This window comes from Cupriavidus sp. (genome assembly GCF_057315035.1).
On sequence record NZ_DBHKYV010000004.1, the window covers coordinates 177,490 to 292,832 of the forward strand.

The following is a 115,343-nucleotide window of genomic DNA, read 5'->3' on the forward strand; positions in this document are numbered from 1 at the left end:
GCGGGAGAGGGGAGCAAAAAACACAGCTAGTGATGCCCGCCCCCGCGCCCGGCCATAAATGCCGCGGCATCCGCAGCCGTCATGCCACGATCATCACGCGCATCAGGATCCGCACCATGCGCCTTGAGCAGATCCACGATCTCCGTGCGCTGGAACATTGCCGCGGTCATCAGTGCCGTACGGCCATCGGGCGATGCGCCTTCGACGTCGGCGCCGTGTGCGAGCAGTATCTCGATGATTTCCTTGTAGCCCTTGTAGGCGGCACCCGCGATAGGTGTCTGGCCCATGGCATTGCGAATGTCCGGTGAGGCGCCGGCATCGAGCAATGCGCGCAGCGCGTCGGCGTGGCCGTGATACGCGGCCAGCATGACCAGCGTGTCGCCTTTCTCATTGCGCAGGTTTGGCGGCATGCCGCGTGCCATCAGCGCAGCCAGCGCCGTGGTATCGCCCTGGCGTGCCAGATCGAACACCTGGCCCAGCGCAGCGACCATGCGGGCTTCCTCTTCGGCGGTCATGGTAGGGGCTTGAGGTTGGTCCATCGTTTTCTCGCTGGGTAGGGTTCTCCTCTCCCGCGGATGAGAGAGGAGAATGCCCCGGGTTACTTCGCTTCGATCTTCTCGATTGCCGCAGCCACACCGGCACCATAGGCGGGGTCAGCCGCCGTGCAATGCTTGATGTGGGTCTGCTGCACCGGCTTCGACACGCCCTTGATGGCACGCGCCGTATTGTCGAACAACACTTGCTGCTGCGCCGGCGACATCAGGCGAAACAGCGCGCCGACTTGCGAGAAGTAGTCATCGTCGACGCGATGATTCCATTGGTCGGCCGTGCCTTCGAGCGTCAGCGGCGGCTCGCGGAAGTCGGGTTGCTCGGCCCACTCGCCCCTGGTGTTCGGCTCGTAGGCAATGGTGCCGCCCTGGTTGTTGTCGATGCGCATGCGGCCGTCACGATGGTAGCTGTTGACGTACTTGGCTGCCTTTGGCGCGTTAACCGGAATCAGGTGGTGATTGACACCGAGGCGGTAACGTTCGGCATCGCCGTACGAGAACAGGCGGCCCTGCAGCATCTTGTCCGGCGAGAAGCCGATGCCTGGCACGATCGTGGACGGTGCGAACGCCGACTGCTCGACCTCGGCAAAATGGTTTTCGGGATTGCGGTTCAGCTCCAGCACGCCCACTTCGATCAGCGGATAGTCCTTCTTCGGCCAGACCTTGGTCAGGTCGAACGGGTTGTAACGGTATTTGCCGGCCTCGGCTTCGGGCATGATCTGCACGCAGAGCTTCCAGCGCGGGAACTCGCCACGTTCGATCGATTCGTACAGGTCGCGCTGGTGATACTCGCGATCCTGGCCAGTGACCTCTGCCGCTTCGGCATCGGTCAGGTTCTGGATGCCTTGCTGGGTAACAAAGTGGAACTTGACCCAGTAGCGCTCCATGTCCTTGTTGATGAAGCTGTAGGTATGGCTGCCGAAACCGTGCATATGGCGCCAGCTGCGCGGAATGCCGCGGTCGCTCATGACGATGGTGACTTGATGCAGCGCCTCGGGCAGGCCGGTCCAGAAGTCCCAGTTGTTTTCGGCGCTACGCATGCCGGTGCGCGGATCGCGCTTGACGGCGTGGTTCAGGTCGGGGAATTTCAGCGGATCGCGCAGGAAGAACACCGGCGTGTTATTGCCGACCATGTCCCAGTTGCCTTCCTCCGTATAGAACTTGATGGCGAAACCGCGAATGTCACGCTCGGCATCGGCAGCGCCACGCTCGCCGGCGACCGACGAGAAGCGCATGAAGAGTTCGGTTTTCTTGCCGATCTCCGAAAACAGGTTGGCACGCGTGTACCTGGTGATGTCATGGGTCACCGTGAACGTGCCATAGGCGCCCGAGCCTTTGGCATGCATGCGGCGTTCAGGAATGACTTCGCGGTCGAAATGGGCCAGCTTTTCCAGGAACCAGACATCCTGCAGAAGCGCGGGGCCACGCGGGCCGGCGGTCTGGATATTGTTGTTGTCGACGACGGGCGCGCCGAAAGCGGTCGTGAGCTTTTTCATGGAGATCCTTGATGGGGTGGCAGGCAGTTGCGAATCCGGCCTGTTCATGTTCAGGGCGTCGATGGCACTATCGCAGATGCAATACGACAAGTCATATCGTATTGATCAATCACCGCGATAGGCATCAGACTTTCTGGTTAGAGAATTAAATGTTTTAATAGTCTGGACATGCGATGGTTTCGGCCAGACGGGTTTTCCGGCAGCAACTGACCGGTGACTGACCGGTGACTGACCGGCGGGCTCAGTCGTCGGCCGTCGCGAACTGGAACTGACCCTTGCCCTGGGCCTTGGCCCGGTACAGGGCCCGGTCTGCCAGATGCAGGATATCGTCGGCAGTCAGGCCGTCGGGGCGGACATGCGCAATGCCGATACTGGCACCAAGCTGGGCGTGGTGGCCGGTGGACAGTACGAACGGCGTACTCATTTCGCGCAGTACGTCGTGGGCCAGGGCCTGTACGCTGTGTTCGCTTTCGTTGCGTAGCACAATCACGAACTCGTCACCGCCGATCCGATAGACGAGGCCGCGTCCCGGCACCGCGCCGCGCAGGCGCTCACCCACGCGTACCAGCAGTTCGTCGCCACTGCCATGGCCAAAAGAATCGTTGATGGGCTTGAATCCATCAAGGTCCAGATACAGCAGCGTGAGATAGCGACCGGCGGCCATGCGTTGCGCGCTCACCTCGCGGATTTCCGACAGCAGGCTCGAGCGGTTCAGCAGGCCGGTCAGCGAATCGTGGCGCGCCCGGTGCGCGTTCTCTCTTTCAGAACGCATGGTGGCGACCACCATCGCATTCATGCGGAACGACGCGCTGGTCATGCTGATGACATAGACCGGTAGCTGCAGCAGCGTCAGCAGGAAGACCGGCTCGTGCGCCAGTAGCGCGCCGACACAGATCGGACCCAGGCTCAGCAGGATCATCATGGCCGTCATACGCGGCGCGCCGTAATTGCGGAAACAGATGCCGCCACACATGGCCGCGGCGGACAGGCATGCCATTGCCGCGCATAGCCAATCGCCGCTGACCACGCTCAGGTATGCGCCAATTCCAACGCTGGCGGCCCACGCCAGCGTCAGCAACATGTGCCAGTCGGTGGGCGTCGGGCGCCCTGCGCGGGCAGCCCGGCGCGCGCGGAACAGCACGATCACGCGCGCCATGCAGATAAGCGCTTCGCATGCCAGCCAGGCCAGGAATTCAGGGCGCCACAGATGAATGGTGATGACCGTGGCCACCATCAGCGTATTGAGAATGCCGCCGAAGAAAATCGATAGCGTGCCGAACAGGCTGCCGACCAATGCTTCGCGAATCTCGGAGGGCACGTCGCGGCCAGGCTCCGCAAGCCAGCGCGTGAAGCGCCAGCGCGGCGCGCTGTAGGCCTGACCCGACAGGAACATGGGGGAGTAGCTTTGACTCATTGCGCAGACATTCTGCCAGAGCCACGCTACGCCGCGTGCACCGAAAAGGGGGGTATTGCCGTGGAGCGTCCACGACAGCTTGCATCAAGCGACCCGATTTTTACACTGCGCTATACATGCGGTCAGCGAAATTTCACACTCCGCGATTTGAATGAAACGACGCGATGATATAGAAATTAATAAACGCATTGGGGTGAATATGGATGATTATGTTCATCGTCAATGGCCATATTAAATAAAATCGCGATCTCATTATCTGAATGGCCAGATATGTGCGGGTTCGCGAACCAGGGAATTTTCGCATGACGCAGATACGCCGCTGCATCGGACCAGTCATGCGAATCAAGGCAAGACCGCGCCGCATTTACGCAACCGTGCTGGCGAGCCTTGCAACGTCCGCGCACTCGGTCACCATAGTCAGCCCGAGCACGACCGGCATCACGCTTTCCAGCGATACCGAATACCGGCTCGAAGCAGGCAGCACGGTAACCACTACGACTGGTGACGCGATTGCGGTGCAAGGCATTGCGCCGGCAACTTTCAGCAATGCGGGTTCGATCCTTGGCTCGACGGACAGCCGGGCGTCGGGCATCAGCTTCCATGTGCCCGGTTCATTCACCAATGAAGCTACCGGACTGGTTCATGGCATGACGTTCGGTGTACTGATGACGGGCGGTGGCAGCGGCAACAATGTGGTCAACCATGGCGACATCAGCGTGCAGGCCAGTCATGCAATTTATTACGATACCAATACCAGTGGGACAGTCGATAACTATGGCACGTTGAATAACGGTACCGCAGGATCGGTGCATTCCAGCGCCGATGGCGTATATGTGCATACCACCGGTAATGTCACGATCAATAATCATGGGGGCGCGGTAATCAAGACTGGCGTCAACGACACGAGCTACAGCTTCGGCGTCATCGTCGAACTTGGCAATGTTGTGATCAATAACGACGGGTTGATCGACGGCTTTGCCGGTGGCATCCGCAGCACGACCGGCAATCCGATCCAGATTGCCAACAGCGCAACCGGCACGATTCACGGCAACGCGGGACCCGGCGTACAGGTCGCGCACGACGGTGTCATTACCAACAACGGCGCGGTGGCCAGCGTGAAAAGTCCCGCCATCGTGCTTACCGGCGCAAACAACCGCGTGATACTGGGCACCGGGTCGCGGCTCGATGGCAGCAACAACGTAGCAATCTCCAGCCAGGGCACTGGCAACACCATCCTGCTGGAAGGCAGCGGCAATGAGGACGGCGATTTCATTGCCACGCAAGGCAATGGTTTCGCCACACTAACGGCGAATACGGGTAGCGACTGGACGCTGGCCGGCAATGCCAGCATGAGTGGAAGCGCCGCAGCGACGGTTTCGGTGGCAGGAAGCCTGACGCTGGGCGGCACCGTCGCCATCGACGGCGGTGGTGGTACCACGGTGGGCAGTGGCGGGCGGTTGACGTTGGGTACGGGTGGCGCCGGCGGAATGGTGACAGGCAATATCGCCAACGATGGCACCATCGTCGCGCGCCGCAGCGACAACTTCCAGATCGCGGGACTCCTGAGCGGTGCGGGGACGCTGGTCCAGTCAGGCAGCGGCATCACGGCCTTGACCGGGGCCGGATCGACCCAGGGCGCGGTCTCGGTGGAAGCCGGCGCGCTGCTGTTTGCGCAGAACGGCTCGTTTACGGCGACTGGTGACTACACCACGGCGGCGGGCGCGACGACGGCGATATCGGGCAAATCCACGCTGGTAGTCGGTAACCGGTTCACAACCAATGGGACCCTCGACGTCGCGGTGGGCAGCAACAAGCAGGACATTACGGCCAGCACGGCGACTATCGGGCCTGGGGCGGCATTCAACCTGATTGGCTACACCGCGGCGGCCACGGCCAGCGTTTCGGATCTGGCATCGAGCGCGTTCACGGTGATCCATACCACCACGGCCAATGGCTTGAGCGGGACGTTCCAGACGGTGCGGCTCGGTGGCACGGCAAGCACGGTCGACTACCTGACCCTGACGTCGACTTACACGCCGCAGAACTTTGTCGTGGGCCTTGGGCTTACCTGGTACGCGGCCCACAGTACGTCGCCGCAGACCGCGGCCGGCACATTCACGCTGGCGAATGCCGCCGACAGCTTCGAACTCGATGCCGTGCTGGTCGATCAGGCGCCCAACGACGTGACTGGCTGGGATGGCCGGACGCTGACCAAGGCGGGTCCGGGCACGCTGCAGTTGTCCAAGCCCAGCCGCTATACGGGCGCCACGCTGATCGAGGGCGGGACGTTGCTGGCCGGTGTGGACAACGCCGTTGCCATGAGCGAGCGGGTAACCGTCAATGCGGGCGCCACGCTTGATCTCAACGGCTTCGACCAGACCGTGAACAACCTGTCAGGCGCCGGCACTATCGCGCTCGGTAGTGCAACGCTAACCGTCAACCATGCGCTCGACGGTGTTTTCGATGGCGTAATTGGCGGGACCGGTGGTCTCGGCAAAACTGGCGCGGGCGCATTGACGCTGACGCGTGATCAGACCTATGGCGGCAATACCACGGTCAATGCCGGCGCGCTGATCCTGGACAATGGCGCGCGGCTGCTCAATACCGCGCAGGTGACAGTGGCACAAGGTGCAACGCTGGGTGGTTACGGTGGGGTCGGAGGCACGGTCATCAACCACGGGGTACTCGCGGTGGCCGATGCGGCCCCGGGGTTTTCGAGTCGTCCGGCCGGCGGGTTCGTGGTGGGCGGTTCGCTGGTGAACTACGGCGAAATTCGCATGGGCAGTCCGGTACCGTCGAGCAGCTTGACGGTCAATGGCAATTACACCGGCAACGATGGCCGCATGACGCTGTTCACGGCGTTGGGCGACGATGCCTCGGCAACCGACCGGCTGGTGGTGCATGGCAATACTGCCGGGCAGACATCGGTGAGCATCCGCAACGCCGGCGGCACGGGCGCGCAGACCATCCATGGCATCCGCATCGTACAGGTGGATGGGCAGTCCGATGGCCTGTTCATGCTCGACGGACGCGTGGTGGCGGGCGCGTATGAGTACAGCCTGTACAAGGGCGGAGTGAGTTCGCCCGATGATGGGGACTGGTATCTGCGTTCACTGTCGACCGAGCCGACACAGGTGCCACGCCCGGAAACCGGCGCGTACCTTGCCAATCAGCTCGTGGCGCAGGCGATGTTCGCGCACACCTATCACGATCGTGCCGGATGGCCGGACGCGCTTGGTGCAGATGGCGGGGTACGTGCCATACCGAACGGCTGGGCCCGCATAGCGGGCGGTCATGCCGATGGCAATGCGGCGGGCGGCGGCATCAGCGAGTCGGCCGACACCTTCGTGATGCAGGCGGGCATCGACCTGCTGCACCGCGTAACACTGTGGGGCCGGTGGCAGGCCGGCGTGATGGCTGGCTATGGCACGTCAACCACGCACGCCAGCGCGCGCGGCAATCCTGCCATTGCACGCGGCACCGTGAACGGCGTAGGCGCCGGAATCTACGGTACATGGCATGGCAATCCGGATCGGACCGATGGCCCATATGCCGATACGTGGGTGCAATACGGCAACTTCGACAACACGGTAAAGGGCAACGGGCTCGCCGGTGAGAACTATGCGAGCCAGGTCTGGTCAGGCTCGCTCGAAGCCGGCTGGGCGATTCCGGTTGGCCACACTGGTAGCGGCGTAGTGCAAGTCGAACCGCAGTTGCAACTGATCTACACGGACTATCGGTCGGGGCGCCATGCCGAAGCCAACGGTACGGTGGTCGAGGGCCGGGAAAGCGGCGGACTGGCAACGCGACTGGGGGCACGCCTGTTCCACGTACCGAATGCCGGCGCCGCGCCTGCTTGGTCGCCCTATGTGGAACTCAACTGGTGGCACAACAGCCGCGGCAACGTCATAGCCTTCGACAACGTCGCGGTAGCCCAGGATGGCCCTCGCAACCGCGTCGAGACAAAGGTCGGAGCCCAGGCACAGATCGGCCGGCACTGGCGCATGTGGGGCAACATTGCCTATCAGTACGGCAACGGTGGGTACGAAAGCATCACCGGACTGCTTGGCGTTCGGTACATGTGGTAACTGCCGCAGTGCAGCAGTCGGGCGAGTGACTTTGGCGGCCGCTGCATGCAGGTTTACCGTGCCTTTTCGGGCCGCGCTTATATCCTTACATGGAAAACAACCCGCAGGAGAGGACGATGCAAGCGAGGTTTGCGCGCGGCATTGCGCAGACGCCACTGACGGTGGCGGCCCGGGAATATCCGCTGGCGGAGGAGGCCGCCATGCCCGAGGTCGGCGACCTGGTGACGGTCTACAGTCAGGACCTGGAAACCGAATTCAGCATCCGCCTGAACGCCGTGGCGGGGCCCGATCTCTGGTACGGCGTGATCTATGCCATCAACCGCGGCGCGGAGATGCTGGTCGTAGCGGAAGGGCTCGAACTCGACGACGTGGTCAGCGTGCGACGACAGGAAATTGCGTCGGTCATCAAGGCAGACCATCACCATTGAATGTTTTAGTCGGCAGGCAGGGCGGACAGCGGACGTTGCCGCCCGGGCCCGGCTGAAGGTATGCTGCGTGCGCAGATTCGTGTCAACGCACGCCTTCCCGGCCGGTAGCCGTACTCATGTCCTCTTCCTTTACACCCTCCGCGACCACCCGCTCGTTTATCGCAGGCCCCGCGGGGCAGCTCGAAGTTCTTGTCGATACGCCCGCTGGCACGCCACTCGGCGTTGCCGTGGTTGCGCATCCGCACCCGAGCCAGGGTGGTACCGCCGAGCACAAGATTCCTCAATTTCTGGCGCGCGCATTGCAGGCGCATGGTTTCCTGACGCTGCGGCCGAACTACCGCGGCGTGGGGCAGAGCGAAGGGCAGTACGACGAAGGCAATGGCGAAACCGACGACGTGATGGCGGTGATCCGTCATGTTCAGGCCGAGCATCCCGCGCTGCCATTGGCGCTCGCCGGTTTCTCGTTCGGCGCGTTTGTCCAGACACGCGCTGCCGAACGCCTGGTCGCGGCCAACGAACCGATCGCCCACCTGATCCTGACCGGCATGCCGGCTGGAGCGTTGTCGGAAACGCTGTCCTATGACACGCCGGTGGTACCCGCCAATGCGCTGATCGTGCATGGCGAAAGCGACGAACGTGTGCCGCTGGCCAATGTCTTCAACTGGGCGCGGCCGCAGGAATTGCCCGTGGTGGTGTTGCCGGGCGCGGGCCATTTCTTCACCGGCAAGCTGCAGGGCCTGAAGCGGGTGGTAGAGGGCTACCTGAACCGTCCCGCTTCGTAGATGCTGGAAGTCAGAACTGGTAGTTGATCGAAATATCGCCGGTCAGGCTGGTCGAGTGCGACGTTACCGGGCTGCTACGCGCATCGCCCACCAGTGCCGATACGCCGATGTCGGCCGTGGTAAACCAGTTCTTGCCGAAGAACCACATCGCCGAGATCCCGCCGCCGTACGACTTGATGCCGGCGCTGGCGCGGTGCTGCGGTAACCCCGAGCGGGCCGACTGATCGGCCGACACGCCGTACCAGCGGCTCATGTAGGCGGAATCGGCAAAGGTCATGGTGGGGCCGGCGAACCAGAAGAACTTATCGTTGCTGCCCGGTAGTGGCATATAGGCGCCGATATCGCCGATGACGCCGTTGGCACCGCCGAACTGCCGCCGGATGTTGGCGCGGACCACCAGCGGGAATTCCTTGGAGACCACGTATTCGGCGAACAGCTTCGACTCCAGCGCCATGCCGATATTGCCGAGCCCGCCCAGGTGATCATGGTCGTGTTTCTCGCGGCGACCGAAGTCATAGGTCAGCGCAATACCGGCCCGCACGTGGTCGGAATGGATGATGTTCCAGCCCAGGCCCTCGCCGGTCGACAGGAAAGCCAGATCGCGATAGCGGACGTCGATGGTCGGGCCCGCCAATACAAAGTAGTTACTGGTGCCTTCGTAATACGGCCGGAGGCTGGCGGCCGCGCCAACGCGGACTTCCCATTTCTGCGGTTCGCCTTCGAACATCTTCTCCAGCGGCACACCCACCGAGTACTGCCATTCGGCCAGTGGCGCCGGGGTTTGCGCGTGGGCACGCTGGGAGCCCAGCATGGCCAAAGCCGCCAGCAGTACCGGCGCGAGCCAGCGGACTGCCTGTGCCAGTTGGGTGGATCTTGTGAACTGGCGCCACAGGCTCGGGCACTGCGGGGTGGTCGACAACACTTGGGCTCTCCGGTCTTCAGGTTGCCCCGGACGGGGCGGAATCGACAACTAACGGGGCAGCACGCCGTCTGGATGACGGCAACTTATCATTTCACCGAAGTCGCGGGCCCACAACTTCCATAAGTCCCACAACCGTGTAGGAAGGGCGCCGATTTCCACGTTCGTCAGCCGTCTGAATCCGCTTGCGCAGCCTCGACCGGTTCAATCGGAGCCCATACTTTCGTCGCTACGCCAGTCGCTCCGCATGATCAGGAACGTAAACGACGTGGACCAGCCAATCAGGATCAGGCCAACCAATGGTTGCACCGACGCCAGCAATCGTAGCGGCCCAAGCGGAAAGATATCGCCAATGCTTTGCGTGGTGAACGTTTCGAGCGAGAAATAGATGTAGGCAATCGCGCCATGCTCGCGCATGCCGCTGAGCCGGCCAATGCCGAGGATGTCGGCACCCAGCCAGTAGCCGGCGCTGAACACGATGGCTTCAACGCAGTGGGTGATGATGATCAGCACGATGACCGCGCCGATATTGAGCTTGCCGCTGAGCCGCTTCGGGTGAAACGCCGAGATCAGTCGCAGGGCTTCATAGTGGATGCCGACGCAGAGCACGGTCAGCGTGGCGGTGAGCCCGACGGAGATCAGGTAGTTGAGCGGGGTTTCAAACATTGTCCGGCGTCGTGGCGGGTTCGAACGATTCGAACGGTAGACGGCCAGACTATACGGCGGTTTGCCGTGTGTAAATCCATGTTCGGGCACAGGCGCGCGAACATGATGGCCCGCCAGGGACGACGAGCCCATATGCGCAATCGCCAGGAATGCCGGTCTGTCAGTGAGACCGGGCGCAGTCCTGGCGATTGGTGCGTGCCGGTATCAGACCGGCAATGCCGTGGCGACGAGTGCCGCCGCGGCGCCGCTGGCGGCACTGAGTGCCAGCCAGCCACCCAGAAGCAGGGCGCTGTTCTTGAAGCTCATGATGGACTCCGGTTCATGGTTACCGAAGCCCATCGGGCTCCGGTTACTGCTGGTTTGCCGCTTGCATCCGGCGGGCCTCAGGCCTTGGCGCCGTCGGTGTAGACGTCGGGGGTACGGGCGCCGTCGTAGTACGGGCTGCGCGGTTCGTTCACGCCACGGGCACCGTCGTAGTACGGGTCAACCTTGCGGGCCGGGCTGGCAGACACGCCCACGCGGTCCAGGCCGGCTACGATGCGTGCGCCATCGGTGTACGGATCAGCCTTGCCAACCTTGGCGCCGTCGGTGTACGGGTCAGCCTTGCCAACGCGTGCGCCTTCGGTGAACGGGTCGAACTTGCCGGCGCGTGCACCGTCGGTGAAGGCGCTGCGCTGGTCGTTCACGCGGTAGGTGTAGCCGTAGACTTCGCCGGCCTTCTGGACGGCGGGGGCGGCTTGGGCGGCACCGGCAACGAATGCGGCTGCGAGGGCGGCGGCGGTAACGAGGGTCTTGGCGTTCATGATGCTCTCCTTGCTAAGTGCCCGGGCGGTCTCGTCTGTTGGTTCGGATCGCGGGGGCAGTGTCTATTGCGTTTGCGGATCTTCTTTCTTGCTGCTATCTACTGGTAGGTAGGTGCTTGGGGCTAAAAAAAAAGACCGCTTCCGGTATTACTGATTGACTGCCTGGTGTTGCGTGGATCGGTGCCTGCTGCGTCCTGCTGTGTGCTGCGTGCGTCGTCCATGGCTCGAATAGTATCTACTACTAGATAGACAAGCAAGGGGAATTTGCAGTGCACAATCATAAGAACGCCAAATCGATGCGGTATCGGTTTGCTCAAGCCGTGAAAGTTTGAGCTTTGGCAGCGATAACCCGTTGATTTATAAAAATAAATAAATCAAGGCTATCGCTGCTCGGCAGCAATTAGAGTAAATACTCTATTTTTTAGTGTCGCGCTGATTGCGTTGGGCAACCAGCCCCAGCAGCAGGATCCGCGTATGTTCCTGTAGTACATCCTGCACCCGCTGGGTCTCGGCTTCACCGTAACCCTCCCACTCCAGCGCGCGCAGCACGTGTCGGCGCATCACCTTGAAGGCCGCGATCTGGCTATCGATGGCGATAGTGCGGATGCGGGTGTTCTCGTCGGTAGCGGGCTGGCCCAGCAAGCGGCCAATCAACGCGGACGTCAGCGCAAACAGGCGCCGGTTGATGCCGGCATCGATGCGCTCGAATGCCGTGGGCGGCCCCAGGCCCGCGCGCTCGCGCGCCATGAATTGGCGCCAGTGGTCAGTCTCGGGACATTCGTACAGGAACATCGCAAAGCGCGCCTGCAGTGCCAGATAGGTGTCGATCAGTTCGGTATCGGTCGCGTCCGGCCGGGCCAGCACCGCCTCTGCCTCGACCACCACATCCTGCACCATGGCAAATGCACGCTCGACGAAGTAGTCGATGCACGCCAGGTACACGCCTTCCTTGTTGTCGAAGTAGTACTGCAGCGCTGGCGCGTTGACGCTGGCCTCGCGTGCGATATCGCGCGTCGATGCGCCATCGAAGCCATGCACTGCAAACAGACGCATTGCCGCTTCAATGATGCGCGCCCGGGTTTCTTCCCCACGCTGGTAGCCGCCCTCTGCCGCAGGCCTGTGTCGAGCCATCTTGCCGTTTCTCCGTACCTGAACAGGGTGAAATATATCAGTTGACAGATTTCTTCCAAGTGGAATAATTGCGCAGCCTTCCCGACTCTCAGGTCTGCGTCTCATGTCCGCCCCCACTACTGCCGCACCCGCTACACCCGCAGGTGTGGCCCCTTCGTCTCATCCCTCCACCCGCGCCGCGCGCCGCCGGTCAATCCTGATCGGCATAGGCCTGTTGCTGCTGGCTGCCGCGCTCGCGGTCGGCGCACGCTGGTGGTTCCATGGCCGCTTTATTGAAAGCACCGATGACGCCTATATCCAGGCTGACAGCGTGACGGTTGCCCCGAAAGTCAGCGGCTATGTGGCCGAGGTCTACGTGCGGGACAACCAGCAGGTCAGCGCGGGCCAGGAACTGGTGCGGCTCGATAACCGGCAATACCAGGCGGCCTTTGACGAAGCCCAGGCTAACGTAGCATCGCGGCAGGCCGATGTGGCGCGCGCCGATGCCGATCTGCAACAGCAGAAGGCCAGGATCGCCCAGGCAGCAGCAGAAGTGGACGGCGCCCGCGCCAATGCGCGCTATGCCGCTTCGCAGGTGGAACGTTACGCGCCGCTCGTGAAATCGGGTGCCGAAACCGAGGAACGTACCGCCGAACTGCGCAATGCGCAGACGCGCGCCTCCACCACGCTGGCTGCCAATGAAGCCGCGCTGCGCGTGGAGCAAAGCCAGACCGTGACACTGCAGACCCGTCTGCAACAGGCCGGCGCCCAGCTGGAAGTTGCACAAGCCAGCGCGCGCAAGGCGAAGCTCGATCTGGAAGACACCATCGTGCGCGCCACCACGGCAGGGCGCGTGGCTGACAAGGGCGTACGCGTGGGCCAGTTCGCCCAGCCCGGTACGCGACTGCTGACCGTGGTGCCAGTGCAGGACCTGTACCTGACGGCCAATTTCAAGGAAACCCAGGTGGGCCGCATGCGCCCCGGACAAACCGTAACGCTGCACGTTGACGCGCTGTCCGGTGAACCGCTGCATGGCGTGGTCGACAGCCTGTCACCGGGTACCGGCTCGCAGTTCGCGCTGCTGCCTGCGCAGAACGCCACGGGCAATTTCACGAAGATCGTCCAGCGGGTGCCGGTGCGCATCCATGTGGATGTTCCTGGCGATGCGCGTCCGGTACTGGTGCCTGGCCTGTCGGTGGTGGTCGATGTGGATACCCGCGACCTGCAGCCGGCCAAGGCCCAGGCACCGAAGCTGGCAACCGGGGCCAGCCATGGCTGATGCCGGTGTTGCCGGTCATCATCAGGCAGAGCCGTTGGCACAGCAGCCAAACGCGTCCGCGGCCGACTGGATTGCAGTTGCCGCGGGCTCGCTGGGCGCCTTGCTGGCCACGCTCGACATCTCGATCACCAACTCGGCGTTGCCGCAGATCCAGGGGCAGATTGGCGCCGCGGGCACCGAGGGCACATGGGTCTCCACCGGCTACCTGATGGCGGAGATCGTGATCATTCCGCTGACCGCGTGGCTGACGCGCGTGTTCGGGCTGCGCCGTTTCCTGATGTGGAACGCGCTGCTGTTCACCGCTTTCTCAATGATGTGCGGCCTGTCGCATAGCCTGCCAGAAATGGTGATTGGCCGGATTGGGCAGGGGTTTGCCGGCGGGGCCATGATTCCGACCGCGCAAACCATCGTGCGAACCCGGCTGCCGCGTCACCAGATGCCAATCGGCATGTCGATGTTCGGCCTGATCGTGCTGCTGGGGCCATTGCTCGGTCCAGTGGTTGGTGGCTGGCTGGCGGAGAACATCAACTGGCGCTGGTGCTTCTTTCTCAATCTGCCGATCACGGCCGTACTGGTGCCGCTGCTGTACTTCGGGCTACGTGCTGAGCGGGCCAACTTCGAGGCGTTCTTCAAGGCTGACTGGCTTGGCATCGTCGGTCTCGCCATCGGGCTCAGCTCGTTGACCGTGGTGCTCGAGGAAGGGCAGCGCGAGCAGTGGTTCGAGTCGCAAACCATCGTCTACCTGTCCGTGCTGACGGCGATTGGGCTATCGATGATGCTGGTCAGCCAGTTCACGGCCCGTCAGCCCATCGTGCGGCTCAGGTTGCTGCTGAACAAGAACTACGCCAGCGTGATCCTGATCGTGTCGGTAGTTGGCGCGGGCCTGTATGGCGTGTCGTACCTGCTGCCACAGTTCCTGGCCACCATTGCCGGCTATAACGCCGAGCAGGCCGGCGGGATCATGTTGATATCGGGCCTGCCCGCCTTCCTGCTGATGCCGGTGTTGCCGCGCATCCTTGGCAAGTTCGACAGCCGCTGGCTGGTGATCACCGGGCTGGTCTGCTTCTTCGGCAGTTGCATGCTCGATATCGGCCTGACCGCCGACAGCGTTGGCCATGATTTCACGGTGTCGCAGGTGCTGCGCGGCTTTGGCCAGATCCTGGCCATGATGCCGCTGAACCAGGCCTCGATGGCTGCGGTGGCCACGCATGAGGCTGGCGATGCCGCCGGCCTCTACAACATGGCACGCAACCTCGGCGGTTCGATCGGCCTGGCTTTGCTCGGCACGTTGATCGATCGCCGCAATGCGTACCACGATGCGGTGATTCGTGAGTCGGTCACGGCCAACAGCTCGATCGGGCAGGACCACATGACGTCGAGCATCGCCGGCTTCGTGGCGCAAGGTGGTGATTTTGCCCACGCGCAACTGCAGGCCGTTGCACAGCTGAGTGGCCAGATTGCGCGACAGGCCGCCGTGATGACCTTCTCCGAAACCTTCTTTGCCCTCGGTATCGCCTTGCTGTGCTGCGTGCCGTTGGCCCTGCTACTCAAGCAGCCCCGCCCGGGCGCGCCCGTATCCACCGGTCATTGATCATGGTTGCTCTCAAACACGCCAGGCTGCCGAGCCTGGTTGCGCTGGCCGCAGCGCTGCTTGCCGCCGGCTGTACCGTCGGCCCCGACTATCGCAATGCGCCCCAGGTGGCCGCCAATGCCATCGACGCGGGCAAGTTTCCGCATGCCCCGACAGTGGCTGACAGTACCGTGCCGGGCGTGGCGGACTGGTGGCACGCCATGGGCGATGCGCAGCTCGATGGGCTGATCGAAACGGCACTCAAGGACAGCCCCGATATCGATGCCGCGCGTGCCCGCGTGCGGCAGGCGCGTGCGGGACTGGACAGCAACAAGGCCAACCTGCTGCCCAAGGTGGGCTTCGACGCCGCCATGCTGCGCACGCGTTCGCCCGATCTGTCCGCGTTGTCGGGCGGATCTTCCGGCGGCGGTCGCGGACCGTTGTCGCTCTACATTGCCAGCTTCGATGCAAGCTGGGAAATCGACCTGTTCGGCGGCACACGCCGCTCGATCGAGGCGGCGTCCGCCGAGGCCGACGCTGCGTCAGCGCAGCTGGCCGATGCCCATGTGCAACTGGCGGCCGAGGTAGCCCAGGCGTATGTGTCGCTGCGTGAGCAGCAGGCCAGCCTGGCGCACCTGCAGGACTCGGAGAAACTCGAAGCCGACATGCTCGACCTCACGCAGCAACGTCGCGCACGCGGCGTGGCTTCGCAACTGGAAGTGGAGCGGCTGCTTACGCAGCTGGACAACACACGTGCGCAGATGTCGCCCGTGCAGGCCAGCATTGCCGAATCGTTCGACCAGCTTGCGCTGCTGACCGGCCGCGCACCAGGCGAGCTCGATGCCGAGTTGGCCGCGCCCAAGCCGCTGCCTGCCGTGCCGGAAACGGTGGCAGTCGGCGATCCGGCCGCGTTGCTGAAAGCACGCCCCGATATTCGCGCGGCCGAGCGTCGGCTGGCATCGAGCACGGCACAGATCGGTGTACGCAAGGCCGACTGGTTCCCCAAGCTGTCGCTGCTTGGCTCGCTTGGTTTCAGCGCCATGGACCCCGGCCATCTGGTGCGCAAGGACAACGGCACATGGCTGACCTTGCCGCGCCTGCAATGGAATATCCTCGACTTCGGCCGTGTGGCCGCAGGCGTGGACAGTGCCGAAGGCGGCCGCGACGAGGCATTTGCAAACTACCGGGGCACGGTACTGAAGGCACTGCGCGATGCCGACGTGGCGCTGTCGCGCTACGGTCACCAGCGCGAACACGTGGTGGTACTGCGCCGCGTCGAGGCTTCCGCCGAACGCGCCTCAACGCTGCAGCAGCAGCGTTACCGTGCCGGCACGGCCAGCATGCTCGAATGGCTCGACGTCGAACGCACACGCGTAGTGGCCCAGCAGGACCGCATCTCGGGCGACGCAAACCTGCTCAAGGACTATGTGTCGCTGCAAAAGGCGCTTGGACTGGGATGGCAGACGGCAGCACCGGCTTCCTGACGTAATTCCCCGGTGTTCTCCCCTCTCCCGCAGTGCGGGAGAGCGGAGCAAGACACCCACCCCTTGCCGGATAAAACCCGACACGCAAACCAGACGGAAACGGCTGTTCCATTGCGCGGTCACCACTGCAGACTGCCAAGTGGATAGAATCGCCGTGGACCGTCACGTCTGCGGCGCTGCAACTTGTTAACAGCGGCGGGAGGTGTGGCATGGAAAAGGGGAGACCGGGCACCCATGCACTTCAATGCCAACGACAGCATCCTGCTCAACATCCTGGCGAGCGTGATAGTCGTGCTGGCCGGCACGTTGCTGGTCAAGCTGATCAACCGATTCTTCACGGCGCGGCTGCAGGCGGACAATCGCGGCAGCTATCGCGCCTGGACCGTGGCATCGCGCAACCTCGTGGCGGCGGTGGTCTTCCTGCTGCTGCTGGGCATCTGGGTTTCCGAGCTCAAAAGCGTGGCGATCTCGCTGGCGGCGTTCGCGGCGGCGCTGCTGCTGGTCGGCAAGGAACTGGTGATGTGTTTCCTGGGTGCGTTCATGCGCATGATCACGCGCCCGTTCCAGCTTGGCGATCTGGTCGAGATCGGTCCGTTTGGCGGCGAGGTCATCGACATGGATGTGATGTCGACCACGCTGGTGGAGGTTGCTGCGGCGCGTCAATACACGGGTTTCACGGTGCAGGTACCCAACAGCATGCTGCTGACCACCGCGGTCCGCAATCACTCGCAAGCGGGTGCCTATACGCTGGACATGGTGCGGATTCCACTCGAAGTGGGCGAGGACCCCGATGCGGTCGAGGCACTGCTGGTACAGGTTGCGCGCCGGGCGTGCGAAGGCTTCATGGAGGAAGCCGGACGCACGCTGCGGCGTTACGGCGACATGCGGTTCGTCGACCTGTCGCAGTTCGAGCCACGCGTGATGTTCGAACCGTTCGATGTGAACCGCTACGACGCCATCGTGCGGTTTCCGGTCCCGGTCAGCTCCCGCCTGTCGGTGGCGCAGCAGATTGTGCGTGGCTACTATCGGGAGCGGGCAGCGCACAAGCTGGCGGTCGCAGGCCATCGGGGAGATGAACATGGCGCAGGCGCTGAGCGAATGGGCGAGCAATAACGGAGCGCCGCCGGCCTTCCGCTGGCGATATGGCGGCCGTTCCCTGGTGCTGCTGATTGCGTGCATGGCATGGCTTGGCCTGCTGACCGGATGTGCCAGCCTGCCGGCCAATGCCGGGCGAACACCAAGCTACGCCGTCGCCGCAAACAGCGACACCACGCTGGCACGAGCCTTGGCGCCACGCCTGGCGCAGAATCCCGGGCAATCGATTTTCTATCCGCTGGGCTCCGGTCCCGATGCGCTGACCGCGCGCATGGCGCTAGCACGCGCCGCCCAGAAGACGCTGGACATGCAGTACTACATCTACGACGTCGATACCACGGGCAGTGCGCTGCTTGCCGAAGTCATCGACGCCGCGGATCGTGGCGTGCGCGTGCGCATCCTGATGGACGACATCCATACCGGCAAGCAGGACAAGACCTGGGCCGCGCTCGACTCGCATCCCAATATCGAGGTTCGCATTTTCAATCCGTTTGCCAATCGCGGCGCACGTTGGGCCGAGATGCTGTACGACTTTGGTCGCGTGAACCGCCGCATGCACAACAAGCAGATGACCATCGACAATCTGGTGACGGTGGTCGGTGGCCGCAATATCGGCGATGCCTATTTCTCGGCCAAGCCCGACATGAGCTTCAGCGATCTCGATGTCCTGGTGGCCGGTCCCGTAGTGCCGGCTGCAAGCAAGGTGTTCGACGCGTACTGGAACAGCGAGAACGCGTATCCGATCGCCACGCTCGCCAAGGAAAGCAAGGAGGCACCGGCCGAGCTGGTCCGGTTCCGCAAGCAGCTCGAGGCCAAGGGTGACATGGCCAAGGCCAGTCCGCTGGTGCAGGAACTGCTTGATGCGGGCCTGGCGCGCGGTATCGAGATGGGGCACCTGCCCGGTTTCATGGGCGGCGCGCGCGTGATTGCCGACAAGCCGGACAAGATCGAGGATGATCCCGACGATCCGTCCACGCATGCAATTCCGCAACTGCGTGCGCTGCTGGAAAAGGCTGAGCGTGAACTGGTATTGGTGTCGCCGTACTTCGTACCCGACGACGAGAACGAGAAATGGCTGGCTGACATCGTCAAGCGCGGCGTGGTGGTGAAGGTGCTGACCAATTCATTCAGCGCCACAGACGTGGCTGCCGTCCATGCCGGCTATGCACCCCGCCGCAAGGCACTGCTGCGTGCGGGTGTGGAACTCTATGAACTGAAACCCACTGCCAATGCCGAGCTGGCGCGTAGCCGCGCGCCCAAGAGCCGCATGTTCGCCTCAAGTCGCGCCAGCCTGCACGCCAAGGCCTATGTGGTGGATCGGCACCTGCTCTTCATCGGCTCCCTGAACCTGGACCCGCGCTCGATCAAGCTCAACACCGAAATGGGCGTGGTGCTGGATAGCCCCGCACTTGCTACGCAACTGGTGCAGGACATGGACAAAAACCTGATGGAGATCGCCTGGCGCGTGCAACTGAAGAAAGACCAGAACGGCGGCGAATCCCTGACCTGGACCACCATCGAGAAAGGCAAGGAAATTACCTACGACAAGGAGCCGGGGATGAGCGTGTGGCAACACATGGGCATTGGCATCCTGCGGGTCCTGCCAGTGGAAGATCAGCTGTAGCAAAGAGCATCATGCGATTGCAATGAATCCGGAACAGGGGTTGTGATTCACAGTGAAATGTGAGCATTATTAAATAATCTCTCCGAAAAAAAATACCTGTCCCCGAAATGAGATCGACCTGTAATTGACGGAAAAGCAACGTCAATTAACTTATCTTCGATGTCTGTGGCTGTTTCGTCAGATTAATGTTTGATGTCTTCTGAACATTAAAACTCCGACGCGAGGTCCAGGCATGAAAAGGTATCTGTATTCCCCATGGGCGATTGCCATGCTGGCGGGTGTGGCATTTCAGGTTCAGGCCAGGGTGGTCTCGCTGACGCCCAATGCAATTGGCGGAGGCGTCTTGCCCGATGGTCATGCGCATATCAGTTTCACAATGGCCAACGGCAACTGGACACCGCTGTTGTATTTGCCTGTCAAGCCGGCTGCCAATGCACGTGTGGACATCCGGACCTCGGCGCAATATGGCACCAGGCTGGATGCCTCGCGCACGGATCTTGGGGTCGCGTCGCTGGCGCTCGCGCGCAATGTCACTTATTCCCTCGAGTACCGATCAGGCAAATGGACTTTCGTCGGTCCTGCCGCGGCAAGGATGAATCCAAGGTCGTCGGGGGCGACCATACCGGACAATCCGGCGCTGATCACCTACTACGACGTTTGGGACGGCAACTGGGAAGGCAACATCGGGCTGCCGCAAGTGGCCGCCGATGGCAGCATCGTAGTCGTTCGATCGCGCGCGACGTGGGGCGCCAGCGTATCGCCGCAAGGGCGGCTTCATGCCAGTTCCGCTCGCCTTCGACACGGGGACGCCTATACGTTTTCATACCGCAATGCCATGGGTGGATGGGTGCTCGAGAACGCGCCGGTGCGGCGACTGCGGGCGCGTGAAATTGTGAACGGCATACCGAGTACCGGTTCCTCCAGCACGCTGGTGGAAATGTGGGACGGTAACTTTACAAGGTCCATTCGCTTGCCTGCGTCGGCTGGAGACCGGGACCGCATCACGATTCGTTCGCGCGCGACATGGCATGGCAGGATCGACAATGCAAACGTCGACTTCCCTGGAACCATGACAGTGCGGCGGGGCGACGAGTACCAGTTCATGTATGTTGCCGAGCGAGGCACCTGGGCGCTGATTGCCAGTCCGCAGACCTTCTTCCAGGCAATGAACGTGGCAGGCGGCTTCCTTCCGGCAACCCGACACCCGCGCATGGTCGTCAACGTTGCCGACGCAAACTGGGTGCCGGTGCTGACATTGCCGCAACAGCGCCGCGAGGGCGATCGCGTGATTGTAAAGACCGCGGCAATGTATCCGGTCACGGTGCGCAGCGAGCAGGGTGGCTTTCCGCGGCTGACATCGGGAGAAACTGCCGCTTTTGTGGCCGACGTCAATGGGACGTGGCAGCAGGAGACGCGGACCATTGACCTGCTGCTGCTTTACAGCGACAAGGCCGCGACGCTGCGCGGTGAAGGTGCCATGCGCACACGCTTGACGGAGTCATTGGGCATGACCAATGACGCGCTGGAGAATTCCCGTGCGAACTTCCGTTTCCGCGCAGTGGCAAACCGGAAGCTTGCGTCTCCTGACTCATGGATGACGCTGAACCACGCACTGGGCGGGCTGCGCAGCCACGCCGAGGCACAGCGGTGGCGCAATGAGTTGAAGGCCGACGGCATCTACTATGACGGGCATGAAAGTGGCTGCGGTCTTGCGTTTGTCCGTGGCAGCGCGACGACGATGGTGGCTAGTGGTTCCATCCATTGCGGCACGACGGTCATGCGTCACGAGTTGGGGCACAACATGGGTCTGCCGCATTCGGCGCGAGTTACACACCCCGGCACCATCATGAATGGCAATTCGAAGTCCTACTTCGCCGCGCCACATCTGTATTCCTCGCTTGGTCTGTCATTGACACCGGCAGGCGGCCGAAACGAGGTAGCGCAGATGAACGCTTACTCCGCCACTGTTGCCCGCTTCCGTTGACGGGAACGCGTGGTGAAACGCTTCAAGTTGCGGGCGGCCGTGCTGGTCTTCGCGGGCCTGGCTGCGTTGACGGTCGAATGGATTCGATCGGGGGGAATGGGACGCTCGGAAAGCGTTCCGGTAGAGGATGCGATGCCGCAGCCCGACGAGCTCGTCATGGCCCCGGTTGCGGCAACGCCCCTGGCCGAAGCTGAGACTCCATCTGCGGAGACCGAGGCTGACGTTCCCGACGCACCGGATGCCCCGGATTTGCCACGCCTGTTCCGGCTGACACGCGAAGCGCAGCGCCGCGACGGATCCTTTGCGGTGCAATGGGACCATGCACGTGTACAGGCACTTCGCCCGGGAGATGTCTTCGCGATCGATATGCCAGGTGGCGATGAACCGCACACCGCCCAGGTTGCTGGTGAGGAAAGCTTCGACGGTGGCCGCCGCCTGTCTGGAAGGATGCACGACGGCGGCATCGGGTCATGGCCATTCAGCCTGACGTTGTCGAGTGACGGCTATACGGTGGTTGGCAACCTGACGACAGCAATAGGGCATTTTTCTGTCGATGCCGACGCGAATGGCGGTCGACTGCGCAGTGCCGCGGAGGAAGAGTGGCAGAACGAGGAAAGCGAGGGAAGCGGGCATCCAGAGTAGTAGCGTGGATGTTTGGACACCCTGTACAACCTGCGCTCAGGTGGCAGGCGGAACATCAGAGCCGCTCGGGTGCAGCAACTGCAGCAGATACTCCTGCAGGCGCGACAGTTCCAGCGCCACGCCGCCGGGAAAGCCCTGCCGTCCGCCACGCTTGTCGATCAGCAGTTCACCGACAAAGCTCGATACCGCCGCGGCGTTGCCGAGCGCCGCCAACTGGTTTGCGATGCGTGGATAGGCGTGAAACAGCTCCAGCGGCCGGACTTCGCGCGGCAGGTAAGCCAGCCATTTGAGCGTTGCCGGCGTCAGGGACAGGGACAGCGGCCCCTCTGGCTGGCGTAGCTCGCTCCAGTCGACCAGGGTGGCGGCGGGCAGGTCGCCGTCCAGGGCCTTCTTGGCCTCTTCGACGGACACGAATTCGAACGACAAGGGATCCATGGCAGCGGGTTTCAGTAATGGCGCGCCGGTTCGATGGCACCCGTTCGGGTGAGATTCCGCGCCGTCACGCATCTTATCGGATCGGGTGCGGCAATTCTTGAGGGTTAAGACTACAGCGTTCCAAACGCACCACAGTCCTGTTTCTCATGTCAGGGCAAGCCATTGCTCATGGCAGGCGGGGCGGCGGGCGACCACACTGCAGGTATCAATCAAGGCCTGAACCGGAGCCCTGCCATGACCTGGAACCTGATGATCGATGCCGACTGTGTTCCCGTTACGCTGCGTGCCGGCGCCAGGGTGGCGTGCCGCACCGGGCGGCTATGGATCACGGTCGAGCATCGTCGCGCCGTGCCGTCGGAAGATATCGTCCTGCTGGCCGGACAGAGCCTTCAGGTGGACGAAGATGCCACGTACTTCCTTACATCCATGCGTGGCAGCGGTAGCGACGGGGTCGCGCTCTGCCATATCACGCCGGCACGCGACGAGCGGCTGGCGCTGCGCCTGGCGTAACGCGCGCCGCCTCCTCGCGGATCCACGCGGCCACATGTGCCACCTGTTCACGCGGTTGCTCCGTGGCATGGATCAGCCAGTATGCATTGGGGCTTGGCATGGCAGCGCCGGCAGTGGTCACAACGTTCAACTGGCCGCCTTCAATCAATGACTGAATCAGTTCCAGCCGCCCCAGCGCCACGCCTTGGCCAGCCAGCGCGGCGTGAATCATCTGGTCGTACTGGTTGAAGCGCAGGATGCCACGCCGGTTGGCCTGGCGGTATCCGTGCGCACTGAGCCAGTTGCGCCAGTGCAACCATGGCCGCGGATCATCGAATTCCAGCAGCGGCAGCTCGGCCAGTGCCTCGGCTGACGTTACCCGCGTGGCACCCAGCACGGGGTTTGCCACTGGCGCGATGGTTTCGTCGAACAGGTGTATGGCCTGCGGTGGCGCGGCGGACGCCGGGCAATAGCGAATGGCCAGGTCGATGCCATCCGCGCGCAGATCGCTGATCTGATTGCTGGCGGACAACCGTACGTCGAGATGTGGGTACCGGCGTTGCAGGCTACCCAGGCGCGGCAACAACCACAGGCCGGCAACACCGATGCTGGCCGTTACGGTGACCGGCTGCCGAGCGTCGCGCTTGCGGACTTCGGCGGCCACATCCTGTAGTTGCTGCACCGCGCCATCGGCGCTGCGAAACAGTCGCTCGCCTTCAGGCGTAAACGCAACGCCACGATGCTGGCGAACAAACAGGCTTACCTGCAGATGGTCTTCCAGTGCGCGGATCTGGCGGCTGACGGCCGATTGCGTCAGGCACAGGTCGTCGGCCGCCTGCGTAATGCTCATGCGCCGGCCTACGGCCACGAAGCCCTTGAGCAGATCGAGCGGGAACAGGCGGACGAGTGGGACTGACATGACAAGCCTCTCGGGCACTTGCAGGGACAGTCATTACAGCATGAATGCCGGCACGGTGCCATTCCCTGTAAGCATGGCAAAGCGCCTGAAATCTCGTTTGTGCTGGTGCCGGCAATCGCATGAAATAAGGGCACTTTCAATCTTGATGTCGAGGTGATGCCATGACGGAACGCGCATCGTCACATGAAGGAAGCGCATTGCATGCGACACCTTCCGCGCCCTGGTGGCGTGACACATTCTTCCTGTTGCTCGCGGCCGGGCTCGTGATGGGCATGGCGCTCGGGGTTCGGCATGTGCAAGGCCTGTTCATGCTGCCGATCGTTGCGGAACGCGGCTGGACACGCGAGGCATACGGCTTGGCGATGGCCGTGCAAAACCTGGTGTGGGGTATCGCCCAGCCGTTCACGGGCATGGTGGCCGACCGCTTCGGCTCGTGGAAGGTGATGCTTGGTGGACTGGTACTGTATGCGGCGGGCTTGTGTGGCATGGCCATGGCGCCGTCGTCGGCAACGTTCGTGCTCACGGCTGGAATCTGTATTGGCATCGCCCAGTCGGGTACCACGTTTGGCGTGGTGTATGGCGCATTGAGTCGCATGGTTCCGGCCGAACAGCGCAGCCGCACGCTGGGCATTGCCGGTGCGCTAGGTGGTATCGGGCAGTTCCTGATGGTGCCTTCCGCGCAGGCATTGCTGTCGCAGGTGGGTTGGCAGCCTGCGCTCATGGTGTTCGCCCTGCTGATGGTCCTACTGCTGCCGATGGCGTTGCCGTTCCAGGATCAAACGCCGGCAACCGAGGTGGCGGGCAGTCATCCAGCAACGCATCCACCAATGCTGGCCTCGATCCGCGAAGCATTCAGCCATTCCGGCTTCTGGCTGCTCAATCTCGGCTTTCTTGCCTGCGGGTTCCAGTTGGCCTTTATCGCCAACCACCTGCCGGCCTACCTGCGCGACAAGGGCATGCAGCCGCGTAGCGCGATGATTGCGCTGGCCCTGATCGCGCTGGCCAATATTGCCGGCACCTATGTATTTGGCTGGCTTGGCGGGCGCCATACCCGGAAGTACCTGCTGGCCGGTATCTATCTGGCGCGCACCTCGGCAATGGCGCTGTTCGTGCTGTTGCCGCTAAGTCCCGTAAGCCTGTACGGGTTTGCGGTGGTCATGGGATTCCTGTGGCTGGGCACCGTGCCGCTGACCAGCGGCATAGTTTCGCAGGTGTTTGGTGTGCGCTATATCACCACGCTGTTCGGTTTTGTCTTCTTCGGCCACCAACTGGGCTCGTTCCTCGGGGTGTGGTTGGGCGGGGTGGTATTCGAACTCACCCATTCCTATGATCTGGTGTGGATGGGTGCGATGGCGCTTGGCGTCATTGCGGCTGCGTTGCACTGGCCAATCGATGACCGCGAGATCGTGCGCGTGCCTTGGCAGGGCGTACGGACCTGAGGGAATAAAACGTCGGCCTGAAGTGTTTACGTGGCAGGCGGACCGCATGCCGGGCGCGGGGAGGTGGAGTATGCTTGGCATGTGGTTCCGCTGCGTCGTGTTACCGCGCGCCATTGCACGTTAAGGAGGCCGCCATGCCATTTCGATTTCGCGCCTGGATGGGCATTGCTGCCCTGGTGCTCGCAGGATGTTCCTCGTTGCAGCCCGTGGAAACCGGGCAAAAACTGATCGGCAGTCCGCAGGCTTCGGTCCGCGAAACGTTTGGTGCGCCAACCGATACGTTCCAGATGCCGAACGGCGCGCAGCGCTGGATCTATTCGAAGCAGCCCTACGGCTATGACATCTATGCGGCCGACTTCGACGCAGGCGGCAAGCTGACCAGCTTCCGCCAGATGCTGACCGAAAACGAGATCTACACCGCGCGCCCGGGTACCTGGACCAAGCAGGATGTACTCGAGCGCTGGGGCAAGCCCAAGGAGCCGATCCAGTACTACGCCTTGATGAAGCGTGAGGCATGGTCGTACCGGATGTACCTGCCCGGTTACTTGCCGGCTCATTTCAGTGCCTATTTTGATGAGAACGGCGTGCTCGATCGCACGATGATCATCCAGGACTCTCGCGGCGGGGAGCGCAGCCGCAAATAAGCCGGCACGCCAAACTATCGATGATTGAACAATAAAGGGGCTCTTGAGCCCCTTTATTGTTGGACGACTGCAACAATCCCGGCATCAGTCAAGAGACTCATTACAGACCCGTAATGTTGGTGGTATAAATGCGAACCATTCGTATTACTACTACTGTTTTCAAGTTTGGTCCCATGTAGTGCGGCCGGCACCGGCTCTGGAACCACGCATCAAGACCCACCAACAACAACACTCCCGGGATTCCCAATGTCTTTGCACCGTTCGTCCGACGGGCGCGCTAGCTTGTCCGCGCGCGTATCACGCCGTTCGCCGTATCACTTGCCGGTTCTGTCGCCTGTCGCGATTGCGGTGATGGGTCTGGCCCTGTCGTTGTCAGCACAAGCCCAGTCGCAGGCCAATGCCGACGCTACGGCCACGCTGCCCACGGCCACCGTGGTGGCCGACCGTTCCGGCGAAGCCGTCAAGGTCGAACGTGTCAGCAACGGTGCACTGGGGGACCGCAAGGCCGTCGATACGCCGTTCTCGGTCAACGCGGTATCGAGCGACGAGATCCAGCAGCGCATGGCGCAGACCGCCAACGACGTCTTCAAATACGATCCGGCGGTGCAGGTGCTGGGCGATAACGCTCGCACGGAAAACTCGTACTTCGCCGTGCGCGGGATGCGCGTGGACATGCTCAACGGCACCAAGATCGACGGCCAGAACTTCGTATCGTGGGATGCCGACATTCCGCTTGAACCGTTCGAGCAGGTGGAATTGCTCAAGGGACTGTCGGGCTTCATGTATGGCTTCGGCTCGCCGGGCGGCATCATCAACTACGTGACCAAGCGTCCCACCGACAAGCCGCTGCGCGAAGTGACGATCGGCTACCAGGCCAACAATGTGTGGAGCGAGAAGCTCGACGTGGGTGGGCGCTTTGGCATGGACGACCGCTTTGGCTATCGCATCAACGCGGTCAACGAAGAGGGCAACACCAATGAGCCGGGCGTGCATGTCCGCCGCCAGACGTTTTCGCTGGCCACCGACTTCCGCATCACACCGGACCTGACGTGGAATGCCGACGTCATGTACTGGAAGCGCAAGTCGCAGGGCACCATCTTCGGCCTGTCGTTCGGCACGGACACCATTCCGGCCGCCAGCAGCGTTTCGCGCAGCCTGGCGCAGCCGTGGTCGTCGCACGAAACCGATACGCTGACCGTGGGCACGGGCCTCGACTACCGCATCAACTCCGACTGGAAGACCAGCTTCAAGTACCGTTTCGCGCGCCAGAACCGGCTGAACGCGGACAGCTTCCTCTACGTCTTCGACAACAACGGCGACTTCTCGGATACCAACTACCGCTGGAAGACCGCCTACTACTACCAGGCGTATGACGCCATGGTGCAAGGCAAGTTCGATACCGGCGGCATCAAGCACGAGATCGTTGCCGGGTTGGGCTACCAGTCGCAGGTACGCGAACTCGACAACGGCCTTGGTGGCAACGGCATTGCCATGGGCGTCAACAATCTCTACAGCCCGGTGTCGCTGCCCGAGCAGGCGAGTGTGGGCAAGGACTACATTCCCTACCGTGACTACCGGATCCAGCAGAAGTCGATCTACCTGAGCGACACGATCCAGTTCACGCCGCGCTTCTCGGTGCTGGCCGGCGTGCGCTACAACAACTTCACGCAGGACAACTACGGTCCCGACGCGGTGCGCACGTCGCACTACAGCGCGAACCCGCTTACGCCGACCGTGGCGCTGATGTACAAGACCGACAATTTCTCGACGGCCTATGTCAGCTATGTGGAATCGCTGGAGCCAGGTGGCTCGGCAGGCGTGACCAATGTGAACTTCGGCGAAACTTTCGGCCCGCTCAAGAGCCGTCAGTATGAGGTGGGCTTCAAGACCGACCGCGAGAAGTGGGGCGCCAATGTGGCCCTGTTCCGCGTGGACAAGGGCTACGAATACACCAACACGTCGAATGTCTTCGTGCAGGACGGCAAGCAGCAGTTCACGGGTCTTGACACCAGCGGCTGGTGGCGTGTGGCGCGCGATGTGCGCCTGATGGGCGGCGTGCTCTGGCTGCACACCAAGACCAAGGATGTGGACGACCAGCTCGTCAACGGCAACCGGGTATTTGCCACGCCGAACTACATCGTCACAGGCCGCGTCGAATATGACACGCCGTTCCTCCCCGGCCTGACACTGTGGACCGGCGCCAAGGTCACGGGCTCGATGTACGTGAACTCGGCCAATACGCAGCAGATTCCGTCGTACACCACGGCCGACGTGGGCGCACGCTATACGACGCGCGTGCAAGGCAAGACGCTGACCGTGCGCGCTGCGCTGAACAACATGTTCGGCCGCCGCTACTGGACCACTACGTACGATGGCTTCGTACTGCCGGCGGCCACCCGCACGTTCCTGATGAACGCCTCGCTACAGTTCTGACGCGGCGGTGTTGTTTGCTCCCCTCTCCCGCAGCGCGGGAGAGGGGTTGGGGGAGAGGGCAATGCGGTTCAAATCGGCGACTTGTCTCAGCTTGCACCGCCAGCCTTCTTTCCCGTCCCTCGCCCTCTTCCCGCATCGCTGTGTTGCCGGCTGGGCAACGATAGTCCACGCAAGTTGCTCTTGCTCTGTTCCTGCATCTGACCGACGATTGCACCAAGGCATGGTTGCCGGTATCTGACCGTTGACGATCGGAACATGGAGGGAGCATTGGCGAAACGAATCCTGATTGCGGGCTTCCAGCACGAGACCAACACGTTTGCGCCGTCCAAGGCCACCTATGCCAGCTTCGAACGTGGTGAGGGGTTTCCGGCGCTGGCGCGTGGTGATGAAGTGCTGGCGTTGCGCGATGTGAACATTCCGGCCGGCGGTTTTATCCAGGCCGCGCAGCGCAACGGCTGGACGCTGTTGCCGGTGATCTGGGCGGGGGCGAGTCCGTCCGCGCATGTGACCGAGGATGCGTTCGAGCGCATTGCGGGCGAGATTGTCGATGCAGCGCGCGCAGGCGGTTTCGACGCGATCTATCTCGACCTGCACGGTGCGATGGTGGCCGAGCATGCCGACGATGGAGAGGGCACGTTGCTGGCCCGCCTGCGCGATGTCATCGGCCCCGACATACCGCTGGTGGCTTCGCTCGACCTGCACGCCAATGTCACGCAGGCCATGCTCGACGCAGCCGATGCACTGGTGGCCTATCGCACCTATCCACACATTGACATGGCCGAAACCGGCGTGCGTGCCGCCGAGCTGTTGCAGCATCTGCTCGACAGAAAGCCGCGCTGGCACTGTGTCGCACGTCGCCTGCCGTTCCTGATTCCGATCAACGGCATGTGCACGATGCTGGAGCCAGCGCAAGGTATGTACGCAAAGCTTGCTGAGCTGGAGTCCGACGGTCTGGTGTCGTTGTCGTTCGCGCCAGGGTTTCCGGCAGCCGATTTTCCGGAATGTGGTCCGGTTATCTGGGGCTACGGTGAGGATGCCGATGCGGTGCAAGCCGCGGTGCAGTTGCTGCATGACCGCATGCTGGCCGAGGAAGCGGCATGGGAAGTTCCGTTCCTGTCACCGGATGATGCAGTGCGCGAGGCCATGCGGCTGGCCGAGGGCGCCACGCGGCCGGTAGTGATCGCCGATACCCAGGACAACCCGGGTGCTGGCGGTGATTCGAACACCATGGGCATGTTGCGTGCGCTACTGCGCAACGGTGCGCAAGGCGCGGCAATCGGCCTGATCTGGGATCCGGCCGTGGCTGCCGCGGCCCATCGCGCAGGTGCGGGCGCGACGCTGGAGGTCGCGCTGGGGGGCGTTTCAGGTGTGCCGGGAGACGAGCCGCTGCAGGGGCGCTTTCAAGTGTTGCAGGTGTCTGATGGCGTATGCCGCTTTGGTGGCCCGATGATGCATGGCATGCAGGCCGATGTCGGCCCCGTGGCCCTGCTGGCGATCGATGGTGTCCGGGTGGTGGTCAGTGCCGGCAAGGCGCAGATGCTGGATCGCAACCTGTACCGTGTTGGCGGCGTCGAGCCCGAGGCCATGAAGATCCTCGTGAACAAGAGTTCGGTGCACTTCCGGGCCGACTTCCAGGGTATTGCTCATGCGGTGCTCGTGGCCAAGGCACCCGGTCCAATGACCGCCGATCCGGCGGACCTGCCATGGACCCGGCTCGCACCGGGCATTCGTCTCAAACCAATGGGCGAGCCGTTCTGCGGCTAGCAAGCCGCCACCACCACCACAAGCAGGCACTACCGTCGCTCACAGCTTCTGTGCCGCCGCCAGTCGGAAGATCTTTTCCCAGCGGCTGGCCGCGTCCCGGTCAGGCATCGGAATGATCCATTCCGCCTGTTTGTGGTGATGCAGGGTCAGCAGCAGATACCAGCGACCCTGACGTGCTTCGGGGCGGGCCGCGGCGATGTCGGCGAAGATCAGCACCTCGCGCTGGCCGTCCATTTCCAGTACCCCGTTCTTGCGCTCGGCATCGATCTTCAGGCTGCCCCAGTCACCGCTCAGCGTCAGTACGCGTTCGCCCTTGATACGCCGGCCATGGAGGGCCCGGTAGCGTCGTAGCCAGGCCAGGAACAGCGCGGTCAGCGCCGCCAGGATTGCCAGCACGGCGGCGGCTCCTGCCAGCGCGCCAAAGGCGGCTCCCACCTTCTGGTAGAGCCTTACCAGCCCGTAGATAAAGGCCGCGATTACGGCCAGGCCGAGGATAATTAAGGGCACGTCAGGTTTCCGGATTGTTGGTCGAGCGCGGCAACAGTGGTGGCCGCGCGCCAGGGTCGGACCGCCGAGGCCTATAATGGTTCGCCCCGCACTGCCGGACGGGGTCGACATCCGGTACGGCCAATCTTCATGCCATCGTATCCTCTCGTCCTTTGCCTGACCATTGCCGTGGTGTGCAGTGCGGGCATGGCCGTCGCCGCCTGGCCGCGGCGCGATGATCCAACCGTCCGCGCGTTCCTGGTCCTGGCGGCTGGCGTAACCATCTGGAGCGGTGGCCGCCTGCTGGAAATCAGCGAGACCGAGTTGGCAGGCCGGATTTTCTGGGCCAAGTTCCAGTACCTCGGGATCGTCGCGGTACCGATCGGGTGGCTGGTGGCCATGGTGCATGTCAGTCGGCCGCGCTTTGTCGTGCCATGGTCGCTGTTATGGGTGCCGGTACTGGTCGCGGTATTGACCGTGGCGCTGGTATTCACAAACGAGCGCCATCGCCTGATCTGGACCTCGATCGACCTGATGCCACCCGGCGTGGCGCCAGGCGCGGTTTTCCATCACGGCATCGGCTATACGGCCGCAGCGGCGTGGACCTACGCACTGCTCGGCCTCAGCATGTATTTCCTGGCCACGGCCAAGGTTCCCAATGCGGCGTTGTCGGTTCGGGGACGCAATGTGCTGATGGCTGGCCTGCTGCTGCCGCTGGTCACGCATGTCGCCTACCTGTACCGCTGGACCGGACCACTCGGTGGCGATCTGACGCCGGCCACGTTTTCACTGATGACCGTGCTGGTCTGGATCTGCGCGTTGCGCACGCATCTGGAGGACACCGGCCACTATGCGCGGCTACGCGTATTCGACACGATTCGCGAAGGCTGCGTGATCCTGGGCGCCGACGGACGCATTGTCGAATTCAATCCGGCGGCGATTGCGCTGATGACTGAGCTACGTCATGGCCAGCTTCCGCCGCCGGGATGGCACGATGCGCTGAATGGGCCCGGCGATGCGCTGCCATATATTCCTGAAGGCGCGGCCTATGAACTGACCGTCGAGCCGGTGCGCCGCATGGACGGTAAGCAGATCGGCCTGCTCGTGTTCATGCGCGATATCAGCCGCTACCAGTCGCGTGAACTGGCGTTGGCCACCCAGCTTGGCGAAACTGCCGAGCAACTCTCGCGCGTACAGGCGGACCTCGATATCGACGCGCTGACCGGCATCCCGAACCGCCGCTACTTCCAGCGCGAGTCACTAGTCGCCGTGGCGCGTGCCTGCGAGCGCGGCAAGGAGATCGGCCTGCTGATCCTCGACGTCGATCTGTTCAAGCAGTACAACGACCTCTATGGGCATCCGGCCGGTGACGAATGCCTGCGGCAAGTGGCACTGGCGCTGACGCGCGCGCTGCGTGGCGCGCAGTTCTGCGCAAGGCTAGGCGGCGAGGAGTTTGCCGTGGTGCTGCCGGATTCCAGCATCGAGGAAACGCGCAATATCGCGCGTGCCATGGTGGCAGCGGTACGGGAGCTTGGCATTTCCCACCATGGCACGCCGGTGCAGCCCTTCGTCACGATCAGCGTGGGCGCGGTATGCGCGGTGCCGGAAGCGCCGCGCCTTGAGCCATTGCTGCACCGCGCGGACAGTGCGATGTACCGTGCCAAACGTGCCGGCCGCAACCGCTACGTGCTCGACGGCAGCGTGTATCTTGGGGTTTGAATAGCTGATCCGCAGTTGCTGCAAGAAAGGGCTTGCAAATTCCCAAAGCTTCTGTAGAATTCGCGGCTCGCGTCGCAGCAGTAATGCAGCGAAACGAAGCCCAGATGGCGGAATTGGTAGACGCACTAGGTTCAGGTCCTAGCGGTGGCAACACTGTGGAGGTTCGAGTCCTCTTCTGGGCACCAATTCGAAAGCCCCGCTCAACGAGCGGGGCTTTTTCATTTATAAGGCCCAGAAAGGGCAGTTCAGCGCGGTCGGTTATTGATGCGCTGGCCCTCTCCCGCGAGCGGGAGAGGGGCGGGGGAGAGGGCAGGGCGCGTCAAGCTGCCCCAGCCCTCACTCCTTGCGCACCACCACCAACCACCACGCGCCCATCCTCCTGCGCCGCCGACTGCCGCACGACATCCCCGACCATCTCCGCCGTAACGGCCGACAGCGTCCAGCCCAGATGCCCATGCCCGGTGTTGTAGAACACGTTTGCCGCATGGCCACGTCCTACGCGCGGCATCATGTTTGGCATCATGGGACGCAGCCCTGCCCAGGGCACTACGTTGCGCGTGCTCACGCCGGGGAAGCATGCGTGCACCCAGTCGATCAGCGGACGAATCCGGTCCGCGCGAATATCGCGATTGATGCCGTTGAATTCGGCCGTGCCGGCCACGCGGAAGCGGTCCACACCCAGGCGGCTGGTCACGAGCTTGGTTTCATCGTCGAGCAGGCTCACCACGGGCGCGCTGGCCTGGCTTTCGGCGTCGTTCAGGTTCACGGTGATCGAGTAGCCCTTGACGGGATAGATGTTCACGCGATCGCCCAGTTGCTGTGCGAAGGTGCGACTGGCCACGCCCGCACAGACCACCACGCCATCGAACTCGTGTGAGGCGGGCAGGCCGTCTTCCGCGGACACGACCGTGGCGCGGCGGCCCGTCGTCGATACCGAGCGCACATCCTGGTTGTAAAGCGTCTGCACTTCCAGGCGACGGATCGCAACTGCCAGGCCGTTGGTGAATTTGTGGATGTCGCCCGTCGAGTCGCTCTCGGTGAAGTAGCCACCGTAGTACTGCCCGGCCAGCGTCGGCTCGATCGCACGCATCTCGTCGGGCGTGACCGCGCGGCGTTCCAGGCCGCCCTCGGCCAGCAGTTTCGACACGCTACCCGCATGATCGAAGCCGGCCTTGTTGCGATAGATATGCAGGATGCCGCGCCGCTTCAGATCGAAGTCGATGCCTTCGGCATCGGCCCACGCGAACAGGTGCTGCCGCGCGGCAATGGCCAGCCGTGCGGTTTCGACCGTGTTGGCGCGATAGTGCGGCATCGACGCGATGAACTCGGCAAACCAGCTCAGCTTGTGCCAGCTCGGACGCGGGTTGACCAGCAGCGGCGCATCGTTGCGCAGCATCCACTTGATGCCCTTGGCCAGCGTGGACCAGTGCGTCCAGACTTCGGCATTCGATGCCGACAATTGCCCGCCGTTGGCAAACGACGTTTCCATCGCCGCATAGCGATGGCGTTCGAACAGCGTGACGGAGAACCCGCGCTTGGCGAGAGCGTAAGCGGTCGTGACGCCGGTAATCCCGCCGCCAATCACTGCAATGGATTTCATGAGAAGGTCTTCCAGGACGTCATGGGATGGCAGTCCACGGCGCACCATGCGCTTCGCGGACGCCCCCTCTGTCCTTGACCTGAGAGATTCGCGCGCAGCGCGCAAGACCTGGCTTGCGCGTGCATCGCTTGCTCCTTCGGTACCGCCGGCTGACGTACAAGCCGGGGTTCTTCAGAGTGCACTGGCGATACCGGTCCTTTTGCCTGAGAGTTTCCGGGGCGGTTGCTCCTTCGGCGCCGCGCCTGCCGGGTGACAGACACGGGCTCTCCCGATATCGCGGGACACAACGGTGACAACTATGCCACAGATCTTCAGGCTGCGGCTACCAGGAATCGTTGCGCCAGCCGCACCCATGCCGCGGCACCCAGTGGCAGCACCTGGTCGTTGAAGTCATAGCCGGGGTTGTGCACCATGCACCCGCCGAACTCGCCCTCGCCATTGCCCAGGATCAGGTAGCAGCCGGGCACCGCATTGAGCATCCACGCAAAATCCTCGCTGCCGTTCAGGCCCTTCGGTGCCTGGGTCACGACCTGGTCGTCGCCAACCAGTTCCTTGCAGACGTCCGCGGCCAGCGCAGTCGGGACTTCGGCATTGACCATCGGCGGCGTCAGTTGCCGATAGTCGATCTGCGCGGTCACGCCATGGGCTTGTGCCGTCAGGCTCACGATATCGAAAATGCGTGCCTCCACCAGCGCGCGTGTTTCAGGCCGCGCGGCGCGGATATTGAGGCCGAGCTTCACTTCCTCGGGAATCACGTTGTGCGTGGCACCGGCATGGATAAAGCCGACCGAGACCACGGCCGTATCGTCGGGCGCCACATTACGCGCCACCACGGTCTGCAAGGCCGTGATGATGGCGGCAGACGCGGCAATCGGGTCCTTCGAGCGATGCGGCATCGCGCCGTGCCCGCCTACACCCCGGATGGTGATGTCGGCCACATCGGACGACAGGCTTACCGGACCCGTCAGCACGCGGAACGAACCGGCCGGCACACCGGGCATGTTGTGCAGCGCGTAGATGGCATCGCATGGAAAGCGCTCGAACAGGCCGTCCTCGATCATTGCGCGCGCACCGCACAGGTTCTCTTCGTCGGGCTGGAAAATTACGTTCAGCGTGCCGTCGAAGCTGCGCGAATCGGCAAGAGCCTTGGCCGCCGCCAGCAGGATTGCGGTATGGCCATCATGGCCGCACGCATGCATGCGGCCGTGCGTCTTGCTGGCATAGGGCAGGCCCGTGGCCTCGACGATTGGCAGCGCGTCCATGTCGGCGCGGATTCCGAGCCGGCGCGTGCCGTTGCCGACCTTGAGTTGCCCCACCACACCGCTCTTGCCGATACCGGTATGCACTTCGTAGCCCCAGCTTTCCAGCAAGGTGGCCACGAGCTTGCTGGTGGCACCAACTTCAAAGCCAAGCTCGGGCTGCGCATGGATCTGGCGGCGGATATTGACGAAGGTTTCGGTGTCGATGGCCGGCAGCAGGTGCGGCAGCAACTGGAACGGGGTAAGCGTGGATTCGCGGGTCATGTGGGTTTCCTTGGAGGATCTTGGGAATCAGTGTTCGCGTTTCTCGGCAATGCGCAGCACGGCGACCAGCGCCAGCAGCCCGCACGCCATCATGTAGAAGGCAGGGGACATCGGGTTGCCGGTCTTGGCCAGCAGCCATGTGACGATGAACTGCGAGGAGCCGCCGAATACGGTCACCCCCACGCTGTAGATCACGGCCAGCCCCGTGGCACGCACGCCAGCCGGCAGCATTTCGAGCAGCATCAGGAACATCGGCGTGGTGCCCAGGTTGATGCTGGCAGTCAGCAGTGCGGACAGGCCCAGCACCAGCGGTACGCTCGGATAGGTGTTCATGAGCCAGAACGCGGGATAGACGGCGACCAGGCTGAACAGCAGCGAGCCGGCCACCAGCGGCTTGCGGTAGGTAAGCCGGTCTGCCAGCTTGCCGGCGATCAGCGAGACCACCAGCAGCGTGACACCGGTGACGCACCCCGACAGGTACGACAGCGAGGTCGGCATATGGAGCACGCGAATCATGTATGTGGGCATGAAGAACACCACGAGGTACATCGTTGCGGTACCCGCGGTGGTGGACAGGATGCCCAGCGCCACCTTGCCTGCATGGCGGCGGAACAGTTCGCCGACCGGGCTCGGTGCATGGGCATCGGCCTCGTGCGTTTCATCGAGCTTGGCGCGGATATAGAGTCCCACCGGTGCAATCAGCAAGCCCAGCAGGAACGGCACGCGCCAGCCCCAGCTTTCGAGTGCCTCGGTGGACAACACGGCGTAGAGCGTGGCACCGGTGGCCGCGCCGGCCAGCGCGGAAATACCCTGGCTGCCAATCTGCCAGCTGACGCGCCAGCCGCGGCCCTTCACATCGCCACCCTCCATCAGCATGGCAGTGGAGGCACCGATTTCGCCACCAAGCGAGAAGCCCTGCAACAGGCGGCCTGCCAGGATCGTGAGGGAGCCATACACACCGGCCACGGCATACGTCGGCGCCAACGCAATGCACAGCGTGCCGATTACCATCAGCCCAATGGTCAGCGACATGGCTGCCTTGCGACCGCGACGGTCTGCGTAGTTGCCGATCACCACGCCACCAAGTGGGCGCATGATGAAGCCGATGCCGAACGTGGCCACGGCCAGCAACAGCGAACCGTACGGGCTATCGGATGGAAAGAACAGCTTGCCGATCAGCAGCGAGAAGAAGCTGTACACCGTGAAATCGAACATCTCCAGCGCATTGCCGATCGAGCAGGCGGCAATCAGGCGGAACTGGCTCTGCCGTGCCGCGGGCCGCGCTGGCGTGGCGGATCCTGTGGCTGGTGCGGTGGATGATGCGGATGTTGCGAGCGGCGCGCCGGCGGGCAGGGTTGCGTCGTTCATGCGGGTACTCCACGAACTGGTTTTGGGGGAATCGTGGAGACCGTATGTGCTGGCATCCATCGCGCAAAGGGCAGGGCATGTCCTTGGCGATGCAGTATTCAGGCAAACACGCCGGCCTGAAAATCATATATTTTCATGGTGATAACGTTATGGCATCACCGTCATCATCATTGTCGGCGCACCATCGGGACTAGTACCTAGGCGGCGCATTTTCCGATGGCGTGCACGACATTCGCGCATGCGCGCACCACGGCAAGGCATCGATCAAACTGATCATAAGAAAAGGCTCACGAGCCAGGAGGAACCCGAATGAAGCTGCAACAACTGCGTGTGCTGATGGCCGTAGCCCAGCACGGCAGCATGCATGAGGCCGCACGCAGCCTGCATACCTCGCAACCGGCACTATCGAAAGCGATTGCCGAACTGGAACGGGAACTGGGCGTGACGTTGATGACGCGCTCGGTACGCGGCGTCAGCCTGACTGCATACGGTGTGGCGCTGGTGCGGCGCGCAACCGTGGTGGAACAGGAACTGCGCCATGCGCTGGAAGATATCGAATCGATTCGCGGGCATGCCGAGGCACAACTGCACATTGGCTTTACCGCCGTGGCATCGAGCGCGGCCTTGCCTGATGCAATGGCGGTGTATCGGCAGCAATATCCGAATGTGACGCTGCGTGCGATGGAGTTGCGGCCGCAGCAGATCCTGGAAGGCTTGCGCGAAGGTCGGCTCGACCTCGGGCTGATCTCGACCAACAGCGGTCCCGGTGGCGGCGGCATGGAGTGGGAGCCGCTGTTCTCGGTGGGCATGGGTCTGGCCGTGCGGCCCGGGCATCCGTTGCGGCGCGCGCGGCGATTGCGTGCGCTGCTCGACGCGGACTGGCTCACACTCGATCCGCTCGACGATCCGGGCAGCCCACTGGCCAGCCTGATGCGCCTGCACAAGCTCGACATGCCCAAGCGTATCGTGCAGAGCGCATCGAACTTGTTGGGTTTGCAACTGGCGACCAAGACGGACCTGATCAGCGTGTGGTCGAACTACGTGTTCGATGGCACCGGCCCGCTCAAGCTCGATCCGCAAGCGCTGGTGCGCTTGCCGATTCTCGACGAGATGCCCGATTTCCAGGTCTTCCTGGTCTATCGCTCGGAAGACCTGATGACACACGCCTGCGCGCAATTCACGCGCGAAGTACGGCACTGCGCCAAGCCACGCCGCACGCGCTAGGCGTTAGCGATACCGCCAATGCGTATGTGCACGCGGTACGGCGCGGCCGCTGCGCCTACTTGAGCAGCTTCAGCAGTTCATGCGCGGCGGCATCCGACGATGCCGGGTTCTGCCCCGTGACCAGCCGCCCGTCGACCACCGCGTAGCTGCCCCAGTCGTCGGTACGTGAGAACTGTCCGCCGTTCTGCTTCAGCACGTCTTCCACGAGGTACGGCACCACGCTGGTCAGTTGCACGGCGTCTTCTTCGGAATTGGTGAAGCCGGTGACCTTGCGACCCTTGACCAGCGGCTGGCCGTCGGCGCCCTTTACATGGCGCAGCACGCCCGGTGCATGGCACACCGCCGCGACCGGTTTGCCGGCGCGATCGAAGGCCTCGATCAGCGCGATGGAGCGTTTGTCTTCCGTGAGGTCCCATAACGGACCATGCCCGCCGGGATAGAAGACCGCGTCGAAGTCGTCGGCCTTCACCTGGTCTAGCGTCAAGGTGGTGGCCAGATGCTGTTTTGCCGCCGCATCGGACTGGAACCGGCGCGTCGCGTCGGTCTGCGCACCGGGGTCGTCGCTCTTGGGGTCGATCGGTGGCTGGCCACCCTTGGGCGAGGCCAGCGTGAGATCGACGCCGGCATCCTTGAACACGTAGTAGGGAGATGCGAATTCCTCAAGCCAGAAGCCGGTTTTCTTGCCGGTATTGCCAAGCTGGTCGTGCGAGGTAAGCACCATCAGGATCTTCATTGCGTTCTCCGGTTGCGGATGGGATGCGGCCGACACCCGCATGGGCATCGGCGTTGCCCTATCGTAGGTATCCGCCGGGGATTCGGCAATGAACGTGCCGCCGCGATTTGGAACGACTACGGAAGCCTGCCGCGCCGCTTCCTGCCCGTGAGCATCGCCACGATCAGGTTCTCCCGGCCCTTGATGCTCATCGCCAGCGCTGCAATCACATGCACGATGATCAGGCCCAGCAGCGTGTTGGATAGCCAGCGATGAATGTCGATAGGCCAGTCCTCGCCCCAGAACGGATCCAGACGCGATATCCAGCCCGTGACGGCCAGGGCCAGGATCAACGCCCACATCGCCAGCATCATCACGGCCCCTAGTGGCGTGTGGCTGACGAAGCGCGGCGCGCGGCCCTTCAGCAAGGCCCTGCCGTAGGCCAGCACGCCGGCGGGACGCGGCAGCCATGCGCTGAAGCGTGCATGTTCGCTGCCGACAAAGCCCCACAAGATGCGGAACAGTACGAGCCCGGCAGCAACATAGCCCAGTACGCGGTGTACCTGGTCGCCGGAATCGTCGACCAGGTCATAGAAGACGATGGCCGCCACGCTCCAGTGCGTGAAGCGTACGGCCAGGTCCCAGACGCGAATCGTGTCGGGGGCGCTTACCCGATCCGCCGGGGTTGCCACAGCTTACTTCCCGATTTCCGATTTGACGATGTTCAGCGTCTTGGTGTCGAAGTAGATTTCGGCCTTCTTGCCATCCTTGGTGGTGCCGTAGATCTCATAGCAATTGCCATCGACCTTGAACTTCTTGATGTTGTAGCCCTGTTCCGCGATCTTGGCCTTGGCATCGGCCTCCGGCATCCATTCGGACTTGGGGTGCTTTTCGCAATTGGCGCCAGCAAAAGCGGCAGTGGAGAGGGCTCCGGCAACAACGAAAGCAGCAACTTTGAACATGACGACTCCTCGGTCGAAAGCCCGCCAGGGCGAAGATGAATTCGAATCCTAGAGTGTAATGAGAGCGATTCCCAATACTGGCTTTCCCCGAGCAATCCAAGGTGAGAAAGAGTCATTGCGCGGCAAATGCCATCTGGAACTGGATGTCAGCGGTGTGTAATAACCATGACGTGTACGTGGACTCCATCATTGTTCGCGATGTGGGACAATCGCGGCGCATCGGATAAGGGTTTTCCCGATGTATGCTACGAAAAGGCTCGCATGAAATCGATTGACTGGAAGGACTGGGAAATTTTCTGCCGTGTGGTGGAAGGTGGCGGCTTCACACAGGGGGCCGAGTTGGCCGAAGTCCCGAAGTCATCGGCAAGTGCCGCCGTGGCACGGCTGGAAGGCCAGCTAGGCGTGCGCCTGTTCGAGCGCACCACACGCCGCGTGCGCGTGACCCAGCGTGGCCAGCAGCTTTACGATCGGGTGTCGCCATTGTTCGGCGCGCTGCGCGAAATCAGCGCCGAGGCCGCCTCGGTCAGCGAGGAAGTGGGTGGAACCATCCGCATTGCCACGCCGTATGAAGTGGGCTCGCAGCATCTGTCGCCCACACTGAACCGTCTGCTCAAGCTGCATCCGGCGCTGCGCGTGCAACTCGATGTCAGTTGGGACCAGCCCGATCTGGTTCGCCATGGCTATGACCTGGCGTTCGTGATGACCGATACCAACCTGAGTGACAGCTCGTTTGCCAGCAAGCGCGTGGTGCTGATCGAGCGCGCCTTCTATGCGGCGCCGTCCCTGATCCGCGAGCGTGGCCTGCCGCGCACGCCGCAAGACCTGCAAGGCTGGCCAACCGTCGGCAACCAGGACGACACCCACTGGGAATTCCTGCGCGATCGCGTGGAAACCTACTCGATGGATGTAGAGCCGCGCCTCTGCACGCACAACGCGGAAGTTCGCATCAAGGCGGCAGTCGATGGCCTGGGCGTCACGCGCTTGTCGCCTCGCTTCGTGCACGAACAACTGGTGCAGGGACAATTGGTGCGCGTGTTGCCAGGCTATACCTCTTCGCCACTGAAGGTCTATGTGCTGATGCCCGCGCGCAAGCTGATGCCGGCCAGCGTCCGCGCGTTCCTGGACGCACTGGAAGAAACGCTGGGCGTGCCCGACACCGCGCGCCGGCCGGTACCCCGTTCCATCAACACGACCGACGCCCCGACCGACGCCGCCGCGCCGGCCGGTGACGACGACAACGCGCCGACGATCCTGACGATCGAGTAACGGGTCGATCAGTATGGCTGGTCGCCGCTGCGCAGGTCGAATGCGAGCGTCTCGGCGATTTCGAGCATCTCGTCATCGTCTTCGCTGCGCGTGATCCAGCCCGCGTAGGCATCGCCACCGGTATCCCAGTTCCAGAGCGTGTAGCCTGCCACGCGCAACTGGTCGGTGGCCAGTTCCATCAACTCCGGCACGCTGGTGCCTTCAAGGAAATCCTCGTCCTCGGGATCTTCGGTGCCCCAGTCGATTTCCAGGTCGAAGCGCTCGCACAGCTGGTTCAGGCAGCCGATAAACGATTCCGCATCCTTCCAGTCGACGTAGAAACCCGCCTCCCAGTCGATGATCTCCTTGATCTGGAAAAGCAGCGCATCGGCATCAGCCTCGTCTTCCTCGGCGTCTTCCAGTGCCTCTTCGAACAGCGCCACATGCCGCGTGGTCTGTTGCGTGTCCCCGAGATTGATCAGCGCAAACAGCCGGCTTACGGCGTCCTGCGCGTCGTCTTCCAGTTCTATTGTCATCCGTTACTCCTTGGTGGCTTTGTAGCAAGGTTCATGCTGCCACTTTCCCGATCTCTCGATGCCCGCGCTGCGTCACGCGCAACGCGCGCGACGTGACCGTGGGTTCTATCCAGCCCCGCTCCAGCAAGGTTGCCAGCAATGCCGCCCCCAACGCGCCGCCCAGATGGGGTTTGCGTTCGCTCCAGTCGGGGCAGGTGCAGGCAAACTGGCGCCGCTTGCGCCGCGCCGCGTCCAGGTCGATCCCGAGCCGGGCCATGGCCTGCACGCCATCGCCAGTCAGGTCGACCCGCGTACCGTCCACGGCCAGCCAGCCCGCCTGCGACATTCGTTCGAAAAGACCCACCGCAAGTTCCCCGGCCAGATGGTCATAGCAGGTGCGCGCCAGCCGCAGCGCCGCCGGCGCGCTGCGCGAAACCGGCACGGCGCGCAGCCGCGGCGGCTGGCTGGCCAGCGAAGCCGTGGCCAGCGCCTCGATGGCAACCCCGATTTCCGGCGCGGCCAGCCGATAGTAACGGTTCCGCCCACGCGTTTCGACCGCCAGCAGGCCCCCTTCGGATAGCCGCGCCAGATGACCACTGGTGGACGATGCCGACAGCCCGGCAATCAGCGCAAGCTCACCGGCCGGCCTGGCACTGCCATCCATCAGCGCCCAAAGCATGGCCGCGCGGCCCGGATCGGCCAGCAGGCCAGCCAGCTGGCTGATGCCCGGAGCGTATTCCATAGTTCATGCGTTGGTGAAGGACGGATGGAGTATAGGCGATGGTGATGCTGATAATGTCGAGACTTCAGTCGAAGCAACTCGCCAGAACGACTGGGGTACACGCGCAAGCCGCGTGTCGGATGCCGCGCGACCCTTATATGCAACCGAAGAGAATCCGGCCGCATTGTTCAACGGAGGTTGTGGGACTATTCCCCCGATTGCGCCGAGCCGATCCCTGCCATATGTTGCACGACTTCCGAGAGATAGTCGTCTGCCATATTTCGCTCGCATAGGGCGGCGTACAGGTTTTCGATGTACTCGGCATTGCTCCCGAACACGCCGGAAGCGGCTGCCGCGAATCGGGCTACCGTCGCAACGGACGTGTCAGCCTCATACAGAGGCTGATCGGGATTTGCAACGAAGGCGATAGCGACGACGGTCTTGCCGTTTGCCAGTTCGAGAGTCTCCCAGGTCGGCAGATAGACGCCACTGCCCATTTCCCTGGCCCAAAGCAGGCGCAATTCACTCAACGCAATCGTGTCAGGCAAGCGATATGCCACGCCGTGTGTCTGCTCGCCACGCTCCAGGCCGAGTACCCGGCCCGGTTTGTCTGGTGTGCCGCGGGCCGATATGGTTCGGATGCAAAACGTACGTCGCCACCCGCGCAGGCAGGCATCCTGTTGTTCTTCAAACGAGATCAGCGGATTCCAGATGAGCGAGCCGTAGGCGAAGATCCACAGTCCCTCAGGCGGCCTTGATTCCAGGAGTTGCTGTAGCGATGTCTCAAGCTCTGCATCGGTCCAGGACAGATGCGCTGGCATGGCCAGTCGATCGCGCAGGCTGCCGTCAGCCAGGATGGATCGCGTGAGGTTTGTCATTCCGAGCTTGCTCCGGGTTACCGTTTGATTGAATTCTTGTTGGATCGAGAGCGTGCACGCTCAGTGTTACTCCGACATCCCTGCCTCGGCCGGTGCCGCGGACGACTGATCCGCTAACCCAGCCTCGAGGTCCACGCCTGCCATGCCTGCGTTGATCTGGTTAAGAAAATGGACCAGTGACACCTTGTCATCGAATCGGAAGTTCATGAGCGCTTGGCGGTAGAACTCATAGATCTTGGGTTGAAGGCTTGCCCAGTAGGCTCGTCCCTGCGGCCTCAGCACCACCTTCTTCGCGCGCCGATCGACCGTGTCCGCGACACGCGCAACGTGATCCTCTCGTTCCAGGCGCTTGAGCACGCCGTCAAGGCTTTGCCGGCTGACCACAAGGTATTCGGCCAGATCTGAAAACGACATGCCATCGGCCACCTGCGGCCGAGACAGCGCGCCAAGTACCGACCACTGCACCGTAGTGATGCCCAAATGCTTGATGGTTTGCCGATCGAGCGTGTTTCCCGCCTGGAAGAGCCTGAAAAACAGGCGGTTATGCACGGACGAGACGGATTCGTCGTAGGAGGGATCGAATTTGGTCATTTGGCTCTATCAGCTCTGTAGGCGGGCGGCGCAATGCGTGGACGACATTCTAAGGCGTGATCGATCCGACCAACTCGACTGGTGGGTGATGAACACTGCGCATGTCCCTATCTATGACATGTAGATTGCATGATAGACCATTTGTTTCGGGGTTTTTACGTAAAAGTATGTCATGTACTTGACGTAGTTGTGGGCCGTGCCTATATTCACGCCATACACATCAGAAAACACCGAGGACCCCATGGAGACGCTCGACAAGATCCTGACGCCGCTCACAATCGGCCGTCATGTCATTCCTAACCGGATGGTGATGGGCGCGATGCATACGCGCCTTGAGACCCTGGATCGCCCGCATGAGCGGCTCGCCGCCTTCTACGCGGCGCGTGCCCAGGGAGAGATCGGGCTGATCCTCAGCGGAGGCTTTTCGCCGAATCCGGAAGGCGTGATGGAGGAAGGTGGCCCACTTCTTAACAGCGTCGACCAGCTCGACGAGCATCGAGCGGTGACGTCGGCGGTTCATCAGGCCGGCGGAAAGATCGTGCTGCAGATCCTTCACGCCGGGCGCTACGCCAAAGTGCCGGAATGCGTCGCCCCCTCGCCGGGCAAGGCTCGCATCAATACCTTCTCGCCGACCGAATTGACCACCGGGGATGTGTACCGGACGATCGATGACTTCGCGCATACCGCGGCGCTTGCCATCGAGGCGGGCTATGACGGCGTGGAGATCATGGGTTCCGAGGGCTACCTGATCAACGAATTCACTGCTGCGCCGACGAATCGCCGTACGGACGAGTTCGGAGGCAGCTTCGATGGCCGCATTCGCTTTCCACTTGAGGTGGTACGTGTAGTCCGCGAGCGCATCGGCGCGGACCCGATGCTGATCTACCGTATCTCGTCTATCGATCTGGTCGAGGGCGGAATGACCGGTGAGGAGGTCGCCGAGTTTGCGCGGCAGGTCGAAGCCGTCGGTGCGGATCTGATCAACACGGGCGTCGGCTGGCACGAGTCCGCTGTGCCGACCATTGCGGCGACAGTGCCGCGCGCCGCCTGGAGCGATGCGGTGCGTAACGTGAAGCAGGCGGTCCGCATCCCGGTGATGGCGTCCAACCGCATCAATGCGCCGGACGTTGCGGAGCAGGTGATTGGCTCGGGCATTGCCGATCTGGTTTCCATGGCGCGCCCGCTGCTTGCCGATCCCGACTTTGCCAAGAAGACGCGACTCGGGCTGACCGATGAAATCAACACCTGTATCGCCTGCAATCAGGCATGCCTGGACCGGATCTTTACCGAGCGCACGGCTACTTGCCTCGTAAATCCGCGCGCCGGCCGCGAGATCGAGTTTCCGATTGGCGTTGTTGCAGCGCCGAAGCGCATTGCGGTTGTCGGAGGCGGACCGGCAGGGATGGCATTCGCGATCAATGCCGCCGAACGTGGACACGATGTCACGCTCTTCGAAGTTGACTCCGAACTTGGTGGTCAACTGAACCTTGCCAAGCAGGTGCCGGGCAAGGCCGAGTTTCACGAGATGCTGCGCTACTTCCGCGTGCGCCTGCAAAAGCTGAACGTGACCCTCAGGCTCGGCGAAGCGGCGACGCCCCGTTCATTGGGATTCGGCAACTTCAATGAAATCGTCCTGGCTACGGGCGTATCCCCGCGGATTCCGGATTTCCCGGGTGTTGACCATCCCAAGGCGGTGTCCTACATCGACGTGCTGAGGGGCAAGGTTGTTCCGGGGCAACGTGTTGCAATTATTGGCGCTGGCGGCATCGGGTTTGACGTGGCCGAATTCCTGCTCGGCGATGCGGAAGAGTCGCTGGATCCGCAAGCGTTCTTCCGCGCATGGGGCGTTGCACCAACCAGCCCGACACCCGGCGGTCTGGCCGACGCCGCCGAAGCGCCGACACCGCGGCGCGCAGTATTCATGTTCCAGCGTAAGGATGAATCCCTGGGCAAGCGTCTCGGGAAATCCACTGGTTGGATCCTGAAGGCGAAGTTGCGTCGCGCCAATGTCGCCATGACCGCTGGTGCCACCTACGACGCCATCACCGATGAAGGTCTGCACTACACGGTTCAAGGAAAGGCACACGTGCTGCCAGTCGACCACGTCGTACTTTGCGCGGGTCAGAACTCCAACCGCACGCTGTTCGATGCGCTCGTGGCGCGCGGCTTGAAGCCCCGCCTGATCGGCGGCGCCGATGTGGCCAGCGAACTCGATGCCTTGCGCGCGATCGACCAGGCTACCCGACTTGCTGTTTCCATCTGAACCGCCTGTATTCCCGGAGGAGACATCCGTGCGGACAAAATATGACCTGGGCCTCGAACGGTGTGAGGCAAACTTCCAGCCGCTGACGCCATTGAGTTTCCTGAGGCGGGCTGCGGATGTATTTCCGAATCGCCCGGCGGTCGTCTATCAGGATCGTTGCTATACGTGGCAGCAGTACGCCGAGCGCTGCCATGCGCTGGCGCGAGCAGTAATCGCGGCGGGCATTCAGCGGGGCGATACAGTCTCGATCATCGCGCCCAATATCCCTGAAATGCTCGAAGCGCATTTCGGCGTACCGATGTCTGGCGCGGTGCTGAACTGCATCAATATCCGACTCGACGCTGCGGCGGTTGCGTTCATCCTTCAGCATTCCGAGACGCGCCTGCTGCTGGTCGACAGTCAGTTTGCGGCGGTAACACGCGAAGCGATCCGGCTGGCGGATCTCGACATACCAGTAATAGACATCCTGGATCCAGCATCCGGCTTTGAAGAGCGGGTTGGGTCCATGGATTACGAGGCCTTCGTAGCTGCGGCGCCCCAGGATCTTGAGTTGCGCTTTCCGGCCGATGAGTGGGATGCCATTGCGTTGAACTACACCTCGGGGACCACCGGTAACCCGAAAGGCGTGGTCTACCACCATCGCGGCGCCTATCTGAACGCGCTTGGCCAGTCCATCAATGCGGAGATGCCCGGAACCAATCCGGTGTACCTGTGGACTCTGCCGCTATTCCATTGCAATGGCTGGTGTTTCGCCTGGGCGTTGGCTGCCATGGGCGGCACCAGCATCTGCCTGCGTAAGGTCGTGGCGGACGATATCTATCAGGCCATCGGCACCTATGGCGTGACGCATCTTTGTTGCGCACCGACTGTGCTGGATTTCCTGGTTGATGGGAAGCCGCATGACTGGAACAAGCCGCCGCGCCCGATTCGCATCATGTGCGCCGGGGCGTCTCCGCCGAGCGCCGTGCTGCGCAGGATCTCGGCGCTCGGCTTCTCGCTATTGCACGTTTATGGCATGACCGAGATGCACGGTGTCAACACCCTTTGCCAACTGCAGCCCGAATGGGAGTCTGAAGGTGAGGACGGCTACTTCTCGCATCTCTCGCGGCAAGGTGTACGCAGCGCCGTGATGGAGGACATGGCCGTAGTCAACGCGGCATTCACACCGGTTCCACGTGACGGCTTGACGATGGGCGAAGTCATGTTTCGTGGAAATCTCGCCATGAAGGGCTACCTCAAGAACCCCGATGCGACTGCCGAAGCGTTCTCCGGTGGCTGGTACCACACCGGTGACCTGGCGGTTGTGCATCCCGATGGTTATATCGAAGTCAAGGATCGGGCCAAGGACATCATCATCTCCGGAGGCGAGAACATTTCCTCCCTCGAGGTCGAGGAAGTTCTTTACACCCATCCGGCAGTGCAGAGCGTTGCGGTGGTCGCCGTGCCCGACGCCATGTGGGGCGAGGTTCCCTGCGCGTTGGTCGTGGGGTAGCCTGAGTTCGTGGGCACGCTGAGCGCGGAGGAGGTCGGGCGTTTCTGCCGTGGGCGGTTACCGGGATTCAAGACGCCCCGCCATATCGTGTTCGAGACATTGCCCCGCACGGCAACCGGAAAACTTCAGAAATTCGTTCTGCGCAAGCTTGCGGCCGACGCCGTCTCGCGCATGACCCAATAAAGATCTACCCAGGAGGAAGCAGTATGCGTGGTCTGAAAGACAAAGTCGTCGTTATCACCGGCGCCGCTGGCGGCATTGGCAAGGCACTGTGCCAGCGCTTTTGCGAAGAAGGTGCTCGCGTCGTGGCAGTGGACGTCAACGCCGATGCACTCGAGCAACTCGGTGCGTCGCTCAAGGACAGCGGCTCGCGTGTGACCGCAGTGAAGCTCGATATCACCGACCACGGTGCCGTCAAACAAGCCATCGACACGATCGCCGAAGAGCTCGGCGGGATCGACGCGCTGGTCAACAACGCCGGCTGGGACGTGGCTGCACAGTTCATGGAGACGACACCCGAATTCTGGAACAAGGTGATTGCCATCAACCTGATTGGCCCGCTCAATCTCCATCACGCGGTGCTGCCGTGGATGGTCAAGGCCAAGCAGGGCAAGATTATCAACATCTCCTCCGATGCCGGCCGGGTTGGGTCGTCGGGTGAGTCGGTCTATTCCGCATGCAAAGGCGGCGTTATCGCCTTCAGCAAGACCATTGCTCGCGAATGCGCCCGCAACAATATCAATGTCAACGTCGTCTGCCCCGGCCCCACCGATACGGCGCTGCTGCAGTCGTTCCTCGGGGAGGGTGAGTTTGGCCAGAAGATCTACGAAGGCCTCAAGCGCGCCATTCCGCTGAAGCGACTTGGCCAGCCCGCGGATATCCCGGGCATGGTCGGCTTCCTCGCAAGCGACGACGCCAACTTCATCACCGGACAGGTTATCAGCGTGTCCGGCGGTCTCACCATGCACGGCTAAGACAGGTACTTACCATGAGCGAATATACCGACATTCTGTATGAAGTACGCGAAGGCGTGGCCCGCATCACCATCAATCGGCCGCAGAAATACAACGCCTTCCGTGGCAAGACTTGCGACGAGCTGATTGACGCGCTCAATGCCGCGTCGTGGGACAAATCGGTCGGCGTAGTGGTCCTCACCGGCGCAGGCGACAAGGCATTCTGCACCGGGGGCGACCAATCGGCGCATGACGGTGGCTACGACGGCCGTGGCGTGATTGGTCTGCCAGTTGAAGAACTGCAAGGCATGATCCGCGAGTGCCCGAAGCCGGTCATCGCCCGGGTCAATGGCTTCGCCATTGGTGGCGGCAATGTGCTGGTCACGTGTTGCGACCTGGCCATTGCTTCGGAGTCCGCCCAACTGGGCCAGGTTGGCCCGAAGGTCGGCTCGGTTGATCCCGGCTTCGGAACGGCGCTGCTGGCACGGGTGGTGGGCGAGAAGCGAGCTCGCGAGATCTGGTTCCTTTGCCGCCGATACACGGCATCCGAAGCCCTCGCCATGGGGTTGGTCAATGCCGTCGTACCGCACGACCAACTCGACGCCGAAGTGGACAAATGGTGCCAGGAGATCCTGGCCATGAGCCCCACCGCACTGGCAATTGCCAAACGTTCCTTCAATGCCGATACCGATTCCATTCGGGGCATTGGCGGGCTGGGCATGCAGGCGCTTGCACTCTACTACCAATCGGCAGAGTCGCAGGAAGGTGTGCATGCCTTCCTGGAGAAGCGAAAGCCTCGATTCCGTGATGTCTACGCAGGCAAGCGCGCCGAACCCGGCGGAGAGCAGGCATGACGATCAGCCTCCGTTTCGATGGCGAAGTTGCCGTGCTGACGATCGATCGGCCGGCGGCGCTCAATGCGCTGAACTTCGACATGCTCAAGGCGCTGACGCGCCACGTCGACGATATCGAGCAGTATCACGCTCGCGGCGTGGTGGTGGTCGGTGCCGGTGAGCGGGCGTTCTGCGCGGGGGCTGACATCAGCGAACTGCAAGACCGTTCCCCGCGTGAGCATTTTGACAGTGCGGTGTTTGGGCAGGTGGCGTTCTCGAAGCTGGCGGCGTTGAGCATGCCAAGTGTTGCGGTGATTCGCGGTGCGGCACTTGGAGGGGGGCTGGAGCTGGCAATGTCCTGTACTTACCGTATTGCGTTGGCCGGCGCCAAGCTTGGTCTACCCGAAATCAAGCTTGGATTGATTCCCGGGTATGGCGGCACGCAACGGCTGCCCCGCTTGATCGGCACTGAACGCGCGCTCGAAATGATCACCAGCGGGCGTACGCTGGGTGCCTACGATGCGTTGCAGGCCGGACTGGTGGACCGGCTCGTCGAGGAAGGAGATCCGGTCTCGATCGGCAAGGCATTCCTGGCTGAGCGTGCCGAGGGGCGACCTTCCGCGGTACACCTTGCCAGAGAGGCGGTTCTGGCGGCATCAAGGATGGATCTGGACGCCGGATTGCGTGCCGAGGCCGAACTGTTCTCGCGGGCCGTGCGCACTGCCGATGCACGCGAAGGCATCCAGGCATTCCTGGCAAAGCGCGCGCCAGAGTTCACCGGCAAGTAAAGCAGGCTGGGAGAAGGAGCTTCTCTCCGACATCACGACGGAGTGGGCTCCTTCTCGTCTCTTTGCTGTTACGCCTTCCGTGCCGCCGTCCGCTGCACGCATTCTCGTTCTACTTCCCGAAAACCAGAAACATATCCCGACCGTCAATAAATGGTGGCGGGGCAGGAGACCATTCATGTCGGCTTCGGACCAGTACCGCGCCAAACTACGTTCCCCGCACGAGGCGATCGATCTCGTGCGGAACGGCGATGTCATCGTCGTGTCGACAGGCGCCGCAGAGCCGCCTGCTTTGCTGGGGGCTCTGTCCGATCGACGGCGAGAGCTCCATGGCGTTACCGTGGCTCAAATGCTGCCGATGCGAAAGTATGGCTACTTCGATCCGCAGACCTCGGCACATGTGCGGCATGTCGGGCCGTTCCTGGGGGCGGCATCGCGACAGGGCGCCCAGCAGGGGTGGATTGATACGTTGGCCTGTAACTTCTCGGAACTACCCAGGTATTTCCGGGACGGACTGACGCCGGTCGAAGTCGTGTTCTGCCTGGCCTCCCCCATGGACGAGCATGGATACTTCTCGCTCGGCCTGGGTGCGGACTATACGATGGCCGCCATCGAAAAGGCGCGAGCGGTTGTGCTTGAAGTCAACCCGAACGTTCCGTACTCGTATGGCCAATGCCAGATCCACGTGTCGAAGGTCGCTGCCCTGGTGGAGAGCGAGACGCCGATCATCGAGGCGGCCATGCCAGCAATCGGCCCCGTCCAGGAAGCGATTGGTCGTCATGTCGCCAGTTTGATCGAGGATGGTTCGACGCTGCAGATCGGCTATGGGGGGATTCCCGATGCGGTGGCGCTACAACTGCGCGACAAGCGTGATCTCGGCATTCACACTGAATTGATGGGTGATGCGCTGCTTTCGTTGGTCGAGTGTGGCGCAGTGACGAATGCCAGAAAGAACTTCCTGGCTGGAAAATCCATCGCGACGATCGCGGTAGGCTCGGCGCGCCTATACCGCTTCATGGATCGAAATCCCGCGTTCGAAATGCATCCCTCGGACTTTACCAATGACCCGTGGTTGGCCGGGCAGAATGATAACTTCGTGGCGGTCAATGCGACGTTGCAGATTGACCTGTCAGGGCAGTGCGGTTCCGAGTCGCTTGGCGTGGTTCCCTACTCGGGCAGTGGTGGGCAGGCAGATTTTGTGCGCGCAGCAAACCGTTCGAAGGGTGGCAAGTCCATCATCGTGTTGCCTTCGACGGCGAAGAATGACACGGTATCCCGAATCGCGCCGGTTCTTGATCCTGGTGCCCTGGTGACAACCAGCAAGAACGATGTGAATTACGTGGTGACGGAGTACGGCATCGCTCAATTGCGTGGAAAATCCATGAGGGAGCGTGCGCGGGAGTTGATCGCTGTTGCACACCCGGCGTTCCGTGAGGAACTGGAAGCGCATGTTGGACGGCTGTTGCGTTAGGAAGATACTCGCCTGACAAACTCTAAGCACTGTGGGCCGCAGTCGTGCACCACAGTGCTTTTTTTCTTCTACGCCCGTCGGACTGTCAGGCAGACACCGGCTGCGGTCAGTGCCATGCCAATGACCGTAGGCATCGAGATGGGTTCGGAGAACATGACCCAGGCGAGAATGGCGGTGGTTGGCGGGACGAGATAGAAGAGACTGCTCACTGAGGTCGCCGCCCCACGCTGGATAAGCACATAGAGCAGGGAACTGCCGCCAATGGTCAGGCCCAATACCGACCAGCCCATTGCGCCAATCAACTCGATATTGAGCTCCCCGCCTTGAGAGGTCCAGTGGAATGACCCGGGCTCCAGAAGCGCGAAGGGCAGTGTGACCGTGAACGCGGCGATCAGTTGCAGCAGGTTCGCGGTACGCACATCGCAGGCCTCGACGAATCTTTTCTGATAGAGCGTGCCGCTGGTGATGGCGAATAGCGAAATGACCGTGCAAGTCAGCGTGAATGCGCTGACTTCGCCCACGTGCAGTTTCTGCCATACCACGAGTAGCAGCCCTGCGAGCCCCATTGCCAGTCCGAGCCATTGGGCGCCACGGAGCCGGGCTCCACGAGTCGACACCCACAATGCGGTCAGAACCGGTTGAAGCCCCACGATCAGCGCGGTGAGGCCGGCACCCATGCCAGCCTTGACTGCAGACCACACGCCAGCAAGATAGATGCCATTGATAAGCGTGCCGACTACAAACAGGTGAAGCCATTGACGGCGCGTTTTCGGCCACGGGGCTCGCGATACAGTCGCCCATAACAGGAAGCAACCAACGGATAACGCGTAGCGCAGCGCAAGAAACTTCATGGGCGGCGCATGGGGCATGCCATATCTGGCGACGATGAAGCCGGTACTCCAGATAAACACGAAGGCGGCGGGAGCAAGCGCAAGGGAGAGAGACGGAGCTTGCAGGGATCGGCTCTTGGGACTTGTCATGGCGCGATTTGCTGAAGGTGGGGAGTGAGCCGGCCGCAGGGCGGCCGGCCCGCCGTTTTAGAGCCCGAGCCCGCGGCCGATCACTTCCTTCATGATTTCGGTCGTGCCACCATAAATGCGGCTGATGCGGGCATCCGCCCACGCGCGCGAGATCGGTTGCTCGGTCAGGTAGCCCCAGCCGCCGTGGAATTGCAGGCACGCATCCAGGGCGCGGCCCTGCAGTTCGGTGCACCACCATTTGGCCTTTGCTGCGTCCGCGGCATCGAGTTCGCCGGTATTGAAGGCAACAACGCAAGCATCGACGAATGCCTGCGCGACGTCAACTTCGGTCGCAATCTCGGCAAGGCGGAACTTGGTATTCTGAAAATCTCCGATCGGTTTGCCAAACGCCTGGCGTTGCTTCACCCACGACAAGGTCCATTCCAGCGCGGCACGCGCGGCAGCGACCCCATAGGAAGCCATCGAGAGCCGTTCGGCAGGGAGGTTCTGCATCAGGTGTACGAAGCCCTTGCCTTCCTCACCAAGCAGGTTGGCTACGGGAACGCGTACGTCCTTGAAGTGCCACTCAGCGGTATCCTGGGCGTTCAGGCCGATCTTCTTGAGATTGCGCCCGTACTCGAGACCTTCCATGCCTCGCTCAAGCACCAGCAGGCTGATGCCCTTGTGGCGCTCTGACGGATCGGTCTTGGCCGCGACGATCAGCAGGTCGCCGTTGATGCCGTTGCTGATCAGGGTTTTCGTGCCATTGACCACGTAATAGTCGCCATCGCGAATCGCCGTGGTTGTCATCGAAGCCAGATCGGAGCCTAGTGCCGGTTCGGTCATGCCGATGGCAGTAATCACCTCACCGCTGGCTACGCCGGGAAGCCAGCGGGATTTCTGCTCGTCCGTTGCAAGATTGAGCAGGTACGGTGTGCAGATGTCGGTGTGAAGCGTCAGACCAAGTCCAACCGCCGCGAAGCCTGCCGTGGCAAGCTCCTCGCCCAGTACGAGGTTGTATCGGAAGTCGCGTGTTCCGCGTCCGCCGTACTGCTTCGGAATACTGGTATCGAACAGGCCAGCCGCGCCGGCGCGTGCGAAGAGCTCGCGCGGCACAATGCCGGCTGCCGTCCATTCGTCGTTGTGCGGCGCCACATGCTCGGCAATAAAGGTACGAACGGTCTGACGGAATGCTTCGTGTTCTGCGTTGTAAACGGTGCGTTTCATGTCTCTCTCGGTGATCGGTTCAGTTTTCAGTTGCCGGTGAAGTTCGGCTGACGTTTTTCGGTAAAGGCGTTGACACCTTCCTGGTAGTCCTGACTCCAGCCAAGTTCGCGGATTGAGGTGGCTTCCATCGATAGCTGTTGCTCGAGGGTGTGCACGGCTGCAGCGAGCATCAGTTGGCGGGTGCGGACCATTGCCTTGGTCGGCATCTGCGCAATTCGCTGAACGAGCGCGTCAATGCGAACGCCGAACTCCGTGTCGTCGATCACATCCCAGATCAGTCCCCATTCCGCCGCCTTCTCGGCGGGCAGCTTGTCTGCGAAGAGCGCCAGCCCCATCGCGCGGGCAATGCCGACACGATGCGTCAGGAACCACGTGCTCCCGGTGTCCGGGGACAAACCAATTCTGGAGAACGCCTGCAGGAAGTACGCGGACCGCGCTGCCACGACGACATCGCATGCCAGCGCCAGCGATGCCCCACCACCGGCAGCCAGACCGTTCACAGCGGCAACTGTCGGGATGGGCAGGTTCTGTAGCTTCATTACCAGTGGCTTGAAATGGCGCTCCACGAGATTGCCGATATCGGGCAGCTTCCCGTCAACAATCTGCATGGCCGGATCAGCCAGATCCTGGCCTGCGCAGAACGCGCGTCCCTCGCCAGTCAGCACCAGCACGCGAATCGTCGGATCGTTGGCGATCTGATCGACGGCGCTGTGGAGCTCGATCATCGTGGCTTCGTCGAGGCTGTTCAGCTTGTCCGGCCGGGCCAGCGCGATGCGCGCCTGGGCGCCATCCGTCGTGACCTTGATGTTTTCAAACTTCATGGGTTGTCCCTCACGCATGGATTGGTGCGACGAGTAGTGCGGCGCCTGATCCGCTCTGGCGGACACGCCTGCCATCGATTCCCTCCCGTCTTGCCCGGACTATATGAGTCGCTCTTGAAAACGTCAAGAACATGACATAAAGTCGCTGTGCGATCAGGGTTTACGGCCTTAAATAAGCCGTATTCAAGATGAATAATGACATCATCTAGTCATAAATTCACAAATTTGGCCGCGGCATCCGCAGCGTGCCGAACCACACGGAGGAGACTCACAATGAGGCGTGTCGATGTACATGAGGTGGCGGATAACGCGACCTTCAACCCGTTCCATGCCAAGGTTCTCGCATGGTGTCTATTGGTCATCATCATTGACGGCTACGATATCGCGGTAGCCGGCGCAGCGCTGCCGTCGATCATGAAAGACATGGGCGTGACGCCAACGACGGCTGGCTTCATGGCGAGTTCAGCGCTTTTCGGGATGATGTTTGGGGCGATCTTTCTCGGCGCCCTGTCCGATCGAATCGGACGCAAGGCCACGATCTCGCTGTGCGTCTTCCTGTTCAGCGTGTTCACCGCAGCGGCTGGCCTGACCAGTGATCCCGTGACCTTCAGCGTGACGCGCTTCGTCGCTGGCCTCGGGATTGGCGGTGTCATGCCGAACATCGTTGCGCAAATGACCGAGTATTCGCCACGGCGGATCCGTAGTTTCATGACGACCGTGATGTTCTCTGGCTATGCGATCGGGGGCATCCTGGCGGCGGTCATCGGCAAGCAGTTCATTGCGGAGTTTGGCTGGCAGATCGTATTCTTCGCCGCCGGCGTGCCAGTGCTGCTGATTCCGTTCATCCTGAAGTCGATGCCGGAGTCCCTGTCCTTTCTGGCAGCTCAGGCTGATCAGGCGAAGTTGCGTCAGGTTGTCACCCGGCTTGACCCGTCGGCCGCGTATTCAGCGAACGATACCTTCGCCACGGCGCATCAGGCGACAGGTACCAGCGTTCCGGTTGCGAAACTGTTCCAGGATGGCCGAGGCTTTAGCACCGTGATGTTCTGGATCGCCTTCTTTACCGGGCTGTTCATGATCTATGCCCTCAGCACGTGGCTGACGAAACTGATGGCGATGTCCGGATATAGCCTCGGATCGGCGCTCAGCTTCGTGATTGCCCTGAACCTGGGCGCGGTGGTCGGCGCGATTGGCGGTGGCTGGCTGGCGGACCGTTTCCATATCAAGTGGGTATTGGTCCTGATGTACGGCTTGGGGGCGGTCTTTCTTTACCTCATGACGTTCAAGACCTCCACTGAAGTGCTGTACCTGATCATCGGCGCGGTCGGGGCTTGCACAACAGGGGCGCAGATCGTGGCCTACGCGTACAGCGGACAGTTCTATCCGGGCCCAGTGCGATCCACGGGCGTGGGGATGGCTTCGGGAATTGGCAGGCTTGGCGCAATCGCGGCGCCGATGCTGATCGGCCTGATTGTCTCGCTCAAGCTGCCGCTGCAGCAGAATTTCCTGGTGATTGGTGCGGCAGGACTGGTTGGCGCGCTGGCGCTGGCCTGTATCAACCACAGTCGCTCCGCATCGAACAGCACACAAGCAACCGGGCAGGCTTCAGCGGCGCCTTCCGCTCAGGCAAACACTTGATACGGTGATATCAGGGGCGCTCACCTCCAACGCGGAGGAGGCGCTCCATTCGACCTTGGCTTTCGCAGGGAATGACAACGTCGCGGAAGCCGCGAAACATGGATGCCGATGAGTTCCGAGGGTGCCTCGAGTTCGGGAGAGCTTGCGAAGTTTCGAAATTGCAAGGAACGCCGGAAAGTTGGCGTTGGGGAAATGCTGCAGCACATACGTGCGGCATCTCGCATGGTTCGACAACAGGCAAGGGAGGGGGCGGCCGATCCGCGCGTCACCGAGATGCTGCACTTCAGTCGCCTGCTATCGATGGCAATCCGGCAGGCATCGGCCTTCGACATCGCCGTAGTGCTTGGTAGCGCGGCCGAACTGCAATGGTATCCAGATGACCGTGCGCTCGATCTATGCACGAAAGCTGTCGAGGGCGCTGGAAATGCCGCGTTCCGCGCAGTGGTCTGGACGGTACGGCATCGGCGGGAACAAGGCACGCCGCATGCCAGGCGCTTTGTTGTACCAGACGTAAGGTAGGTTCAATACTGGCGCGGCACGGTTCGCGCGCAGCCGCGCCTCGTACGTGGGAAGTCACAGCATTGGCGACGTGCGGATCAGCACCGTCTTCAGCGCGAAACTCGAGCGAATGTGTTCGACGCCTGGAATGCGCGTAAGCGTACGGGTCAGGAAGTGCTGGTACGAACCCATGTCTGGCACGACCACGCGCAGGATGAAGTCCGCATCACCGGTCATGGTGAAGCAACTCATGACCTCGGGTGCCACGACGATCTCCTTCTCGAAGCGGTTGATGACGGCTTCGGACTGGTTCACCAGCGTGACGGACACGAAGACGTTCAGGTCCCCCATCAACTTGCTTTCGTTGAGCTGTGCCGTATAGCCGCGAATGTAGCCCTCCTTCTCAAGCTTCTGTACGCGGCGCAAGGTCGGCGTGAGCGAAAGATCAATCCGTTCCGAGAGTTCTCTCCAGCTAAGACGGCCGTCGACCGAAAGTTCGCGAAGGATCCGGAGGTCCGTTTTGTCGAGATCGTGCGTGTAGGTCATACATGCTAGTCGTGTTGATTTCGATAGTAGGAATGCGCCAAAAAATGAACATTCCGTAATTCACTTTGGCGCGAAACCTTGATGTGAGAAATCTAAACTTTCTAGTCATAAATGACAACGTCCTGGAGTCCCCGTGAGCCCCACTTCCGCTACCTCAACTTCGCATTCGGGTACCTTCGAGCGAAGAACGTACTTGACCGGCATCCAGGCGCTGGTACGTCTGCCGATGATCCAGCGCGAACTCGACCGGGCTCAGGGTCTCAACACAGCGGGTCTGATTTCGGGCTACCGCGGTTCACCGTTGGGGGTCTACGACCAGCAACTGTGGCGTGCATCGAAGGACCTGGCTGCGCACGACATCGTGTTTCAGCCGGGCCTGAATGAGGACCTCGCGGCCACCGCACTTTGGGGTACGCAAGTACAACGCGCATTTGGCGAAACCCGAGTCGATGGTGTGTTTGGCATCTGGTATGGCAAGGGGCCCGGCGTGGACCGTACCGGTGATGCGTTCCGGAGCGCCAACATGTTCGGTACATCGGCGCTTGGTGGCGTGCTTGCCGTTTCCGGGGATGACCACGCGGCACAATCATCGCCGTTTCCTCATCAGACGGATGGCATCTTTCACTCTGCATCGATCCCGGTCCTGCAGCCATCCAGCGTGCGGGAAGTGATCGAACTTGGCGTGGCCGGCTTTGCGATGTCGCGCTTCTCCGGTTTGTGGGTTTCGCTCAAGACCATTGCGGAAGTGGTCGAGACCGCCGCGACTATTGAGCTTGGCAATTGGCCAGCCTTTCGGAATCCGAAGGGGTTTATCGTCCCGGCGCATGGACTCAATTGGGACGCGTCGATCAAGTGGCCTGCACAGCGTGGAGAACTGGAGCGTCGCCTGATTGAAGAGCGTCTACCGGCCGCCCGTGCATGGGCGCGTGAGAACGGCATTGACAAGGTCATTGTGGAAGCCCGCTCGCGCAAGCTGGGGATCGTGACGGTGGGCAAGGCGCACCAGGACGTCATGCAGGCGTTGCGCGATCTCGGTTTGCAAGAGGATGATCTCCGGGCGTTGGGCATCTCCATCTACAAGGTGGCAATGAGCTGGCCGCTGGAAACGGAAGGTGCATGCGCCTTCGCCGCAGACCACCGGGAAATCCTTGTGGTCGAGGAAAAGCGCAGCAACGTAGAGGCTCAGTTGAAGGAGGCGCTCTTCCACCAACCTGCTGAGCGACGGCCGGTGGTGACGGGAAAGACCGACAACTCCGGATCGGCGTTACTGCCGGAAGTCTCCGAGTTCGGCGCCCGGCTTGTAGCCGGCGTGATCGTGCGCAGGTTCCGGGCGAACGACATCGACGCGCCTTGGCTCGATGACCGACTCAAGGCGCTTGAATCCGCCGCGAAGAAGCCCAGCGCGGCAGTCATCCCGATTCGGGGCCCGTACTTCTGCTCCGGATGCCCGCACAATACATCGACCCGCACGCCTGATGGCTCGATCAGTGGTGGCGGTATCGGTTGCCATGTCATGGCGCTCTCGCAGCCAGAACTGAAGACCAGCGTCATGAGCCATATGGGCGGCGAGGGTGCGCAGTGGGTGGGTGCGGCACCCTTCTCAAAGCGTGCTCACATCTTCCAGAACCTTGGCGATGGCACGTATCAGCACTCGGGTCTTCTGGCAATCCGGGCCGCAGTGGCCGCCAAGACCAACATCACCTACAAGATCCTGTACAACGACGCCGTCGCCATGACTGGAGGCCAACCGGCCGAAGGTGTCAACGACCCAGCGCGCATCACCCGCCAACTTCATGCCGAAGGCGTGGGGCGCATCGCCATCGTCTCGGACAATCCCGAGCGTTGGCGGAATGACAAGGCGCTTGCGCCAGCGGTTGAGGTGCATCACCGCGACGCACTGGATGAGGTTCAGCGTACCTTCCGCGAAGTTCAGGGCGTGACGGCCATCGTGTACGAGCAGACCTGCGCCGCGGAGAAGCGACGCCGCAGGAAGCGTAAGGAGATCGTGGATCCGGATCGCCGGATGTTCATCAACCAGGACGTCTGTGAAGGCTGTGGAGATTGCTCCATCCAGTCGAACTGCATCTCCATCGAGCCGGTAGATACGCCGCTGGGCCGCAAGCGAACGATTAACCAGAGTGCATGCAACAAGGACCTGTCCTGCGTGAAGGGGTTCTGCCCGAGCTTTGTCGAAGTGGAAGGTGTCAAGTTGCGCAAGCCGGACGCCAAGCGTCTGGCGACCATCGAGAAAGCGAAGGTTGCCGGGCTGCAATCCCCTGCACAGCGTTCACTCGACGAGCCGTTCAATATCTACATCACCGGTATCGGAGGCTCCGGCGTTCTGACGATGGGAGCACTGCTCGGTGTCGCGGCGAGTGCTGACGATCTGGCAGCGACTGTGCTCGACTTCACGGGTATGGCACAGAAGAATGGCGCCGTGGTCAGCCAGGTGAGGATTGCATTGGCAGAATCCGAGATTCCCGCGTCCAGAATCGGAGAAGGCAAGGCCGATCTGTTGCTGGGTGCGGATCTGGTCGTCTCGGCTGCAGCGGATTCCGTCAGTCGCCTGGCTTCCGATCGGACTGCTGCGGTATTGAACCTGGCCGAAACACCGACCCCGGAAGTGATCAGGAACCGCGATGCGGTGCTGCCGACCCAGTTGATGCACGACCGGATCCGGAGCCGCTGCAACCCGGTGGCCTTCCATGCAATGGACGTCGGTGCACTGGCCATGCGTATCTTCGGAGATACGCTGCCGACGCATACCGTGATGCTTGGCTATGTCTGGCAACAAGGGCTGGTGCCGCTTAGCCATGCCGCGATCATGCACGCGATTGAGCGCAACGGTGCGGCGGTGGAGATGAACAAGTCCGCCTTCAACTGGGGGCGAATCATTGCTGATGATCCCAACGCGCTGTCTGCGATTGCCGATTCGCCACTGGAGCCACAGGCTGCACCGACGACACTGGATGCGGCCATGGCGCTCCATCAACGCAAGCTTGTCGAGTACCAGGGTGACGCCTACGCAAAACAGTACCTTGATCTGGTCAATCTCGCTCGACGTTCCGAGAAGGCGGCAAGGCCGAACAGCGAAGCATTTGCACAGGCGGTGGCAAACGGCGCGTTCAAGCTGATGGCGTACAAGGACGAGTATGAAGTCGCACGCCTGTATTCCTCACAGTCGTTCCGCGATGCGCTCGCACGGCAGTTCTCAAGCGCCGAAAAAGTTTCCCTCTGGCTTGCACCGCCGCTGCTGTCGAAAGTAGACGCTCGCACGGGTCGACCGGCCAAACGGAAATTCGGACCGTGGGTGTTTCCGGTTCTCAAGGTGATCGCGCGCATGCGCGGGCTACGGGGTACGGCGTTCGACCCATTTGGATACACCGCGGAGCGCAAATCCGAACGCCGCCTGCGTGATGAGTACTTCGACGATGTTCGCAAACTCTGCTCCGGTTTGGCTCGGAGTAACTTCGACCAAGTGGTAGCCATCGCATCACTGCCATCCGATATCCGCGGCTTCGGCCCGGTAAAGGAGCAAGCCATGGTTCGCCACGCAAAACGGCGTAGTGAAGCACTTGAAACGTTGAATTCGGGCGCGGACATCCGAGTCGATGCCGCCTGATCAATCTAGGAACCTGGAAAGCATAGCCATGACAATCGAAACTGCAACGGGTCTGCACAGTGCCTATCGACTCTCGCTGCGTGCGCAACGCATGACGAGCTCGGTGATTCGAGAAATCCTGAAACTGACGGAGAAGCCCGAGGTCATTTCCTTTGCCGGCGGCCTGCCGGCGGCGCAGACTTTTCCCGTGGAGGCAATGCGCCAGGCCTGCGAGCGAGTGTTCGCCACATTGCCGGAGAGCGCGTTGCAATACGGCCCGACGGAAGGCTTTCAGCCGCTACGCCAGTGGATCGCTGACAAGCATGGTGTCGACCCGGCGACAGTGCTGATTACAACGGGATCACAGCAGGCGCTGGATCTGATTGGGAAGGTCTTGATTGACCCGGCTAGCAAGGTCCTGGTGGAAGCGCCGACATATCTCGGGGCGCTCCAGGCCTTCTCGATGTTCGAGCCGAACTATCTCGAGTTACCGATGGATGAGGATGGTCTGGACGTGGAGCAGCTTTCCACGACCCTGGCCGAGGATGCGCGCTTCCTGTACCTGATTCCAAATTTCCAGAATCCCACGGGCAGGCAATTGTCTTTCGAGCGACGGGAAGCTCTGGTGGCGCGTGCCAGACGTTTGGGTCTGCTGATCGTCGAAGACAACCCTTACGGGGAACTGCGCTATTCCGGGCAGGCCATTCCGACGCTCCACTCTATGAATGCCGACGGCGTTGTCTATCTGGGCTCCTTTTCCAAGATCCTTGCGCCGGGTCTCAGGCTCGGATATGTGCTGGCACCCCCGGCTATCCATGCCAAGCTGGTTCAGGCGAAGCAGGCGTCGGACCTGCATACGCCAACGTTCACGCAACGGCTTGCATGGGAAGTGCTTAGCACCGGCATGCTGGACGCGCATGTCGGGGCGGTGTGCGACCGCTACGGCATGCACTGTGCCGCGATGCTCGATTCGCTGGCTCGTCATATGCCGGATGGGGTGCGCTGGAGTCGTCCCGAAGGCGGCATGTTCATCTGGGTCGAGATGCCGCAAGGCATCGATGCGATGGAACTGCTGCAGGAGGCCGTGGCCAGGGACGTGGCATTTGTCCCGGGATCACCTTTCTACGCCAGATCCCCGAAGGCAAACACACTGAGACTAGCTTTTGTCACCGTGCCACCCGAACAGATCGAGGTTGGCATAGCCCGGCTCGGTCAAATCATCACAAGCCGCCTGAACTCGTAATTGACGAACGGAACCACGCGAGTGGCGTCATTCTCCATCCTGGGCATGGCTGCATGCTCGGGATGGTTTTTTTTTGCGGGGTGACGCCTCGCATGGAGACGGGATGGAGATAGGGGGATGGAAGTAGCGATGGAAATCGAGGGAGGCCTTACCTCCCTCGATTCGGTTTTGACTGGCCAATGCAGGTTGTGCCGACGCTAGCCATTTTCCTGATGGCACTCCCCGGGTCGGATCGTGCCGAGTATGAACTGCAGCAACTGCCGCAACTGCTGCATGAGTTCATGAGAACAGTTTACCTAACGATCCCCGGGTAGTTGCGCTATAGCTGCGACTGGATGCGAGACGTCAAGGTCGAAATGCGCTACGCATTGGCTCAACGATGGTGCAATCGACTACCGCGAGGTGTCGTTTGGCGTTTAGCATTGACGGAACGGTCGCGCTTAATTTCCCAAGTAGTAGCCCAATTCACTGAGGAGCGTCGAAAACATGGAACACGTCAACCACGAAGGCAATCTGGAATCCATCGCAACCAGTTTTCGCAGCCAGCCCGCCATGGGGCTGATCCGTGCGACGATGCCTGTCATCGAGATCGGCCGCACGGAGATCCATGTGCCGCACTGGGATGGTGTCGAGCAGCAGCATGGGTTCGTTCATGGCGGTGTGGTCGGAATGATCGCCGACGCGGCTGCGGGTTATGCCGCGATGACCATGGTCTCAACCGAGGCATCGGTGCTGACTGCGGAATACAAGATCAACTTCATGGCCCCTGCCCGTGGGGAGAAAATCATTGCCAGGGGCAAAGTGGTGAAGGCGGGCAAAACGTTGATTGTGACTTCGGCGGAGGTCTTCGCGGTGCGTGAAGGTGGGGAGTCGCTTTGCGCGGTGATGCAGCAGACGATGATGGTCGTTTACGGCGCGACGTGCCGCTAGGCCTCTTCCGTGAGGTGCCAACGGCATCGACTCAACGACTGCAAACGATCAAAGCGATTTGGGGGAATACAGCGCGCTTTGGAATTCGGGCACGTACTCGTACTTGAGCATCTTGCCAAGCTTCAGGGACTTGATGAACGTCGATAGACCTCCGTCAGTCAGGCCGAGGTTCACCGTGTCTGCACTTGTGCTGGAGGCATGACTGAGCTGGCGGGAAGTTGCAATGCACGTGGTCAACTTCCCCCGCTGATCTACGTTGGTAAAGCTATTGGTCACCCATGTTGATGGTTGTACTTTCGGCTTGCTGGATACCTGATGTCCCATCGGCCCAAACAGGAATCAAATGGGTGCCCAGAAGCGCTGCTCCGATTGCGGCCGCTAGTTTGCTGATTTTCATGTTGATGAACTTGAGTACTTGAGCTTGCGTTCATGGATGCGGGAAGTACGGTGTGTCGACGTCGGCTTGCGCCAGATGTCTGGTCAGCCTGTCAGTCGTACCCGCGCTGGGCCATCCAGCGCCGATACTGGCGGACGCGGCGTGCGTCGGATACCTGCTGCAGGATCAGCGCGCGCAGCGCTGACACCTTCGGATTGGTTGCCTTGCCGCAACTGAGCTTGCGTAGTTGAAACTTGACTGCCGCCATGTTGGCCAGCGAGGCCAGCGGCTTGTTCTTCCAGTTGATCGGCAGTAGCGCGGGAGCGCTGTCTTTACCGGCGCGCCAATCGCGTGGCAGATTGGGATCGATCGCCAGGGCGGTGCCGATGCCAACCATGTCCACGCCGCTCTTGACCACGTCCTCGGCCACTGGCCACCGGCGGATGCCGCCCGTGACCATCACTGGCATCTTCGCCACCACGCGGATGTGGCGGGCGAACTCGATAAAGTAGGCCTCTCGGGCGAGCGTGCTGCCGTCGCGTGCGTCGCCCTGCATGGCCGGGGCTTCATAGCTACCTCCTGACAGCTCTACCAGATCAACTGCCAACTCGTTGAGCAGCGTCACAACCCTGTGAGCGTCGTCCGCGCTGAATCCGCCCCGCTGGAAGTCCGCCGAGTTCAGCTTGACGGCAACCGCGAATCCAGGCGAAACCACAGCGCGTACGGCCTTGACGATCTCAATGAGCAGGCGAGCGCGGTTCTCCAGCGAGCCACCCCACTCATCCGTCCTCTGGTTGCTCAACGGCGAGAGGAATTGGCTCAGCAGATAGCCGTGTGCCGCGTGAATTTCGACGCCAGTGAAGCCGGCCTGTTCGCCCAGTTGAGCTGTGCGGGAAAAGCGACGGATCACGTCCTCGATGACTTCGTGCGTCATCGCCTTTGGCGCATTGAAGTGCCTGGACATGTTGCCCAGGTTCAATGGCACCGCAGATGGAGCCCAAGTGGGCTGCCCCAGGTTGGCGGGCATCTGGCGGCCGGGATGGTTGATCTGCAGCCATAGCTGCGCCCTGTTGGCCCGACCGGCCTGCGCCCAGCGCTTGAACCGGTCCAGATGCGCGGCGTCTTCCAGTACAACGCCGCCGGGCCCTGTCATGGCGCGGCTGTCCACCATCACGTTGCCAGTGATCAGAAGACCGGCGCCCCCCTCTGCCCAGGCCCTGTACAGGCGTATCAGTTCCTCGGAGGGCGCGTGGTCCTTGTCTGCCATGTTCTCTTCCATGGCGGCTTTGGCGATGCGGTTCGGAATCGTCGAACCATTGGGGAGTGCGAGCTTGTCGAACACGTTCATGGGGTCACCTCATTGATCGTGTTTCGACTCTAAGATTAAAGTCAGCTTGAATGTCAACACCATTTTTGGGCCGACAACGGTCTACTGACAATGGCTGCCACATGAGCGGCGGCAGAGACGCCAGAGGCGCATGAGCCGCCAGGAACGGCGCTAAAACGCAACTATCCGGATCGGCTTGACCTTGAAGTTGACTTTAACCTTAGAGTACTGACCTGAAGGCACTTCGGGTGCATCAATTATCGAGGGAGGTCAGCGATGAACATGAGGATCGGGGAACTGGCGGAGCGTACTGGCCTTGCTCCTTCGAGAATCCGCTTCTACGAGGACATCGGCCTGTTGAAAGTCGAGCGTAAAGCGAACGGCTATCGAACCTATCCACCGCAAGCGGTGCTGGTCCTGGACCTGATCGCGACCGCGCAGCACGCAGGCTTTACTCTCGACGAGATTCGCGCGGTGCTTCCCCCCGACTTGGCGATGTGGAAGCCTGACTCGTTGCTCGAAACGCTCCGCAACAAGGTACGGGACATTGAAGCGCTGGAGATGCGGCTTGCGCAGAGCAAGTCGCACATCAATGCACTCTTGGCCGAAATCGAGGCGAAGCCAGAGGAGATTGACTGCGCCACCAATGCGGAGCGGGTACTGTCGCGGATCCGTTCAGGGGAAATGGAAGGCCCAGCCCTGGCAGCCGGTGATGTCACCGCGCTTCGCAAGGCACGGCGACGCAGGTCGCCCGGGTCGGAGGAATAGACAGTCAAATGGCCGTGTCGTGGCTGCGGCTGCCTTGAACCGTACCGGAGGCGGCGTCAATGGTCAGACTTGCTCCATGGAAGCACCGTTGGCAACGGCCCCGCTACAGGTCGCAACCTTCTGCTCAAACGACGCCGAGCGCCGGTGATCAATCAGCAGCACTGCAACCATCCCGATAACTGCGGGAATCGCTATGGCAACGAAGTTCTGCTGAAGGGGCAGGTTCATGCCGACCAGCATTCCAATCACGATTGGCGCCAGGATCGCGCCGCTGCGTCCGATGCCCAATGCCCAGCCAAGACCGGTAGCGCGAATAGGGGTCGGGTAGAACTGTCCTGTATAGGCGTTGGCGACGATCTGGGTGCCGATTGTCGAAGCACCGGCGAGAGCCACGACAATAAACAGCAGTTCAGTGGGCATCTTGAAGCCAAGAAGGGTGATGGACACGGCTGCCAGCGCGTACATCGAAGCCAGCACATACTTGATATGAAACCTGTCGGCCAGCCATCCTCCACCCACTGCGCCGATCATTGCACCGACATTTAGAACCAGCACAAAGGTCAACGCAGAACCGAGGCTGTAGCCGGCACTGGCCATCAGTTTTGCCAGCCATGAACTGAGCGCATACACCATGAAAAGGCACATAAAGAAGGCGACCCAGAACATCAGCGTGCTGAAGCCACGACCGCCGTGGAACAGGTGCCGGATCGGTGTGTTCTCCGTACGGTCTTGAGGCGCCACTACGAAGTTGTCACTCGACGCGGGCACATAGTTGGGGGCCAGCCTGGATGCGATTGACTTCAACTCTTCGTCCCTGCCTTTGGCCAGGAGAAACGGCATCGACTCGGGTAGGGATTTGAAGATAATCGGAATGAGCAGTACTGGCAGGCCGGCAGCAAAGAACACTGATTGCCAGCCGTATGCCTCGATCATGCCTCTACCCAACAATGCGGCCACGATACCGCCAACCGCGTAGCCGCTGAACATCAAGGTGACGAGCGTAGCGCGCATCTTCTTCGGCGCGTACTCGGTCATCTGTGCGACTACGTTGGGCATGACACCGCCAATGCCGAGCCCGGCGAAAAACCGTGTGATGCTGAACGTTACCGGATCCTTGCACAGGCCGGCCGCTGCAGTGAAAACACTGAACAAGGCAATGCAGAGCGCAATGGTCCAGCGACGGCCAATCCGGTCGGCGACTGTGCCGAGGAAGATGGCGCCAAACACCATGCCAAACAGCGCGGAGCTGACCATGAAGCCAGCGTTGGCCGGCGTAACGGCAAACTCTTTCATGATGGACGGCAGCGCGATTCCGACCACGGCCAGATCATAGCCATCAAAGATGATGATCAGCGCGCACCAGCATAGAACCAGTGCGTGAAACGGGTTAAAGCGGGCCTCGTCGGCCAGCTTGTGGATGTCAATCTTGCGCATGGGTGTTGTCTCCGAAATTATATTTGTATGTTCACGCTAGATCTTTGACATAGGTGTATTGATGTCTGCGAGAAGGGCGGAATCGACGGGTCTCTTCTGCTCGATGAGCCGTCGCGCGAAGCGCAAGTCCTTGGCGGAATTCGGGCCGAGCGCGGCCTGGATGACATCTCCATCCAGATAGAACAGGACGAAGCTCCCGTTCTCCGGAGCACCACGCAAGACCGCGCGGTGAGATGGCGCGGGGACGCCGTAGATCTGCAGGTTCATGTCGTACTGATCCGACCAGAACCAGGGCAACGGCTGATAGTCCACGGCTAGCCCGAGTGCCGCACGGCCTGCCGCAATGCCTTGCTCCTGGGCGTTCTGCCAGGATTCAAGACGTATGCGACGGCCAGCCCATGGATTGGGCGTCACAGTGACGTCGCCTGCGGCGAAGATATGGGGATCGGATGTCTGGCAGCGCGGATCGACGATAATGCCGCCGTCGCATTCCAGGCCAGCCGCCCTGGCGAGTTCGTCGTTCGGGACGAGGCCAATGCCAGCGACGATCACGTCGCTGTCGATTATTTGACCGTCGGCGAGCGAGATGCGGGAACGATCATCACCCTGTCGAGCGATATGTGCGACTTGAGCGCCAAGCATGATGTTGGCGCCGTGCTCCTGATGCAGTGACAGCAAGTATTCCGAGATCTCCTTGGGTACCGTGCGCTCGCAGAGGCGTGACTGTGACTCCAGCACGGTGACGTTAGCCCCCTTCTTGCGCGCGGTGGCGGCTACTTCAAGGCCGATCCATCCGCCCCCGATCACAGTCACACTGCGACCAGGGGTAAGCATTGGTGCGAGCGTTTGGGCATCGCTAATTGTCCGCAATGCATGGATGGAAGCGCCATCGGCGCCGGCAACCGAAAGCGTGCGGGCGCGGCCACCGGTGCATAGGATCAGCTTGTCGTACGCGAGCGTTTCGCCGCTATCGAGTGCCAGGCGCTTCGGCTCGCGCTCAATACTTTCTACCCGTGTGTCGGGCCACCACTCCAGGTCCAGAGCCTGCAATGCGTCGAGGCTAGTCAGCCATGTGCTGTCGGCGGCGGCGTCGCCCGCCAAGACGGCTTTCGACAATGGTGGGCGTTCGTGAGGAGGATGAAGTTCCTCGCCAATCAACACCAGTCGGCCGGTAAATCCTTCCTTGCGCAACGTCTGTGCTGCCCAGAAACCCGCTTGGCCGGCGCCCACGATTGCGATGGTTCCAGCCTGCTCGGCGTTCATTGCGGCAGTGGTTTGTTCCGTATTCATGGTCGTCTCAGCCTTTTATTCGAGGACGAGCCAGACCCGGTCGCCTTCGATCTTGACCGGATACGACTTGAGCGGCTCGGTCAGCGGTGCACACAATGCGGATCCATTGCGAACGTCGAATCGACCCTGGTGCAGGGGGCACTCGATCTCGTGGCCCTCAAGAAAGCCGTCGCACAGGCGTGCGTGGCCGTGGGTGCAGATGTTGTCGGTCGCGAATACCTCGCCATCGACCCCGTACAGCGCAATCTCCCTGCCGTCGACCTGCACGGCCGTCACGTCGTCCTGGGGCACGCTGGAAAATGCGGCTGCATCGATCCAGTTCTGAGTCATGATTGGTTCCTTCCAGGCTGCAGGTCAGATCGGGTAGATCAGCGAGTTCGGGATCATCTCGCTGTCGAACACGCAGAGGCGTTGGCTAAAGCGCAGACCATCGGGGGTCTGCACGATGACGTCGTGCGACCGACCAGCATTGAAGATCTCGCTCATCTGATCTGGCTTGGTGCGGATCACGACGTAGTTCGTCTCAACCACAAGCCGGTCTGGTGCGGATTCGCGCACCAGCGGGACACTGAAGATATGGCGCTGGTAGTACGGGTCATGGAACAGTGTTTCGCGGATGCCGAAAACCCGGTCCTTCAGCATGCCCTTGCTTTCGAATGACAGGGTGGCAAGCGGCAAGCCGCGATCGAAGTTCTCGCGTGGCTGCACGCGATAGATGCAGTCCTCGGTAAAGAATTCGGGCCAGCGATCCCACTCGCCATTGTCGACAACGGCAGCGTAGTCGGCGTACAGCGCAAGCAGCGCGGAGTAAGTAGTGAAGTCCATGGCCTCAAACCTCCATGACCTTGCGCCAGTAGGCGTACATGCCACGGATGAGTGTCTCCGTGACCATGTGGTCTGTGTTCTCGGCGGTGCGTCCGCCGAGTTCGGCAAGCACACGATGCCAAGGCTTCTGTTCAAAGCCTTCTTGCGAACACTCGATTACCTCACCATCGTCTGCGGAAACGAAGCCGGCGGGGCCAAACAGATTTGCCTGACGCAGGCGGCGCCGCGTCATTTCCTCGGTGTCGTCCTCGAAGCCGAAGTGAGTCCAGACGAAGTCAAATGAGTCTGTGCCGTTGGGCTGGATATGGCGGGTCGAGACAGAATTGACCTGCTGCTGGAAGATGACACTCGGAAACACGGTCATCATGACGGCCGTTGGATCGCCCCACCACGGCTCGTGAACGATGTCGAGAATGCGGTCATCATGTAGCGTCATCTGGTCCTTGAAGCTGGCGACGCCCGACGTCACATCCCCCTTGCCGCCTTGTCCGCGGGTGGAAACCATCGCGGCGTGCCGGAACTGCTCATCCATCACGAGCCTGGCCTTGTTATCTGCGCGCCAAAGTCCGAAAGTAACGAACCACGTATGCAGTAGACCCGGGTGATAAGGGTCCTTGATGTTCTCCTGCATCAGCTTCCAGTTGCCGGGAATGCGCTGCTTGTTGTAGCCCAGGACCTTGAGTTTGCGACCGTTGAAAAGGCGGTCGAAGTAGCCGAGGATTTCCGGGCCGAGATATTCCTCAAGCGGAACGACGTCATGGTCGAACGAAGCGAATACGACGCCGCCGCGCGTGGCGACCTTCAGGCGTGTCAGTCCGTGGTCTTGTGGTTTGAAATCAGCCGGCATACCGCCGTTGACCTTCCCGTCCTGCTTCACGCCGCGCCGGAACGGCACGCCCTGAAGATTTCCCTTCAAGTCGTAGTTCCACTGGTGATAGGGGCAATGAAAATCCTTTCGGTTACCGCTACGCTCGCGGCAGAACTTCATGCCGCGGTGCGCGCAAACATTCTCGACGACGTTGATCTCACCGTCCTGGTCGCGCACAAGGATTACCGAACGTTCGCCAAGCGTGGTGCGTTTGAAGTCGCCTGGATTCGGGACTTCTGCCTCCAGACCTACGTAGTTCCAGTGACCGTTATAGAAGCAACGCTCAAGTTCACGTTGATAGAGCTGCTGATCCGTATAGACGCGAAAAGGAATGCGGCTGATACCTTCGTCGGTCCAGGTGGGAAGGGGGCTCGGGTGGCAAGGGGCCGAGAGGGGCATGCTGTCTCCGTGGGTGTTCTTGTGTGGAGGCAATACTCGTCCATTGCCGTACATTAGCCAATAGAATCTCGGCTATATGTGATATTCACGGAATCAATAAGGACGCTGAGATGGAACTCAAGGACGTCGATCTGAACTTGCTGGTGGTGTTTGAGTTGCTGCTTCGCGAGCGAACAGTTTCCGGGACTGCGAAGGCCTTGAACCTCACGCAACCCGCTGTAAGCAACGCCTTGGCACGGCTGCGCAAGGTATTCGATGACGAGTTGTTTGTGCGAAGCAGCAAGGGGATGCTGCCCACGACGCTTGCACAGGAGTTGGCTGAGCCCGTTTCATTTGCCCTGGAGTCGCTGCAAGCTGCAATCAGTCATCGGGTTGAGTTCGACCCGCTGCGTAGCCATCGGTCCTTCCGGCTAGCCATGACCGACATCGGCGAAGTGCACTTCATTCCAAGACTGATGGGCGCGCTCTCCGAGCGTGCGCCCACCGTGACGGTTGCCACCATTCGAAATACGGCGGTCGATCTTCCCGCCGAAATGAGCCAGGGCCATGTGGATTTGGCCGTGGGATATTTGCCCGAACTCGGCCCGGAGTTTTTCCAGCGACGTCTGTTCAGTCAGCGCTATGTGTGCATGTTCCGGCCCGGACACGCGATGGATAAGCGTACCGTCCGTATGCGTGACTTCGAGCGTGCTGATCACGTCGTTGTCACGGCGGCAGGCACCGGGCATGCGCGCGTCGACGAAATCCTGGCAAAGCAGGGGGTAGAACGAAACGTTCGCCTACGCGTGCCCCATTTTGCTGCGCTTGCGGACATAGTCGCGAGCACGGATGTCGTGGCGACAGTCACGGAGACCTATGCACGGCGCAGCGCAACGTACTTTGGACTGAAGTACATCAAGCATCCCGTTGACCTGCCGGAGATCCAGATCAACCTGTTCTGGCATGCGCGGTACCATCGAGACCCGGCCAACCAATGGCTGCGGAATCAGTTCGTGGAGCTGTTCTCGGATTGATGGAGGGGCGGGGGCTCGCTACGGACAAACAATCGAAACTCGCCCATCTGGAATCCCGTTTGCGAACCAGACCGGATCTGCAAGCAACTTGCGCGGATATACACTCGCCGGGCAACGCGACGGCTGCCTAAGATGGCGTCATAGAGCCGCCTGAACTCGTAATTGACGATCGGAACCGCGCAAGTGGCGTCATTCTCCATTCCGGGCATTGCAGCATGAGGAGCGTCGCAAACATGGAACACATCAACCACGAAGGCAATCTGGAATCCATCGCAACCAGTTTTCGAGGACAGCCCGCCACGGGGCTGAGCATGGGTTCGTTCATGGCGGTGTGGTCGGAATGATCACCGACGCGGCTGCGGGTTATGCAGCGATGACCATGGTACCAACCGAGGCATCGGTGCTGACTGCGGAATACAAGATCAACTTCATGGCCCCTGCCCGTGGCGAGGGCGTGGACCTGGAAATCGCCGACCAGCTTATGGGCCAATATTCAACAGGCACGACCAGGGACATTTCGTTGTCGATGCTGTCCGTAAGCAGGCAACCTTGCAAATGAGCGGCCGCGAGCGCTGCGAAAGAGTCGACGCATCGCAGCACTGCCACTATCATTGGCCTCGGTCTGGCAATGTAGCCAGAGGTCTTGAGAGATTACGGCGTGTATTTCGACGGCAGCCGCCAAGCAAACGAGCTGACGTTCAACGTCATCATGGAGTATGGCATCCCGCAGCAAAGCAACTGCCTGGTCCCGGTCTCGGTGACTAATCAACGGCTCTCGAGGCGCGGCTTCAAGAATCGCCTCACGAATTCTTGCCATCAAGTTTCCAGCCATAGATTTCCCAATCGAGCTTCCGCTTGCGTAGCGGCGAGGCTGCAGTTTGTCTCGATCCAGCTCATCAAGCAATTGCATAATCATCAAGTATTGATGCACTCCGATCACGCATAAGGTGGATGGCGATGAAGCGTAAGATACCCAGTACGATCGCGTTGGCGGTCTTCGAAGCCGCGGCTCGGCAAGGAAGCTTTGCCAGGGCCGCCAACGAAGTCTGCCTTACAGAAAGTGCAGTCAGCCGGCAGATCGCCTCACTGGAGACGTACTTGGGGGTCAAGCTGTTCACGCGCGTGCGCAAACAGGTCATCCTCAACGATGCTGGGCGCATGTATCTCAAGAACATCGCAGGCAGTCTGGCCGACATCGAGGCTCATACCGCAGCCTTGATGGCCCATAAGGGAGTTGGCGGTGTGCTTGAATTGGCGGTCATCCCCACGTTTGCCAACCGCTGGTTGCTGCCACGCTTACGCGACTTTCGCGAGCGGCATCCCGACATCATCCTCAATCTGTCAGAGCGCCCGCTGCCCTTTAGCTTTGAGGACACGAACTTTGACGCGGCACTGAATTTCGACCATCCGTCCTGGACCAATGTGGTGAAGGTTGATCTTTTCGATGAAGAATTGGTGCCAATCGTAAGTCCTCGGTATTTCGACACCCAGCTCTTGGCTTCGCCCTCCGATTTGACTGAGCTCCCACTCCTGCACAAGTCCACTCGACCGGAGGCTTGGCGTCATTGGTTCGAACTGAGCGGCGTCGCAGATTTCACGCCCGTTCCCGGGATGCATTTTGAGCTCTACGGTATGGTCATCGAAGCCGCTCGCGCAGGTCTGGGTGCTGGTTTGGTGCCGCGCATGTATGTGCTCGACGAAATTGAGCGCAACGATCTCGTGGTCCCGTTTGATTTGTCCCTAAAGCACGAGAAACGGTACTGTTTGGTGTTCCCCGAGCGAAAGAAAGACTCCGAACTCGTCCAGCTCTTCCGGGATTGGGTGGTTGGCATCGAGACTGAATACCGGTCTAGGTGGAAGTAATATAAAAGTATATAGATAGGCACTTTATTCGCGAGATGCTTGCTCTGGACGCATCAGTTCTGGAGAAAAACTCGTTTTACGGTGCGGGGCGGTGACGGGGAAAATTGGCTCGTTCCAATATGTAGATCGAGTTCCCCGTATGTTCCTGACCACCCTTCCAATGGCGCCCAAGGACCCCATCCTTGGGATAAATGAGGTCTTTGTCCAAGACCAGCGTCGCGAAAAAGTAAACCTTGCGGTAGGTGTCTACTACGACGATAGCGGCAGGATTCCCTTGCTTGAGTCCGTCGCCGTGGCGGAAGCCTCATTGGTTGCGGAACGTCTGCCGCGCGGTTACCAACCGATTGACGGCACATCAAATTTTCAACGCGCGGTACTGCCGGTCGTGTTTGGCGTAGAAAGTGATGACCCGCTGGCGAGTCGGATAGCAACCGTACAAGCGGTAGGGGGCACGGGCGCACTCCGCGTCGCTGCAGATTTCGCCAAACAATGGGGTGCAGCGGAGCATGCGCTTGTCAGCGACCCCACTTGGGAAAACCACCGCGGAGTGTTGGCAAGGGCCGGATTCCAGGTTGAGACCTATCGGTATTTGCAGCGGAATGCTCAACAACCGAATGTCGAGGCGATGCTGGAGGATCTATCCCACGCGGATGCAGGCACTCTGGTGGTGTTGCACGGATGCTGTCACAACCCGACTGGCTACGATTTGCCGCGCGAGTCGTGGCCAGCCATCATTGAGATTATCGGGCGGCGGGGGCTAGTGCCTCTGATTGATCTTGCCTACCAAGGCTTTGGCGACGGTTTGGAAGCTGATGCCAGTGTTGTCCGTGAATTTGTCAAAGCAGGGCAGCCTTTCCTGGTAGCTACTTCATTCTCTAAGAACTTCTCATTGTACGGAGAGCGTGTCGGTGCGCTGTCTGTTGTTTGCCCATCGTCGGAAGTGGCAACGAAGGTTCGCTCGCAACTGAAAGCGATCATCCGCGTCAACTACTCGAACCCGCCTTCTCACGGCGGCCGCCTCGTTTCCGAGATTCTTACGAGAGCACCATTGCGGGAACTTTGGCAGGCCGAGTTGGACGGGATGCGATTGCGAATTGCGCGCGTACGCAGGGAACTCGGCGAGGCCCTTACGGCGCAGAAGCTAGGGAAGGATTTTTCCTTTTTCACTCGCCAGAAAGGTATGTTCAGCTATACGGGTCTTAACCGCGTGCAGATGGAATACCTACGGGACGAGTGGGCTATCTACGGTGTCGAGACTGGTCGTATCTGCCTTGCGGCCCTCAACAGCGCCAATCTGGCGCGCGTGGCTGACGCAATGACTGCCGCATTCCGCGTGGCCGAAGCCGGCGTGGAATCATGAAAAAACCTCATCATCTCTGAATTTCTTCTCGTTTGCGGCACGTGAGAGCTTTTACGAAAATGAATTCAAGAGAGCAGCCATTGAGTTGCCTCGCTACCTAATCATGGGGACGTCATTCATGCAAACGCAATACCAACTCTTCATCAACAACGAATGGGTCGATCCGACTGGAGGCCAATGGTTTGATTCGCTTGACCCGTTTTCTGGTGAGCCGTGGGCCCAGATTCCGCGCGGAACAGGCGAAGATGTCGATAAGGCTGCCCAGGCGGCTGCCGCTGCAATGAAAGGCCCTTGGTCGAAGCTGTCGCCTACCAACCGAGGGATGCTGCTCTACAAACTGGCCGGTCTGATTGAGGAAAATATCGACCTGCTGACGGAAGTAGAGGCCCGCGACAACGGAAAACTCCGCAGCGAAGTGCGTGGGCAGGTCGGCTATGTTGCCAAGTACTTCTACTACTACGCTGGTATGGCCGACAAGATCCAAGGCGCGGTAGTGCCGATGGATAAGCCTAAGGTTTTCAACTATACCCGTCTTGAACCGGTGGGCGTAATCGGCACGATCACGCCGTGGAACTCCTCGCTGCTTTTGACCGCTTGGAAAGTCGCTCCAGCACTCTGCGCAGGTAACACTATTATTGCCAAGCCGTCGGAGCATACGTCGGTTTCGCTGCTTGAACTGGCCAAGCTGTTTGTCAAGGCGGGTTTCCCGCCGGGCGTCTTCAACGTGATTACAGGTTTTGGCCAGGATGTTGGTGAGCCGCTGGTCGAACATCCTCTGGTACCTATGATCGCCTTCACCGGGGGCGATGAAGGTGGACGGCGCGTCAACCTCGCGGCCGCCGCTCATTTCAAGAAGGTCACGCTGGAGCTGGGCGGAAAGTCGCCGAATATCGTGTTCGATGACGCCGATTTGACCAACGCCGCGAACGGTGTCATTACCGGAATTTTCTCGGCCGGCGGCCAGACCTGCATGGCAGGCTCCCGTCTGCTGCTTCAAGAGAGCATCCACGATGAGTTCGTTGACCGACTCATCGCGATCACCAGCAAGGCAAAGCTTGGAGATCCCGCACGTTCGGATGTCCAGATGGGACCTGTTGCTACGCGTCCTCAGTTCGAAAAGGTCGTCGACTACGTGCGTATTGCGAAGGAAGGCGGCGCGACGTGTGCCTTCGGCGGCAACACGCGAAGCGGTGAAGGCTATGGCGCTGGTCAGTTTGTTGAGCCAACGATCTTCACGAATGTCACAAATGACATGCGAATCGCGCAGGAAGAGGTTTTCGGGCCGGTGCTCTCGGTGCTGAAGTTCAAAGACGAAGACGACGCGCTGCGTATCGCCAACGATATCCGCTTTGGCCTGGCTGCCGGCGTTTGGACGCAAAGCCTGCATCGTTCCATGTACATGTCGGAGCGGCTTCAGGCGGGAACCGTGTGGATCAACAACTACCGTTCGACAAGCTTCACGACTCCGTTTGGAGGCTACAAGGATAGTGGGCTGGGACGAGAGGGTGGCACCGAGGCTGTGAAGGAGTTCATGGAGACCAAGAGTGTGTGGGTCTCGACTGACCTGGAAATGCCGGATCCCTTCGTCCGCAAGTACTAAGCAGAATATTCGGAGACATAACATGAGCGCTGCTTACGGTGCTGACAAATTCGATGTGGTAGTTATCGGTTGTGGCATAGCTGGCTTGTCAGCGGCCGTAGCGGCCGCGGTAAAGGGTGCCCGCGTGGCTGTTCTCGAGCGTGCAACCCGAGAGGAGTTCGGCGGCAATACGCGCTGGACAGAAGCGTATTTCCGGATGAAGAGCGAGACGGAAGTCAGCGATGACTTCGACGAGCTTCTTGCCGCCAACGCGGGGGACAATCTCGACCCCAATGTTGTTCGCAGCATGGGGGACGCCTATGAGAATTGGCCGCCATATGTGAAGGCTCACGGCATGCCTGACCCGGAACTGTTGTCGACGCTCTCAAATGAGGCAGGTCCCACGGTGCAGTGGCTGCAGTCTTTCGGTATCCGCTTCGCGGCGCTCCCCACCTATTTCGTGACTGCCGCAGCCCCACGGATCATGCCCGTGGGAGGCGGCCTGGCCATGATCGAAGCCTTGCATGCACAGGCTTCGGAGTTGGGCGTCCAGTTCTATTACGAAACCACGGCTACCTCGCTGTCGCGCCGAGATTCGGAAGGCGTGCTGCGACTGAACCTGGTGGATGCAGATGGCAACGCCTTTGAGCTACGCGCCCGCTCAGTGGTTATCGCGTCCGGCGGTTTCCAAGGAAACCCGGAAATGCTGACGCAGTACATGGGAGGCGCAGCTCGTTATGTGCGACCTGTTGCGCGCGGCGGCTATTACAACAAGGGCGAAGGAATCCGCATGGCCCTCCACGTAGGGGCTGCTCCTGCAGGCGATTTCAGTTCATTCCATGCCGAACCTCTGGATCCGAGGTCGGCTCAGGTCGAAGCCTTGGTCATGAACTTTCCCTACGGCATCCTGGTGAATAGGCTTGGACAGCGATTTACTGACGAAGCGCCAGGTCCGGTGGACGTTCACTACGACCACATCTCCCGAGCAATCAAGGACCAGCCAGACGGGATTTCCTATGTGATCTTCGATGAGAGGATCAACGACGTCCCCAACTGGAAGAAAGGGATTCGCACCGACCAGCCGCCGCTTCAGGCGGATTCCTTGGAGGCACTGGCGCAGCAATGTGGGATCTCGGTAGAAGGCCTGCATCGGACGGTGTCGGAGTTTAACGCTGCGTGTCAGGACGGAGAATTCATTCCTCTGGAGGAGGACCATCTGAGCACGGTGGGGATCACTCCAAAGAAGTCGAACTGGGCAAGACCGATTGATAGCGCACCGTATTTTGCCTATCCAATTATGCCGGGCATCTGCTTCACATACGGCGGAATCAAAATTAACCGGCACTCGCAAGTCGTCGACACTGACGGCAAGGCGATTCCAGGCTTGTATGCGGCCGGTGAGGCTGCCGGACTCTACTACCAGGTCTATACAGGCGCCACCTCCGTCATGCGCGGCGCGGTGTTCGGCAAGCTTGCCGGCGAGCACGCAGCACAGATCTCGAAACAGAAATAAGCCTTGAAAAAGGGCGGAAAGACTAGAAGAACGCAGGAGACAACCATGAACTTTGTTGCACAAGCACGGCGCTGGGTAACCAGCGTCGGGGGGAGCGCTCGCTTCGCGGGTAGCGTTATCGCCATGAGTGTCACGGTATTGGCAACGGCGCCGGCAATTGCTGCGCAGCCTGGATGGACGCCGTCGAAACCCATTCGTCTGGTTGTGCCATATGCGCCGGGCGGCGGCACTGACGTGCTTGCGCGCCTTGTCGTTGCAGGCATCGGAAGCGATCTGGGACAGCCGATTGTCGTAGAAAACAGGCCCGGAGCAAATGGAGTAATCGGCGCCAATGTCGTCTATGCCGCCCCTGCTGATGGCTACACGCTGCTCTTCGCGGCTGCCGACTTCATCTCGGTCGCTCCGCATATCCACAAGAAAGTCGTACAGTTTCAGCCGAACGGCTTCCGGCCCGTGGCCCCTGTCGCGAAGATGGGCTTCGTCCTGGCTAGCCGCGCGGATGCGGACACCAAGACAGTTCAGGACATCGTGAACAAGGCAAAGAGCAGCTCGCTTTCCTATGGCCATTGGGGTCCTGGCAGCATGGCGCAGATGGGCATGGAGCTTCTCAAGACGAAGGCGCACATCGACAACCTTCTCGAAGTGCCATTCGGTGGAGCATCGCCTGTCATGACTGCAGTCATGGGCGGCCAGGTCGACTATGCCTTCATCCCAACACCTCTGGCAGTTGCAAACCGGACAAAACTGCGGCTTTATGCACTCGCCTCCCCCGAGCGATTCCCCTCTATCAAAGACATCCCGACGCTCACGGAGGTTGGTTACCCTGTAGACGCCGACACCTGGTTCGGTGTCCTCGCACCGCCTAACACGCCGCAAGCAGTCGTGGATGCCATCCAGGCGCAGGTGGTGCGGGCGACTTCGAAGCCTGAGTTCCGCGCGAGACTGGCGGACATGGGTTACACGCCGATTACTGTGGATCCCAAGCGTTTTGGTGAGTTCGTTCAAAGCGAAAACCAACGCTGGGGAGCGGCTGTAAAGACTGCGAGAATCAAGATCGAGGATTAAGCGGCGTTTGTTGACGTTGGTGAATGGCTCGCTGGACGAGCGGTGGAAGACCGCTTGTCCAGTTTCCAACGCAACACCACTATCAACGAAATGATTTCCGACCTAACTTACGCATACAGAAAATGCCCGCTTCGACGAATGGTCCTTCGACCCCCATGCCATTTACCGCCTCGCATGGCGATACATGTTTCGAAAAGATTTACCACCAGAACAGGGGAAACCTGGGACCTAACACTGGTCGCACGCCTACCGAAGCTCTGCAAGATTCCGCTGAACGGCCTGATGTGGCTTCCATAGCGATACTGGGATACAACTAGGGCGACAAGGCTGCACTAGCACATGGAGTGCACTAGCGATTCTGGGCGGTGTCGCCTGTCAAAGACAAGCCCTGACATCAGACCACCCAAGCACCTCGTCCAGCGTAGTGCGCAGGCGCTCGAACATCTGGGCGAAGTCGTCTTCCGTGTAGCACAGTGCAGGGGCGAAGCCGAGAATGTTGTCGCCGAAGGCGCGGAAGATGAGTTTGTTGCGATAGGCGGCCGCGAACACGCGATCGGGCAGGCCGAGTGCCGCGTCGAAGCCACGCTTGGTGGCTTTGTCACTGACCAGTTCCAGGGCGCCGAGCAGGCCAAGGTAACGCGCGTCGCCCACCAGGGGATGTTCGCGCATCGATTCCAGTCCCTGTGCAAATGCCTGAGCGACGCGTTGTCCGTTGGCCAGCAAGCCGCCTTGCTCGTAGAGGCGCAAGACTTCCAGGGCTACTGCGGCGCTGACAGGGTGGGCGGAGTAGGTCATGCCGTGTCCCACTGGAACACCCGGTGGCATGCCGTCGGCAATGCCCGCGTAGACTTCGTCTGACATGAGGACGGCACCCATTGGCGCGTACCCGGCGGTGAGTCCCTTGGCTACGGTCATCAGGTCTGGCTCGACCGATTCATGCTCGCACGCGAACATCGGGCCGGTGCGCCCAAATCCGGTGATCACCTCGTCAGCGACGAACAGAATGTCCAGTTCGCGGCAGGCGTCGCGCATGGCCTTGAGCCAGCCCTTTGGCGGTACGATGATGCCGCCGGAGCCCTGCACAGGTTCGCAGAAGAATGCCGCGACGTTATCCGCGCCGAGTGCTTCCACCTTCGCGCGCAAGGCAGCCACGGAAGTCGCGATCAGCGCCGCGGCGTCGTTGCCTTGCGGATGGCGGTACGGATAGGGCGACGGGATGTAGTGCTGATTGGCGTGCGGCAGGTCGAAGCCGCGATGAAAGGCAGGCAGCGCGGTGAGCCCTGCGCCGAACGATGACGAGCCGTGATAGCCGCGTTCAAGCGAGATGAACTGCTTTTTGCTGGGGCGGCCGGTGGCGTTGTAGTAGGCGGTGATAAAGCGTACGGCGGAATCCACTGCGTCCGATCCGCCCAGCGTGAAATAGACGTGCTGCAACGACGCGGGTGTCAACTCCACGAGCTTGGCTGCGAGTTCGATGGCCGGCTCGCTGCTGAAATGGAAGTAGCCGGTGGCATAGGGCAACTGGCGCATCTGGCGCGCGGCGGCCTCCACGATGCTCTCCTGTCCGTATCCGACGTTCACGCACCATAGCCCGGCGAACGCGTCGAGCAGTTCGTTGCCATCGGCGTCGCGCACGTAGGCGCCATGCCCCGAGGTCAGGATCGTGGGGCCGCGCTGCTCATGGGTGCGCCAGGGCGAGACGGGGTGGATCAGATGGGCGCGGTCCAGCGCGTCCAGGTTGTGGCGGGAGTCGGTGTGCATGGCCGGTATCGGAGCGGTAATGGCACTCAGCTTATGCCGTCTTGCGCAGAAGTTGATGCCGCAACCATGGGGTGTAACCGAAGCCCGTGGCGTAGTTCGCTTCCATTCAGCAGAAAATGCCGCATCGCGCCAGATGCACCTCGGCGTCGGGGCGATGCGGCACTTTCGTGCACGATCAGGCTTGTGCGTTGACGCAGGCGCCAATCGCGTCGCGCAGAATGGCCAGTGCCTGCGCTACCGTATCCGGCTCGGTGTTCAACGGTGCCAGCAGGCGCACCGTGTTGCGGTGGACGCCACACTTGATGACCAGCAGGCCACGTTCGCGGCAGGCGTCGATGACCGCCTGCGCCAGCGAGGCATCGGGCTGGAACGGGTCGGCATTGCGCACGAATTCCAGCGCCAGCATCGGTCCCACGCCGCGCACCGTGCCGATTGCGCTGAAGTCACGCGCCAGGGATTCCAGGCCGGCGCGCAGCAATTCGCCAGTGCGCGCCGCATGGTCCAGCAGATTGTCCTGCTCGAAGACATCGAGCACGGCCAGCGCCGCGGCGCAGGCCAGCGGGTTGCCGGCATAGGTGCCGCCCAGGCCGCCAGGCGACGGGGCGTCCATGATCTCGGCGCGGCCGACTACACCGGAGAGCGGCAGGCCGCCGGCCAGGCTCTTGGCCACCGTCACGAGGTCCGGCTGAATGCCGGCGTGCTGGAAGCCAAACATCTTGCCGGTGCGGCCGAAGCCAGCTTGAATCTCGTCGAGAATCAGCACGATGCCGTGGCGCTGGGTCAGCGCGCGCAAGGCCTGCAGGAATTCCGTGCCCGCTGGCAGGAAGCCGCCGTCGCCCTGCACCGGTTCCAGGATGATCGCCGCCACGCGTTCCGGGGCGATCTGGGTGGCGAACAGGTCTTCCAGCGCGCGTATGGCGGCCGCGGCATCGAAACCCCGATACGGGTCCGGATACGGCGTGTGGTAGATGTCGGTGGCCAGGCCAAAGTTCTGCTTGTAGGGCGCGCTCATGCCGGTCAGCGTCGACCCCAGCAGGGTGCGGCCATGAAAGCCGCCGCGGAACGCGATCACACCGGGCACGTTGCGGTAGGCGCGCGCGATCTTGATGGCATTCTCCACGGCTTCGGCGCCGGTCGTCACGAATAGCGACTTGTAGGCTTCGCTACCGCCCACCAGGCGGTTCAGGCGCGCGGCCAGCTCGACGTACACGTCATAGCCCACCACCTGGAACGCGGCATGGGTGACGCGCTCCAGTTGCTGGCGCACCGCCGCCACGATCTTAGGATGATTGTGGCCGATGTTCTGCACGCCAATGCCACCCACGAAGTCGATGTAGCGGCGGCCTTCCACATCCCACAGATACGCGCCCTCGGCCTTCTGTGCGAACAGCGGATGGGCGGTGACCACGCCCTGTGGCACATGCTGGTTGCGGGCGGCGATGTAGGCTTGGTTGGTTTGACTCATGGCGTGACACCTCATTGATGTTCGGCGACGGCTGCGTCGCGTTGGGGTTGGAGCGATGCGGTTTGGGACGGGGCAGGGCGCGCCTCGGCCAGGATTTCGGCCAGATGGCGTGCGTCGCGCCCGGATATCTTGCGAATCTGCGAGCGGCAGCTGAAGCCGTCGGCGGCCACCACGGCATCGGCGGACAAGCGTTCGAGCTTGGGCAACAGCGATGTCTCGCCAATGCGGCGCGACACTGCTGCGGTTTTCTCGTGGTAGCCGAAGGCGCCCGCCATGCCGCAGCAGCCCGTGTCGAGCACCTTCAGGCCGAGCCCTTGCTCCGCCGAGGTACCGCCGCAGGCGCGCTGGTGACAATGCGCGTGTGCGTGGACGTCAGTCACGTCCGTCAGCGAAATGCCGGCGCGTTTGGCGAATTCGGCCATCGTCAGCGTCAGGTCTGCGAGCGCTTTGGCCCGGGGGTCGTCCGGCAGCATGGCGGACATTTCATCGCGGAATACGGACAGGCAACTCGGTTCCAGCACCAGTACGGGTACACCCGCGGCAATCGGCTCGGCCAGCACGTCCAGCATCTCGCGCAGGTTGTCGCGTGCCTGGTCGAGCAGGCCCACGTCATAGAGTGGGCGGCCGCAGCAGACGTGGCGCGTGCTGAGTCGTGCGCGCCAGCCATGGCGCTCGATCACCTGAATGGCCGCCTCGATCACGTGCGGGGTAAAGCCGTTGTTGAACGTGTCGGTCCAGACCACCACATCATGCGGCCCGAACGAATCGCCGTCGCTGGTGCTCAGGCGTCGCGCGGTGGTGCCGTGGCGGAAGGCCTTCGCGGCCAGCGTGGGGAGTGCGGCATCGCTGGCCAGCCCGAACGCTTGGCCGACCCTGCGTGCCAGCCGGTTGCGCATGACCGCGTTGAACAGCCCGCTGAAGCGCGTGGCGGCCGGGAGCCATTGGCCGAGGCGGCCGATCATCGCATCCATGGGTGCCCGCATGCGCCGCTGGTAGTAGCGGTAGAGAAATTCGCTGCGGTACTTCGGAATATCGACGTGGGTCGGGCAGTCGTGCTTGCAGCCCTTGCACGACAGGCACAGGTCCATCGAATCCTTCACCTGATCGGCGTCGCGGGACTCGTCGATGACCTCGCCGTTCAGCAGTTCGAAGAACATGCGGGCGCGGCCGCGCGTGGCGTAGCGCTCTTCGCGCGTAGCCTTGAAACTTGGACACATGGTGCCGCCGTCCAGGGACCGGCACTTGCCCATGCCGATGCAGCGTTCCGTCTCACGTCCGTAGCCGGTGTTGGCGCCGTCGCCCATCGGATAGGTGAACACGCTCGGCGCGGCGCTGCGGTGGTAGTCCGGGCCCAGGCGCAGGTTGGCATCCACTGGCATGGCATCGATCAGCTTGCCGGGATTCATCACGCCCTGCGGGTCCCACACCGCCTTGAACTCGCGGAATGCCTGCATCAGGCGCGGCGAGAACATCAGCGGCAGCAGTTCGCCCTTGGCCTGGCCGTCGCCGTGCTCGCCCGACAGCGAACCCTTGTACTTGACCACCAGCGCTGCCGCTTCTTCCAGGAACTTGCGCCAGTCGCCGACGCCCTGCTTCGAGCGCAGATCGAATGTGATGCGCGAATGGATGCACCCGTCGCCAAAGTGGCCGTACATATTGGTCTTGTAGCCATAGCGCGTGACCAGTGCCGAGAACTCGCGCAGGTATCCACCCAGCAGTGCAGGCTCTACTGCGGCATCTTCCCAGCCCACGGTGGGGTCGGGCTGCCCTGCAATGGTCGACAGCGAGGTGGCCGAGGCGCCGGTCTCGCGGATCGACCACAAACGGCCCATCAGGCTCGCATCTTCCACCAGGCGCACGCTCGGACGGGCGGTAAAGCGCGACGCTACGTCGGCTGCATGGCGCGCCAGTTCGATGGCACGCGCGCGTTCACTCGCGCCAAACTCGATCATGAGCCACGCGTTGCCCGCGGGCAGTTCGGCGATGTCGTCGAGCTTGAGCCCCAGTTCCTTCAGGCCGCCGATGATGCCGGTGTCCAGGCCCTCCATGGCGATGGGGCCCAGCGGTAGCAGGTCGGGCACACAGTCAGCGGCATCGAAGATGCTCTCGAAGCCCAGCACCAGCAGCACACGCTGCGGCAGGCCTTCCACCAGCAGGGTCTCCGCGCGCATTACCGTGGCGCAGGTGCCTTCGCTGCCGACCAGTGCACGGGCGATATGAAAGCCGTTCTCCGGCAGCAGTTGATCGAGGTTGAAGCCGGACACGCGCCGCTTCAGGCGCGGAAAGCCGGCACGGATGTCGTCGGCGTAACGTTCGGCCAGTTCACGCAGGCCACGCACGATACGTGCGCGCTCGCCACCGGCGGCCAGATGTTCGGCATAAGTGGCCTCGTCGGTGGCGCCTACCCAGAAGCGCGCACCGGTGGCAGTGATGACTTCGAGCCGCTCGATGTTCTCGACGGTCTTGCCCGCCATGACCGAGTGCGCCCCGCACGAGTTGTTGCCGATCATGCCGCCCAGCGTGCAGCGGCTATGCGTGGCGGGGTCGGGGCCAAACGTCAGGCCGTGCGCGGCGGCGGCCTGCTTTAGCTGATCGCAAATGACGCCGGGTTGTACCCGGCCGATGCGTGTGTCCGGGTCGATTGCCTCTACTGCGTGCAGATACTTCGAGTGGTCGATACAGATGGCCGCATTGACTGATTGCCCGCTCATGGACGTGCCGGCGCCGCGCGGCACCATGGCGACACCGAGTTCGCCGCAGGCGCGCACGGTGGTCTCGAGATCGGCCATCGTGCGCGGGATCACCACGCCCAGTGGCACCTGCCGATAGTTGGATGCTTCCGATGCATAGATCGCGCGCGTGACCTGATCGAAGCGCAGCTCCGCGGTGGTCTCTGCCGCCAGACGTTGGCGCAGGCGCAGCAGCAGATTGAGATCGCGTGGCAGTTCGGGAGTGGCTTGTGTCATGGTCGTGGCGGTGCAGTGCGGCCCGGCGCGCTGTGCAACAGGATGCGGATCAGTATAGGGAGGGGGGTGGTCAAGCTTTGACCGAAATGGGGGGGCGGTTCAGCAGCGAATGTGGTTGTGCGGGACCGAACAGCAGTTCCTTCGTTTGCGCTGTCCGCACCCGCGGGGCGGGCGCGGACAGCATGGGCCGCACTCAGTCGAGCTGGCCCTGGCACACGTACTTGATGTGCATATACTCTTCCAGGCCGTAGCGCGATCCTTCGCGGCCATAGCCGGAATCCTTGATGCCGCCGAACGGCGCGGCTTCCGCTGCGACCGCGCCTTCGTTAATGCCGACGATGCCCGATTCAAGCGCATCGGCCAGACGCCAGATGCGGCGCACATCGTTGGAGTAGAAGTAGGCCGCCAGGCCGAACGGTGTGGCGTTGGCTTCTGCCACGACGTCAGCCTCGGTGTGGAAGCGCGTCACCGGTGCCACCGGTCCGAACGTCTCCTCGCACGAACAGTCCATCGTCGCGTCGACGTCGACGAGCACCGTCGGTGCGTAGTAGTTCGCGCCCGGGCAACGTTCGGAGCGGATGCGCTTGCCGCCAGTCACCACGCGAGCACCGCGGCTCACCGCATTGTTGACGTGGCGCTCGATCTTTTCCACGGCCCGCGCGTTGATCATCGGACCGATCTGCGCGGCCGGGTCGGTGGCGGGGGCTACCACCAGCGCACTCACGCGTGCGGCCAGCTTTTCGACAAAGGCGTCGTGGACCTTGTCCTGCACGTAGATGCGGTTGGGACAGACGCAGGTCTGACCACCATTACGAAACTTGGCGGCCATCAGCCCGTCGACGGCAGCGTCCAGGTCGGCATCGTCGAACACGATGAACGGCGCGTTACCGCCCAGTTCCAGCGACAACTTCTTGAGTGTATCGGCCGAGCGACGGGCCAGATGCTTGCCTACTGGTGTGGAGCCAGTGAACGTCATCTTGCGCACGCGCGGATCGTCGAGCCAGACGTCGACTACTTCGGCAGCGCGTTCGCGCGAGGCGGTGACGATGTTCAACACGCCTGCGGGTACACCGGCCTGTTCGGCCAGCTTGACCAGCGCCAGCGAAGTGAGCGGGGTGTCCTCGGCCGGCTTGCAGACAACTGTGCAACCGGCGGCCAGCGCAGGCGCGATCTTGCGCGCGATCATCGCGGCCGGGAAATTCCACGGCGTGATGGCGGCGATCACGCCCACCGGCTCGCGCAGGGCGAACATGCGGCGGCCAGGCACCGGTGCGGCGATGACATCGCCATCGGTGCGCGTGGCTTCCTCGGCGAACCACTCGACGTAGCTGGCAGCGTACAGAACCTCACCCTTGCCTTCGGCCAGCGGTTTGCCTTGCTCGCGCGAGATCAGGCGGCCCAGATCCTCTACATGGGCCACGATCAGGTCGTTCCAGCGCTTGACGATCTGGGCGCGCTGCTTGGCCGGCACCTTGCGCCATCTGGCGAACGCGGCGTGTGCAACGTTGACGGCGTGCTGCGCGTCGGCGGCGCCGCTGTCCGGCACGGTGGCGAAGACCTCATCGGTGGCGGGGTCGCTGACGTTCAGGGTGCGGCCGTCTGCGGCGGCACACCATTCGGCGCCGATCAGGTTGGCGCCCGGCAGCAGGCTGGTGTTCTCGATGGTCAAAGGCATGACGTTTCTCCTTGGCAATAGGGGACCGTTGCCATGCCGCGCGCTACGCGGCGATGGCCCGGAAGAGATTCGGATAAAAAGGGGAAGGGATACGGGTGCAGCGGCCCTCAGGGTGCGGCCGTGGCGCTGTCTTGCGCGGCCGCGCGCGCGGCGCCGAGATCGACTTCGTCGATCCAGCCACGGCGCAGCTCTGGCACGGAACGCTCCAGCAGCGCGTAGTACGGATGGTGCGGACCGCGCTGGTAATCGGCGTGCGCCACCTGGGTAAGCTTGCGGCCGTGTTGCATGACCACGATCTCGTCGCAGATCGCCCGCACCGTGTGCAGGTCGTGGCTGATAAACAGATACGATACCCCGAGCTCGCGGCGCAGGTCGGCCATCAGGTCGAGAATCGCCGCGCCCACCACGGTATCCAGTGCCGAGGTAATTTCGTCGCACAGGATCAGTTCGGGTTCAGCGGCCAGCGCGCGAGCAAGATTGACACGTTGCTTCTGACCGCCCGACAGCCCTGCGGGCGTGCGGGTGGCAAGGCCGGCGGGCAGTCGCACCAGATCGAGCAGCTCACGGATGCGTGCGCGTTGCGGCGCGCCGCGTAGACCACGGAAGAACTGTAGCGGACGCGCCAGGATTTCCTCGATGGTGTGCGACGGGTTCAATGCCGTGTCAGCCATCTGGAAGACGATCTGGATCCGACGCAGTGCTTCGCGCTGCCGGCCGGCAAGCGTTGGCGGCAGCGGCTGGCCGTCGAAGTGGATGCTGCCGCCGCACGGCGCCACCAGGCCGGCAATGGCGCGCGCCAGCGTGGTCTTGCCCGATCCCGATTCGCCAATCACGCCGATCGACTGGCCGCGATGCAGCGTCAGGTTGATGTCGTCCAGAATCTTGATCTCGGGTTGCCCTTTGGCATCGACCGCGCCATAGCCGGCCGACAGCCCGCGCACTTCCAGCAGCACGGGGTTGGCCTCCGGACGCTCGGCCCGCCCACCGCGTTCGGTCGGTCGCGCAGCGTCGAGCAGGCTGCGCGTGTAGTCATTGCGCGGTGCTTGCAGGATCTGGTCGGTCTCGCCAAGTTCGCGCATCTGCCCGTCGCGCAGCACGAGGATATGGTCGGCCACCTGCGCCACCACCGCGAGGTCGTGGCTGACGTACACCGCGGTCGACTGACGCTCGCGCACCGCGCGCCGGAACGCCCGCAGCACTTCCACCTGCGTGGTCACGTCGAGCGCCGTGGTGGGCTCGTCGAGGATGACCAGGTCCGGGTCGGTAATCAGTGCCATGGCCGCCATCAGGCGCTGCAACTGGCCGCCCGATACCTGGTGCGGATAGCGTTCCCCAATGGTCTCGGGATTAGGCAAGGCCAGTTCGCGGAACAGATCCACGGCTTTGCGCTCGGCACTGGCGCGGTCCATCAGCCGGTGGATCAGCGCCGGTTCCACCACCTGATCCATGATCGTGCGCGACGGGTTGAACGACGCGGCCGCGCTCTGCGCGATATAGGTAATGGACCGGCCGCGCAGCGCGCGCTGCTGTGCTGGTGACAGGGCCAGCACATCGGTGTCGCCGACGCGGATGCTGCCGCCGACGATTTCGCAGCCGTGGCGCGCGTACCCCATCAACGACAATGCCGTGGTGGTCTTGCCCGAGCCGGATTCGCCGATCAGCGCCAGCACCTGGCCTGGCGCGATCTGGAAGTTGACGTCGTCGACGATGGTGACGTCGCCTGCGGCGATGCGCAGATTGGTGACTTGTACTGACTTGCCCATTATTTGCCTCCGGCCCGTGCCGAGCGGCCCGGCAGGTTGTCGATGACGAGATTGACCGCGATGGTCAGGCTCGCGATGGCCAGCGCCGGTGCGATCACGGCCATGCTGCCATCGGCCAGTGCGCCGATGTTTTCACGCACCAGCGATCCCCAGTCCGCGTCGGGCGGCTGGATGCCCAGGCCCAGGAAGCTCAGGCTGGCCAGCAGCAGTACGACGTAGACGAAGCGCAGGCCCAGGTCGGCCAGCATCGGACCGAGAATGTTCGGCAGGATTTCCTTGCGCATGATGTAGCCAGTGCTTTCTCCGCGGGTGCGGGCCACTGTCACGTAGTCCATCGCGTTGATATTGACGGCCAGCGAGCGCGCAATACGGAAGGCGCCGGGAATGTAGATGATGGCGGCCGTGAGTGCGAGCATCCACACCGACGAGCCGAACGCCGCCACCATGATCAGCGCGAACATCTTGCTGGGAATGGCGGTCAGTGTGTCCAGGCCGCGGCTGAGTGCGGTGTCGATCCATCGCCCGCTGACCGTGGCCAGCAGCGCCAGCCCAATGCCCAGGCCGCTCGCGCAAAGCGTGGAGACCAGCGCCACGCATACCGTGTAGCGCGCACCGAGCACCACGCGTACCAGCATGTCGCGCCCGAGGTAGTCCGTGCCAAGCCAATGCTGCAGACTGACCGGTGCAAACACCTGAATGTCGCCGATGGGCGTGCCGTCGGTGGTGATCAGGATCGGGCCGACGATGGCGGCCACCAGCCAGGCCAGCAGCACCAGCGCGCCGAGCCAGCCCGGTACGCCGAGTCTGGGCAGCTTCAGTCGAGGGTGGGTGGGGTCGGTGGTCACGGCGGGCGTGGTGTGGGTATTCGTTGTCGTGGACATGATGAGACTTCCAATGGCGCGTCAGCGGTGACGCAGGCGCGGATTGGCCACGATGCCGCAGACGTCGGCCAGCGTGACGAGAATCAGGTAGGCCACGCAGAAGATCATGGCGCACACCTGAACCACGGGCATGTCGCGCTGCGACACGCTATCGACCATCAGCTTGGCAATGCCAGGGTAGTTGAAGATGGTCTCGACGATGATCACGCCGCCCAGCAGGTACGACAGGCTCAGCGCCACGGCATTGGCAATCGGGCCGATCGCGTTGGGCAGCGCATGGAACAGAACCATGCGCGCCGGCGAGGCGCCCTTGAGCCGCACCATCTCGATGTACGGAGCGTTGAGCTGGTCGATCACGGCGGCACGGGTCATGCGCAGCATCTGCGCCACGATCACACAGCACAGGCTCATCACGGGCATGGCCAGGGAGCGGAGCAGCGTCTGCCATGAATCGCCTTCGCTCACGTAGGCCAGCGCCGGCAGCCAGCGCAACTGCACCGCGAAGAGCAGCACGGCCAGTGTGGCGACCAGGAACTCCGGGATGGACACCACCGCCACGGAGCCGATGCTGACCGCGCGGTCGAACCATGTGCCGCGGTACACGGCAGCCAGGATGCCTAGCCCCAGGGCCACGGGTACCGAGATCAGCGCGGTCAGGCCGGCGAGCAGCAGCGAGTGCGGCAGACGACCGCCAATAGTGTCGGTGACCGGCATGCCGGTGACTATCGATGTGCCTGCCGACCCCTTCAGCATGCCGCCGAGCCAATGCGCGTAGCGCACCGGCGCCGGCACATCCAGACCCATCTGCGCGCGCAGCGCAGCCAGGGCCTCGGGGGTGGCGTCCTGCCCGAGTTGTTCCTGGGCGGCATCGCCGGGCAATACCGCGGTGATGGCAAAGACGATCACGGAAACGGCCAGCAGCGACAGCACCGCCAGCCCCAGGCGGCGCGCCAGCAAGCGCAGGATGAACTGATTCACGATACCTCCTACACGCGTGGCGTTACGCCGCCAGCCAGACATGCTCGGCGAACGAGTAACCCATCAGGCCACCCAGCGGCACCGGCGACAGGCCCTTCAGGCGCTTGTTGAACCCGTCGACCGAGGCGACGAATAGCGGGATGCCGATACCGGCGTCCTGGCGGATCATCGTCTGCATGTCGGCATACATCTGCTTGCGCTTGGCCACGTCGGTTTCCGCGCGCGCGGCCAGCAGCAGCGCATCGAACTTCGGATCCTTGTAGCGCGATTCGTTCCACGTGGCATCGGACTTGAAGAACTGCGTGAGCAGCGTGTCGGCGCTGGCGCGGGGGTTGACGGTGCCAAAGCCCACGGGGCTATTGAGCCAGTGGTTGGACCAGTAGCCGTCGGCCGGCATGCGCTTGACTTCCAGATTGACGCCGGCCTGGCGTGCGCTCTGCTGCAGGATCTGCGCCATGTCCACGGAATACAGCGCGGCCGGCGATGCCACCACCGGGATTGCCGTGCTGCCGATATTGGCCTTCTTGAGATGGAACTTGGCCTTCTCGGGATCGAACGCCGTTTGCGGCAGGCCTGCGAAGTAGAAGCGGTTGGTCGGGTCGATCGGCTGGTCATTGCCCAGCACGGCATGACCCATCGCAATGCTCTTCTTCATCAGCTCGCGGTCCAGCAGCAGCTTCATGCCTTGCACGAAGTCCGGGTTCGCGCCCGGGCCGCTGTCGCGCCGCATGATGAGGTCCGTGTACTGGCCGGACTGCGTCACGAAGATGTCGGTGTTGGGTGCACCCTTGACGCGCGGCGCCGAGCGCGGATTGATCGACGCGACGAGGTCAAGGTCGCCCGACAGCAGCGCGTTGACGCGTGCGCCTTCGTCGCCGATGCCGACGAATTCGATCTCGTCCAGATATGGCTTGCCGGGCTTCCAGTAGTTGTCGTTGCGTACCACCAGCGAGCGCACGCCCGGGCGGAACTCCTTGAGCTTGTACGGGCCAGTGCCGATGCCCTGGTTGAAGTCCGTCGTGCCGGCGCGGACGATATGGAAGTGGAACGTGCCGACGATAACCGGGAAGTCCGCATTCGGCGCGGTCAGTACCACGGTCACTTCATTGGGGCCGGTGGCCGTGGCGCTCTTGATCTGGTCGGCCAGCGATTTGGCCTTGGACGCGGTGGCGGGGTCCTTGTGGCGCAGCAGCGAGAACACCACGTCCGCCGGCGTCAACGCCTTGCCGTCATGGAAGGTGACATCCCTGCGCAGCTTGAAGACCCACGTGACGGCGTCTTGCGTGGCGAACGACACGGCCAGCGCCGGCTGGGGTGCCAGCGTGGGGTCGAGTTCGGTCAGCCCGTTGTACAGCATCGTGCCGCGACAATAGTCGGTCTTGTTCGATTGCTTGGCGGGGTCGAGCGTGTCGGCGGCGGAGGCATTGTCGCCCGCCACGCGGATGCGGCCACCGCGGCGCGGTGTCTGCGCGTGGGCGGACACGGCCACCCCAGCCAGGGAGCCCGCCAGGGCGGCTTGCATCCCGCCGGCGGCCAGCAGCTTGAGAATGTCGCGCCGCGTGGCGCCGCGCTGCAACGCATGCATGATTCGGGTCGATTCGGTGGGACCGACGAAGTCTTCCAACGGCTTCTTGTCAAACATGGCGATAGCTCCTGTAGGGGGCGGAGTGTTTTCGGGAGGGGTCTGTTGAGTCGTGACAGATCAGGACACGGCGTCCTTCATCTTGTAGTAGAGGCCGACGGCGGGCAGGAACCAGGGCGGTCCGACATGACCGGGAATGGCTGGCCAGTCGCGCCCGCGCCATGGGTTGGCGTTTGCTTCGCCAGTCATCACGCGGGCCATGCACTGGCCCATGTGCACTGACATCTGTGTGCCGTGTCCACTGAATCCCATGGCGTAGTACAGCCCGTCGCGTTCGCCGGCGTGTGGCAGACGGTCCTGCGTCATGTCGACCAGGCCACCCCAGCAGAAGTCGATGTCCACATCGGCAAGCTGCGGGAAGGTTTCGAGCATGCCGGCGCGCAGGATGGCACCGCTGCGCGCATCGGACTGCGGGCTCGATACGGCAAAGCGTGCACGGCCACCGAAGATCAGGCGATGGTCGGGCGACAGGCGGAAGTAGTGGTGGACGTTGGCGGTCGTGACATAGGTGCGCTGGCCGGCCAGCAGCGCTTGTGCGCGGGCCTCGCCCAAGGGGGCAGTAGCGATGATGAAGCTGCCAATCGGTACGATGCGGCGGCGCAGCCAGCCAAAGCTGCCATAGCCGCCATGGCGGGTGGCGCCGGTGGCCAGCAGCACCTGGTCAGCTTGCACGGTGCCGCGCGGCGTCTGAATACGGTGCGTGTGGCCGGTGCCGACGCGCGTAAGCCGTTGCACCGGCGTGTCGAGATGGATCGCCGCGCCATGACGCACTGCAGCGTCGGCCAGGCCAAGCGCAAAGCGGCCCATATGCATCTGTGCGCTTTTCTTGTAGAGCAGGCCGCCGTGATAGCGGTCGCTGGCCACTTCGGCGTGCACGCGCGCCGCATCCATCAGTTCGACGTCGGCATCCACGCCATCGCGCAGCAGCCGCTCGGCACTGCGGGCCAATGCGTCCAGATGCGCCGGGCGCGAGGCCAGCTTGAGTTTGCCGCGCCGCACGAAATCGCAGTCGATGCGTTCGTCACGCACGATCGACTCGACCGTGTCCACTGCGGTGTCGTAAGCGTGATACCAGGCACGCGCCTGCGCGGCGCCGACGCGCGCCGCCAGCGTGGCGTAGTCGACGGCCAGGCCGTTGTTGACGTGGCCGCCGTTGCGGCCCGATGCCTCGCCGGCCGGGCGGCTACCTGCTTCCAGCACGATCACGCGGGCGCCGCGGCGTGCCAGCCCGAGCGCGGCCGACAGGCCGCAGAAGCCGCCGCCCACGATGGCCACATCAACATGGGCCGGCAATGCGTCGGACGTGCCGACGAATGCCGGGACGCCTTCTTTCCAATAGCTATCGAGCTTCATTTCAGTCACGTCAGTCACGTTTAGGCGCCGCGGGCATCGTGCGGCCGAGGCCGGAAAGCCTGGCTCGCAAGGCACCGTTTGCGGCCTGCGTCATCACGTTGAAATTGAAGCATGCATATCCGAAGACTTTATTGGGTTCTTGACGCCCCCACAGCGATTACTGCGGTTTCGGACCGGGCATTCGGCATTGCCTGCCATGGGCACGACGCGCGTGCATGTGCACCGCAAAAATCTCCGGGATAACCCGTGGTTTGCACGGCTACGGTGCGTACGGGCAGGACAAGCATTTTTTCCTATCTTGACCCACCGCTTCATCGCATCATGGCGGCTTCCTGAATCCATACTGGCTGTGTCGTGCACGCCATGCATTCCGCAATGACTCCCGCACAACGTGCTGGCAGCGCTGCCAGCGTCCGCGCGATGGTGCAAAGCGATCTCCCCGAGGCGCTCGCGCTCTCCGAGTTGGCAGGCTGGCCGCATCGCCTGCGCGACTGGAAGCTCCTGTTCGAAATCGGCGAAGGCCGCGCTGTGCAGGTCGACGGCAAGATCGTCGGCGTGGGTATGCGCTGGCTATGGGGCCAGTACGAAGCATCGCTGGGCCTGGTCGTGGTGCATCCGGATTGGCGCGGGCGCGGTCTGGGGAAGCAATTGCTGCAGGCGCTCTGCGCGGGGCTGGAGTCGCGTGCCACGCGCATGCACGTGGCGTTGCCGGTGCCGGATTGGGCGGCCGCCCTGGGGTTTGCGCAGGTCGGAGAAATTACACGCTTCGAAGGCAAGGCCGTGCAGCCGCCACTGGTGGCGCTGCCGGACGGCGCGCGGCTGCGCCCGGCGGGACGCAAGGACCTGCCGCTGCTGGCCGAACTGGACGCGCGTGCCACTGGCATGACGCGCGAACGGATGCTGCAGACATGGTTGCCCGGCGCGCTGGGCGCGGTGGTGCTGGATCACCGTGATGGCGCACAGGGATTCGCGATGATGCGTCGCTTTGGACGCGGCGCGGTGATCGGCCCGGTGGTGGCGCCGTGCGAGGACACCGCACGCGCGCTGGTGGCGCACCTTGCCGCACTGGCCGATGGCCGCTTCCTGCGGCTTGACGTGGTTGCCGGGCCGGACCTGCGCGAATGGATCACCGGCTTGGGGTTGGAAGAGACCGGCCGAACCGCCGTGCTGCTCAGGGGTGACCGTGGCGTGCGCCCCGATCACTGCTGCTGTGTGGTGCTGGCCGACGAGACATTGGGATAAATGCATGCGTGACGCAGCAACGTTTCTCTACAAGGCCGACCCCGTGCGCGGCGCAACATGGGCCGAGGTATTCGCCCGCGAGGCGCCGCATCTGCGCTTTCGGATGTGGCCCGACGTCGGCGATCCGGCGGACGTGCAGTTCCTGGCCGCATGGGAGCCGCCCGAGGACCTCACGGCATTCCCCAATTTGCAGGTGTTGTTCTCCACCGGGGCTGGCATCGACCAGTTCGATCTGTCGCGACTGCCTGGCCATGTGCCGCTGGTGCGCATGATCGAGCCGGGCATTGTCGAGGGCATGGTCGAGTATGTGACGTTATCCGTACTGGCGCTGCATCGCGACATGCCCGCATACCGACGCCAGCAGGCGCAGGGTGAGTGGCGACCCCTGCAAGTCCGGGCGGCATCGGCTTGCCGGGTTGGTGTGCTGGGCCTGGGCTCGCTGGGGCAGGCGGTGCTGGCGCGCCTGGCATCGTTCGGCTTCGACTGCGCCGGCTGGGCGCGTTCCGCGCGACAGATCGATGGCGTGCAGACGTTTGCCGGCTGGCCCGCGCTCGATGCGTTCCTGGCGCGCACCGACATCCTGATATGCCTGCTGCCGCTGACCGACGAGACGCGCGGCATGCTCGATGCCGGGTTGTTCGCCAAGCTCCCAAGAGGGGCTGGGCTGGTCCATGTTGGCCGCGGACAGCATCTGGATGCGGCGGCCTTGTTGAGGGCGCTGGACGATGGCCAACTGGGCGACGCCGTGCTCGACGTGGCGGAACCGGAACCCCTGCCGGCCGGGCATCCGCTGTGGCGCCATCCGCGCGTCTGGATCACGCCGCACGTGGCCAGCATGACGCGGCCTGATACTGCCGCGCGCGTGGTGCTCGACAATCTGCGCCGCCTGCGCGACGGCGAGCCCATGCTGGGCCTGGTGGATCGTACGAAAGGATACTGACGCGCCGGATGTGGCGGTTGCTTACTCCCCGAGGCCCGGGGAGAATGCTATCCAGTTAAGTCTGTCATTAGGAAACATGGTTGCGCCTATCAAACTCGATCGTCTGGACCTTCGCATACTGGCTCATCTGCAGAAGAACGGGCGGATGACCAATGTGGATCTCGCGGAAGCGGTCGGCCTGTCAGCCAGCCCGTGCCTGATTCGCGTCAAGCGGCTCGAGCAGGCGGGCTATATCGGCGGGTACAGCGCACAGATCCGCATGGACAAACTCGGTGACATCCTGACGGTGTTCACCGAGGTCACGCTGCAGGACCATCATCGCGAGGACTTCGCGCATTTCGAGAAGGCGGTGGCCGCGGTCGACGAGATCGTTGAGTGCCACCTGGTGAGCGGAGGGTATGACTACCTGCTGAAGTTCATCACGCGCGGCGTGAACCACTATCAGGAACTGATGGAGAGCCTGCTCGAAAGCAATATCGGCATCGAGAAGTATTTCAGCTTCATCGTCATCAAGTCGCCGTTCATCAAGACCCACTATCCGATCGAACGGCTGTTCCCGTCGGACTGACCCCGTCGGACTGACTACCGAGCCCCGTGGAAACGGGGCATGCGGCAGGCAGGTCAACTCGCAGTTCAGCCCGTAAGTCGGCCCGCAACTTATCCCATCACGACGTACACCTTGCGTACGGTCTCGCGGATATCCCACACGCCAACGGTATTGGCGGGAAAGAACAGCGTGTCGCCCGCACGAATCTCGCGCGCGGTTCCGCCGGCGGGCGTGAACGTGCAGGCGCCGCTGAGGATATGCATGACTTCGGCATTGGCAAGCTGCCGCTCGAAGCGGCCCGGGGTGCATTCCCACAGGCCGGAGCGGTTCTCGCCCGCGCCGTCGAGCGCGACTTCCAGCGATGCGGTCTCGCAGGCGGGCTGGCTCAGCGGACGCGCTACCGCGCCGCTGGAGGTCAGGCCTTCGGCCTGGGCGGAGTTGGAAAGGATGACGATGGACATGGGGGCAGGGAATCTGGCAGAGAATCGGGCAGGGTGATCGGGCGGGGTGGAATGTCACGGTTTGCCCGGCCGTGGGGCCGGGCAAACCGTGCAGTACTTACTTGCCGGCTTCTACCGCATCGGCCAGTTCGGCCAGCGTGTGGAAGTGGTAGTCAGGGACGGTGTGGGCCGATTCAATGGTGCCGCCGGAGCCTTTCTGCGCATGACGGCGCTCGATCCAGCAGGTGGTGATGCCGAGTTGCCTGGAGATGCCGATGTCGTGGTACTGGCTTTGCGCGACATGCAGGTTGTCGGCCTGCTTGTAGCCCCAGGCGCCTTCGTAGCGGCCGCGTGCGTAGGCAAAGTAGCGCGCATCGGGCTTCTCGCAGATCGCGTCGTCGCAGCTCAGTTCCAGATCGAACGGGTTGTCCAGTGTCTGCGCAAAATGGCGCAGCGCCCAGGTCTGGGCGTTGGTCATCGTCACCAGCTTGAAATGCTTGCGCAGGCGCTTGAGTGCTTCCACCGAATCGGGGAACGCCGGCCAGCGGGCCACGGAATCCCGGAAGCCGCGGGCGATTTCGTCCGACGCGGGCAGGCCCAGGCCCGGGGCGATGGCTTTCCAGCAGCGCTCCAGATCGTCCGGATACCACGTCGTGTCAGGGCTCTTGCGTGCCTGGCGGTAGGCGGCCAGGAAGTCCTCGTCGCTGAGCTTGGCGTCGGGGGCGACGCTGCGCAGGTAATCGAGCATGCCGCGTTCGAAGTCGATCAGGGTGCCGACTACGTCGAAGGTCAGGACTTTAAAATCTTTCAGACTCATGGGTGCACTCGCTCTTCAAGGGATAGGGGAGGGTGGAACTTGCCGGCCGCGCCTGCGGCACTCTGAAACTGCCGCGGGGTGAGTCCGCAGGCGTTTTTCATGCAAAGCGCCAGATGACTCTGGTCGTAAAAGCCGCATGCTTGCGCCGTCACCGCTGGTGAGTGGCCCAGCTTGAGCATCGATGTCGCGCGCGTCAGCCGTGCACCGCTGATGTACCGGTGCGGTGGCATGCCAAGCGCCTGGCGAAATACCGTGATGAAACGGCTGACACTGAGGCGGGACAGCTGCGCGAGCTGGTCGAGCTTCAGCCGTTCGTCCAGATGCAGGTGGATGTATGCCAGCGCGGCAGCCAGGCGCGGATTGTTCTCGCACGGCGGCGGGCGATCGGCGAAGGGGTTTGCGGGGGCGCTAGCAAGGGCTTTCATAACCCTCAGCATAAGAGCAACCCCACCGCGCTTAACGCTGATGTTGCCGGCTCATTCCGCATCGAATTGCAAAGTCACCGGCCCCGGGAGCAGAATCTTTGTTGGCTGTTAATGTGACCCATGAAGCCCAGCTAGTTGCTCAGTTGTTGCCTCCATCGTTCGGCTCCTGAGGCTCTTGCAGCAAGTGCCCGTACGCGTCGATTTCCTTCTGGATGCGTGCCTCGCTTGCAGCAATTGCCTCCGGGCTGATTTCGCCATCGACGAATTCGACCGACACCCGTTTCACGCGTGGGTCCTTGTCGACGATGCCTTGCAGGACCTTGTCGAACAGTTTTTCTCCTGCCTTGATGCCCAGCGACCGCGGCACCAGCACCTTCACCAGCAGGATTTCGTTCTCGCCGGTGCCTTGAGCCACGCCAGCGAGTTCTGCCTTCAAATAGCTCTTCAGCTTGAGGACGCTCAGGTCGCCAGGGATCGCAACGTGCGATACCCGTATCGATTTCTTGTCCATGTCTTGTAATTGCTTGGTGGTTGACAGGCGCTGAATATACCAAGGTGCGTGTTGGGTCTGACTGTTGCGGGGGGCGCAGGCATGCCAAAGCATGATGGCAGCAGCCGAATCTTCTATTTCACGCTCTTCCAGTGCGGTGGATAAGATCGTCTACAGGGATGGCGCATGACGCCCGTCCACAAAACAACTATCTGGAAGAGACATGAAACGCTTGTTCATCAAGGCGGGGGTGGCGCTCGCACTTTTTTCTGTCGGTGCGTACGCCCAGCCTGCATACCCAGACCACCCGATACGCCTCGTGGTCGGTTTCGCCGCAGGTGGCAGTACTGACCTGGTTGCGCGGATCGTCGCCAACCGGATGAGCATCTTGCTGGGGCAGGCGGTTGTGGTCGAGAACAAGGCTGGAGCAGGAGGGACGATTGCCACCGACGGCGTGGCGAAGAGCAAGGCAGACGGTTACACGCTGCTGTTTGGCACCAGTTCCCACGCCATCAACACTACGCTGTACAAGCGTCTCGCGTACGACCCCAACGATGTCGTTCCGGTTTCGGTGGTTGCCTCAGTGCCGATGGTGTTGGCTGTGAATACTTCGGTCAAGGCCAATACCGCGAAGGAGCTCGTCGACGAGATCCGGAAGAACCCGGGCAAATACAGCTACGGGTCGGCGGGCAAAGGCAGTGCGTTGCATATGGCTGTGGAGCTGCTTCAGTACCAGGAAAAGCTCGAACTTACACATGTGCCTTTCCGTGGGGCGAGCCAGGCGATTCAGTCTGTCATAGCCGGCGATGTCCAGTTCCTGACCGATGCGGTTTCCACGGCTGCCCCGATGATCCAGACCGGTCGTCTCAAGGCCCTGGCGGTCACTACTGGCACGCGTTCATCGGTCCTTCCCAACGTTCCGACCATGAAGGAAGCGGGGTTCCCCAACTATGAGACTTCGATCTGGAACATGGTCATGGTCCCGAAGGGTACGCCGGCTCCCGTTGTCGAAAAGCTGAGCGTGGCGCTCCAGAGCATCGTCAAAGACCCTGACGTCAAGCAACGGATGCAGAAGATCGGAGTCGAGCCCGTGGTTGGCTCGACTCCGGACAAGGCTGCAGCGTTTGTGCAGGCTGAGACCAAGCGCTGGGCCGAAGTCATCAAGAGCGGCAACATCCAGCCCGAATAAGGCCGGGGTCGCGCTTCTAGTTGCCGATCCAGGTTGCTCCCGGCCACGCCCCGTCAAGCACCAATCGCTTCATCAGCGTTACGAGCTCTGAAGCGGCGAAGGCCGAAGCGGGAGACGGCCGGCGGCTGGACGATGTGGCCATGACGATGCGTCGTGAAAGGTTGGGCGTGACGATGGGTACGCCGGACAGGGTTCCGTTCTCGAGTTCTTCAGACACCGCCGAGCTGGGTAGCACGGTGTATCCAAAGCCTTTGGCGACGAGGTCCTTCTGAACGCTGAGGGCGTTTGTCTCGACTGCAATCGTTGGCGTAATCCCTGCCACCGCGCATGCATGCTCCACAACGCTGCGCAGGCCGTGGGGGGCGTTGGGAAGCACCAGCGGGAGCTCCCTGAATTGCATTACCGACTGATGTGAACCCGCTTCAAGTGCGCCTGGCGGCCCGATCAGGAAAAGCTGTTCATCCAGTAGCGCTTGGGCAACCAGCATGGAGGATGATTTTGTGTCGTACAGCAATGCAACCTCAACATCACCAGCCTCCAGCCACTGGAGCACGTTGCCCGCGTACCCGGCATTGAGGCGGACAACGATTTGCGGATGTTTCGATTTGACCGTTGCAACCAGTTCGGTGGCCAGCAGTTCGCAAGTGCTCGGCAGCAGCCCGATTGCAGCAGTGCCTGACAGGACGCTGGCCGAGGGGCGTATTTCGGATTTTGCGCGGTCGAGTTCCTGGAGCGCACGCCTTCCGTATTCGACCATGGTTTTCCCGGCCTTTGTCAGGACCATGCCATGGCGCTCGCGCTCGAAAAGTTCGACGCCAAGCTCTTCTTCCAGCAGCCGTACGTGGCGGGAAACCGCTGGCTGAACAATCCGCAGCAAATCCGCGGCTTTCGTGGCGCTACCTGTCTCGGCGATTGCCAACAAGGCGCGTAGCTGCTTGATATCCATGAATTTCCGTTCCCTTTCGTTGCCATTCAGCTTTGTGATTGTGACATCAAAATATTCTATTTAGTGACACAAGCCAATCAAAACTATGATGGCAACGCTGTTCCCACCCGATCTATTTGCCCACTATGACCAGTCCAAACTCTGAGCCGCTTGCGTGGCAAGAGGCCATCTTCCAGGCCTTCAAGGAAAACAATGTCCAGCAGGTGGCATACGTGCCCGATGCTGGCCACTCTCATGCGATAAAGCGCGCCAAGGCGGATCCGGAAATCCGCGACGTGGTGTTGACCACGGAGGAGGAAGGCGTGGCCGTGGTGAGCGGTGCGTGGCTGGGCGGTCAGCGTGCCGTCCTGCTGATGCAGAGCAGCGGCGTGGGCAACTGCGTGAACATGTTCTCGCTGCTCGATAGCTGCCGCTTCCCGTTCTTCACGCTGGTGACCATGCGTGGCGAGTATGCGGAGTTCAATCCGTGGCAAAACCCGATGGGCCTTGCAACGGAGCGCGCGCTCGAACTGATGGGTATCACCGTGTACCGCGTGAACTCGCCGGAAGAGGCTGCGGAACTCGTAGATGCCGGCCTGGCCTCGGCTTTCGATGCAGGCAACCGTGTTGCCGTTCTCCTCTCCCAGAGCCTCATCGGCCGTAAAAAGTGGATGCGCTGAATCATGACTACCTCGACTCCCAAGACTGGCATTGATCGCCGCAAGTTCGTTGCCGAACTGCTCAAGCAGTTTCCTGATGCCCTGGTGGTGACAGGCCTCGGTTCGCCCTCGTACGACGTATTCGCAGCTGGCGATCGTCCCGGCAATTTTTACCTGTGGGGTGCCATGGGCGGATCCACCTCGCTGGCCCTCGGCCTGGCTATTGCGCAACCGGAGAAGCAGGTAATCGCCATCACTGGCGATGGCGAGCAACTGATGGGCATTGGCAGCCTGGCCACTGCCGCCGCACAGAAGCAGAAGAACCTGGCCATCGTGATTCTTGATAACGGCCACTTTGGCGAGACCGGCATGCAGCAGAGCCACACCAGCCTGGGAACCAACCTGGCGCAGGTTGCCCGTGCAGTCGGTGTACCGAACACGCTCGAGATCTCCGCTATCGATGAACTGGTCCAGCTCGCCGCGCAGATCAGGAAGGCTGATGGCATGACTGTGGCACAGGTCTATATTTCGACCGAGGAGCCGCAGCGCGCCCTGCCGCCGCGCGACGGCGTCTATGTGAAGAACCGATTCCGCCAGCACCTGGGATTCGAAACATTCTAGGCCCGCAAACTCAACCGGAAGCAAAGCGCCATGAAGCAGTATCCAATGTTCATCGATGGGGCCTTCGTCAATGCGAGCGACGGTCGCTGGTTTGAAACGCTGAATCCGTTCACCGGGAAAGCCTGGGCTGAGGTGGCTCGGGGAAGCCAGGCGGATGTCGAGCGCGCCGTCACGGCGGCCGACAAGGCGTTCCGGACCGGTCCCTGGGCGGACATGACACCGACGCAACGTGGCGCGTTGCTGCGCAAACTCGGCGACCTGATTGCGGCGAATGCCGATCGGCTGGCAGAGACCGAGGTGCAGGACAACGGCAAGCTGCTTGCCGAGATGGGCGCCCAGGTCAGGTATCTGCCGCAATGGTTTTATTACTTTGGTGGCCTGGCGGACAAGGTTGAAGGCTCGGTCGTTCCGCTGGACAAGAAAGGCTACTTCAACTACACGCGGCGTGAGCCTTTGGGAGTCGTGGCGGCCATTACGCCGTGGAACTCTCCGCTGATGTTGCTTGCCTGGAAGATTGCGCCTGCGCTGGCCGCGGGCTGTACTGTCGTGGTGAAACCCTCCGAGTTCACCTCGGTCTCCACGCTTGAATTGGCAATGCTGTTCGAAGAGGCAGGGTTCCCGCCGGGCGTCTTCAACGTTGTGACTGGCTTTGGTGGCGAGGTTGGCTCGCCCCTGGTTACGCACCCATTGGTCAAGAAGGTCACGTTCACTGGCTCTGACGCCACTGGCCGTATCATCAACCAGCAGTGCGCGGCGCAGTTCAAGCATGTTGCGCTTGAACTCGGCGGCAAGTCACCGAACATCGTGTTTGGCGATGCCAATATCGATGACGCCGTGAACGGCGCGGTTTCCGGCATCTTTGCCGCAAGCGGGCAGACCTGCATCGCAGGTTCGCGACTGCTGTTGCAAGAGAGTATTCACGACGAGTTTATCGAGCGCCTGCTGGCGCTGGCGGGTACGGCGAGGCTCGGCAATCCGATGGATGCAAGCACCCAGGTTGGCCCGATCACGACGCCAGCGCAGTACGAGAAAGTGCTGTCCTACATCAGGATCGCGCAGGACGAAGGTGCCAGGTTGCTGCTTGGTGGAAAGCCCGCCTCCCGCGGTGGCCTGTTTGTCGAACCAACCATCTTCTCGAATGTCCTGCCGAAGATGCGCATTGCCCAGGAGGAAGTGTTTGGGCCGGTGCTCTCCATCCTCAAGTTCAAGGATGAGGACGAGGCCGTGGGCATGGCGAATGACAGTTGTTACGGACTGGGTGCGGGCGTGTGGACCTCAGACATCGGACGCGCATTCCGCATGTCCGAGCGTATCCAGGCCGGCACGGTATGGGTGAACACCTATCGGGCGGTCAGTTTCATGTCGCCATTCGGGGGTTATAAGGATTCCGGCCTTGGTCGCGAGAACGGGATCGCAGCCATCGACTCATACCTACACACCAAAAGCGTGTGGGTGAACACCGGCGCGCCTACCGGCAACCCGTTCACCATGCGATAGCCGGGCGTTCGTATCCGGGACTATGCGGCGGGGGCGTTGATGGCGTCGTCGCGACTGCCGCCCGCCGCTTCCGCAGTTTCGATCAATGCATCGATCAGTGCCTTCGCACAGCTAGGCAAGCCATCCAGTTCGCGCACCAGGACTGCCCGTTCCCGAATCGCCCATGGCTCCGGCAATTCCACGATCGCCAGCTTCATGGTCTTGCGGTGCCGCAACGCCGCTGAGAGCGGCAATACGCCCACGCCCACGCCAGCTTCAATCATCCGGCATGCGGCCTCGAAACTGCGAATCTGGATTCGAATCTGGAGTTTCTTGCGCTGGTCGCGCACCAGTTCGGTCAGGAATGCATGGAGGGTGCTGCCCTCATGCAGGCTCACATGGTCGTACTCGAGCGAATCCTCAAACGTTACGCCGCGCTTTTTCGTGAGTGGATGGTCGATCGGTGTTACCAGCACGAGTTTGTCGGTGCTGAAGTGAATGACCTCCAGCCCGTCGGCGGTGATGGGCCCGGATACGATGCCCAGGTCGGCACTGCCATCCAGTACACCCCGAATGATGTCCCGGGTCAGGCGTTCCTGCAGGTCCACGGTTACCGCGTGCCGCTCGGCCATGAAGCGGGCCAGGACCTCCGGCATGAACTCCGTCACTGCCGTCGTATTGGCAAAGATGCGGATGTGTCCGACCGACTCCTTGGAGAACTCCTCGAACTCGCTGCGAACGTGTTCGAATTGCCGTTCGATGACCCGTGCGTGACGCAACAGGCGGTCGCCGGCAGGCGTCAGCGCCAACCCCTTGCTCTCCCGATAAAACAGGCGTGTGCCAAGCTGGTCTTCAAGAGCCTTCAGCCGGGCGCTGGCGGCGGCCGGCGACAGGAAGGCCTTCCTGGCCCCACGGGACAGGTTCTGTTCCTCGGCAATACGGGCAAAGAGACGCAGGTCAGCGAAATCGAAATGCATGAATTTTCCTCCGGCATCACTGTACCAAGTCGTCACTTGGCGCGCAAAACGTTGCGGCTGCCAGCAGTGTATGCGACTGGATGTGTTGCAAGAGGAGTCTGCGTTCCGTCCAGGCGAATGGCTCGTTCCGAACTTTCGAATTGGTTTGCCGCCGTCTCCCGTGCATAGTTGAGTCCCAAGCAAGGAGACCAGAGGAAACGCCATGGATGTTGTGAAGTTCAAGGAATGGGTAGGCAAGACGGCGAATAGCCAGGACGACATCACAGCTTTTCCGGTAAAGGCCCTGGCTGCCACGCTTGACTATGAAGAACAGCCACTGGCGCGTGGCGACGCCATCGCGCCGCTCTGGCACTGGCTCTACTTTCTTCCGGTGCATCGACAGTCCGAAACCGGCTCCGATGGCCACGCATCCCGCGGTGGTTTCCTGCCTCCGATTCCTCTGCCCCGTCGCATGTGGGCGGGTAGCCGACTCGAGTTTCATCAGCCGCTGCGGATCGGCGAGAGCGCCCGGAAGGTGTCGACCATCCTGGATGTCAACGCCAAAACTGGCCGCTCGGGTGCTTTGGCATTCGTCACTGTCGAACACAAGTACTACGGTCAGTCTGGCCTGGCCATCACTGAAGAGCACGACATCGTCTACCGCGAGGCGGCTTCCCCTGACGCACCGGCTGCGGAAGCTGTCGAGGCTCGCCATGACGAGGAGTGGATCCAGGAAGTCGTGACTGATCCTGTGCTCCTGTTCCGCTACTCTGCCTTGACTTTCAATGGTCACCGCATTCACTACGACAAGGAGTACGTGAGTGGCGTCGAGCACTACCCGAACCTGATCGTACATGGTCCGTTGCAGGCCACGCTGCTGCTCGAACTCGTCCGCAACAACCTGCCCGATGCCACCGTGAAGCGCTTCACGTTCCGCGGCGTACGTCCCGCATTTGTTCCGCAGCGCCTTTACGTTTGCGGAAAACGAGATGAAGACGGCAAGTCCGTCGCCCTCTGGATTCGCCACGAAGACGGCGCGCTTGGCATGACTGCCACGGCCGAACTTGCCTGACCCCCGCATACCCCTGGAGACACGTTGTGCTAGACCGCGTCGATGAGTACCAAGAAATCCGTGAAGCTGTCCGCGACCTGTGTGGTCAGTTTTCGTCCGAATACTTTCGCAAGATTGATGAAGTTCGAGGCTATCCGGAAGAGTTCGTCAATGCCCTGACGCAAGCGGGCTGGTTGGCTGCGCTGATCCCGGAAGAGTTCGGCGGCTCCGGGCTGGGTCTTACCCAGGCCTCGGTGATCATGGAAGAAATCAACCGTGCCGGCGGTAACTCCGGTGCGTGCCATGGCCAGATGTACAACATGGGCACGCTGTTGCGTCACGGTTCGGCTGAACAGAAGAAGCTGTACCTGCCGAAGATCGCCAGCGGCGAACTGCGCCTGCAATCGATGGCCGTCACCGAGCCGACTACCGGCACCGATACGACCAAGATCAAGACCACCGCCGTGCGCCGTGGTGACAAGTATGTCGTCAACGGGCAGAAGGTATGGATCTCGCGCGTCCAGCATTCGGACCTGATGATCCTGCTGGCCCGCACCACACCGCTTGACCAGGTGAAGAAGAAGTCAGAAGGCATGTCGATCTTCGTGGTCGACCTGCGCGAGGCCATCGGCAACGGCATGACGGTTCAGCCCATCATCAACATGGTGAACCACGAAACCAATGAGCTGTTCTTCGACAACCTGGAGATTCCTGTCGAGAACCTGATTGGCGAGGAAGGCAAGGGCTTCAAGTACATCCTGGACGGCCTCAACGCCGAGCGTACCCTGATCGCCGCCGAGTGCATCGGCGACGGATACTGGTTTATCGACAAGGTGACCAAGTACGTCAACGAACGCATCGTCTTCGGTCGACCCATTGGCCAGAACCAGGGCGTGCAGTTCCCGATTGCCAAGGCGTTCGTGAACGTGGAAGCCGCGAGCCTGATGCGATTCAAGGCCGCAAAGCTGTTCGATGCCCATCAGCAGTGCGGCGCGGAGGCCAATATGGCCAAGCTGCTGGCCGCTGACGCTTCGTGGGAAGCTGCGAATGCCTGTCTGCAGTACCACGGCGGCTTCGGTTTTGCCGCCGAATACGACGTCGAACGCAAGTTCCGTGAGACCCGCCTGTACCAGGTCGCACCGATTTCCACCAACCTGATTCTGTCCTACGTTGGCGAGCACATCCTGGGCATGCCACGTTCGTTCTGATCCAAAGCGGGTCATATTTTGACCCTTTATCGACCCGCCGTAGGCGGGTCGTTTTTTTTTGCTGGGTTATGCCCTCGGTGTTCTCCCCTCTCCCGCGAGCGGGAGAGGGGCGGGGGAGAGGGCCAGCGGTTCAACCCGAGACAGGTCGCAATTTGAACCTCATGCCCTCTCCCCCAACCCCTCTCCCGCGCCGCGGGAGAGGGGAGCGAAAACCAGCGACGCCGCCGGCTATGCGCTCGCCGGTCACCCATTCGCAAAGCGCGAAAGCGGCGTTCGGAAATGAAAGGTTGTGTAGTGCCACAGGGGCGCGCAATCTAGCGACTGTGCATTGCGCAGCTACGTAAACCCGTCCGCCATCTTTCCGGAGCCGTCCCCGTCATGCTCGAACCTCTGCATTCTCTTCTGTTTGTCCCCGCCGACAGTGATCGGAAACTGCAGGCCTCGCTGCGGTGCGAGGCGGATGCACTGATCTTCGACCTTGAAGACGCGGTACCGGAGCAAGGCAAGGATGACGCGCGACACAAGCTCACCGCATTTCTCGAGTCGCATCGCGACACGATGTCGCCGGCGTTTCTGGTGCGGGTAAATGGCTTGACCTCCGGACACATTCTGCGCGATCTGGCGGCCATCGTGCCATTTCGGCCGGACGCCATCGTCCTGCCAAAATGCCGCAGCGTTGAAGACGTACATCGACTGTGTGACTTTCTCGCTGCCCTGGAGTGTGCGTTGCTCGATGGTGCCTGGGAAACCTCTGTCATCGCCATGGCGACGGAGTCCTCCGAGGGTGTCTTTGGCCTGTCGTCCTATCGCAATGCACCGATGCGGCTAAAAGCGCTGATGTGGGGGGTGGACGATCTGGCGGCTGACCTGGGCGCCATCACGGCGCATAGCCAGGCGGAACTCACGGGTCCGTTCTCGGTGGCGCGCACGATGTGCCTTCTGGCGGCAGCCCAAGCGGGTATTGGTGCCATCGATGCGGTGAGTACGCGGTTGGGCGGTGACACAGACATTGAAGCGGAAGCCACGCTTGCCAAGCGCGATGGCTTTACTGGCAAGGCCGCTGCGCACCCGGACCATGTCGATGCCATCAACCGCGCCTTCGCGCCAAAGGAAGCGGAAATCGCGTGGGCCAGGGATGTGGTGGCAGCGTTTTCCAAGGCAGGCGCTTCCGGTGTCGCGCGCCTGGGCAATGCGATGATCGACCGCCCACATCTGCGCCTGGCACACCGGATCCTGTGTCAGGTAGACGGTATGGATTGAACTGCGGGGTCTTACCCGCCCCCTGTCTGAGCGGCATCGGACAGCGTCAAGCCGCCCAACGTCAGCAACTGGCGGAACAGTGCCAGCCGTTCTGCCTCGGTATCGGCAAGCCTGTCACACACGAAGACATGCTCCGCCATATCGCTGTGCGAGCGCAGCGCTTCGCGGAATTCGTGCTCGGAAATCTCGAGGTGAACGCCGGACAGGATAGCCCTGCCGAGGCCCACGCGTGTCAAGACCACCGCGGGCGGCGTGCCAGCAAGCTCGGCATAGGTGGCGAGTATCGACGTGTCGGCAGGTGGCGTACCTTGGAAATCGAAGCTGCAGCCGCCGTGGTAATGCGTGTAGAGCTCCGTCGGCGGTCCCGGCAGATCCGGGCTCGTGCGTAGCGCGGCGGCCGTTGCGGTACGCGGCGTTCCGTCATAGAGTCTGCCTGCGGTAAGTTCGGGCAGCGAGCCCACGGCTACCGCATCGAGAAAACTCAACTCGCGCGGGCCGCAGATGGCACCGCGCGTTCCGGCGTGGAACGCGATTTCCCGGCAGCCATAGTAGGCGCCCGCGCAGATGCCAAAGTAGCATCCACCGCCTTCGACAAACTGCCGGATGCGGGCGTTGGGAGCGCCGTTGAGCGCCGCGCAGTAGGGCAGGTCGGCCCCGCCCGGCATGACGAACAGGACGGCATCATCGAACAGCGTTGGGTCGTGGCGAATATCCTCGGCCACCACCGCGCGCATTTCGTAGTGCCCGGCAGGGAGCTGGTGCCCGATGGTGCGCATGAGGCATGCCGTCCAGTCGGACGCGCCTTCGTCCACGTAGGTCAGAATCGTTGGTTTCGGCATCGCCTGTCCTGTTGGCTACCTCGCAAGGGTATGCCCACATTTCAGTCCAGTTTTATGCCCGCGTCCAGCACGACTTTCTTCCACTTGCCTGCTTGGGTCCGCATCAGGCTCTCCAGCGCCGCTTCGCTACCACCGGCTGGCTCGAGGTCCATCTCCACGAGACGGCGCTTGATGTCGGGTTCAGCCAGGATCTCGTTGACGGTCTTGTTCAGCTTCGCGGTGATTTCTTTGGGCGTACCAGCCGGAGCGACCAACGCCTGCCAGAAGATCATCTCGAAGCCGGGCAAGCCATTTTCCGACACGGTCTGAAGCTCGGGGTATGCCGTCGCGCGTTTCGAGGTGGTGATGGCCAGCGCCTTCAGCTTGCCGCCCTTGACCAGCGGCATGGCTTCCGGGGCCAATGCCATCATGACCTGCACCTGCCCTGCCATCAGGTCCTGAAGCGCTGGCGCGCCGCCCTTGTAAGGTACATGGACGATATTGGTGCCGGTCGCCTTCTTGTATAACTCCATGCCCAGATGGCTTGGTGTGCCGTTGCCCGCTGACGCGTAGCCTTCCGAGGACGGCCGGCTCTTCAGGTAGCGTGCCAGGTCAGGCATCGAGTTCACCGGCACGTTTGGATTCACCACGATCACACTGGGAATCGAGGTGGCCTGGATAATGGGCGCGAAGTCCTTGGCGGGGTCGTAGCTGAGCTTGCTGTACAGGCTTGGATTGACGGAAAGCCCCGTCATGGTTGCGAACAGCAAGGTGTATCCGTCGGGCGCGGCTTTTGCTACCGCGCTGGCAGCAATGGCTTCACTGGCACCCGGGCGATTGTCGACCACGACCGGCTGGCCAAGCCTGGCGGCGAGCTTTTGGCCGAGCAGGCGCGCCACGCCGTCGGTGGAGCCCCCGGGCGGGTATGGCACCAGCACGCGGATTGGCTTGTTGGGATAGTCAGCGGCACTGGCGAAGGCCGGTGCGCTGAGAAGAGACATTGTGGCAAGTACGGCGGTCGTGAGGCGCTTCATGGCGTCTGTCCTTTCGTTGGGGGATATAGGCGTGCAAGGAAACGAGGTGACTACGCTGCGATGAGCGCGACAAGCGCTTGACCGTATCCAACGGTCTTGCCATCCTCAGCGAGCTGTTCCGCCGCCCTTCCATCAGTCGGTGCGGTGATCGCACTCAGTACGGATTCCACCGCCAGATAGCCCACATGCTCCCCCTGCGTGACCTGCTCGGCGGGCGACTCATCGGTGAGCGGATGAGTCCGACTGAATGAACCGGTGGCATTGGCGAGGATATCCAGCCTGCTTGCGTCAGGAGATGCAGACGGCGCGAAAGATGGTTCCTGTCTTGCGGGCTCTCCGGGTGCCGGCGCGGTCGTTCCGGCAAAGCGCAGCGTCAAGACTTCAGAGCCCTCGCGATAGGTCAGCTCGGTTACTTCGGCTCGCTCAAGTGTGGCTGCCAGTGCGGCAAGCGCTTCAGTGTGCATGGTTGCTTTCCTTTGCTACGGCCCATTGCGATATCAGCCGCTCGAGATAGTGGATGTCGGCGCCGCCATCGGCAAAGTCCGATTCATCCATCAACCTGCGATGCAATGGCACGGTCGTGTGAATGCCTCGCACCTGCATCTCGTCCAGTGCGGCCTTCATTCGGGCGATGGCTTCTTCCCGGGTAGACCCATGCGCCAGCAGCTTGGCGATGAGCGAGTCATAGTGCGGCGGTACCGCATATCCCGGGTACACATGCGACTCCACCCTCACGCCGGGTCCACCCGGAACAATCCACTCATCGATCGTCCCGGGGCAGGGCGTGAACTTCCACGGGTGCTCGGCATTGATCCGGCATTCAATGGCGTGGCCGGTGAACGCGACATCGGCCTGCCTGATGCCTAGTGTCTCGCCGCGCGCAATTCGCAGCTGTTCGGCAACGATATCGATACCGGTCACGAGCTCGGTTACTGGATGTTCGACCTGGACGCGCGTGTTCATCTCGATAAAGAAAAACTCGCCATCCTCGTACAGGAACTCGAACGTGCCTGCGCCGCGGTAGCCAATCTGCACGCAGGCATGTGCGCAGAGCTTGCCAACCCGCGCAATCTCGCTGCGGTCGATGCCCGGTGCGGGAGACTCTTCGATCAGCTTCTGGTGACGTCGCTGGGTGGAGCAGTCTCGCTCGCCAAGCCAGATTGCATTGCCGTGCATGTCGGCAAGCACCTGTATCTCGATATGGCGCGGGGTCTTCAGGTAGCGTTCGAGATACACGGTGGGATTCCCGAAAGCGCGTCCAGCTTCTTCCCTGGTCATGGCGACTGCATCGAGCAGATCGTCAGGCCGTTCGACGACGCGCATACCCCTGCCGCCACCGCCGCCTGCCGCCTTTACGATGAGTGGATAGCCCACGCGCTCCGCAGTTTCCGCGATGCTCGCGGGGTCATCTGGCAGCGGGCCATCCGAGCCGGGTACGCACGGGACCCCTGCCGCTGCCATGGCCTGCTTCGCCGTCACCTTGTCGCCCATCAGCCGGATGGACTGGGACGTCGGGCCAATGAAGACGAGCCCGGCACCCTCGACGGCAGCGGCAAAGGACGCATTCTCGGACAGGAAGCCGTATCCGGGATGGATGGCGCCAGCGCCCGTGACTTTCGCGGCCAGCAGGATCTCCTGCTGATTCAGGTAGCTCTGGGGCGATGGGGCGGCGCCAATGCAAATGGACTGGTCGGCCAATGCCACATGGCGCAGCGTGGTGTCGGCGTCAGAGTGCGCAGCCACGGTCTTGAGCCCCAGCTTGCGGCAGGCGCGTTGGATGCGCAGTGCGATTTCTCCGCGATTCGCGATCAGGACTGTGTCAAACATTGGTTGTCTCCAGGTCCTCGATGACGAACAGGGCGGTGTCGGCGGAGACGGCAGCGCCGTCGGGCACGAGGATCTCGACTATGCGGCCCGCGCGGTCGGATTCAATCGGGTTGAGCAGCTTCATGGCTTCCACAATGGCCAACGTCTGGCCTTCCTCCACGGTATCGCCGATCGATACGAAGGCTGGTTGGTGTGGGGCCGGCGCGCGATAGAACGTGCCGATCATGCCGGCAACAATGTTGTGAGCGCCCACGGTGGCCACGGCGGCAACGACGGCCATGGTTGCAGCGGGCGCCGTTGCGAGCTGTGCGGATGCATTGGCTTGGATGGCGCGGGGCGATGAGCCGCGCTTCAGCGTCACGTGTCGCTGGCCGTCGCCATACTCGATTTCGCTGAGTGCCGCTGAGCGTTCCAGCACGCCGGCAAGCGTTTCGACAAACTTCAGGTCCATGCGTACCTCAGCTGAAAGACTTGACCACAATGCCGGCGCGCTCAAGCGTAGTGCGCACCTTTGCCGCCATCTGGATTGCGCCAGGTGTGTCGCTGTGCACGCAGATGGTGTCGATCTGCACAGGCAGCAGCTTTCCCGAGATCGTTTCGATTGCCCCCGCACTGACCATCCTGAGCATCCGCGCGGCGGCTTCATCGCCGTCGTGCAGTACTGCGCCGGGGACCGAACGATGCACGAGGTTCCCTTCATCGGTGTACGCGCGGTCGGCAAACACTTCGCGCCGCACGGCGAGGCCCATTTCGGAAGCCACACGCTCCATCGTCGCGCCGGCGAAGGTCATGCAGATAAGGTCGGGATCGACCGCCTTGATGGCACGGGCGATGGCCTTTGCCACCCCTTCGTCGGTTTGCGTCAGGTTGCCCAATGCACCATGTGCCTTGACGTATGTAATGGGATGGCCGGCATAGCGCGACAATGCCTGGGCGGCGCCAATCTGATAGGCAACCAGTCGTTCGATTTCCCCGTGCGTGAACGGAATTACGCGACGGCCGAAGCCCCACAGGTCAGGGAAGCCGGGATGGGCCCCCACGGCGACGTTGCGGGCTTTTGCCAGCGCGAAAGTCTTCGCCATGATTTCCGGATCGCCGGCATGCATTCCGCATGCGACATTGGCCGAGGTCACAATCTCGAGGATGGCGGCATCATCGCCCATGCGATACGCGCCGAATCCCTCGCCCATGTCTGAATTGAGATCCACTTCGATGGTCTTGTGCTGCGTGCTCATGATCTTCATTTCCTTTCTGGATAGGTCGGGCATCCACGCGGTCTAGGCGCGGCCCGACATCATTGCGAGGGTGTCCCTGATGCGTAGTTCTTCGTCACGCTTTGCTTGAAGCGCGGTGACAGCGGTGTCGATGTCGGTAAGTTCGAAGCGGATGGCACAGCCAACCGGTGCTTGCGACAGCTTCCACAAGTCGGCTTCGATCACGGTGGCGATCTTCGGGTAGCCACCGCAGGTGTTGGCTTCCGCAAGCTGGACGATGGCTTGTCCCGACGGGGGAACCTGGATGGTTCCGGCAACAATGCCGTGCGAAAGCAGCTCAACGGGTTCGGCCTGGCTGAGCACGGGGCCGTTGAGTCGGTAGCCAACCCGATTTGCATCTGGCGTTACCGTGAACGCGTCCTGGAGGAAAGCTGTCCGTGATTCGGGCGTGAACCGCTGGAACTCGGCGGCAGGCAGGACGCGAACCGTAACGCAGCCTGTGCTGACTTCCGCCCAGAATGCGAGCAGGCCTTCGGGCACTACGCCAAGCCCCACTTTCCAGGGCCGTTCGGAGCGCGACTGCGCGTTGCCGATATCGAGACGGTCGCCGCGCATCAGGCCACGACCAGAAGCTCCACCAAAGGCGCCCTTCAGGTCCGTGGATTTCGACCCCATTACCGGCGCGACGTTGATGCCCCCGCCGATCGCCAGATAAGCCCTGGCGCCACGGCGCGGGCGCTCGATGACCAGCGTCTGACCAGCCGAAGCGGAGCGGCCCCACCACGGCGCAAGACGCTGTTCATCGAGGCTTGCCCTGGCGTCGGCCCCGGTCACGGCGAAGCGCGTGGGTTGATGGAATTTGACGCGAAACGGGAACAGGTTGATTTCGATACCTGCCTCGCCCGGGTAATTGCCGACCAGCGCATTGCCGATCGACAGCGCAAACGGATCCATGGCACCGCTGCGGCTGACGCCAAAGCGCAGGCAACCGTGCCGGCCAAGATCCTGGATCACGTTGGGCGCGCCGTTCGAAAGAATCTCTATCACGCCAGAATCTCCTTGATGCTGAACCTGACGGTGTCTCCGGGGGAGAGCAGGCATGGAATGTCCTGGGTCGCGTCGAACATCTCGCGATCGGTCATGCCTACGATGTGCCATCCAGAGGGAGCCGTGCATGGCATCACGCCTGCCTGGCTGCCCCCGACAATGACTGCGCCCTTCTGCACCTTCATGCGCGGCGTGCTGCGGCGTGGCACGGAAAGTTGTTCCGGAAGTCCGGTCATATAGGCGAACCCCGGCATCGAGCCAACACATGCAACGGTGTAGACGGCGGTGCTATGACGACGGATGTACTCATCCACATCGAGTGCCGCGCCTTCTGCGAGGGCGAGCAAGTCTTCGCCACATTCCCCGCCGTAGGTCACGGGAATGTCGAAATGCTTGCCCGAGCTGCGCGAGGGCGTGGCAGATTCCCATAGCTGTTGCATCAGTGCTTCCGCCTTGCGGGGGTGAAGCAGGAGCGGGTCGAATGTCAGCAGCAGATTGTTGACACCGAGGACTACCTCATGGGACGTCGTCTGCGCCAGCCGCTGGCGCAACTTGCTGGCCAGATTGAGCAGCAGCGACTGGACGTCGTTGTCGAAAGCGCCGGTGGCAGCGTCGAGCAGTAGCGCGCCAGATCCGGCGGCGTGAATGCGCGCCACGACGTTGTGGTCGGGCTCTCTCAGTTCGAGTGTGAGCGTCATGCTTGAAATACCGATTTCGATTCGAGGTCCGGCCGCGTGTTGTCGCGGCGGCCGGGACAAGTCAGTGTTCCAGCGGCTTGTGCGCCGTTTCCCGGGCGGCAAGCAAGCTGGCCAAGGTGACCAGCAGGCCGGCACCGATATAGAGCGAGAGCGTCGTGGAGGACTGATACGTCTTGTAGAGGCTGGTAAAGACGAGCGGTGCAAATCCGCCGCCGATGATGCCGCCTAGCGTTGCTGCCAGCGAGGCGCCGGCATAGCGGACGCGCGTCGGGAACTGTTCGGTCACGAAGGCCGCCTGGGGTCCGTACATCATGGCCTGGAACAACATGCCAACCACCACCGCAATGCATACATTCACGGGACTGAGGGTGTTCATCAGCGCGAAGTACGCGAACGCCCAGCCAATCGAGAGTACGGCGCCAGCCCCGTAGACCAGTTTTCGGCCAAGCCTGTCGCTGAGCGCGCCGAAGACCGGCACTGCTACCGCATGAAGCGCCGCGCCAAGCATGGTTGCCGTCAACGCCAGCGAACGCGGCAGTTTCAGTACCGTGGTCACATAGGTAAGTGTGAAGACGACGAGCAAGCCATACACGATGTCCGAGCCAATCCGTACGCCACCCGCAATCAGCAGGCGACGCCAGTGGCTCTGAACCACTTCCTTCAACGGTGCCTTCGCCTTGTTGTGGCCTTGCTCGAGTTGCTCGAACATCGGCGTTTCATCCACGCCGCGCCTTAACCAGAGACCGAATGCCACCAGTACCACGCTGGAAAGGAACGGAATGCGCCAGCCCCAGTCATGAAACGCTTCCGCCGAGAGGAAGAAGGTAAAGAAAGTGATGAAGCCGGCCCCAAGAAGCGTGCCGCAGGCGGGTCCAACCTGAGCGAAAGACGCGTTGCGTCCACGTTGGTGCTGACTGCCGTGCTCCATCGAAAGCAAGACCGCGCCGGCCCACTCGCCGCCAATCGATACCCCTTGCAAGAAGCGAAGTACGACCAGCAGGACTGGGCTCCAGATACCCCACACCTCATAGGTGGGAAGCATTCCCATAAGGCCTGTGGATGCGCCCATCAATACCAGCGTGGCGACCAACACAAAGCGCCGGCCAAGCTTGTCACCAAGATGCCCGAACACAATGCCGCCGAACGGCCGCGACAGATAGCCAACGGCGTAGGTCGAGAAGGCCAGGATGGTCCCCGACAGCGGGTCTACCGAAGGAAAGAACACGCTGTTGAAAACCAGCGCGGCCATGAGGTTGTAGACCGTGAAGTCGTACCATTCCAGCGTGGTGCCAATCGAACTGGCGGCTGCCAGGCGTCGCATCTTCTGGCGCGGCGCCGCAATATGCGTCGGCGCTGTCGCGGTCGGGTAAGCAGTGGCGTTGTCCATTACTTCAGCTCCTCGCGCGACAGCTTCCACATCAGTTGGTATCGGGCCG

102 protein-coding genes, 1 tRNA gene and 2 riboswitches (1 of these 105 running past the window's edge) are annotated in these 115,343 nt (G+C 62.0%); of the genes, 48 read left to right on the top strand and 55 right to left on the bottom strand.

Annotated elements, in window-relative coordinates; all coding sequences use genetic code 11:
- Positions 1-26: 26 nt before the first annotated feature.
- The 3 genes from ACO550_RS09335 to ACO550_RS09345 all read right to left on the bottom strand — a co-directional run bounded on the left by ACO550_RS09335 (position 27) and on the right by ACO550_RS09345 (position 3,458).
- Positions 27-515 (bottom strand): ankyrin repeat domain-containing protein, encoded by a 489-nt coding sequence (locus ACO550_RS09335; RefSeq protein ID WP_485994720.1) that lies wholly within the window; start codon positions 513-515, stop codon positions 27-29.
- 83 nt (positions 516-598) lie between these two features.
- Positions 599-2,044: a catalase gene (locus ACO550_RS09340; RefSeq protein WP_485994666.1), complete on the bottom strand. Its 1,446-nt coding sequence runs from the start codon at positions 2,042-2,044 to the stop codon at positions 599-601.
- Between the two features lie 241 nt (positions 2,045-2,285).
- Entirely contained in the window at positions 2,286-3,458 is a 1,173-nt protein-coding gene (locus ACO550_RS09345; protein ID WP_315595151.1) for a diguanylate cyclase domain-containing protein, read from the bottom strand.
- A 302-nt stretch (positions 3,459-3,760) separates the two neighbouring features.
- Between ACO550_RS09345 and ACO550_RS09350 the strand changes: the two genes are divergently transcribed.
- The 3 genes from ACO550_RS09350 (at position 3,761) to ACO550_RS09360 (ending at position 8,756) form a co-directional block, all read left to right on the top strand.
- The gene (locus ACO550_RS09350; protein ID WP_315595152.1) at positions 3,761-7,546 is read left to right on the top strand and encodes an autotransporter outer membrane beta-barrel domain-containing protein; all 3,786 of its coding nucleotides are present in this window, start codon (positions 3,761-3,763) and stop codon (positions 7,544-7,546) included.
- A gap of 116 nt (positions 7,547-7,662) precedes the next feature.
- A complete protein-coding gene (locus ACO550_RS09355) occupies positions 7,663-7,974 on the top strand; it encodes a hypothetical protein (RefSeq protein ID WP_315595153.1) in 312 nt (103 codons plus the stop codon).
- 116 nt (positions 7,975-8,090) lie between these two features.
- Positions 8,091-8,756 carry an alpha/beta hydrolase gene (locus ACO550_RS09360; RefSeq protein WP_315595154.1) on the top strand — a complete coding sequence of 222 codons (666 nt, stop codon included), beginning with the start codon at positions 8,091-8,093 and terminating at the stop codon, positions 8,754-8,756.
- A gap of 10 nt (positions 8,757-8,766) precedes the next feature.
- On the opposite strand, the gene ACO550_RS09365 is transcribed toward ACO550_RS09360, so the two are convergent.
- The 4 genes from ACO550_RS09365 to ACO550_RS09380 all read right to left on the bottom strand — a co-directional run bounded on the left by ACO550_RS09365 (position 8,767) and on the right by ACO550_RS09380 (position 12,275).
- The gene (locus ACO550_RS09365; RefSeq protein ID WP_315595235.1) at positions 8,767-9,567 is read right to left on the bottom strand and encodes a MipA/OmpV family protein; all 801 of its coding nucleotides are present in this window, start codon (positions 9,565-9,567) and stop codon (positions 8,767-8,769) included.
- A gap of 312 nt (positions 9,568-9,879) precedes the next feature.
- The gene (locus ACO550_RS09370; RefSeq protein ID WP_315595155.1) at positions 9,880-10,341 is read right to left on the bottom strand and encodes an ion channel; all 462 of its coding nucleotides are present in this window, start codon (positions 10,339-10,341) and stop codon (positions 9,880-9,882) included.
- A gap of 383 nt (positions 10,342-10,724) precedes the next feature.
- Entirely contained in the window at positions 10,725-11,144 is a 420-nt protein-coding gene (locus ACO550_RS09375; protein ID WP_315595156.1) for a copper resistance protein CopQ, read from the bottom strand.
- Positions 11,145-11,558: 414 nt separating this feature from the next.
- On the bottom strand, positions 11,559-12,275 hold the full coding sequence (locus ACO550_RS09380) for a CerR family C-terminal domain-containing protein (protein WP_315595157.1): 717 nt from the start codon (positions 12,273-12,275) through the stop codon (positions 11,559-11,561).
- A gap of 103 nt (positions 12,276-12,378) precedes the next feature.
- Between ACO550_RS09380 and ACO550_RS09385 the strand changes: the two genes are divergently transcribed.
- The 7 genes from ACO550_RS09385 to ACO550_RS09415 all read left to right on the top strand — a co-directional run bounded on the left by ACO550_RS09385 (position 12,379) and on the right by ACO550_RS09415 (position 21,932).
- On the top strand, positions 12,379-13,533 hold the full coding sequence (locus ACO550_RS09385) for an HlyD family secretion protein (RefSeq protein ID WP_315595158.1): 1,155 nt from the start codon (positions 12,379-12,381) through the stop codon (positions 13,531-13,533).
- On the top strand, positions 13,526-15,124 hold the full coding sequence (locus ACO550_RS09390; protein ID WP_315595159.1) for a DHA2 family efflux MFS transporter permease subunit: 1,599 nt from the start codon (positions 13,526-13,528) through the stop codon (positions 15,122-15,124). Before ACO550_RS09385 ends, ACO550_RS09390 begins: the two co-directional genes overlap by 8 nt.
- A gap of 2 nt (positions 15,125-15,126) precedes the next feature.
- Positions 15,127-16,587, top strand: a complete 1,461-nt coding sequence (locus ACO550_RS09395) for an efflux transporter outer membrane subunit (protein WP_315595160.1) — start codon at positions 15,127-15,129, stop codon at positions 16,585-16,587.
- 234 nt (positions 16,588-16,821) lie between these two features.
- Positions 16,822-17,700, top strand: a complete 879-nt coding sequence (locus ACO550_RS09400; RefSeq protein WP_315595161.1) for a mechanosensitive ion channel domain-containing protein — start codon at positions 16,822-16,824, stop codon at positions 17,698-17,700.
- Positions 17,666-19,306 (top strand): phospholipase D-like domain-containing protein, encoded by a 1,641-nt coding sequence (locus ACO550_RS09405; RefSeq protein ID WP_315595162.1) that lies wholly within the window; start codon positions 17,666-17,668, stop codon positions 19,304-19,306. Before ACO550_RS09400 ends, ACO550_RS09405 begins: the two co-directional genes overlap by 35 nt.
- 232 nt (positions 19,307-19,538) lie before the next feature.
- Entirely contained in the window at positions 19,539-21,290 is a 1,752-nt protein-coding gene (locus tag ACO550_RS09410; protein WP_315595163.1) for a zinc-dependent metalloprotease family protein, read from the top strand.
- Between the two features lie 12 nt (positions 21,291-21,302).
- Entirely contained in the window at positions 21,303-21,932 is a 630-nt protein-coding gene (locus ACO550_RS09415; protein WP_315595164.1) for a hypothetical protein, read from the top strand.
- A 36-nt stretch (positions 21,933-21,968) separates the two neighbouring features.
- Here the strand turns inward: ACO550_RS09415 and ACO550_RS09420 are convergent, their stop codons facing one another.
- Positions 21,969-22,367 carry a hypothetical protein gene (locus ACO550_RS09420; RefSeq protein ID WP_315595165.1) on the bottom strand — a complete coding sequence of 133 codons (399 nt, stop codon included), beginning with the start codon at positions 22,365-22,367 and terminating at the stop codon, positions 21,969-21,971.
- 234 nt (positions 22,368-22,601) lie between these two features.
- Between ACO550_RS09420 and ACO550_RS09425 the strand changes: the two genes are divergently transcribed.
- Positions 22,602-22,877 (top strand): DUF2917 domain-containing protein, encoded by a 276-nt coding sequence (locus ACO550_RS09425; RefSeq protein ID WP_315595166.1) that lies wholly within the window; start codon positions 22,602-22,604, stop codon positions 22,875-22,877.
- On the opposite strand, the gene ACO550_RS09430 is transcribed toward ACO550_RS09425, so the two are convergent.
- Complete coding sequence (locus ACO550_RS09430) at positions 22,834-23,775, bottom strand: LysR substrate-binding domain-containing protein (RefSeq protein WP_315595167.1); 942 nt, start codon at positions 23,773-23,775, stop codon at positions 22,834-22,836. The genes ACO550_RS09425 and ACO550_RS09430 overlap by 44 nt on opposite strands.
- A gap of 161 nt (positions 23,776-23,936) precedes the next feature.
- On the opposite strand from ACO550_RS09430, the gene ACO550_RS09435 reads away from it, so the two are divergent.
- The 4 genes from ACO550_RS09435 to ACO550_RS09450 all read left to right on the top strand — a co-directional run bounded on the left by ACO550_RS09435 (position 23,937) and on the right by ACO550_RS09450 (position 30,055).
- Positions 23,937-25,214: an MFS transporter gene (locus ACO550_RS09435; RefSeq protein WP_315595168.1), complete on the top strand. Its 1,278-nt coding sequence runs from the start codon at positions 23,937-23,939 to the stop codon at positions 25,212-25,214.
- 134 nt (positions 25,215-25,348) lie between these two features.
- On the top strand, positions 25,349-25,858 hold the full coding sequence (locus tag ACO550_RS09440) for a hypothetical protein (protein ID WP_315595169.1): 510 nt from the start codon (positions 25,349-25,351) through the stop codon (positions 25,856-25,858).
- A gap of 246 nt (positions 25,859-26,104) precedes the next feature.
- Complete coding sequence (locus ACO550_RS09445; RefSeq protein WP_315595170.1) at positions 26,105-28,291, top strand: TonB-dependent siderophore receptor; 2,187 nt, start codon at positions 26,105-26,107, stop codon at positions 28,289-28,291.
- Positions 28,292-28,558: 267 nt separating this feature from the next.
- Complete coding sequence (locus ACO550_RS09450) at positions 28,559-30,055, top strand: M81 family metallopeptidase (protein ID WP_315595171.1); 1,497 nt, start codon at positions 28,559-28,561, stop codon at positions 30,053-30,055.
- Positions 30,056-30,094: 39 nt separating this feature from the next.
- On the opposite strand, the gene ACO550_RS09455 is transcribed toward ACO550_RS09450, so the two are convergent.
- Complete coding sequence (locus ACO550_RS09455) at positions 30,095-30,562, bottom strand: hypothetical protein (protein WP_315595172.1); 468 nt, start codon at positions 30,560-30,562, stop codon at positions 30,095-30,097.
- Between the two features lie 129 nt (positions 30,563-30,691).
- Between ACO550_RS09455 and ACO550_RS09460 the strand changes: the two genes are divergently transcribed.
- Both ACO550_RS09460 and ACO550_RS09465 read left to right on the top strand, forming a co-directional pair.
- A complete protein-coding gene (locus ACO550_RS09460) occupies positions 30,692-32,260 on the top strand; it encodes a GGDEF domain-containing protein (protein ID WP_315595173.1) in 1,569 nt (522 codons plus the stop codon).
- A 98-nt stretch (positions 32,261-32,358) separates the two neighbouring features.
- Positions 32,359-32,445: transfer RNA gene (locus tag ACO550_RS09465), tRNA-Leu, on the top strand.
- A 134-nt stretch (positions 32,446-32,579) separates the two neighbouring features.
- Here ACO550_RS09465 and ACO550_RS09470 read toward each other — a convergent pair.
- The 3 genes from ACO550_RS09470 to ACO550_RS09480 all read right to left on the bottom strand — a co-directional run bounded on the left by ACO550_RS09470 (position 32,580) and on the right by ACO550_RS09480 (position 36,751).
- Positions 32,580-33,908: a D-amino acid dehydrogenase gene (locus ACO550_RS09470; protein ID WP_315595174.1), complete on the bottom strand. Its 1,329-nt coding sequence runs from the start codon at positions 33,906-33,908 to the stop codon at positions 32,580-32,582.
- A gap of 10 nt (positions 33,909-33,918) precedes the next feature.
- Positions 33,919-34,041, bottom strand: a riboswitch (glycine riboswitch).
- A riboswitch (glycine riboswitch) is annotated at positions 34,042-34,141 on the bottom strand.
- 30 nt (positions 34,142-34,171) lie between these two features.
- Positions 34,172-35,383: an amidohydrolase gene (locus ACO550_RS09475; RefSeq protein WP_315595175.1), complete on the bottom strand. Its 1,212-nt coding sequence runs from the start codon at positions 35,381-35,383 to the stop codon at positions 34,172-34,174.
- 27 nt (positions 35,384-35,410) lie between these two features.
- The gene (locus ACO550_RS09480) at positions 35,411-36,751 is read right to left on the bottom strand and encodes an MFS transporter (RefSeq protein ID WP_315595176.1); all 1,341 of its coding nucleotides are present in this window, start codon (positions 36,749-36,751) and stop codon (positions 35,411-35,413) included.
- A 309-nt stretch (positions 36,752-37,060) separates the two neighbouring features.
- Here ACO550_RS09480 and ACO550_RS09485 point away from each other — a divergent pair, with 309 nt between their 5' ends.
- Positions 37,061-37,975, top strand: a complete 915-nt coding sequence (locus tag ACO550_RS09485; RefSeq protein WP_315595177.1) for a LysR substrate-binding domain-containing protein — start codon at positions 37,061-37,063, stop codon at positions 37,973-37,975.
- Positions 37,976-38,030: 55 nt separating this feature from the next.
- On the opposite strand, the gene ACO550_RS09490 is transcribed toward ACO550_RS09485, so the two are convergent.
- The 3 genes from ACO550_RS09490 to ACO550_RS09500 all read right to left on the bottom strand — a co-directional run bounded on the left by ACO550_RS09490 (position 38,031) and on the right by ACO550_RS09500 (position 39,649).
- The gene (locus tag ACO550_RS09490) at positions 38,031-38,708 is read right to left on the bottom strand and encodes a DJ-1/PfpI family protein (protein ID WP_315595178.1); all 678 of its coding nucleotides are present in this window, start codon (positions 38,706-38,708) and stop codon (positions 38,031-38,033) included.
- 116 nt (positions 38,709-38,824) lie between these two features.
- Positions 38,825-39,379: a cytochrome b/b6 domain-containing protein gene (locus ACO550_RS09495; protein ID WP_315595179.1), complete on the bottom strand. Its 555-nt coding sequence runs from the start codon at positions 39,377-39,379 to the stop codon at positions 38,825-38,827.
- A 3-nt stretch (positions 39,380-39,382) separates the two neighbouring features.
- The gene (locus tag ACO550_RS09500; RefSeq protein WP_315595180.1) at positions 39,383-39,649 is read right to left on the bottom strand and encodes a PepSY domain-containing protein; all 267 of its coding nucleotides are present in this window, start codon (positions 39,647-39,649) and stop codon (positions 39,383-39,385) included.
- 261 nt (positions 39,650-39,910) lie between these two features.
- Here ACO550_RS09500 and ACO550_RS09505 point away from each other — a divergent pair, with 261 nt between their 5' ends.
- Positions 39,911-40,915 carry a LysR substrate-binding domain-containing protein gene (locus tag ACO550_RS09505; RefSeq protein WP_315595181.1) on the top strand — a complete coding sequence of 335 codons (1,005 nt, stop codon included), beginning with the start codon at positions 39,911-39,913 and terminating at the stop codon, positions 40,913-40,915.
- 8 nt (positions 40,916-40,923) lie between these two features.
- On the opposite strand, the gene ACO550_RS09510 is transcribed toward ACO550_RS09505, so the two are convergent.
- The 4 genes from ACO550_RS09510 to ACO550_RS09525 all read right to left on the bottom strand — a co-directional run bounded on the left by ACO550_RS09510 (position 40,924) and on the right by ACO550_RS09525 (position 43,599).
- Positions 40,924-41,430, bottom strand: coding sequence for a DUF6630 family protein (locus ACO550_RS09510; RefSeq protein ID WP_315595182.1), 507 nt, complete (start codon positions 41,428-41,430; stop codon positions 40,924-40,926).
- Positions 41,431-41,461: 31 nt separating this feature from the next.
- Complete coding sequence (locus ACO550_RS09515; protein ID WP_315595183.1) at positions 41,462-42,151, bottom strand: helix-turn-helix domain-containing protein; 690 nt, start codon at positions 42,149-42,151, stop codon at positions 41,462-41,464.
- Between the two features lie 185 nt (positions 42,152-42,336).
- Complete coding sequence (locus ACO550_RS09520) at positions 42,337-42,951, bottom strand: gamma-glutamylcyclotransferase (protein ID WP_485994678.1); 615 nt, start codon at positions 42,949-42,951, stop codon at positions 42,337-42,339.
- 123 nt (positions 42,952-43,074) lie between these two features.
- Positions 43,075-43,599, bottom strand: coding sequence for a MarR family transcriptional regulator (locus ACO550_RS09525; protein ID WP_315595185.1), 525 nt, complete (start codon positions 43,597-43,599; stop codon positions 43,075-43,077).
- Positions 43,600-43,840: 241 nt separating this feature from the next.
- Here ACO550_RS09525 and ACO550_RS09530 point away from each other — a divergent pair, with 241 nt between their 5' ends.
- The 6 genes from ACO550_RS09530 (at position 43,841) to ACO550_RS09555 (ending at position 51,396) form a co-directional block, all read left to right on the top strand.
- The gene (locus ACO550_RS09530; protein WP_315595186.1) at positions 43,841-45,862 is read left to right on the top strand and encodes an oxidoreductase; all 2,022 of its coding nucleotides are present in this window, start codon (positions 43,841-43,843) and stop codon (positions 45,860-45,862) included.
- Between the two features lie 28 nt (positions 45,863-45,890).
- Complete coding sequence (locus ACO550_RS09535; protein WP_485994680.1) at positions 45,891-47,354, top strand: AMP-binding protein; 1,464 nt, start codon at positions 45,891-45,893, stop codon at positions 47,352-47,354.
- 206 nt (positions 47,355-47,560) lie between these two features.
- The gene (locus ACO550_RS09540) at positions 47,561-48,328 is read left to right on the top strand and encodes a glucose 1-dehydrogenase (RefSeq protein WP_315595188.1); all 768 of its coding nucleotides are present in this window, start codon (positions 47,561-47,563) and stop codon (positions 48,326-48,328) included.
- Positions 48,329-48,342: 14 nt separating this feature from the next.
- Complete coding sequence (badI, locus tag ACO550_RS09545; RefSeq protein WP_315595189.1) at positions 48,343-49,161, top strand: 2-ketocyclohexanecarboxyl-CoA hydrolase; 819 nt, start codon at positions 48,343-48,345, stop codon at positions 49,159-49,161.
- Positions 49,158-49,928 (top strand): enoyl-CoA hydratase/isomerase family protein, encoded by a 771-nt coding sequence (locus tag ACO550_RS09550; protein WP_315595190.1) that lies wholly within the window; start codon positions 49,158-49,160, stop codon positions 49,926-49,928. The genes badI and ACO550_RS09550 overlap by 4 nt, the downstream gene beginning before the upstream one ends.
- Positions 49,929-50,103: 175 nt before the next feature.
- A complete protein-coding gene (locus tag ACO550_RS09555) occupies positions 50,104-51,396 on the top strand; it encodes an acetyl-CoA hydrolase/transferase family protein (RefSeq protein WP_315595191.1) in 1,293 nt (430 codons plus the stop codon).
- Between the two features lie 68 nt (positions 51,397-51,464).
- On the opposite strand, the gene ACO550_RS09560 is transcribed toward ACO550_RS09555, so the two are convergent.
- Genes ACO550_RS09560 through ACO550_RS09570 form a run of 3 tightly spaced genes read right to left on the bottom strand, consistent with a single transcriptional unit; the run spans position 51,465 to position 54,403 of the window.
- Positions 51,465-52,376 (bottom strand): DMT family transporter, encoded by a 912-nt coding sequence (locus tag ACO550_RS09560; RefSeq protein ID WP_315595192.1) that lies wholly within the window; start codon positions 52,374-52,376, stop codon positions 51,465-51,467.
- Between the two features lie 57 nt (positions 52,377-52,433).
- Positions 52,434-53,582 carry an acyl-CoA dehydrogenase family protein gene (locus ACO550_RS09565; protein ID WP_315595193.1) on the bottom strand — a complete coding sequence of 383 codons (1,149 nt, stop codon included), beginning with the start codon at positions 53,580-53,582 and terminating at the stop codon, positions 52,434-52,436.
- Between the two features lie 26 nt (positions 53,583-53,608).
- Entirely contained in the window at positions 53,609-54,403 is a 795-nt protein-coding gene (locus tag ACO550_RS09570; protein ID WP_315595194.1) for an enoyl-CoA hydratase-related protein, read from the bottom strand.
- 273 nt (positions 54,404-54,676) lie between these two features.
- Here ACO550_RS09570 and ACO550_RS09575 point away from each other — a divergent pair, with 273 nt between their 5' ends.
- The gene (locus ACO550_RS09575) at positions 54,677-56,041 is read left to right on the top strand and encodes an MFS transporter (RefSeq protein WP_315595195.1); all 1,365 of its coding nucleotides are present in this window, start codon (positions 54,677-54,679) and stop codon (positions 56,039-56,041) included.
- A 222-nt stretch (positions 56,042-56,263) separates the two neighbouring features.
- Positions 56,264-56,560 (top strand): hypothetical protein, encoded by a 297-nt coding sequence (locus ACO550_RS09580; RefSeq protein WP_315595196.1) that lies wholly within the window; start codon positions 56,264-56,266, stop codon positions 56,558-56,560.
- Positions 56,561-56,614: 54 nt separating this feature from the next.
- On the opposite strand, the gene ACO550_RS09585 is transcribed toward ACO550_RS09580, so the two are convergent.
- On the bottom strand, positions 56,615-57,085 hold the full coding sequence (locus ACO550_RS09585; protein WP_315595197.1) for an Lrp/AsnC ligand binding domain-containing protein: 471 nt from the start codon (positions 57,083-57,085) through the stop codon (positions 56,615-56,617).
- Positions 57,086-57,218: 133 nt separating this feature from the next.
- Here ACO550_RS09585 and ACO550_RS09590 point away from each other — a divergent pair, with 133 nt between their 5' ends.
- The 3 genes from ACO550_RS09590 to ACO550_RS09600 all read left to right on the top strand — a co-directional run bounded on the left by ACO550_RS09590 (position 57,219) and on the right by ACO550_RS09600 (position 62,859).
- Positions 57,219-60,707 (top strand): indolepyruvate ferredoxin oxidoreductase family protein, encoded by a 3,489-nt coding sequence (locus tag ACO550_RS09590; protein ID WP_315595198.1) that lies wholly within the window; start codon positions 57,219-57,221, stop codon positions 60,705-60,707.
- 28 nt (positions 60,708-60,735) lie between these two features.
- Positions 60,736-61,929 (top strand): aminotransferase class I/II-fold pyridoxal phosphate-dependent enzyme, encoded by a 1,194-nt coding sequence (locus ACO550_RS09595; protein WP_315595236.1) that lies wholly within the window; start codon positions 60,736-60,738, stop codon positions 61,927-61,929.
- Between the two features lie 486 nt (positions 61,930-62,415).
- Positions 62,416-62,859, top strand: a complete 444-nt coding sequence (locus tag ACO550_RS09600) for a PaaI family thioesterase (RefSeq protein WP_315595199.1) — start codon at positions 62,416-62,418, stop codon at positions 62,857-62,859.
- A gap of 488 nt (positions 62,860-63,347) precedes the next feature.
- Here ACO550_RS09600 and ACO550_RS09605 read toward each other — a convergent pair whose 3' ends face one another.
- Positions 63,348-64,583 (bottom strand): oxidoreductase, encoded by a 1,236-nt coding sequence (locus tag ACO550_RS09605; RefSeq protein ID WP_315595200.1) that lies wholly within the window; start codon positions 64,581-64,583, stop codon positions 63,348-63,350.
- A 261-nt stretch (positions 64,584-64,844) separates the two neighbouring features.
- Between ACO550_RS09605 and ACO550_RS09610 the strand changes: the two genes are divergently transcribed.
- Positions 64,845-65,330: a MerR family transcriptional regulator gene (locus tag ACO550_RS09610; RefSeq protein ID WP_315595237.1), complete on the top strand. Its 486-nt coding sequence runs from the start codon at positions 64,845-64,847 to the stop codon at positions 65,328-65,330.
- A gap of 63 nt (positions 65,331-65,393) precedes the next feature.
- Here the strand turns inward: ACO550_RS09610 and ACO550_RS09615 are convergent, their stop codons facing one another.
- Genes ACO550_RS09615 through ACO550_RS09635 form a run of 5 tightly spaced genes read right to left on the bottom strand, consistent with a single transcriptional unit; the run spans position 65,394 to position 70,146 of the window.
- Complete coding sequence (locus ACO550_RS09615; RefSeq protein WP_315595201.1) at positions 65,394-66,764, bottom strand: MFS transporter; 1,371 nt, start codon at positions 66,762-66,764, stop codon at positions 65,394-65,396.
- A 36-nt stretch (positions 66,765-66,800) separates the two neighbouring features.
- Positions 66,801-68,054, bottom strand: coding sequence for an NAD(P)/FAD-dependent oxidoreductase (locus ACO550_RS09620; protein ID WP_485994688.1), 1,254 nt, complete (start codon positions 68,052-68,054; stop codon positions 66,801-66,803).
- Between the two features lie 15 nt (positions 68,055-68,069).
- Positions 68,070-68,384: a Rieske 2Fe-2S domain-containing protein gene (locus ACO550_RS09625; protein ID WP_315595203.1), complete on the bottom strand. Its 315-nt coding sequence runs from the start codon at positions 68,382-68,384 to the stop codon at positions 68,070-68,072.
- A gap of 24 nt (positions 68,385-68,408) precedes the next feature.
- A complete protein-coding gene (locus ACO550_RS09630; RefSeq protein WP_315595204.1) occupies positions 68,409-68,879 on the bottom strand; it encodes an aromatic-ring-hydroxylating dioxygenase subunit beta in 471 nt (156 codons plus the stop codon).
- Positions 68,880-68,883: 4 nt separating this feature from the next.
- Positions 68,884-70,146, bottom strand: coding sequence for a Rieske 2Fe-2S domain-containing protein (locus tag ACO550_RS09635; RefSeq protein WP_315595205.1), 1,263 nt, complete (start codon positions 70,144-70,146; stop codon positions 68,884-68,886).
- A gap of 110 nt (positions 70,147-70,256) precedes the next feature.
- Between ACO550_RS09635 and ACO550_RS09640 the strand changes: the two genes are divergently transcribed.
- The 7 genes from ACO550_RS09640 (at position 70,257) to ACO550_RS09670 (ending at position 78,539) form a co-directional block, all read left to right on the top strand.
- Positions 70,257-71,159 (top strand): LysR substrate-binding domain-containing protein, encoded by a 903-nt coding sequence (locus ACO550_RS09640; RefSeq protein ID WP_315595206.1) that lies wholly within the window; start codon positions 70,257-70,259, stop codon positions 71,157-71,159.
- 340 nt (positions 71,160-71,499) lie between these two features.
- On the top strand, positions 71,500-71,718 hold the full coding sequence (locus tag ACO550_RS09645) for a hypothetical protein (RefSeq protein ID WP_485994691.1): 219 nt from the start codon (positions 71,500-71,502) through the stop codon (positions 71,716-71,718).
- Between the two features lie 392 nt (positions 71,719-72,110).
- Entirely contained in the window at positions 72,111-73,022 is a 912-nt protein-coding gene (locus tag ACO550_RS09650; protein WP_315595207.1) for a LysR substrate-binding domain-containing protein, read from the top strand.
- A 139-nt stretch (positions 73,023-73,161) separates the two neighbouring features.
- Entirely contained in the window at positions 73,162-74,382 is a 1,221-nt protein-coding gene (locus tag ACO550_RS09655; protein WP_315595208.1) for an aromatic amino acid transaminase, read from the top strand.
- A 118-nt stretch (positions 74,383-74,500) separates the two neighbouring features.
- Positions 74,501-75,982 (top strand): aldehyde dehydrogenase family protein, encoded by a 1,482-nt coding sequence (locus ACO550_RS09660; RefSeq protein WP_315595209.1) that lies wholly within the window; start codon positions 74,501-74,503, stop codon positions 75,980-75,982.
- 22 nt (positions 75,983-76,004) lie between these two features.
- A complete protein-coding gene (gene tcuA / locus ACO550_RS09665) occupies positions 76,005-77,474 on the top strand; it encodes an FAD-dependent tricarballylate dehydrogenase TcuA (RefSeq protein WP_315595210.1) in 1,470 nt (489 codons plus the stop codon).
- A 45-nt stretch (positions 77,475-77,519) separates the two neighbouring features.
- Positions 77,520-78,539, top strand: coding sequence for a tripartite tricarboxylate transporter substrate-binding protein (locus tag ACO550_RS09670; protein WP_315595211.1), 1,020 nt, complete (start codon positions 77,520-77,522; stop codon positions 78,537-78,539).
- Between the two features lie 375 nt (positions 78,540-78,914).
- Here ACO550_RS09670 and ACO550_RS09675 read toward each other — a convergent pair whose 3' ends face one another.
- The 9 genes from ACO550_RS09675 to ACO550_RS09715 all read right to left on the bottom strand — a co-directional run bounded on the left by ACO550_RS09675 (position 78,915) and on the right by ACO550_RS09715 (position 93,023).
- On the bottom strand, positions 78,915-80,300 hold the full coding sequence (locus ACO550_RS09675; RefSeq protein ID WP_315595212.1) for an aminotransferase class III-fold pyridoxal phosphate-dependent enzyme: 1,386 nt from the start codon (positions 80,298-80,300) through the stop codon (positions 78,915-78,917).
- Positions 80,301-80,475: 175 nt separating this feature from the next.
- Complete coding sequence (locus tag ACO550_RS09680) at positions 80,476-81,765, bottom strand: aminotransferase class III-fold pyridoxal phosphate-dependent enzyme (protein ID WP_315595213.1); 1,290 nt, start codon at positions 81,763-81,765, stop codon at positions 80,476-80,478.
- 11 nt (positions 81,766-81,776) lie between these two features.
- Positions 81,777-84,731 (bottom strand): FAD-linked oxidase C-terminal domain-containing protein, encoded by a 2,955-nt coding sequence (locus tag ACO550_RS09685; protein WP_315595214.1) that lies wholly within the window; start codon positions 84,729-84,731, stop codon positions 81,777-81,779.
- 193 nt (positions 84,732-84,924) lie between these two features.
- Positions 84,925-86,406 (bottom strand): NAD-dependent succinate-semialdehyde dehydrogenase, encoded by a 1,482-nt coding sequence (locus tag ACO550_RS09690; RefSeq protein WP_315595215.1) that lies wholly within the window; start codon positions 86,404-86,406, stop codon positions 84,925-84,927.
- A 107-nt stretch (positions 86,407-86,513) separates the two neighbouring features.
- On the bottom strand, positions 86,514-88,169 hold the full coding sequence (locus ACO550_RS09695; RefSeq protein WP_315595216.1) for an ATP-binding cassette domain-containing protein: 1,656 nt from the start codon (positions 88,167-88,169) through the stop codon (positions 86,514-86,516).
- Complete coding sequence (locus ACO550_RS09700; protein ID WP_315595217.1) at positions 88,169-89,050, bottom strand: ABC transporter permease; 882 nt, start codon at positions 89,048-89,050, stop codon at positions 88,169-88,171. Before ACO550_RS09700 ends, ACO550_RS09695 begins: the two co-directional genes overlap by 1 nt.
- Before the next feature lie 21 nt (positions 89,051-89,071).
- Positions 89,072-90,028, bottom strand: a complete 957-nt coding sequence (locus ACO550_RS09705; RefSeq protein WP_315595218.1) for an ABC transporter permease — start codon at positions 90,026-90,028, stop codon at positions 89,072-89,074.
- A gap of 22 nt (positions 90,029-90,050) precedes the next feature.
- The gene (locus ACO550_RS09710; protein WP_315595219.1) at positions 90,051-91,670 is read right to left on the bottom strand and encodes an ABC transporter substrate-binding protein; all 1,620 of its coding nucleotides are present in this window, start codon (positions 91,668-91,670) and stop codon (positions 90,051-90,053) included.
- 60 nt (positions 91,671-91,730) lie between these two features.
- Positions 91,731-93,023, bottom strand: a complete 1,293-nt coding sequence (locus ACO550_RS09715) for an FAD-binding oxidoreductase (RefSeq protein WP_315595238.1) — start codon at positions 93,021-93,023, stop codon at positions 91,731-91,733.
- Between the two features lie 375 nt (positions 93,024-93,398).
- On the opposite strand from ACO550_RS09715, the gene ACO550_RS09720 reads away from it, so the two are divergent.
- The 3 genes from ACO550_RS09720 to ACO550_RS09730 all read left to right on the top strand — a co-directional run bounded on the left by ACO550_RS09720 (position 93,399) and on the right by ACO550_RS09730 (position 95,773).
- A complete protein-coding gene (locus ACO550_RS09720) occupies positions 93,399-94,265 on the top strand; it encodes a GNAT family N-acetyltransferase (RefSeq protein WP_315595220.1) in 867 nt (288 codons plus the stop codon).
- A gap of 4 nt (positions 94,266-94,269) precedes the next feature.
- On the top strand, positions 94,270-95,205 hold the full coding sequence (locus tag ACO550_RS09725) for a glyoxylate/hydroxypyruvate reductase A (protein WP_315595221.1): 936 nt from the start codon (positions 94,270-94,272) through the stop codon (positions 95,203-95,205).
- Between the two features lie 76 nt (positions 95,206-95,281).
- Positions 95,282-95,773, top strand: coding sequence for an Lrp/AsnC family transcriptional regulator (locus ACO550_RS09730; protein ID WP_315595222.1), 492 nt, complete (start codon positions 95,282-95,284; stop codon positions 95,771-95,773).
- 89 nt (positions 95,774-95,862) lie between these two features.
- Here ACO550_RS09730 and ACO550_RS09735 read toward each other — a convergent pair whose 3' ends face one another.
- The 4 genes from ACO550_RS09735 to ACO550_RS09750 all read right to left on the bottom strand — a co-directional run bounded on the left by ACO550_RS09735 (position 95,863) and on the right by ACO550_RS09750 (position 98,038).
- Positions 95,863-96,213 carry a cupin domain-containing protein gene (locus ACO550_RS09735; RefSeq protein WP_315595223.1) on the bottom strand — a complete coding sequence of 117 codons (351 nt, stop codon included), beginning with the start codon at positions 96,211-96,213 and terminating at the stop codon, positions 95,863-95,865.
- A gap of 97 nt (positions 96,214-96,310) precedes the next feature.
- Complete coding sequence (locus ACO550_RS09740; protein ID WP_315595224.1) at positions 96,311-97,009, bottom strand: HAD-IA family hydrolase; 699 nt, start codon at positions 97,007-97,009, stop codon at positions 96,311-96,313.
- On the bottom strand, positions 97,006-97,434 hold the full coding sequence (locus ACO550_RS09745) for an AraC family transcriptional regulator (RefSeq protein ID WP_315595225.1): 429 nt from the start codon (positions 97,432-97,434) through the stop codon (positions 97,006-97,008). The genes ACO550_RS09740 and ACO550_RS09745 overlap by 4 nt, the downstream gene beginning before the upstream one ends.
- A gap of 139 nt (positions 97,435-97,573) precedes the next feature.
- Complete coding sequence (locus ACO550_RS09750; protein ID WP_315595226.1) at positions 97,574-98,038, bottom strand: hypothetical protein; 465 nt, start codon at positions 98,036-98,038, stop codon at positions 97,574-97,576.
- Positions 98,039-98,147: 109 nt separating this feature from the next.
- On the opposite strand from ACO550_RS09750, the gene ACO550_RS09755 reads away from it, so the two are divergent.
- The gene (locus ACO550_RS09755; RefSeq protein ID WP_315595227.1) at positions 98,148-99,113 is read left to right on the top strand and encodes a tripartite tricarboxylate transporter substrate-binding protein; all 966 of its coding nucleotides are present in this window, start codon (positions 98,148-98,150) and stop codon (positions 99,111-99,113) included.
- A gap of 16 nt (positions 99,114-99,129) precedes the next feature.
- Here ACO550_RS09755 and ACO550_RS09760 read toward each other — a convergent pair whose 3' ends face one another.
- Positions 99,130-100,059, bottom strand: a complete 930-nt coding sequence (locus tag ACO550_RS09760) for a LysR substrate-binding domain-containing protein (RefSeq protein ID WP_315595228.1) — start codon at positions 100,057-100,059, stop codon at positions 99,130-99,132.
- A 125-nt stretch (positions 100,060-100,184) separates the two neighbouring features.
- On the opposite strand from ACO550_RS09760, the gene ACO550_RS09765 reads away from it, so the two are divergent.
- From ACO550_RS09765 to ACO550_RS09775, 3 genes are read left to right on the top strand one after another with little or no spacing between them, the layout of a single operon-like run.
- Positions 100,185-100,718, top strand: a complete 534-nt coding sequence (locus tag ACO550_RS09765) for a thiamine pyrophosphate-binding protein (protein WP_315595229.1) — start codon at positions 100,185-100,187, stop codon at positions 100,716-100,718.
- Between the two features lie 3 nt (positions 100,719-100,721).
- On the top strand, positions 100,722-101,318 hold the full coding sequence (locus ACO550_RS09770; RefSeq protein WP_315595230.1) for a thiamine pyrophosphate-dependent enzyme: 597 nt from the start codon (positions 100,722-100,724) through the stop codon (positions 101,316-101,318).
- A 30-nt stretch (positions 101,319-101,348) separates the two neighbouring features.
- Entirely contained in the window at positions 101,349-102,815 is a 1,467-nt protein-coding gene (locus ACO550_RS09775) for an aldehyde dehydrogenase family protein (RefSeq protein WP_315595231.1), read from the top strand.
- A gap of 20 nt (positions 102,816-102,835) precedes the next feature.
- Here the strand turns inward: ACO550_RS09775 and ACO550_RS09780 are convergent, their stop codons facing one another.
- Positions 102,836-103,771, bottom strand: a complete 936-nt coding sequence (locus ACO550_RS09780; RefSeq protein WP_315595232.1) for a LysR substrate-binding domain-containing protein — start codon at positions 103,769-103,771, stop codon at positions 102,836-102,838.
- Between the two features lie 202 nt (positions 103,772-103,973).
- Between ACO550_RS09780 and ACO550_RS09785 the strand changes: the two genes are divergently transcribed.
- From ACO550_RS09785 to ACO550_RS09795, 3 genes are all read left to right on the top strand, one after another.
- A complete protein-coding gene (locus ACO550_RS09785; RefSeq protein WP_315595233.1) occupies positions 103,974-104,822 on the top strand; it encodes an HTD2 family dehydratase in 849 nt (282 codons plus the stop codon).
- A gap of 26 nt (positions 104,823-104,848) precedes the next feature.
- Positions 104,849-106,009, top strand: a complete 1,161-nt coding sequence (locus ACO550_RS09790) for an acyl-CoA dehydrogenase family protein (protein ID WP_315595234.1) — start codon at positions 104,849-104,851, stop codon at positions 106,007-106,009.
- 378 nt (positions 106,010-106,387) lie between these two features.
- Entirely contained in the window at positions 106,388-107,269 is an 882-nt protein-coding gene (locus ACO550_RS09795; protein WP_485994702.1) for an HpcH/HpaI aldolase/citrate lyase family protein, read from the top strand.
- Positions 107,270-107,280: 11 nt separating this feature from the next.
- On the opposite strand, the gene ACO550_RS09800 is transcribed toward ACO550_RS09795, so the two are convergent.
- The 10 genes from ACO550_RS09800 to ACO550_RS09845 all read right to left on the bottom strand — a co-directional run.
- Positions 107,281-108,108, bottom strand: coding sequence for a BPL-N domain-containing protein (locus ACO550_RS09800; RefSeq protein ID WP_485994704.1), 828 nt, complete (start codon positions 108,106-108,108; stop codon positions 107,281-107,283).
- Positions 108,109-108,149: 41 nt separating this feature from the next.
- Positions 108,150-109,121, bottom strand: coding sequence for a tripartite tricarboxylate transporter substrate-binding protein (locus tag ACO550_RS09805; RefSeq protein ID WP_315598660.1), 972 nt, complete (start codon positions 109,119-109,121; stop codon positions 108,150-108,152).
- A 50-nt stretch (positions 109,122-109,171) separates the two neighbouring features.
- Positions 109,172-109,585: a hypothetical protein gene (locus ACO550_RS09810; RefSeq protein WP_315598659.1), complete on the bottom strand. Its 414-nt coding sequence runs from the start codon at positions 109,583-109,585 to the stop codon at positions 109,172-109,174.
- Positions 109,575-110,948 carry an acetyl-CoA carboxylase biotin carboxylase subunit gene (gene accC, locus ACO550_RS09815; protein WP_315598658.1) on the bottom strand — a complete coding sequence of 458 codons (1,374 nt, stop codon included), beginning with the start codon at positions 110,946-110,948 and terminating at the stop codon, positions 109,575-109,577. The genes ACO550_RS09810 and accC overlap by 11 nt, the downstream gene beginning before the upstream one ends.
- Positions 110,941-111,399: an acetyl-CoA carboxylase biotin carboxyl carrier protein gene (accB, locus tag ACO550_RS09820; RefSeq protein WP_315598657.1), complete on the bottom strand. Its 459-nt coding sequence runs from the start codon at positions 111,397-111,399 to the stop codon at positions 110,941-110,943. Before accB ends, accC begins: the two co-directional genes overlap by 8 nt.
- Before the next feature lie 7 nt (positions 111,400-111,406).
- Positions 111,407-112,183, bottom strand: a complete 777-nt coding sequence (locus tag ACO550_RS09825) for a 5-oxoprolinase subunit PxpA (protein ID WP_315598656.1) — start codon at positions 112,181-112,183, stop codon at positions 111,407-111,409.
- Positions 112,184-112,225: 42 nt separating this feature from the next.
- Positions 112,226-113,209, bottom strand: a complete 984-nt coding sequence (locus ACO550_RS09830) for a biotin-dependent carboxyltransferase family protein (RefSeq protein ID WP_315598655.1) — start codon at positions 113,207-113,209, stop codon at positions 112,226-112,228.
- Positions 113,206-113,907: a 5-oxoprolinase subunit PxpB gene (gene pxpB / locus ACO550_RS09835; RefSeq protein WP_315598654.1), complete on the bottom strand. Its 702-nt coding sequence runs from the start codon at positions 113,905-113,907 to the stop codon at positions 113,206-113,208. Before pxpB ends, ACO550_RS09830 begins: the two co-directional genes overlap by 4 nt.
- Before the next feature lie 61 nt (positions 113,908-113,968).
- On the bottom strand, positions 113,969-115,294 hold the full coding sequence (locus ACO550_RS09840; RefSeq protein WP_485994709.1) for an MFS transporter: 1,326 nt from the start codon (positions 115,292-115,294) through the stop codon (positions 113,969-113,971).
- Positions 115,294-115,343, bottom strand: the final stretch of a protein-coding gene (locus ACO550_RS09845) for a DUF4286 family protein (RefSeq protein ID WP_315598653.1). Its footprint extends 598 nt past the window's final position; only the last 50 of its 648 coding nucleotides appear in the window; the start codon falls outside the window, past its right edge; the stop codon is at positions 115,294-115,296. Before ACO550_RS09845 ends, ACO550_RS09840 begins: the two co-directional genes overlap by 1 nt.

Coding starts and splice junctions, on each gene's coding strand:
- ACO550_RS09505 (WP_315595181.1), top strand. CDS start 39,911: ATGAAATCGATTGACTGGAAGGACTGGGAAATTTTCTGCCGTGTGGTG.
- ACO550_RS09765 (WP_315595229.1), top strand. CDS start 100,185: ATGACCAGTCCAAACTCTGAGCCGCTTGCGTGGCAAGAGGCCATCTTC.
- ACO550_RS09595 (WP_315595236.1), top strand. CDS start 60,736: ATGACAATCGAAACTGCAACGGGTCTGCACAGTGCCTATCGACTCTCG.
- ACO550_RS09470 (WP_315595174.1), bottom strand. CDS start 33,908: ATGGTGCGCCGTGGACTGCCATCCCATGACGTCCTGGAAGACCTTCTC.
- ACO550_RS09700 (WP_315595217.1), bottom strand. CDS start 89,050: ATGTCCACGACAACGAATACCCACACCACGCCCGCCGTGACCACCGAC.
- ACO550_RS09570 (WP_315595194.1), bottom strand. CDS start 54,403: ATGAAGTTTGAAAACATCAAGGTCACGACGGATGGCGCCCAGGCGCGC.
- ACO550_RS09580 (WP_315595196.1), top strand. CDS start 56,264: ATGGTTCGACAACAGGCAAGGGAGGGGGCGGCCGATCCGCGCGTCACC.
- ACO550_RS09655 (WP_315595208.1), top strand. CDS start 73,162: ATGTTCCTGACCACCCTTCCAATGGCGCCCAAGGACCCCATCCTTGGG.
- ACO550_RS09340 (WP_485994666.1), bottom strand. CDS start 2,044: ATGAAAAAGCTCACGACCGCTTTCGGCGCGCCCGTCGTCGACAACAAC.
- ACO550_RS09410 (WP_315595163.1), top strand. CDS start 19,539: ATGAAAAGGTATCTGTATTCCCCATGGGCGATTGCCATGCTGGCGGGT.
- ACO550_RS09550 (WP_315595190.1), top strand. CDS start 49,158: ATGACGATCAGCCTCCGTTTCGATGGCGAAGTTGCCGTGCTGACGATC.
- ACO550_RS09810 (WP_315598659.1), bottom strand. CDS start 109,585: ATGCACACTGAAGCGCTTGCCGCACTGGCAGCCACACTTGAGCGAGCC.
- ACO550_RS09720 (WP_315595220.1), top strand. CDS start 93,399: ATGACTCCCGCACAACGTGCTGGCAGCGCTGCCAGCGTCCGCGCGATG.
- ACO550_RS09730 (WP_315595222.1), top strand. CDS start 95,282: ATGGTTGCGCCTATCAAACTCGATCGTCTGGACCTTCGCATACTGGCT.
- ACO550_RS09510 (WP_315595182.1), bottom strand. CDS start 41,430: ATGACAATAGAACTGGAAGACGACGCGCAGGACGCCGTAAGCCGGCTG.
- ACO550_RS09605 (WP_315595200.1), bottom strand. CDS start 64,583: ATGAACGTGTTCGACAAGCTCGCACTCCCCAATGGTTCGACGATTCCG.
- ACO550_RS09805 (WP_315598660.1), bottom strand. CDS start 109,121: ATGAAGCGCCTCACGACCGCCGTACTTGCCACAATGTCTCTTCTCAGC.
- ACO550_RS09390 (WP_315595159.1), top strand. CDS start 13,526: ATGGCTGATGCCGGTGTTGCCGGTCATCATCAGGCAGAGCCGTTGGCA.
- ACO550_RS09620 (WP_485994688.1), bottom strand. CDS start 68,054: ATGAATACGGAACAAACCACTGCCGCAATGAACGCCGAGCAGGCTGGA.
- ACO550_RS09745 (WP_315595225.1), bottom strand. CDS start 97,434: ATGAAAGCCCTTGCTAGCGCCCCCGCAAACCCCTTCGCCGATCGCCCG.
- ACO550_RS09335 (WP_485994720.1), bottom strand. CDS start 515: ATGACCGCCGAAGAGGAAGCCCGCATGGTCGCTGCGCTGGGCCAGGTG.
- ACO550_RS09515 (WP_315595183.1), bottom strand. CDS start 42,151: ATGGAATACGCTCCGGGCATCAGCCAGCTGGCTGGCCTGCTGGCCGAT.
- ACO550_RS09740 (WP_315595224.1), bottom strand. CDS start 97,009: ATGAGTCTGAAAGATTTTAAAGTCCTGACCTTCGACGTAGTCGGCACC.
- ACO550_RS09520 (WP_485994678.1), bottom strand. CDS start 42,951: ATGCCAGCGCATCTGTCCTGGACCGATGCAGAGCTTGAGACATCGCTA.
- pxpB (WP_315598654.1), bottom strand. CDS start 113,907: ATGACGCTCACACTCGAACTGAGAGAGCCCGACCACAACGTCGTGGCG.
- ACO550_RS09795 (WP_485994702.1), top strand. CDS start 106,388: ATGCTCGAACCTCTGCATTCTCTTCTGTTTGTCCCCGCCGACAGTGAT.
- ACO550_RS09490 (WP_315595178.1), bottom strand. CDS start 38,708: ATGAAGATCCTGATGGTGCTTACCTCGCACGACCAGCTTGGCAATACC.
- ACO550_RS09675 (WP_315595212.1), bottom strand. CDS start 80,300: ATGCACACCGACTCCCGCCACAACCTGGACGCGCTGGACCGCGCCCAT.
- ACO550_RS09650 (WP_315595207.1), top strand. CDS start 72,111: ATGGCGATGAAGCGTAAGATACCCAGTACGATCGCGTTGGCGGTCTTC.
- ACO550_RS09635 (WP_315595205.1), bottom strand. CDS start 70,146: ATGCCCCTCTCGGCCCCTTGCCACCCGAGCCCCCTTCCCACCTGGACC.
- ACO550_RS09615 (WP_315595201.1), bottom strand. CDS start 66,764: ATGCGCAAGATTGACATCCACAAGCTGGCCGACGAGGCCCGCTTTAAC.
- ACO550_RS09525 (WP_315595185.1), bottom strand. CDS start 43,599: ATGACCAAATTCGATCCCTCCTACGACGAATCCGTCTCGTCCGTGCAT.
- ACO550_RS09435 (WP_315595168.1), top strand. CDS start 23,937: ATGACGGAACGCGCATCGTCACATGAAGGAAGCGCATTGCATGCGACA.
- ACO550_RS09690 (WP_315595215.1), bottom strand. CDS start 86,406: ATGCCTTTGACCATCGAGAACACCAGCCTGCTGCCGGGCGCCAACCTG.
- ACO550_RS09610 (WP_315595237.1), top strand. CDS start 64,845: ATGAGGATCGGGGAACTGGCGGAGCGTACTGGCCTTGCTCCTTCGAGA.
- ACO550_RS09350 (WP_315595152.1), top strand. CDS start 3,761: ATGACGCAGATACGCCGCTGCATCGGACCAGTCATGCGAATCAAGGCA.
- ACO550_RS09395 (WP_315595160.1), top strand. CDS start 15,127: ATGGTTGCTCTCAAACACGCCAGGCTGCCGAGCCTGGTTGCGCTGGCC.
- ACO550_RS09475 (WP_315595175.1), bottom strand. CDS start 35,383: ATGACCCGCGAATCCACGCTTACCCCGTTCCAGTTGCTGCCGCACCTG.
- ACO550_RS09380 (WP_315595157.1), bottom strand. CDS start 12,275: ATGGCTCGACACAGGCCTGCGGCAGAGGGCGGCTACCAGCGTGGGGAA.
- ACO550_RS09375 (WP_315595156.1), bottom strand. CDS start 11,144: ATGAACGCCAAGACCCTCGTTACCGCCGCCGCCCTCGCAGCCGCATTC.
- ACO550_RS09370 (WP_315595155.1), bottom strand. CDS start 10,341: ATGTTTGAAACCCCGCTCAACTACCTGATCTCCGTCGGGCTCACCGCC.
- ACO550_RS09785 (WP_315595233.1), top strand. CDS start 103,974: ATGGATGTTGTGAAGTTCAAGGAATGGGTAGGCAAGACGGCGAATAGC.
- ACO550_RS09760 (WP_315595228.1), bottom strand. CDS start 100,059: ATGGATATCAAGCAGCTACGCGCCTTGTTGGCAATCGCCGAGACAGGT.
- ACO550_RS09775 (WP_315595231.1), top strand. CDS start 101,349: ATGAAGCAGTATCCAATGTTCATCGATGGGGCCTTCGTCAATGCGAGC.
- ACO550_RS09345 (WP_315595151.1), bottom strand. CDS start 3,458: ATGAGTCAAAGCTACTCCCCCATGTTCCTGTCGGGTCAGGCCTACAGC.
- ACO550_RS09685 (WP_315595214.1), bottom strand. CDS start 84,731: ATGACACAAGCCACTCCCGAACTGCCACGCGATCTCAATCTGCTGCTG.
- ACO550_RS09645 (WP_485994691.1), top strand. CDS start 71,500: ATGATCACCGACGCGGCTGCGGGTTATGCAGCGATGACCATGGTACCA.
- ACO550_RS09600 (WP_315595199.1), top strand. CDS start 62,416: ATGGAACACGTCAACCACGAAGGCAATCTGGAATCCATCGCAACCAGT.
- ACO550_RS09800 (WP_485994704.1), bottom strand. CDS start 108,108: ATGCCGAAACCAACGATTCTGACCTACGTGGACGAAGGCGCGTCCGAC.
- ACO550_RS09715 (WP_315595238.1), bottom strand. CDS start 93,023: ATGAAGCTCGATAGCTATTGGAAAGAAGGCGTCCCGGCATTCGTCGGC.
- accB (WP_315598657.1), bottom strand. CDS start 111,399: ATGGACCTGAAGTTTGTCGAAACGCTTGCCGGCGTGCTGGAACGCTCA.
- ACO550_RS09500 (WP_315595180.1), bottom strand. CDS start 39,649: ATGTTCAAAGTTGCTGCTTTCGTTGTTGCCGGAGCCCTCTCCACTGCC.
- tcuA (WP_315595210.1), top strand. CDS start 76,005: ATGAGCGCTGCTTACGGTGCTGACAAATTCGATGTGGTAGTTATCGGT.
- ACO550_RS09840 (WP_485994709.1), bottom strand. CDS start 115,294: ATGGACAACGCCACTGCTTACCCGACCGCGACAGCGCCGACGCATATT.
- ACO550_RS09530 (WP_315595186.1), top strand. CDS start 43,841: ATGGAGACGCTCGACAAGATCCTGACGCCGCTCACAATCGGCCGTCAT.
- ACO550_RS09735 (WP_315595223.1), bottom strand. CDS start 96,213: ATGTCCATCGTCATCCTTTCCAACTCCGCCCAGGCCGAAGGCCTGACC.
- ACO550_RS09555 (WP_315595191.1), top strand. CDS start 50,104: ATGTCGGCTTCGGACCAGTACCGCGCCAAACTACGTTCCCCGCACGAG.
- ACO550_RS09400 (WP_315595161.1), top strand. CDS start 16,822: ATGCACTTCAATGCCAACGACAGCATCCTGCTCAACATCCTGGCGAGC.
- ACO550_RS09445 (WP_315595170.1), top strand. CDS start 26,105: ATGTCTTTGCACCGTTCGTCCGACGGGCGCGCTAGCTTGTCCGCGCGC.
- ACO550_RS09565 (WP_315595193.1), bottom strand. CDS start 53,582: ATGAAACGCACCGTTTACAACGCAGAACACGAAGCATTCCGTCAGACC.
- ACO550_RS09695 (WP_315595216.1), bottom strand. CDS start 88,169: ATGGGCAAGTCAGTACAAGTCACCAATCTGCGCATCGCCGCAGGCGAC.
- ACO550_RS09420 (WP_315595165.1), bottom strand. CDS start 22,367: ATGGATCCCTTGTCGTTCGAATTCGTGTCCGTCGAAGAGGCCAAGAAG.
- ACO550_RS09385 (WP_315595158.1), top strand. CDS start 12,379: ATGTCCGCCCCCACTACTGCCGCACCCGCTACACCCGCAGGTGTGGCC.
- ACO550_RS09430 (WP_315595167.1), bottom strand. CDS start 23,775: ATGTCAGTCCCACTCGTCCGCCTGTTCCCGCTCGATCTGCTCAAGGGC.
- ACO550_RS09750 (WP_315595226.1), bottom strand. CDS start 98,038: ATGCTTTGGCATGCCTGCGCCCCCCGCAACAGTCAGACCCAACACGCA.
- ACO550_RS09440 (WP_315595169.1), top strand. CDS start 25,349: ATGCCATTTCGATTTCGCGCCTGGATGGGCATTGCTGCCCTGGTGCTC.
- ACO550_RS09585 (WP_315595197.1), bottom strand. CDS start 57,085: ATGACCTACACGCACGATCTCGACAAAACGGACCTCCGGATCCTTCGC.
- ACO550_RS09425 (WP_315595166.1), top strand. CDS start 22,602: ATGACCTGGAACCTGATGATCGATGCCGACTGTGTTCCCGTTACGCTG.
- ACO550_RS09660 (WP_315595209.1), top strand. CDS start 74,501: ATGCAAACGCAATACCAACTCTTCATCAACAACGAATGGGTCGATCCG.
- ACO550_RS09365 (WP_315595235.1), bottom strand. CDS start 9,567: ATGCTGGGCTCCCAGCGTGCCCACGCGCAAACCCCGGCGCCACTGGCC.
- ACO550_RS09485 (WP_315595177.1), top strand. CDS start 37,061: ATGAAGCTGCAACAACTGCGTGTGCTGATGGCCGTAGCCCAGCACGGC.
- ACO550_RS09725 (WP_315595221.1), top strand. CDS start 94,270: ATGCGTGACGCAGCAACGTTTCTCTACAAGGCCGACCCCGTGCGCGGC.
- ACO550_RS09640 (WP_315595206.1), top strand. CDS start 70,257: ATGGAACTCAAGGACGTCGATCTGAACTTGCTGGTGGTGTTTGAGTTG.
- ACO550_RS09460 (WP_315595173.1), top strand. CDS start 30,692: ATGCCATCGTATCCTCTCGTCCTTTGCCTGACCATTGCCGTGGTGTGC.
- ACO550_RS09480 (WP_315595176.1), bottom strand. CDS start 36,751: ATGAACGACGCAACCCTGCCCGCCGGCGCGCCGCTCGCAACATCCGCA.
- ACO550_RS09575 (WP_315595195.1), top strand. CDS start 54,677: ATGAGGCGTGTCGATGTACATGAGGTGGCGGATAACGCGACCTTCAAC.
- ACO550_RS09630 (WP_315595204.1), bottom strand. CDS start 68,879: ATGGACTTCACTACTTACTCCGCGCTGCTTGCGCTGTACGCCGACTAC.
- ACO550_RS09825 (WP_315598656.1), bottom strand. CDS start 112,183: ATGAGCACGCAGCACAAGACCATCGAAGTGGATCTCAATTCAGACATG.
- ACO550_RS09405 (WP_315595162.1), top strand. CDS start 17,666: ATGGCGCAGGCGCTGAGCGAATGGGCGAGCAATAACGGAGCGCCGCCG.
- ACO550_RS09625 (WP_315595203.1), bottom strand. CDS start 68,384: ATGACTCAGAACTGGATCGATGCAGCCGCATTTTCCAGCGTGCCCCAG.
- badI (WP_315595189.1), top strand. CDS start 48,343: ATGAGCGAATATACCGACATTCTGTATGAAGTACGCGAAGGCGTGGCC.
- ACO550_RS09560 (WP_315595192.1), bottom strand. CDS start 52,376: ATGACAAGTCCCAAGAGCCGATCCCTGCAAGCTCCGTCTCTCTCCCTT.
- ACO550_RS09360 (WP_315595154.1), top strand. CDS start 8,091: ATGTCCTCTTCCTTTACACCCTCCGCGACCACCCGCTCGTTTATCGCA.
- accC (WP_315598658.1), bottom strand. CDS start 110,948: ATGTTTGACACAGTCCTGATCGCGAATCGCGGAGAAATCGCACTGCGC.
- ACO550_RS09670 (WP_315595211.1), top strand. CDS start 77,520: ATGAACTTTGTTGCACAAGCACGGCGCTGGGTAACCAGCGTCGGGGGG.
- ACO550_RS09755 (WP_315595227.1), top strand. CDS start 98,148: ATGAAACGCTTGTTCATCAAGGCGGGGGTGGCGCTCGCACTTTTTTCT.
- ACO550_RS09770 (WP_315595230.1), top strand. CDS start 100,722: ATGACTACCTCGACTCCCAAGACTGGCATTGATCGCCGCAAGTTCGTT.
- ACO550_RS09780 (WP_315595232.1), bottom strand. CDS start 103,771: ATGCATTTCGATTTCGCTGACCTGCGTCTCTTTGCCCGTATTGCCGAG.
- ACO550_RS09710 (WP_315595219.1), bottom strand. CDS start 91,670: ATGTTTGACAAGAAGCCGTTGGAAGACTTCGTCGGTCCCACCGAATCG.
- ACO550_RS09540 (WP_315595188.1), top strand. CDS start 47,561: ATGCGTGGTCTGAAAGACAAAGTCGTCGTTATCACCGGCGCCGCTGGC.
- ACO550_RS09680 (WP_315595213.1), bottom strand. CDS start 81,765: ATGAGTCAAACCAACCAAGCCTACATCGCCGCCCGCAACCAGCATGTG.
- ACO550_RS09355 (WP_315595153.1), top strand. CDS start 7,663: ATGCAAGCGAGGTTTGCGCGCGGCATTGCGCAGACGCCACTGACGGTG.